General features: G+C 33.6%; 106 protein-coding genes and 1 tRNA gene (2 of these 107 running past the window's edge). 64 read left to right on the plus strand and 43 right to left on the minus strand.

Translation table 11 applies throughout. The features are described 5' to 3' along the window. The 8 genes from BLR17_RS03565 to BLR17_RS03600 form a co-directional block, all read left to right on the plus strand. Window positions 1-20 carry the 3' portion of an AAA family ATPase gene (locus BLR17_RS03565; protein ID WP_066325672.1) on the plus strand. 985 nt of this gene lie to the left of the window's left edge, so only the last 20 of its 1,005 coding nucleotides appear in the window; its start codon lies beyond the left edge, outside the window; it ends in the stop codon at window positions 18-20. A gap of 82 nt (window positions 21-102) precedes the next feature. Beyond that, entirely contained in the window at window positions 103-966 is an 864-nt protein-coding gene (locus tag BLR17_RS03570) for a DUF58 domain-containing protein (protein ID WP_066325670.1), read from the plus strand. A 38-nt stretch (window positions 967-1,004) separates the two neighbouring features. Next, window positions 1,005-2,636: a hypothetical protein gene (locus BLR17_RS03575; protein ID WP_066325669.1), complete on the plus strand. Its 1,632-nt coding sequence runs from the start codon at window positions 1,005-1,007 to the stop codon at window positions 2,634-2,636. Next, window positions 2,636-3,637 carry a vWA domain-containing protein gene (locus BLR17_RS03580; protein WP_066325662.1) on the plus strand — a complete coding sequence of 334 codons (1,002 nt, stop codon included), beginning with the start codon at window positions 2,636-2,638 and terminating at the stop codon, window positions 3,635-3,637. Before BLR17_RS03575 ends, BLR17_RS03580 begins: the two co-directional genes overlap by 1 nt. A gap of 115 nt (window positions 3,638-3,752) precedes the next feature. Then, complete coding sequence (locus BLR17_RS03585) at window positions 3,753-4,787, plus strand: VWA domain-containing protein (protein WP_066325660.1); 1,035 nt, start codon at window positions 3,753-3,755, stop codon at window positions 4,785-4,787. Window positions 4,788-4,831: 44 nt separating this feature from the next. Beyond that, window positions 4,832-5,605, plus strand: coding sequence for a tetratricopeptide repeat protein (locus BLR17_RS03590; protein WP_066325713.1), 774 nt, complete (start codon window positions 4,832-4,834; stop codon window positions 5,603-5,605). Window positions 5,606-5,687: 82 nt separating this feature from the next. Beyond that, complete coding sequence (locus BLR17_RS03595; RefSeq protein WP_066325657.1) at window positions 5,688-7,439, plus strand: BatD family protein; 1,752 nt, start codon at window positions 5,688-5,690, stop codon at window positions 7,437-7,439. A gap of 22 nt (window positions 7,440-7,461) precedes the next feature. Next, window positions 7,462-8,205 carry a tetratricopeptide repeat protein gene (locus tag BLR17_RS03600; RefSeq protein WP_066325656.1) on the plus strand — a complete coding sequence of 248 codons (744 nt, stop codon included), beginning with the start codon at window positions 7,462-7,464 and terminating at the stop codon, window positions 8,203-8,205. Window positions 8,206-8,259: 54 nt separating this feature from the next. Here BLR17_RS03600 and BLR17_RS03605 read toward each other — a convergent pair whose 3' ends face one another. Continuing rightward, window positions 8,260-8,763, minus strand: coding sequence for a CvpA family protein (locus tag BLR17_RS03605; protein ID WP_066325653.1), 504 nt, complete (start codon window positions 8,761-8,763; stop codon window positions 8,260-8,262). A 118-nt stretch (window positions 8,764-8,881) separates the two neighbouring features. Between BLR17_RS03605 and BLR17_RS03610 the strand changes: the two genes are divergently transcribed. The 3 genes from BLR17_RS03610 to BLR17_RS03620 all read left to right on the plus strand — a co-directional run bounded on the left by BLR17_RS03610 (window position 8,882) and on the right by BLR17_RS03620 (window position 10,879). Then, window positions 8,882-9,238: a hypothetical protein gene (locus tag BLR17_RS03610; RefSeq protein WP_066325649.1), complete on the plus strand. Its 357-nt coding sequence runs from the start codon at window positions 8,882-8,884 to the stop codon at window positions 9,236-9,238. A gap of 137 nt (window positions 9,239-9,375) precedes the next feature. Next, entirely contained in the window at window positions 9,376-10,395 is a 1,020-nt protein-coding gene (gene pheS / locus BLR17_RS03615; RefSeq protein ID WP_066325711.1) for a phenylalanine--tRNA ligase subunit alpha, read from the plus strand. 76 nt (window positions 10,396-10,471) lie between these two features. Continuing rightward, window positions 10,472-10,879 (plus strand): hypothetical protein, encoded by a 408-nt coding sequence (locus BLR17_RS03620; RefSeq protein WP_066325646.1) that lies wholly within the window; start codon window positions 10,472-10,474, stop codon window positions 10,877-10,879. Window positions 10,880-10,917: 38 nt separating this feature from the next. Here the strand turns inward: BLR17_RS03620 and BLR17_RS03625 are convergent, their stop codons facing one another. From BLR17_RS03625 to BLR17_RS03645, 5 genes are all read right to left on the minus strand, one after another. Next, on the minus strand, window positions 10,918-11,415 hold the full coding sequence (locus BLR17_RS03625; protein WP_066325644.1) for a DUF4411 family protein: 498 nt from the start codon (window positions 11,413-11,415) through the stop codon (window positions 10,918-10,920). A 4-nt stretch (window positions 11,416-11,419) separates the two neighbouring features. Continuing rightward, complete coding sequence (locus BLR17_RS03630) at window positions 11,420-12,550, minus strand: ImmA/IrrE family metallo-endopeptidase (RefSeq protein ID WP_066325642.1); 1,131 nt, start codon at window positions 12,548-12,550, stop codon at window positions 11,420-11,422. Between the two features lie 269 nt (window positions 12,551-12,819). Continuing rightward, on the minus strand, window positions 12,820-13,815 hold the full coding sequence (locus BLR17_RS03635) for an NAD(P)H-dependent glycerol-3-phosphate dehydrogenase (RefSeq protein WP_066325639.1): 996 nt from the start codon (window positions 13,813-13,815) through the stop codon (window positions 12,820-12,822). Window positions 13,816-14,086: 271 nt separating this feature from the next. After that, entirely contained in the window at window positions 14,087-15,244 is a 1,158-nt protein-coding gene (locus BLR17_RS03640) for an iron-containing alcohol dehydrogenase (protein WP_066325637.1), read from the minus strand. A gap of 77 nt (window positions 15,245-15,321) precedes the next feature. After that, entirely contained in the window at window positions 15,322-16,080 is a 759-nt protein-coding gene (locus BLR17_RS03645; protein ID WP_066325630.1) for a type 1 glutamine amidotransferase domain-containing protein, read from the minus strand. Window positions 16,081-16,169: 89 nt separating this feature from the next. Here BLR17_RS03645 and BLR17_RS03650 point away from each other — a divergent pair, with 89 nt between their 5' ends. Further along, complete coding sequence (locus BLR17_RS03650; RefSeq protein ID WP_066325628.1) at window positions 16,170-17,066, plus strand: LysR family transcriptional regulator; 897 nt, start codon at window positions 16,170-16,172, stop codon at window positions 17,064-17,066. A 1-nt stretch (window position 17,067) separates the two neighbouring features. Here the strand turns inward: BLR17_RS03650 and nadD are convergent, their stop codons facing one another. From nadD to BLR17_RS03675, 5 genes are all read right to left on the minus strand, one after another. Continuing rightward, window positions 17,068-17,649: a nicotinate (nicotinamide) nucleotide adenylyltransferase gene (nadD, locus tag BLR17_RS03655; protein ID WP_066325626.1), complete on the minus strand. Its 582-nt coding sequence runs from the start codon at window positions 17,647-17,649 to the stop codon at window positions 17,068-17,070. 84 nt (window positions 17,650-17,733) lie between these two features. Continuing rightward, the gene (gmk, locus tag BLR17_RS03660) at window positions 17,734-18,306 is read right to left on the minus strand and encodes a guanylate kinase (protein ID WP_066325624.1); all 573 of its coding nucleotides are present in this window, start codon (window positions 18,304-18,306) and stop codon (window positions 17,734-17,736) included. 23 nt (window positions 18,307-18,329) lie between these two features. Beyond that, entirely contained in the window at window positions 18,330-19,058 is a 729-nt protein-coding gene (locus tag BLR17_RS03665; RefSeq protein ID WP_066325620.1) for a hypothetical protein, read from the minus strand. A gap of 9 nt (window positions 19,059-19,067) precedes the next feature. Beyond that, complete coding sequence (locus BLR17_RS03670) at window positions 19,068-19,928, minus strand: YicC/YloC family endoribonuclease (protein ID WP_066325610.1); 861 nt, start codon at window positions 19,926-19,928, stop codon at window positions 19,068-19,070. A 91-nt stretch (window positions 19,929-20,019) separates the two neighbouring features. Beyond that, entirely contained in the window at window positions 20,020-20,376 is a 357-nt protein-coding gene (locus BLR17_RS03675) for an arsenate reductase family protein (RefSeq protein ID WP_066325609.1), read from the minus strand. A gap of 81 nt (window positions 20,377-20,457) precedes the next feature. Between BLR17_RS03675 and BLR17_RS03680 the strand changes: the two genes are divergently transcribed. Beyond that, window positions 20,458-20,913 (plus strand): DinB family protein, encoded by a 456-nt coding sequence (locus BLR17_RS03680; protein ID WP_066325607.1) that lies wholly within the window; start codon window positions 20,458-20,460, stop codon window positions 20,911-20,913. A gap of 83 nt (window positions 20,914-20,996) precedes the next feature. On the opposite strand, the gene BLR17_RS03685 is transcribed toward BLR17_RS03680, so the two are convergent. Next, window positions 20,997-21,803: a THC0290_0291 family protein gene (locus BLR17_RS03685; RefSeq protein WP_066325604.1), complete on the minus strand. Its 807-nt coding sequence runs from the start codon at window positions 21,801-21,803 to the stop codon at window positions 20,997-20,999. A 251-nt stretch (window positions 21,804-22,054) separates the two neighbouring features. On the opposite strand from BLR17_RS03685, the gene gdhA reads away from it, so the two are divergent. Both gdhA and recO read left to right on the plus strand, forming a co-directional pair. Continuing rightward, window positions 22,055-23,398 (plus strand): NADP-specific glutamate dehydrogenase, encoded by a 1,344-nt coding sequence (gene gdhA, locus BLR17_RS03690; protein WP_066325601.1) that lies wholly within the window; start codon window positions 22,055-22,057, stop codon window positions 23,396-23,398. Window positions 23,399-23,630: 232 nt separating this feature from the next. After that, window positions 23,631-24,344, plus strand: a complete 714-nt coding sequence (gene recO / locus BLR17_RS03695) for a DNA repair protein RecO (protein WP_066325574.1) — start codon at window positions 23,631-23,633, stop codon at window positions 24,342-24,344. Between the two features lies 1 nt (window position 24,345). On the opposite strand, the gene BLR17_RS03700 is transcribed toward recO, so the two are convergent. The 9 genes from BLR17_RS03700 to BLR17_RS03740 all read right to left on the minus strand — a co-directional run bounded on the left by BLR17_RS03700 (window position 24,346) and on the right by BLR17_RS03740 (window position 31,758). Next, window positions 24,346-25,098 (minus strand): hypothetical protein, encoded by a 753-nt coding sequence (locus BLR17_RS03700; RefSeq protein ID WP_066325572.1) that lies wholly within the window; start codon window positions 25,096-25,098, stop codon window positions 24,346-24,348. Window positions 25,099-25,178: 80 nt separating this feature from the next. Further along, window positions 25,179-25,961, minus strand: coding sequence for a sterol desaturase family protein (locus BLR17_RS03705; protein WP_066325570.1), 783 nt, complete (start codon window positions 25,959-25,961; stop codon window positions 25,179-25,181). 126 nt (window positions 25,962-26,087) lie between these two features. Next, window positions 26,088-26,927 (minus strand): SDR family NAD(P)-dependent oxidoreductase, encoded by an 840-nt coding sequence (locus tag BLR17_RS03710; protein WP_066325568.1) that lies wholly within the window; start codon window positions 26,925-26,927, stop codon window positions 26,088-26,090. Continuing rightward, window positions 26,924-27,913, minus strand: a complete 990-nt coding sequence (locus tag BLR17_RS03715) for an NAD-dependent epimerase/dehydratase family protein (protein ID WP_066325566.1) — start codon at window positions 27,911-27,913, stop codon at window positions 26,924-26,926. The genes BLR17_RS03710 and BLR17_RS03715 overlap by 4 nt, the downstream gene beginning before the upstream one ends. Then, on the minus strand, window positions 27,910-28,596 hold the full coding sequence (locus BLR17_RS03720; protein ID WP_066325564.1) for a CPBP family intramembrane glutamic endopeptidase: 687 nt from the start codon (window positions 28,594-28,596) through the stop codon (window positions 27,910-27,912). Before BLR17_RS03720 ends, BLR17_RS03715 begins: the two co-directional genes overlap by 4 nt. Before the next feature lie 10 nt (window positions 28,597-28,606). Further along, window positions 28,607-29,263, minus strand: a complete 657-nt coding sequence (locus BLR17_RS03725) for a DUF6134 family protein (protein WP_146867594.1) — start codon at window positions 29,261-29,263, stop codon at window positions 28,607-28,609. 51 nt (window positions 29,264-29,314) lie between these two features. Further along, the gene (locus tag BLR17_RS03730; RefSeq protein ID WP_066325559.1) at window positions 29,315-29,665 is read right to left on the minus strand and encodes a hypothetical protein; all 351 of its coding nucleotides are present in this window, start codon (window positions 29,663-29,665) and stop codon (window positions 29,315-29,317) included. Window positions 29,666-29,780: 115 nt separating this feature from the next. Beyond that, complete coding sequence (locus BLR17_RS03735; protein WP_066325557.1) at window positions 29,781-30,890, minus strand: helix-turn-helix domain-containing protein; 1,110 nt, start codon at window positions 30,888-30,890, stop codon at window positions 29,781-29,783. Window positions 30,891-30,930: 40 nt separating this feature from the next. After that, window positions 30,931-31,758 (minus strand): hypothetical protein, encoded by an 828-nt coding sequence (locus BLR17_RS03740; protein ID WP_066325555.1) that lies wholly within the window; start codon window positions 31,756-31,758, stop codon window positions 30,931-30,933. A gap of 409 nt (window positions 31,759-32,167) precedes the next feature. Between BLR17_RS03740 and BLR17_RS03745 the strand changes: the two genes are divergently transcribed. The 4 genes from BLR17_RS03745 (at window position 32,168) to BLR17_RS03760 (ending at window position 37,396) form a co-directional block, all read left to right on the plus strand. Next, window positions 32,168-32,725 (plus strand): hypothetical protein, encoded by a 558-nt coding sequence (locus BLR17_RS03745; RefSeq protein WP_066325552.1) that lies wholly within the window; start codon window positions 32,168-32,170, stop codon window positions 32,723-32,725. A gap of 164 nt (window positions 32,726-32,889) precedes the next feature. Beyond that, on the plus strand, window positions 32,890-36,294 hold the full coding sequence (gene ileS / locus BLR17_RS03750) for an isoleucine--tRNA ligase (RefSeq protein ID WP_066325550.1): 3,405 nt from the start codon (window positions 32,890-32,892) through the stop codon (window positions 36,292-36,294). Window positions 36,295-36,302: 8 nt separating this feature from the next. After that, window positions 36,303-36,683 carry a TraR/DksA family transcriptional regulator gene (locus tag BLR17_RS03755; RefSeq protein WP_066325548.1) on the plus strand — a complete coding sequence of 127 codons (381 nt, stop codon included), beginning with the start codon at window positions 36,303-36,305 and terminating at the stop codon, window positions 36,681-36,683. Between the two features lie 113 nt (window positions 36,684-36,796). Then, a complete protein-coding gene (locus BLR17_RS03760) occupies window positions 36,797-37,396 on the plus strand; it encodes a lipoprotein signal peptidase (RefSeq protein WP_066325547.1) in 600 nt (199 codons plus the stop codon). A gap of 69 nt (window positions 37,397-37,465) precedes the next feature. Here BLR17_RS03760 and BLR17_RS03765 read toward each other — a convergent pair whose 3' ends face one another. Beyond that, window positions 37,466-38,035 (minus strand): 5-formyltetrahydrofolate cyclo-ligase, encoded by a 570-nt coding sequence (locus BLR17_RS03765; protein ID WP_066325545.1) that lies wholly within the window; start codon window positions 38,033-38,035, stop codon window positions 37,466-37,468. Between the two features lie 136 nt (window positions 38,036-38,171). Here BLR17_RS03765 and uvrC point away from each other — a divergent pair, with 136 nt between their 5' ends. The 8 genes from uvrC to BLR17_RS03805 all read left to right on the plus strand — a co-directional run bounded on the left by uvrC (window position 38,172) and on the right by BLR17_RS03805 (window position 48,650). Continuing rightward, window positions 38,172-39,971, plus strand: a complete 1,800-nt coding sequence (gene uvrC, locus BLR17_RS03770; protein ID WP_066325539.1) for an excinuclease ABC subunit UvrC — start codon at window positions 38,172-38,174, stop codon at window positions 39,969-39,971. A 40-nt stretch (window positions 39,972-40,011) separates the two neighbouring features. Next, window positions 40,012-42,213 carry a patatin-like phospholipase family protein gene (locus tag BLR17_RS03775; RefSeq protein ID WP_066325537.1) on the plus strand — a complete coding sequence of 734 codons (2,202 nt, stop codon included), beginning with the start codon at window positions 40,012-40,014 and terminating at the stop codon, window positions 42,211-42,213. Window positions 42,214-42,666: 453 nt separating this feature from the next. Continuing rightward, the gene (locus tag BLR17_RS03780; RefSeq protein ID WP_066325535.1) at window positions 42,667-43,437 is read left to right on the plus strand and encodes a DUF3108 domain-containing protein; all 771 of its coding nucleotides are present in this window, start codon (window positions 42,667-42,669) and stop codon (window positions 43,435-43,437) included. Then, entirely contained in the window at window positions 43,437-44,372 is a 936-nt protein-coding gene (locus tag BLR17_RS03785; protein ID WP_066325531.1) for a tryptophan 2,3-dioxygenase family protein, read from the plus strand. Before BLR17_RS03780 ends, BLR17_RS03785 begins: the two co-directional genes overlap by 1 nt. A 34-nt stretch (window positions 44,373-44,406) precedes the next feature. Further along, window positions 44,407-45,639: a peptidoglycan DD-metalloendopeptidase family protein gene (locus tag BLR17_RS03790; protein WP_066325529.1), complete on the plus strand. Its 1,233-nt coding sequence runs from the start codon at window positions 44,407-44,409 to the stop codon at window positions 45,637-45,639. A 185-nt stretch (window positions 45,640-45,824) separates the two neighbouring features. Next, window positions 45,825-47,468: a glucose-6-phosphate isomerase gene (gene pgi, locus BLR17_RS03795; protein WP_066325527.1), complete on the plus strand. Its 1,644-nt coding sequence runs from the start codon at window positions 45,825-45,827 to the stop codon at window positions 47,466-47,468. A gap of 151 nt (window positions 47,469-47,619) precedes the next feature. Continuing rightward, window positions 47,620-48,063, plus strand: a complete 444-nt coding sequence (locus tag BLR17_RS03800) for a hypothetical protein (protein ID WP_066325598.1) — start codon at window positions 47,620-47,622, stop codon at window positions 48,061-48,063. Window positions 48,064-48,146: 83 nt separating this feature from the next. Then, entirely contained in the window at window positions 48,147-48,650 is a 504-nt protein-coding gene (locus tag BLR17_RS03805; protein ID WP_066325525.1) for a septal ring lytic transglycosylase RlpA family protein, read from the plus strand. Between the two features lies 1 nt (window position 48,651). On the opposite strand, the gene BLR17_RS03810 is transcribed toward BLR17_RS03805, so the two are convergent. After that, a complete protein-coding gene (locus BLR17_RS03810; protein ID WP_066325523.1) occupies window positions 48,652-49,119 on the minus strand; it encodes a CYTH domain-containing protein in 468 nt (155 codons plus the stop codon). A 33-nt stretch (window positions 49,120-49,152) separates the two neighbouring features. After that, window positions 49,153-50,556 carry a T9SS type A sorting domain-containing protein gene (locus BLR17_RS03815; protein ID WP_066325521.1) on the minus strand — a complete coding sequence of 468 codons (1,404 nt, stop codon included), beginning with the start codon at window positions 50,554-50,556 and terminating at the stop codon, window positions 49,153-49,155. A gap of 161 nt (window positions 50,557-50,717) precedes the next feature. Between BLR17_RS03815 and BLR17_RS03820 the strand changes: the two genes are divergently transcribed. Together BLR17_RS03820 and dinB are read left to right on the plus strand one after the other, a co-directional pair. Then, a complete protein-coding gene (locus tag BLR17_RS03820) occupies window positions 50,718-52,796 on the plus strand; it encodes a recombinase (protein ID WP_066325509.1) in 2,079 nt (692 codons plus the stop codon). A gap of 23 nt (window positions 52,797-52,819) precedes the next feature. Beyond that, the gene (dinB, locus tag BLR17_RS03825; RefSeq protein WP_066325507.1) at window positions 52,820-53,902 is read left to right on the plus strand and encodes a DNA polymerase IV; all 1,083 of its coding nucleotides are present in this window, start codon (window positions 52,820-52,822) and stop codon (window positions 53,900-53,902) included. Between the two features lie 55 nt (window positions 53,903-53,957). On the opposite strand, the gene BLR17_RS03830 is transcribed toward dinB, so the two are convergent. From BLR17_RS03830 to BLR17_RS03855, 6 genes are all read right to left on the minus strand, one after another. Next, on the minus strand, window positions 53,958-54,725 hold the full coding sequence (locus BLR17_RS03830; protein ID WP_066325506.1) for a Bax inhibitor-1/YccA family protein: 768 nt from the start codon (window positions 54,723-54,725) through the stop codon (window positions 53,958-53,960). A gap of 198 nt (window positions 54,726-54,923) precedes the next feature. Continuing rightward, complete coding sequence (gene pyk / locus BLR17_RS03835) at window positions 54,924-56,357, minus strand: pyruvate kinase (RefSeq protein WP_066325596.1); 1,434 nt, start codon at window positions 56,355-56,357, stop codon at window positions 54,924-54,926. An 8-nt stretch (window positions 56,358-56,365) separates the two neighbouring features. Further along, on the minus strand, window positions 56,366-56,854 hold the full coding sequence (locus BLR17_RS03840; protein ID WP_066325505.1) for an IPExxxVDY family protein: 489 nt from the start codon (window positions 56,852-56,854) through the stop codon (window positions 56,366-56,368). Between the two features lie 114 nt (window positions 56,855-56,968). Continuing rightward, window positions 56,969-57,709 (minus strand): ribonuclease III, encoded by a 741-nt coding sequence (gene rnc, locus BLR17_RS03845; RefSeq protein WP_066325494.1) that lies wholly within the window; start codon window positions 57,707-57,709, stop codon window positions 56,969-56,971. A gap of 9 nt (window positions 57,710-57,718) precedes the next feature. Then, complete coding sequence (gene fabF, locus BLR17_RS03850; protein ID WP_066325492.1) at window positions 57,719-58,972, minus strand: beta-ketoacyl-ACP synthase II; 1,254 nt, start codon at window positions 58,970-58,972, stop codon at window positions 57,719-57,721. A 236-nt stretch (window positions 58,973-59,208) separates the two neighbouring features. Next, window positions 59,209-59,445, minus strand: coding sequence for an acyl carrier protein (locus tag BLR17_RS03855; protein WP_007137004.1), 237 nt, complete (start codon window positions 59,443-59,445; stop codon window positions 59,209-59,211). A 176-nt stretch (window positions 59,446-59,621) separates the two neighbouring features. On the opposite strand from BLR17_RS03855, the gene purN reads away from it, so the two are divergent. The 5 genes from purN to BLR17_RS03880 all read left to right on the plus strand — a co-directional run bounded on the left by purN (window position 59,622) and on the right by BLR17_RS03880 (window position 64,378). Next, window positions 59,622-60,185 carry a phosphoribosylglycinamide formyltransferase gene (purN, locus tag BLR17_RS03860; RefSeq protein WP_066325491.1) on the plus strand — a complete coding sequence of 188 codons (564 nt, stop codon included), beginning with the start codon at window positions 59,622-59,624 and terminating at the stop codon, window positions 60,183-60,185. Window positions 60,186-60,194: 9 nt separating this feature from the next. Then, entirely contained in the window at window positions 60,195-60,665 is a 471-nt protein-coding gene (gene rnhA, locus BLR17_RS03865) for a ribonuclease HI (protein ID WP_066325489.1), read from the plus strand. A 28-nt stretch (window positions 60,666-60,693) separates the two neighbouring features. Then, window positions 60,694-61,296 (plus strand): START domain-containing protein, encoded by a 603-nt coding sequence (locus BLR17_RS03870; RefSeq protein WP_066325486.1) that lies wholly within the window; start codon window positions 60,694-60,696, stop codon window positions 61,294-61,296. Between the two features lie 73 nt (window positions 61,297-61,369). Continuing rightward, complete coding sequence (locus BLR17_RS03875) at window positions 61,370-62,293, plus strand: PfkB family carbohydrate kinase (protein WP_066325483.1); 924 nt, start codon at window positions 61,370-61,372, stop codon at window positions 62,291-62,293. Window positions 62,294-62,479: 186 nt separating this feature from the next. Next, entirely contained in the window at window positions 62,480-64,378 is a 1,899-nt protein-coding gene (locus BLR17_RS03880; protein ID WP_066325481.1) for an amidophosphoribosyltransferase, read from the plus strand. A gap of 356 nt (window positions 64,379-64,734) precedes the next feature. On the opposite strand, the gene BLR17_RS03885 is transcribed toward BLR17_RS03880, so the two are convergent. Together BLR17_RS03885 and BLR17_RS03890 are read right to left on the minus strand one after the other, a co-directional pair. Then, complete coding sequence (locus BLR17_RS03885) at window positions 64,735-65,343, minus strand: superoxide dismutase (protein ID WP_066325479.1); 609 nt, start codon at window positions 65,341-65,343, stop codon at window positions 64,735-64,737. Window positions 65,344-65,464: 121 nt separating this feature from the next. Next, window positions 65,465-66,148: a ComF family protein gene (locus BLR17_RS03890; RefSeq protein ID WP_066325477.1), complete on the minus strand. Its 684-nt coding sequence runs from the start codon at window positions 66,146-66,148 to the stop codon at window positions 65,465-65,467. Between the two features lie 96 nt (window positions 66,149-66,244). Here BLR17_RS03890 and BLR17_RS03895 point away from each other — a divergent pair, with 96 nt between their 5' ends. The 5 genes from BLR17_RS03895 to BLR17_RS03915 all read left to right on the plus strand — a co-directional run bounded on the left by BLR17_RS03895 (window position 66,245) and on the right by BLR17_RS03915 (window position 72,458). After that, the gene (locus BLR17_RS03895; RefSeq protein ID WP_066325475.1) at window positions 66,245-67,786 is read left to right on the plus strand and encodes a glycine--tRNA ligase; all 1,542 of its coding nucleotides are present in this window, start codon (window positions 66,245-66,247) and stop codon (window positions 67,784-67,786) included. Between the two features lie 368 nt (window positions 67,787-68,154). Continuing rightward, window positions 68,155-68,973, plus strand: coding sequence for a LytR/AlgR family response regulator transcription factor (locus BLR17_RS03900; protein ID WP_066325472.1), 819 nt, complete (start codon window positions 68,155-68,157; stop codon window positions 68,971-68,973). A 352-nt stretch (window positions 68,974-69,325) separates the two neighbouring features. After that, window positions 69,326-69,613: a hypothetical protein gene (locus BLR17_RS03905; RefSeq protein WP_139068325.1), complete on the plus strand. Its 288-nt coding sequence runs from the start codon at window positions 69,326-69,328 to the stop codon at window positions 69,611-69,613. A 134-nt stretch (window positions 69,614-69,747) separates the two neighbouring features. Further along, the gene (locus BLR17_RS03910) at window positions 69,748-71,763 is read left to right on the plus strand and encodes a tetratricopeptide repeat-containing sensor histidine kinase (RefSeq protein ID WP_245683113.1); all 2,016 of its coding nucleotides are present in this window, start codon (window positions 69,748-69,750) and stop codon (window positions 71,761-71,763) included. Window positions 71,764-71,768: 5 nt separating this feature from the next. Further along, complete coding sequence (locus BLR17_RS03915; protein WP_066325469.1) at window positions 71,769-72,458, plus strand: response regulator; 690 nt, start codon at window positions 71,769-71,771, stop codon at window positions 72,456-72,458. A 73-nt stretch (window positions 72,459-72,531) separates the two neighbouring features. Here the strand turns inward: BLR17_RS03915 and thiL are convergent, their stop codons facing one another. After that, entirely contained in the window at window positions 72,532-73,578 is a 1,047-nt protein-coding gene (gene thiL / locus BLR17_RS03920) for a thiamine-phosphate kinase (RefSeq protein ID WP_066325467.1), read from the minus strand. A gap of 143 nt (window positions 73,579-73,721) precedes the next feature. After that, the gene (gene lepA, locus BLR17_RS03925) at window positions 73,722-75,518 is read right to left on the minus strand and encodes a translation elongation factor 4 (RefSeq protein ID WP_066325466.1); all 1,797 of its coding nucleotides are present in this window, start codon (window positions 75,516-75,518) and stop codon (window positions 73,722-73,724) included. 280 nt (window positions 75,519-75,798) lie between these two features. On the opposite strand from lepA, the gene dusB reads away from it, so the two are divergent. Then, window positions 75,799-76,791 carry a tRNA dihydrouridine synthase DusB gene (gene dusB, locus BLR17_RS03930; protein WP_066325464.1) on the plus strand — a complete coding sequence of 331 codons (993 nt, stop codon included), beginning with the start codon at window positions 75,799-75,801 and terminating at the stop codon, window positions 76,789-76,791. A gap of 22 nt (window positions 76,792-76,813) precedes the next feature. Here the strand turns inward: dusB and BLR17_RS03935 are convergent, their stop codons facing one another. Next, window positions 76,814-77,929 (minus strand): TlpA family protein disulfide reductase, encoded by a 1,116-nt coding sequence (locus BLR17_RS03935; RefSeq protein ID WP_066325462.1) that lies wholly within the window; start codon window positions 77,927-77,929, stop codon window positions 76,814-76,816. Window positions 77,930-78,042: 113 nt separating this feature from the next. On the opposite strand from BLR17_RS03935, the gene BLR17_RS03940 reads away from it, so the two are divergent. The 4 genes from BLR17_RS03940 to BLR17_RS03955 all read left to right on the plus strand — a co-directional run bounded on the left by BLR17_RS03940 (window position 78,043) and on the right by BLR17_RS03955 (window position 82,530). After that, the gene (locus BLR17_RS03940; protein WP_066325460.1) at window positions 78,043-78,354 is read left to right on the plus strand and encodes a hypothetical protein; all 312 of its coding nucleotides are present in this window, start codon (window positions 78,043-78,045) and stop codon (window positions 78,352-78,354) included. 338 nt (window positions 78,355-78,692) lie between these two features. Then, a complete protein-coding gene (locus tag BLR17_RS03945) occupies window positions 78,693-81,005 on the plus strand; it encodes a sensor histidine kinase (RefSeq protein ID WP_066325456.1) in 2,313 nt (770 codons plus the stop codon). Between the two features lie 20 nt (window positions 81,006-81,025). Next, a complete protein-coding gene (locus tag BLR17_RS03950) occupies window positions 81,026-81,472 on the plus strand; it encodes a response regulator (RefSeq protein WP_066325452.1) in 447 nt (148 codons plus the stop codon). 23 nt (window positions 81,473-81,495) lie between these two features. Then, on the plus strand, window positions 81,496-82,530 hold the full coding sequence (locus BLR17_RS03955) for a PAS domain-containing protein (RefSeq protein ID WP_066325449.1): 1,035 nt from the start codon (window positions 81,496-81,498) through the stop codon (window positions 82,528-82,530). Between the two features lie 2 nt (window positions 82,531-82,532). Here the strand turns inward: BLR17_RS03955 and BLR17_RS03960 are convergent, their stop codons facing one another. Both BLR17_RS03960 and rbfA read right to left on the minus strand, forming a co-directional pair. Next, a complete protein-coding gene (locus tag BLR17_RS03960) occupies window positions 82,533-83,732 on the minus strand; it encodes an ABC transporter permease (protein WP_066325444.1) in 1,200 nt (399 codons plus the stop codon). 4 nt (window positions 83,733-83,736) lie between these two features. Next, the gene (gene rbfA, locus BLR17_RS03965; RefSeq protein WP_066325435.1) at window positions 83,737-84,129 is read right to left on the minus strand and encodes a 30S ribosome-binding factor RbfA; all 393 of its coding nucleotides are present in this window, start codon (window positions 84,127-84,129) and stop codon (window positions 83,737-83,739) included. 68 nt (window positions 84,130-84,197) lie between these two features. Between rbfA and BLR17_RS03970 the strand changes: the two genes are divergently transcribed. The 3 genes from BLR17_RS03970 to BLR17_RS03980 all read left to right on the plus strand — a co-directional run bounded on the left by BLR17_RS03970 (window position 84,198) and on the right by BLR17_RS03980 (window position 91,927). Beyond that, window positions 84,198-87,419: a UvrD-helicase domain-containing protein gene (locus BLR17_RS03970; RefSeq protein WP_368482850.1), complete on the plus strand. Its 3,222-nt coding sequence runs from the start codon at window positions 84,198-84,200 to the stop codon at window positions 87,417-87,419. Between the two features lie 275 nt (window positions 87,420-87,694). After that, on the plus strand, window positions 87,695-89,101 hold the full coding sequence (locus tag BLR17_RS03975) for an OmpA family protein (RefSeq protein WP_066325432.1): 1,407 nt from the start codon (window positions 87,695-87,697) through the stop codon (window positions 89,099-89,101). Window positions 89,102-89,164: 63 nt separating this feature from the next. Then, window positions 89,165-91,927 (plus strand): PD-(D/E)XK nuclease family protein, encoded by a 2,763-nt coding sequence (locus BLR17_RS03980; protein ID WP_066325430.1) that lies wholly within the window; start codon window positions 89,165-89,167, stop codon window positions 91,925-91,927. Window positions 91,928-92,010: 83 nt separating this feature from the next. On the opposite strand, the gene BLR17_RS03985 is transcribed toward BLR17_RS03980, so the two are convergent. Beyond that, on the minus strand, window positions 92,011-92,793 hold the full coding sequence (locus BLR17_RS03985; protein ID WP_066325427.1) for an alpha/beta fold hydrolase: 783 nt from the start codon (window positions 92,791-92,793) through the stop codon (window positions 92,011-92,013). 110 nt (window positions 92,794-92,903) lie between these two features. Here BLR17_RS03985 and BLR17_RS03990 point away from each other — a divergent pair, with 110 nt between their 5' ends. Continuing rightward, on the plus strand, window positions 92,904-94,196 hold the full coding sequence (locus BLR17_RS03990) for an AbiH family protein (RefSeq protein ID WP_139068324.1): 1,293 nt from the start codon (window positions 92,904-92,906) through the stop codon (window positions 94,194-94,196). 160 nt (window positions 94,197-94,356) lie between these two features. On the opposite strand, the gene BLR17_RS03995 is transcribed toward BLR17_RS03990, so the two are convergent. Continuing rightward, window positions 94,357-95,649 (minus strand): aminopeptidase P family protein, encoded by a 1,293-nt coding sequence (locus BLR17_RS03995; RefSeq protein WP_066325423.1) that lies wholly within the window; start codon window positions 95,647-95,649, stop codon window positions 94,357-94,359. 209 nt (window positions 95,650-95,858) lie between these two features. Then, entirely contained in the window at window positions 95,859-97,220 is a 1,362-nt protein-coding gene (locus BLR17_RS04000) for a hydroxymethylglutaryl-CoA synthase family protein (protein ID WP_066325421.1), read from the minus strand. Window positions 97,221-97,589: 369 nt separating this feature from the next. Between BLR17_RS04000 and BLR17_RS04005 the strand changes: the two genes are divergently transcribed. The 5 genes from BLR17_RS04005 to BLR17_RS04025 all read left to right on the plus strand — a co-directional run bounded on the left by BLR17_RS04005 (window position 97,590) and on the right by BLR17_RS04025 (window position 102,337). Further along, entirely contained in the window at window positions 97,590-98,255 is a 666-nt protein-coding gene (locus BLR17_RS04005) for a succinate dehydrogenase cytochrome b subunit (protein WP_066325420.1), read from the plus strand. Between the two features lie 12 nt (window positions 98,256-98,267). Beyond that, window positions 98,268-100,268 carry a fumarate reductase/succinate dehydrogenase flavoprotein subunit gene (locus tag BLR17_RS04010; protein ID WP_066325419.1) on the plus strand — a complete coding sequence of 667 codons (2,001 nt, stop codon included), beginning with the start codon at window positions 98,268-98,270 and terminating at the stop codon, window positions 100,266-100,268. A gap of 20 nt (window positions 100,269-100,288) precedes the next feature. After that, complete coding sequence (locus BLR17_RS04015) at window positions 100,289-100,663, plus strand: four helix bundle protein (RefSeq protein WP_066325413.1); 375 nt, start codon at window positions 100,289-100,291, stop codon at window positions 100,661-100,663. A 45-nt stretch (window positions 100,664-100,708) separates the two neighbouring features. Further along, window positions 100,709-101,455 carry a succinate dehydrogenase/fumarate reductase iron-sulfur subunit gene (locus tag BLR17_RS04020; protein ID WP_066325411.1) on the plus strand — a complete coding sequence of 249 codons (747 nt, stop codon included), beginning with the start codon at window positions 100,709-100,711 and terminating at the stop codon, window positions 101,453-101,455. A gap of 117 nt (window positions 101,456-101,572) precedes the next feature. Then, complete coding sequence (locus BLR17_RS04025) at window positions 101,573-102,337, plus strand: amidohydrolase (RefSeq protein ID WP_066325403.1); 765 nt, start codon at window positions 101,573-101,575, stop codon at window positions 102,335-102,337. Between the two features lies 1 nt (window position 102,338). Here BLR17_RS04025 and BLR17_RS16675 read toward each other — a convergent pair whose 3' ends face one another. After that, window positions 102,339-103,997, minus strand: coding sequence for an Ig-like domain-containing protein (locus tag BLR17_RS16675; protein ID WP_066325400.1), 1,659 nt, complete (start codon window positions 103,995-103,997; stop codon window positions 102,339-102,341). 136 nt (window positions 103,998-104,133) lie between these two features. Here BLR17_RS16675 and mce point away from each other — a divergent pair, with 136 nt between their 5' ends. Together mce and BLR17_RS04040 are read left to right on the plus strand one after the other, a co-directional pair. Further along, on the plus strand, window positions 104,134-104,535 hold the full coding sequence (gene mce, locus BLR17_RS04035; RefSeq protein ID WP_066325398.1) for a methylmalonyl-CoA epimerase: 402 nt from the start codon (window positions 104,134-104,136) through the stop codon (window positions 104,533-104,535). 126 nt (window positions 104,536-104,661) lie between these two features. Beyond that, a tRNA-Ile gene (locus BLR17_RS04040) sits at window positions 104,662-104,735 on the plus strand. 652 nt (window positions 104,736-105,387) lie between these two features. Here the strand turns inward: BLR17_RS04040 and BLR17_RS04050 are convergent. After that, the gene (locus BLR17_RS04050) at window positions 105,388-105,978 is read right to left on the minus strand and encodes a riboflavin synthase (protein WP_066325388.1); all 591 of its coding nucleotides are present in this window, start codon (window positions 105,976-105,978) and stop codon (window positions 105,388-105,390) included. Between the two features lie 56 nt (window positions 105,979-106,034). Here BLR17_RS04050 and pdxA point away from each other — a divergent pair, with 56 nt between their 5' ends. The 6 genes from pdxA (at window position 106,035) to accC (ending at window position 111,047) form a co-directional block, all read left to right on the plus strand. Next, complete coding sequence (gene pdxA / locus BLR17_RS04055) at window positions 106,035-107,078, plus strand: 4-hydroxythreonine-4-phosphate dehydrogenase PdxA (RefSeq protein WP_066325387.1); 1,044 nt, start codon at window positions 106,035-106,037, stop codon at window positions 107,076-107,078. A 101-nt stretch (window positions 107,079-107,179) separates the two neighbouring features. Then, window positions 107,180-107,722 (plus strand): YceD family protein, encoded by a 543-nt coding sequence (locus BLR17_RS04060; protein ID WP_066325386.1) that lies wholly within the window; start codon window positions 107,180-107,182, stop codon window positions 107,720-107,722. Window positions 107,723-107,731: 9 nt separating this feature from the next. Continuing rightward, window positions 107,732-107,929: a 50S ribosomal protein L32 gene (gene rpmF / locus BLR17_RS04065; protein WP_035659528.1), complete on the plus strand. Its 198-nt coding sequence runs from the start codon at window positions 107,732-107,734 to the stop codon at window positions 107,927-107,929. A 177-nt stretch (window positions 107,930-108,106) separates the two neighbouring features. Further along, a complete protein-coding gene (locus BLR17_RS04070) occupies window positions 108,107-109,105 on the plus strand; it encodes a beta-ketoacyl-ACP synthase III (protein ID WP_066325384.1) in 999 nt (332 codons plus the stop codon). 24 nt (window positions 109,106-109,129) lie between these two features. After that, complete coding sequence (gene accB / locus BLR17_RS04075) at window positions 109,130-109,615, plus strand: acetyl-CoA carboxylase biotin carboxyl carrier protein (RefSeq protein ID WP_066325382.1); 486 nt, start codon at window positions 109,130-109,132, stop codon at window positions 109,613-109,615. Between the two features lie 85 nt (window positions 109,616-109,700). Next, window positions 109,701-111,047 carry an acetyl-CoA carboxylase biotin carboxylase subunit gene (gene accC / locus BLR17_RS04080; RefSeq protein ID WP_066325380.1) on the plus strand — a complete coding sequence of 449 codons (1,347 nt, stop codon included), beginning with the start codon at window positions 109,701-109,703 and terminating at the stop codon, window positions 111,045-111,047. 61 nt (window positions 111,048-111,108) lie between these two features. Here the strand turns inward: accC and BLR17_RS04085 are convergent, their stop codons facing one another. Beyond that, on the minus strand, window positions 111,109-112,962 hold the full coding sequence (locus BLR17_RS04085; RefSeq protein WP_066325377.1) for a S9 family peptidase: 1,854 nt from the start codon (window positions 112,960-112,962) through the stop codon (window positions 111,109-111,111). Window positions 112,963-113,193: 231 nt separating this feature from the next. Between BLR17_RS04085 and mtgA the strand changes: the two genes are divergently transcribed. The 3 genes from mtgA to BLR17_RS04100 all read left to right on the plus strand — a co-directional run. Beyond that, window positions 113,194-113,937, plus strand: a complete 744-nt coding sequence (gene mtgA / locus BLR17_RS04090; RefSeq protein ID WP_066325374.1) for a monofunctional biosynthetic peptidoglycan transglycosylase — start codon at window positions 113,194-113,196, stop codon at window positions 113,935-113,937. Further along, window positions 113,938-114,888, plus strand: a complete 951-nt coding sequence (locus tag BLR17_RS04095) for a lipid A deacylase LpxR family protein (protein ID WP_066325370.1) — start codon at window positions 113,938-113,940, stop codon at window positions 114,886-114,888. It abuts the gene before it with no gap. Window positions 114,889-115,015: 127 nt separating this feature from the next. Continuing rightward, window positions 115,016-115,343 carry the beginning of a DUF6377 domain-containing protein gene (locus BLR17_RS04100; RefSeq protein WP_066325576.1) on the plus strand. It continues 1,316 nt past the right edge of the window, so only the first 328 of its 1,644 coding nucleotides appear in the window; it begins with the start codon at window positions 115,016-115,018; the stop codon falls past the right edge of the window.

Consider the following 115,343-nt stretch of genomic DNA (forward strand, 5'->3'; position numbering starts at 1 on the left):
ACGAAGTAGAAGTACCTTAATTTAGTTTGCAGTTATCAGTTATCAGTTAACAGTAATCTGTTTAACTGACAACCAAAAACCGACAACCGACAACTGAAAAAAATGGATACAAAAGAGCTTTTAAAAAAAGTACGAAAAATAGAAATCAAAACCCGAAGATTGAGTGATCATATCTTCTCAGGGGAATATCATACTTCTTTCAAAGGCCGTGGTATGACTTTTAGCGAAGTACGTCAATACCAGTATGGAGATGATATTCGAAATATTGATTGGAATGTTACGGCCCGCTATAATGAAGCCCACGTAAAAGTTTTTGAAGAAGAACGTGAATTGACCATGATGCTGATGGTGGATATTTCGGGTTCGGAAAGTTTTGGTTCTAAAAACCAATTTAAAAAAGACATTGTAACAGAAATTGCTGCAACGATGGCTTTTTCGGCTACACAAAACAATGATAAAATTGGCTTGATTTTGTTTTCAGACCAAATCGAATTGTATATTCCGCCAAAAAAAGGAAGGTCACATGTATTACGCATCATTCGTGAATTGATAGAATTTGAACCTAAAAGTCATAAGACTGATATTGCTCAGGCATTGAAATTCTTATCGAGTACACAAAAAAAGAAAGCCATTGTTTTTGTGATTTCCGATTTTATGTCGGCAGATTACGAGCATACTTTGAAAATTGCTTCTAAAAAACACGATGTTACAGGAATTCGTGTCTATGATATTCGTGAAGAAAAAATGCCAAATTTAGGAATGGTTCCTATGCTGGATGCCGAAACAGGCGAAATGCAATTGGTAGATACAGGTTCAAAAGCGGTTCGAATGAGTTATGAGAAATATTATAACGAACAGTTGAACTATTTCAAAGAGACTTTTAGTAAATCAGGTTCGGGCGTAGTAAATACAAGAGTTGACGAAAGTTACGTAACCAAATTGTTAGGTTATTTCAAATCGAGATAAAGAATCTGGATTGAAGATTTTAATCGGATTAATACAATATGAAAAAACAGATATTCTTCTTATTACTACTGCTTTCTAACACTATTTTTGCTCAACAAAAAAGAGTAGAAACCAGTATTGATACTACAAAAAATAAAATTGGTGCCGAGTTCAAATTGACTTTAAAAACATCGGTGGATACCTTGTCAAAAGTTCTTTTTCCAAATTTGAAATCATTTGGGCAATTAGAAGTTATCCAATCTTATCCTATAGATACTGTAAAAAACAACGACCGATACGAATTGATCAAAAGATACGGTTTGACACAATTTGATTCAGGTCGTTATGTGATTCCCAGTGTTAAAGTCCTTATCAATAATAAAGCATATCAAACAGAATCCATTCCTGTTGAGGTAGCCAATGTTCAGGTGGATACTTTAAAACAAAAAATGTTTGATATTAAAGACATTCAGTCTGCTAATGATACCATTGGAAACTGGTGGAAATATCTTTTAGGATTAATTGTTCTTCTTGGAATTGGCGTTGGAGTATACTGGTATCTTAAAAACAGACAAAAGAAGAAAATTGAAGAAGAAGTTTATAAAACTCCAATTGAAAAAGCGACAAGTTTATTGAATAACTTAGAAAAGAAAGAGCTTTGGCAAAAAGGAGAAATAAAAGAATACTACAGTGAGTTGACCGATATTGCCCGAAATTATATCGAAGAAGCGATAGAAATTCCGGCAATGGAAAGTACTACATCTGAATTGATTGCGGGATTAAAAGCAGCTTCGGTTAAAAAGAAAATGACACTCACTCCGGAAACTATTGAAAATCTGGAACGAGTTTTGAAACAAGCCGATTTAGTAAAATTTGCCAAATCAAAACCTCTGGAATATGAAATAACGGATGATAGAAATAAAATCCAAAAAGCGATTTTAACCTTAGATAGTTCGATTCCGGTTGAAATTGCTGAAGAAGAAGATATTTTATTGAATGAAGCCCAACGACAAAAACAAATTGCGCTTCAATTAAAGAAAAAAAGAAACAAACGTATTGTTACTTCCGTTTTGACGGTGGTGATTTTACTATTGGCAGTTACTTTTTATTTAATGGCTACTAAAGGATTTGATTATGTAAAAGACAATCTTTTAGGTCATCCGTCTAAAGAATTATTGGAAGGTGAATGGGTAAAAAGTGAATATGGAAATCCAGGAGTAATTGTTGAAACTCCAAATGTGCTTTTGCGTACAGATATGTCAAAATCATTACCTAAAGATGGAGCCGCATTAGTCAAAGATATGCAGTCTTTTACCTATGGTAATTGGGTTGATTCTTTTTATCTGATGGTATCAACCTTACATTATAAGCAGGAAACTCAGGTTGATTTAAAGAAATCAATGGAAGCTTATTTGCAATATATGGAAACTCAGGGCGCACAAAATATGATTGTGAAGCAGGAAGATTATGAGACCAAAGAAGGAATCACAGGAATAAAGTCTTACGGTACATTTACAAGAGATAATGGATTGACTAGCGGTAAAGAAAGAATGTATTATGAAATTTTGTTGTTTAGTCAGGAAGGCGGATTGCAACAGGTTTTGATTTTGCATCAGGAAGGGGATAAGTATGCTAATGAAATTTCAGAAAGAGTATTAAGCTCAGTCGAATTAAAACACGAAGACAGATAATGGCAAAAATAACTTTTTTAAATCCGGAGTTTTTTTGGTTGTTTCTTTTAATTCCATTAGCCATTATTTGGTTGGTTTTAAAAAAGAATCAGCAGTCGGCTACTTTAAAAGTGAGTTCGATTAAAGGTTTTAAAGCTTCGCAATCCACATTAGCAAAATTAAAGCCTTATTTAAATGTGCTCCGACTTTTGGCATTAAGCTTTTTAATTATTGCTTTGGCCAGACCAAGAACAGTGGATATTAGTAATAAAACTAAAACGACTAAAGGAATCGACATTGTGATGGCAGTGGACGTTTCAGGAAGTATGCTTGCTAAAGATTTAAAGCCTAACCGTATGGAAGCTTTAAAAAGAGTAGCAGCCGATTTTGTGGAACAAAGACCGAATGACCGGATAGGATTAGTTGTTTATGCCTCTGAAGCCTATACTAAAACGCCTGTAACAAGTGATAAAGTAATCGTAGAGGAAGCAATAGGAAGTATAAAATACGATAATGTTTTACAGGACGGAACCGGAATCGGGATGGGACTGGCAACAGCAGTTAATCGTTTAAAAGACAGCAAAGCCAAAAGTAAAGTAATCATTCTGTTAACTGATGGGGTAAATAATGCCGGTTTTATTGAGCCTGAAACTGCGGCTGATATTGCTAAACAGTACGGAATCAAAGTATATACTATTGGGATAGGAACTAATGGAATGGCTGAGTTCCCTTATGCGGTTGCTCCTAACGGAGAATTTTTGTTCCAAATGATGAAAGTAGAAATAGATGAAAGACTGATGAAAAGTATTGCTGCAAAAACCGATGGGAAATATTTTAGAGCAACGAGTAACAGTAAGTTAGCCGAAATTTATAACGAAATTAATAAGTTGGAAACGACTGAAATACAGGAATTAAAGTTTTATGATTATGACGAGAAATTCAGACCATTTGTTTTGCTGGCCTGTCTTTTAGTGTTAATCGAAATTGGATTGAGAAATACGGTTTACAAAAGTTTTATTTAAAGCTTAAACACAAAGTTTTTAAAATAAGATTTTGGAGAATGGAACTTTATAGATGAAGAATTAATATGATAGTGCACTTTGTGATAAATCTTAGTGCTCTTTGCGGTTAAAACATATGGAATTAGACGAAAAAAAATATTTATATCTGCTCATTGTATTGCCTCTTGTGGTGTTACTTTTTCTAATGAATATGTATTGGAAAAGGAGAAAACAAAAGGAGTTTGGTGATTTAGAAATCATCAATAAATTAAGTCCGGAGCGTTCTGTTTTTAAACCAGTTTTAAAGCTAATTGTTTTCTTGTTGGCTTTATTGTGTTTGATTATTGGTTTAGTTAATCCCAGAATTGGAACCAAATTAGAAACAGTAAAAAGAGAAGGAATTGATATTGTTTTTGCAATGGACGTTTCAAAAAGTATGCTTTGTGAGGACGTTGCTCCAAATCGTTTAGAAAAAAGCAAGCAAATTGTTTCTCAAATTATCAATCAACTGGGGAATGACCGCATTGGGATTGTGGCTTATGCCGGAAGTGCTTTTCCTGTTTTGCCTATCACGACCGATTATAGCGTAGCTAAAATGTTTTTGCAAGGGATGGATACGGATATTGTTTCATCCAAAGGAACTTCATTGGACGAAGCCATAAAATTATCGGCAACTTATTTTGACGAAAAAAGTAAAACGTCTAAGTTGTTAATTATGCTTTCGGATGGAGAAGATCATTCTGATGGTGCTGAGGCTGCTGCCGAAGAAGCTAATAAATTAGGAATGCGTATCGTCACTGTTGGAATTGGGACCGAAAAAGGAGGAACCATTCCATTAAAAGTGAATGGTGTAGTGCAGGGTTATAAACGCGATCGAAATGATGAAGTGGTAATTACCAAATTGAATCAAGCCGGTTTAGAAGTCATTGCCAAAGAAACAAAAGGTGGTTATGTAAGTGGAAACAATACCAAAGAAGTATTGGATTATATCAAGAAAACTTTGGATAATATCCAGAAAACCGAATTTGAATCGACACAAATGTCCAATTTTCAATCTCAATTCCAATGGTTTGTGGGATTTGCGTTTTTGCTTTTATTTCTTGACATCTTCTTATTGGAGAAAAAGACCAATTGGGTTAAAAAGTTAGATTTATTTAACGACGAAAAATAAATGTCAGTTCTCACTTTTTAGAGAAAGAACATAATAAAATGAAAATGAAGAATTTTATAAAATACGGATTTACTTTTTTTGCATTCCTGTTACTAGGACTGGGAGGGATTTCTGCACAGCAAAAAGACAAAACTTTGCCAAAAGCGAATGAGGAGTATAGCAAGAGTAAGTATGCTGAAGCAGAAGCAGATTATAGAATTTCTAATTCAAAATTCCCAAACAGATCTGTTTCTCCATACAATTTAGGAAATGCTATTTACAGACAAAATCAGGCTTCGGAAGCAAAATATGCTTACGCAAAAGCTTTAAAAAATGCCAAATCGAGAGTTCAAAAACACAAAGCTTTTCACAATTTGGGGAATGTGTTTATGAAAGAGAAAAATTATAGCGAAGCGGTAGAAGCTTATAAAAATGCGTTGAGAAACGGACCTTCTGATGAAGAAACAAGATACAATTATGCATTGGCTAAAAAAATGCTAAAAGAAAATCCGCCTAAAGATAATAAGGACAAGAAAGATAAAAACAAGGATAAGAATAAAGATAAAGACAAGGATAAAGATAAAAAGGATCAGGACAAGAAAGATCAGGACAAGAAAGACCAGGATAAAAAGAATCAGGACAAGAAAAATCAGGATAAGAAAGACGGCAAAGACAAACAGGATCCAAATCAGCCGCCAAAACCACAACCAGGAGGGATTTCTCAAGACCGATTAAAAAATCTTTTGGATGCAGTTAATAACGAAGAAAAGAAAATTCAGGATAAAGTAAACGCTAAGAAAGTAAACGGAAAACCTGTAGAAACGGATAAAGATTGGTAAAATTTAGTTGATTCGTTTAATCGCTTTTTGTATTTATTGAAAACGATTAAACTATTAAACAGTTAAACTATTAAACAATTTAATGAAAAGATATTTAGTATTCATATTGTTAAGTTTTCAGGCACTTTGGGCTCAACAAGTACAGTTTGAGGCCAGAGTAAGCAAGAGCACGCTTGGTCTGAATGAAAAATTACAAGTTGATTTTTTTATGAATATTGACGGGGATAACTTTAACGAACCCTCTTTTGAAGGGTTTCGGGTTATTGGTGGGCCAATGCAACAAGTAAGTCAATCATGGGTAAACGGAAAAAGTTCTTTTGAGAAAATTTATACCTATTACCTTATGCCTAATCAAAAAGGAAGTTTAGTTATCAGGCAGGCAACCATAGAATATAATGGAAGAGTTTATAAAACTTCACCGGTAAGAGTGAATGTAACCAATGCCATTCAGCAACCCAGAGACCCAAATGATATAAGTGTTTCGGCAGATAATAATTTGTATTTAGTAGCCGATGTTTCTAAAACAAGTCCGTATATCAACGAGCCTATAACGCTTGTTTATAAATTGTATTTTAATAATATTGGAATCACAAATTCTACTGAAGTAAACAAACCAAAATACAATGATTTTTGGAGTCAGAATATTGATGTCAAGCAGTTTGTTGTAGAGGAAGGCATGTTCAAAGGACAGAATTTCCGTTATATTGTTTTAAAGAAAGTGGTTTTATATCCTCAAAAATCAGGAAAACTAACCATCGAGCCACTTTCGTTAGATATCGATGTGAAATTGCCTACCAATCGCAGAAATATATTTGGAGAAATGCTTTTAAAAGATGACAGAAAGAGAGTCTCTACAGGTACCAAGACAATTGCTGTAAGAGCTTTACCTGAAGCTGGGAAACCTGTTGGTTTTTCGGGTGCAGTAGGAAGTTTTGATTTTAGAGTGACGCCTTCTAAAACCGTTTTGAAGAGTGGCGAAAGTCTCGATTTAGTGGTAAGTGCGGCCGGAAAAGGGAATTTAAAATTGTTTACGTTGCCGAAGCCGGTGGTTCCAAATGCGCTTGAAATGTATGATCCGGTGCATAACGAACAGGTGAATACACCACTTTCGGGAATGGCAGGAAAAATTTCGGATAGTTACACTATTATTCCGCAATACAAGGGTGAGTACGCCATTAAACCAATAGAGTTCTCGTATTTTGATTTGAATTCAGGACGTTATAAAACCATAACTTCAAAAGAAATTATTGTCAAAGTACTTGATGGTCCTACTCCTGTAGCTACTGTTGCTTCCAATGCAGATACTACTAAAAACAAAGTGGTAGCTAATGAACAATTCCAATACATAAAGTTGGATACTGATTTAGAACCAATTCAGGCTAATGATTTTTTTGGTTCGAAATTATTTTATAGTTTATTACTGATTCCTTTTGGATTATTGCCAATAATTGTATTGGCTAAGAAGAAAAAAGAAACAATTGATGGAGATGTTGTTGGAAACAGAATTAAGAGAAACAACCGTTTGGCTAAAAAGTATTTATCAGAAGCCAAAAAGCACATCAACAACAAAGAACCTTTTTATGTGGCATTGGAAAAAGCAATGCATAATTTCCTGAAAGCGAAGTTGCATATTGAAACCTCAGAAATGAGTAAGGATAATATCAGAGAGATTTTGTTGTCTAAAAATGCTAATCCGGAGGCAGTAAATGAGTTTATAGTTCTGACTGAAAACTGTGAGATTGCACGATATGCGCCATCATCCAGTGCAAGTATTCAAAAAGATTATGAGAAAGCGGTAAGTATAATCTCTGATTTAGAAAAACAGCTTTCTTAAAGGTATTAGTGTTTAAAAAAATATGAAAAAGATTCTTTATATATTGTTATTAGTAAGTCAGGTTTTCTTTGCTCAGAATGATTTTGAAAAAGGGAATGAGTTCTATAAAAAGGGGAAATACGAGCAGGCAATTGAAGCCTATAATTCGGTTTTGAGTGCTAAGAAACAGTCAGCTGAATTGTATTTTAATCTGGGGAATTCCTATTATAAGTTAAGCAAAGTTGCTCCTGCTATTTATAATTACGAAAAAGCATTAGTATTAAGTCCTAATGATAAAGAGATACAGAACAATTTAAGATTTGCTCAAAAACGTACTGTTGACGAAATCAAAGTCGTACCTAAAGTAGGATTTGATAAAATCATCCGGGATTTTACAGCCATGTATCATTACAATACCTGGGCCTGGATTTCAGTTGTTTTTTCAATCTTGTTTTTAGGGTGTTTTTTAGGGTATTATTTTTCTGCTTTGGCATTTAACAAAAGAGCATACTTTTTTGGAATGTTTGTAATGCTGCTGCTGGTCGTGATAAGTGTTGCTTCGGCTGGTTTTGAAAAGAGTTATTTTAAAAATGAAAGACCGGCGATTGTTTTTTCCGAAATTACCGAAGTAAGAAGTGAACCCCAAAAAATGGGAAACACTGTGGTAATTTTACACGAAGGAACCAAAGTTTTTGTAAAAGAGACAGTAGACAATTGGAAAAAAGTCCAATTGACTGACGGTACCGAAGGCTGGATTGATAGCAATGCTATTCAGGAAGTGAAATAAGATTACAGATTTCAGACAGCAGAAGGCAGTTGCGTTCTGCTGTCTGAAATCTGCTTACTTTGCCTTCAAATTCCCATACCATTTTGTAATCGAAGGATACATAAATCCGGCTGTTTTTTGAATCGGATTGTAAAAGATAGAATTATCCAGCGTTTCTTTTTTGGCCAAAAAATGATTGTAGTTTATTTTTTCGAAAACAGAAAAGACAAGCCCAATAATCAATACCGTTTTTAGAACACGGAATAAACCTCCGCCAGCTTTATTAATCCATCCTAAAAAAGCAAAATCAGCCATACCGGTAAGGATTTTGGCTAAGAAATGAATTCCGATTACAATTCCAATGAAAGTAATAATAAAGGCAATTACCTGAATAGTGTTAGGATTCCAATGTAAAAATCCTGAAAGAACATCTTTAGTAACAACCGAGAATTTAACGGCAAAATAGGCACCGATTATTAGGGAAACAAATGAGGCCAATTCGATAAAAAGACCATTAGTAATTCCTTTGTATAATGCAAAACCCAATAAGGCACCTAAAATAATATCTAAAAAACCCATAATTAAAAGAGAAAAAAATAAAGGGCAAAGATAAAAGAATTATGTTGGTATCTTTGCGAAAATAATTTTATGTTTTTATGAACTCATAACTCATAATTCATAACTCATAACTGAAAAAATGTCAAGAGACACACAACTTAAAGAGCGCTGGGATAAGCTCGTTGATATACTTTCCAATCAATTTTCACAAGGCGAAGATTTAGATTTGGACGCCATCATTTTTCTAATTGGAGTTCAGGAACTGGGTCAGGTGCATCGTGAATACAAAAAAGACGAAAAACTAAACCTGATGCACATTGCTATTTGTCGCTTGTTAGAGCCTTATGGTTTCTACGAATTCGATTTTTTTGATGAAGAGGGTTGGCCACATTATAGAGTAAAAGAACAATTACCCGCTTTAAAGGCAGGGGAACAATCCGTTTTAATGAAAGAAGCCATTGTGAATTATTTCATAGAAAAAGAACTTATTGATTGATGATTACAGAGTAACGATTGTAGACCCGAGCGATAGCGAACTGGCGAAGCATTTTAGATTTGCTTTAAAAACTCATAACTCATAACTCATAACTCACAACTTTTTTCTAAATTTGCACTCTCAATTATTGGATGAAAATGATAGATAAGATTAAAGAATATATTGGTGAAGCACAGGCTTTTTCAACACAGGATACTGCCGAATTAGAAACCTTTAGAATTAAATTTTTAGGAAGTAAAGGAATTCTAAAAGAGTTTTTTGCTGAATTTAAAAATGTGCCTAATGAGCAAAAGAAAGAATTTGGTCAGGTAATCAATTTGTTAAAGACTTCTGCCGAAGAAAAAGTAAAATCTATCCAGGAAGCTTTAGAAAGTAAGGAAGAATCTAAAGGTCTTTATGGCGATTTGACCCGTACTGCCGAACCGGTAAGCATTGGTTCACGTCACCCGATTTCGATTGTGAAAAACCAAATTATCGATATCTTTTCAACCATCGGATTCAATGTTTCCGAAGGTCCGGAAATTGAAGACGACTGGCATAACTTTACTGCGTTGAATCTGCCAGAATACCATCCGGCGCGTGATATGCAGGATACTTTTTTCATTCAGACTAATCCTGATATTTTATTGCGTACCCATACTTCATCCGTTCAGGTGCGTTATATGGAAAATAATAAACCGCCTATCCGAACTATTTCTCCGGGACGTGTTTTCCGTAACGAAGCCGTTTCGTCACGTTCACACTGTATTTTCCATCAGGTGGAAGGTTTGTATGTTGATAAAGAGGTTTCTTTTGCCGATTTGAAGCAAACACTTTTGTATTTCACCAAAGAGATGTTCGGGAAATCTAAAATCCGTTTGCGTCCTTCTTATTTTCCATTTACGGAACCAAGTGCCGAAATTGATATTTATTGGGGACTGAAAACCGAAACCGATTACAGAATTACCAAAGGAACAGGTTGGTTAGAAATTGGAGGTTGCGGAATGGTAGATCCAAATGTTTTGAAAAACTGTGGCATCAACCCTGACGAATATAACGGATTTGCTTTTGGAATGGGAGTAGAGCGTATTGCGATGCTGTTGTACCAAATAGGCGATATCCGTATGTTTTATGAAAATGATGTTCGTTTCTTAGAGCAATTCAAATCAATAATATAATTTAAGTCGAAAGTCAAAAGTCAAAAGTCTCAAAGTTTGGGACTTTTGACTTTTGACTTTATAACTTTTGACTACGATGAAAAAAGACATAACAATCCCCGAAGTAGAAAACGTATTTATTGCCGCCGTTCAGGAATGGAGCGACGATTTTATGGAGAAAGTATGGTATGCTTATTTAGTCAACGACAGTGATTTTAACATCGAAAGTGTGATGGTGGTTTCTAAAGCTTTTGGAACTATCGATGGCGAAATGAAGAAAACTTCTATTTTACGTCATGCTTTTGTGGAAGTTCCAGCTGTTTCGGTAATAAAAATAGAAATGGTAGAGAAAAGTCTTCTGGCTTTGAATAACGAATTCATGCTGACTTATTTCATCGGAAATACTTTATACGACAAGAAATTTATTTTTAAAGCCAATTCCATTAACGAAAACAACACCGAAGAAGTGCCTATTCTTTTTGTAGATGGGGTAATTGTGAGGTAAGAATAATTTTAAAAGGTTGAGAGGTGTTAGTTAATTCTTTAGAATTGTTCGCCAAGTAATCTAAACATTTCAATAGTTTTAACGCAATTAATATTAAAGGGAGTTGCTGCATCAGGAAGCTTAACTCTTTTTGGGGTTTTCAAATCACTTGTTTCGTGAGTAACAATTTGATTTCCATTTAATATTGAAAATGCTATAAGCCAAGCGTCAGCTTCATCAGCATTTAAAAACTCATTTAATGCTGTCCTATTATAATGATTCGACTTAGAATTGGCCCAATTGGATACCTGTATATATTGGTTAATAACAATACTCGTGTCTTTAAAAAAATCTTTTGGTAGGTTTTCTTCACACCAAGTGGTTAATTCATCTTTATTTTGGGATATTTCTTTATGTACTTTATCAATTGAAATGATAATACCTTTTTCTGCTAATTCTTTTACTTTTAGCCAAAAGCTTGGTACAACATCAAAAGGGTAGCTAACCCTATGGGCTTCGATAAAAAAATTACTATCTAATACAAAAGGTGTATTCATCTGATTAATGAAGATGTTGTGTTACAAATGTTTGAAAAGTTTCTCCTCTTAATCCAGTAATTTTATAAGCGTCACGGTACAAAAGTTTATTTTGCTTAACTGCTTGATTGACATAAGATGCAAAGCTAACGCTAATTCGTTTTCTGGCTGTCGCATAAAAATCGCCTCCTCCACCTTGATTGTCTTTCTTGTTTTGAATTCCCTGCATATATGCGTTGTAAAATTGGAAGAATTCTGCTTTTGTGATTAATCCCAGATCCAAGGCTCTTCTTGCAATAACAATCGGACTCACTTTAAAATATCTTTTCGCATAATCAATGCTCGGTTTTTCATTCCAAATTCTCATAAAAGATTTCATGGGAACTAAGAATTCCGCTGCAACTTGATCACATAATTTTTCAATTGGATCATTTGCTGGTTGTAGATTTTGATTGTCAAACCCGGCACTTTCTCCTATCCATATATGAGCTAATTCATGAATGATCGTGAATAATTGAGCCGCTTTTGCATCAGCTGCATTGATAAACATAAAAGGAGCCATTTCATTTACGATTACAAAACCTCGACATTCTTTTACGGGAATAGGTCTATGTGTGTTGTTTTCAACAACTCCATTAAAATTTATTATAACCCCAATTTCTTCAATCTTATGTGTGATAAAACTCAAAGTATCTTCAAAAGTTTGAAATTCATTTGCCCATTCCTTATGCAAGCCTAAAGTTTTTCTAATATCCGTTACTATTGTTTCAAATGCAGTGTTGTTGTTGAATTTACCTACAAAAGAAAGAGGCTCTTCTTCATTTTCTATTAAATAGTCTGTAAGCCAATCTTGACGGCGTTGTAATATAAGGATAGTATCATATACATTTAAACTCACTTTAGTTGTTTGATTGCTTTCTGTCCTAAAAAATGGGAATGGAATATTCTCTTGAGGCGGTTCAGAGAGGAATAAATATCCAAAAGGAATATGAACTCGATTTGCAAACTCTTCTAATTGTTTAACTGTTGGATTTTTAATATTCTCAATCCATTTTTGAACATTAGGAAATTTCAATAAAAAATCATGCAATTCAAATCCAGCTCGAGCAATTGCCCAAGTAAGCATAGTAGGATTGATATTGACTTCTGTTCTCATTTGTGCAAACTTAATTAATTAAAGATATAAATTAAATTTTACTTTTAAAATTTAACTTTAGAAAGAACTTTCTTGTATTTTTCGAAAATCCTTTCGCGTTCGAAATATTATTTTCAAGCAGATTCTACAGATTTTTTTTAAAGGTTATCGGCTTAAATCTGCAAAATCTGCGTGCTTGTTTAAAAATATCCAAATACATTTATAAAAAAACCGCAAATTCCAGAAATTTAATCTGCGAATCTGCGGTAATTTTATAAAAGTGAATTTTTCTAATCCAGTTTTTCAGTCAGTTTTTTAAATACGGTTCTGGCATTTTTGCCTTGGTACAAAACTTCGTGAACGGCATCTATAATAGGCGTTTTTGCACCATAACCCTGATTGAGTTTGTAAGCGCTTTTTGCCGCATAATAACCTTCGGCAACCATGCTCATTTCCATCATGGCGCTTTTTACGGTGTAACCTTTTCCAATCATGTTTCCGAACATTCTGTTTCTTGAAAACACCGAATAACCCGTTACCAATAAATCGCCCAGATAAGCCGAATCGTTGATGTTGCGTTTCATCTTGTGTACTTTTCGGATGAATTTCTTCATTTCGCGAATAGCATTACTCATCAACACCGATTGGAAATTATCACCATAACCTAAGCCATGAGCAATTCCGGCTGCAATAGCGTAAATGTTTTTCAGCATCGCAGCATATTCGGTACCAATAATGTCATCCGTGATTTTAGTTTTGATGTAATTTCCAGCCAGGTTTTTGGCTACAACTTTTGCTTTTTCTGCATCACCACAGGCAATTGTTAGGTAAGACAGGCGTTCCATAGCCACTTCTTCAGCATGGCAGGGACCAGTTATTACTCCAATATTGTAATAGGGAATGTCGTATTGAAAATGAAAATGTTCGCCCACAATTAAACTCGTTTCCGGAACGATACCTTTTATGGCGGAGAAGATGATTTTATCTTTTAGCGAAACCGTCAGTTTTTGTAATTCGGCGTCTAAAAAGGCAGAAGGAATAGCAAAAATAACGTAGTCGGCATAGGCAACGGCTTCGTTAATATCATTGGTGAGTATTAGTTTTTTAGTGTCAAATTCTACAGAGCTAATGTAGTTTGGATTGTGTTTGTGGTTTTTAATATGCTCAATTGCCGATTCATTGCGCATATACCAGGAAACTTCAGAAAGATTGACACAGAGCATTTTTGTGATGGCTGTTGCCCAGCTTCCACCACCAATCACTGCAAACTTTATATTTTGACTCATTTTTTTTAAAATTTAATCAAAAGTACTTAAAAATCCAGTAATGAAACAAGGCTAATTGATTTAGTCGAAAATTGCGTAAAAATATTTTATTTTTTTTAATAGAGTTACACAATAAAAAGTATGTTTTTTGAGTTGTAACTTTTTGTTTATTAGAAATTTGTGTTTTTTTAATATTGTTAGAGTTAGTTAATTTAGTTTTGGTTTTATTAAAAAAGGCGTCTCAGAAAAAATTCAAGACGCCTTTTGTATGTCATATGGTATGAAAGGTATTTTAATAGCTCATTTCCACTATGGCTTTTAGTTTTTCTAAAGTAATATTTTGTCTTTCTCCCATAGCTTTCCAACCTCTTTCATCAAAGCGATTTACAATAAAATCGGCTGTTTTGCTGTAGTCTTCGGTGTATTGCGATAGTTTGGTGTCTATTCCCATCGTGTGAAAAAATTCGACTGTTTTGTTGATGGCTTCATTGGCAATTTCATCATCGGTTCCCGATAAATTAAAGATGCGTTTTCCGTATTGTGCCAGTTTTTCTTTTTTGGTTTCAAATAAAACACGGTACAAGTTAGGGCCAATAATAGCCAGTGTTCTGGCGTGATCGATGTTGTAAAGTGCTGTTAATTCGTGACCAATCATGTGGGTTGCCCAGTCGGTTGGAACTCCTTTTTGGATCAATCCGTTTAAAGCCATCGTACAGCTCCACATAAAGTTGGAAGCCAAAGCATAATTGGCAGGATTTTCTACTACTTTTGGACCAACTTCGATTAGCGTTTGCAAAATTCCTTCGGCAATTCGATCCTGTAAATAACCTTCGTGAGGATAAGTTAAATATTGTTCCATTACGTGAGTAAAAGCATCTACAACTCCGTTTTGTAATTGTCTTTTTGGTAAAGATTCAATAACTGTCGGGTCACAAATGGAGAATTGCGGAAATAAAGCGCTTCCGCCGGAAGCTAATTTTTCCTGAGTAGCTTTAATGGTTACCACATATCCGGAATTCATTTCGCTTCCCGTTGCCGGAAGTGTTAGAATTGTTCCAAAAGGCATCGCATTTTCTTTTATTAGAATATGTTTTTGCAAAATATCAATTGGATTTCCGTCAAAGTTAACTGCTGCCGAGATGAATTTTACTCCGTCAATAACCGAACCGCCACCTACAGCCAGGATGAAATTGATATTTTCAGCTTTTATAATTTCAACGGCTTTCATTAGGGTTTCAAAATGAGGATTAGGTTCAATTCCGCCAAATTCCACCACTTCAAATCCTTTTAAGTTATCGATAGTTTGCTGGTAAATTCCGTTTTTAAAGATGCTTCCACCTCCGTAAGCCAATAAGATTTTAGCACCGGCAGGGATTAGCGTTCCTAATTTTTCTATTTGTCCTTTTCCAAAAACTAATTTGGTTGGATTGTATAATTCGAAGTTTAACATATTCTTTAAGTTTATGAGATACTAAGCTACTAAGTTATTTAAATCTTAACTTCTTAGCCACTTAGGGCCTTAGCATTTTATTTATTTAATTGTTGTAATAATTTTTGTGCCACAAGTTTTGATGAAGCCGGATTTTGACCAGTAATTAATAGTCCGTCTTCAACAGCATAAGGATGCCAGTTTTCGGTTTTAGAGTAAATGGCACCATGCGCCTGAAGTACTTCTTCTAATAAAAACGGAACGACATTAGTCAATCCTACGGCAGCTTCTTCAGTGTTTGAAAATCCGGTTAGTTTCTTTCCTTTTACTAAATATTCCTCGTTTATTTTCACGTCTTTTAGAACTGCCGGTGCGTGACAAACAAAGGCAATTGGTTTGTTGTGGGTATAGAAAGATTCAATCAGTGAAATTGAATTTCTGTCTTTTGTTAAATCCCATAATGGTCCGTGTCCGCCGGGATAAAAAATAGCATCGTAATCAGATTCTTTAACATTAGCCAGTTTTAACGTGTTTTTTAGTTTGGCCAATAACTCAGTGTCGGCATCAAATCTTTTAGTGTCTTCGGTAGCCGATTCGGGATCAGCACTTTTAGGGTCAATTGGCGGTTGTCCGCCCAGCGGAGTCGCGATGTCTATTTGAATTCCTTTGTCGGCCAATTCATAATAAGGAGCTGCCAATTCTTCGGTCCAAAATCCGGTTTTTTCTCCTGTATTTCCTAGTTTATCGTGACTAGTAACTACAAATAACACTTTTTTCATAGATGTTTTATTTTGTGCTGTTGCCGAAATAACGGCTACAGCTGAAATTAGAATGCTTAATACTATTGTTTTCTTCATGGTTTATTTTTTTAGTATTACAAATTTAAGACGGATATGTTATTAGTAAAAATAATTTAAATTATGTTTGTGATAAATTTATTTATATCATGGTTAATTTAGAATGGTATCGCACTTTTAAATCGGTGTATAAAAACGGTAATTTTTCTTTGGCAGCCAAAGAGTTATTTATCAGTCAACCCGCAGTTAGTCAACAAATTTCTATGTTGGAAGCCCATGTTGGTTACAAATTATTCAATAGAAAATCCAAAGGAGTGGAACCAACAGAATACGCTAAGTTACTCAATAACTTGATTATAGAAGCGTTAGAACGTTTGGAAAATGTAGAGAATGGTTTTCGGTCTAAAGCATTTGATGCCAATCGTTTAATTACGGTGGGAATTTCGAAACATTTATTTAACAGTATGGCGGCTCATTTGATTTCTAAATTCGATTATATTGATTTTAGTTTCCATGAAAATGAAGCCCTTTTTGAATTGGTAAATGCTAAAAAGATTGATTTTGCCATTGTTACTAAAAAGTACGACACCTTTGATACCATACAAAAAAAACTGGGTGACATCAGGCAAATTATTGTAGGTTCCAAAAATATTGATGCTTCACAACTGCAATCTGATATTAAGAATAATGATTATGATGCCATTGAAAATTGGCTGAATGATCAAAAATGGTACAGCCATGATTCGGGAATACCGCACATAAAATTATTTTGGCTGCATGTTTTCAATAAAAAACGACCTTCGATGATTCCTAATTACATCATTCCGTCAGAGTTTGAAATGCTGGAGGTGCTTTCTAATAATTCGGGTGTGGCTGTATGCTGGGATATCAACGCAAGTTCTTTTATTCGAAAAGAAAAATTACAGCTATTATGGGAAACCCAACTCATGCCTGACACAGCTGTGTATCTTTTATCAGCGAAAAATGCAGGAATTAATTCCGCTGCTCAGGAAATTGAAGAAGAATTGAAAAAGGTATTAAGCTAATTTATTTTTTGTAAAACAAATTATGATCGATGTATTCCCAAACTTTAGAGGGAATCAAAGGGCAGACATTTTTACCTGATTTAATATTCTCCCGAATAAAAGTCGAAGAGATTTCTACAACCGGAGCATCAATAAGGTGGATTTTGGGATGATTTTTTAATTCTACATTCTCTCCTTCTGACGAAATGCGTGGATAGACATAAATTTCGTGATGCGCCAGAATGGCTTCATAGTTTTTCCATTTATGCAACGATTTCAGATTGTCTTCGCCCATAATCAAAGAGAATTCATGATTTGGGTATTTCTCTTCAAGATGCACTAAAGTAGTTACGGTATAATTAGGCTGCGGTAGTTTGAACTCAATATCGGATGGTTTGATTTTGGGATAACCTTCAGTGGCAAGATACACCATTTGCAGGCGATGGTAATCATCGAGTAAAGTACTTTTTTTCTTCAACGGATTGTGTGGTGTAACCACCATCCAAACCTGATCCAAACCGGCATGCTCCGCCATATGATTCGCAATAATCAAATGACCAACATGAATGGGGTTAAAGGTTCCGAAATACAGTCCGATTTTCATTTTTGTAATGTAAAGATTTAAAAATTAAATGATTTAAAGATTAGCATGTTTCAGAATTCTTCAATCTTTTAATCTTTCAATTTTTTAATTATTAACAAAATTTCTAACGAGCTCAGTTGCTTCTTCCAAAGCCACTTCCAAATCATAATTTTTGATAACAACATCAAATTGAGGAGCAGTGGCCAGTTCTACGTGAGCTTTAGCAATTCGCATATTGATTTTTTCTTCGCTTTCGGTAGAGCGTTCTTTCAAACGTCTTTTTAGTTCGTCGACACTTGGTGGTTTTACAAACACAGCTAAAGTTTCTTCAGGAAATTTATGTTTGATACGTAATCCGCCAGCAACGTCAATATCAAAAATTACGTTTTTGCCCAATGCCCAAATGCGTTCCACTTCGCTTTTTAAAGTACCGTAGAAATTATCACGGTAAACTTCTTCCCATTCTACGAAATCTTCGTTTTTGATGTGGTTTTTGAATTCCTCCAAAGAGATAAAATAATAATCCTTACCATTTACTTCTTCGCCTCTGGCTGCGCGAGTTGCTGCCGAGATAGAAAACTCTAAATTCAGGTCTTCCTGTTTTAATAAATGCCTAACTATAGTTGTTTTTCCCGAACCTGATGGCGCCGAGAATACGATTAATTTTCCTTTTTTCATTGGTATTATTGTAAATGCAAATGTTAATTCGCAGTTTCATTTTCTATTAATGGATTAAAGTTTTTAAATCTAGTATAAATTTCTAAATCTTTAATCTTTTCTTTTTTTAAAGTTTTGTGTTTTCCTTTTTCATTAACGAGATAAATTTCTCTGAAATTATCATAAAGTTCAACCCCAGCAAATTCTATCAAACTATCTTGGTCAATTTTTAAAAACACAGTTGAAGTTCCTCCATAAACCATCCAAGAATCAATACAATTTAAAACTTCATTATATTGTAAATTTGGATAATTATCTGAATTTGTAATTAATTTTAATTTTCCATTAGTTTTTTCAAAAATTAACAATGTGCGAATTTCATTTGCCCCACGTGCAGCAATAGATGATTTGAATGTAAAATCATTTAATTTATCATTATTGAAATCTATAGTGGTTTTTGAATCACAAGATATAATACCATCTTTTGGGAGTGTTATTTTTTGTTTTTGAAACCAATGATTATTTTGTTTTTCTGAAAATTTAATTTCAACATAAGTACTATCCACACTGTTATATGAGTTTAGTTCTATTTTATATTTTCCTTTTATTCCAATATTTGTACTATCAACAAAAGTTTCTCTTAAAACTACTTTATTAATCTTTTTAATAATTGTGTTTTCTTCTTTTTTAACTAGAATCAAACTCTTTTTTTCTTTTGGATTATTACACCCAAAAAGCAAAAAGAGAAAAAATAAAATCGCACAATTTTTCATTGGTTTGATTTATAATACATTCAAAACCTGCTCTTTAATTTTTTCTAATTCGTCTTTCATCATCACGACTAATTTTTGCATTTGTGCGTGATTGGATTTTGAACCCATGGTGTTGATTTCGCGTCCCATTTCCTGAGTAATGAATCCCAGTTTTCTACCATTGGCTTCCGTTCCTTTGATGGTTTCCAGGAAATAATCCAAATGGTTTGTCAAACGTACTTTTTCTTCGGTGATGTCTAACTTTTCTAAATAATAGATTAATTCCTGCTCAAAACGGTTTTCGTCAACGTTTACTTTTAACTCGTCAATAGCGGTTTGCAAACGGTCTTTTATAGCCTGAACGCGTTCCGGATCAAGAGCCAGGGTGTCGTTCATGTATTGGCGAATATTACTGATACGCAACTGAAATTCTTTTTCAAGAGAAACGCCTTCGTCTTTTCTAAAAGAAAGAATGTTGTTTATGCTTTCGTCAATAACCTCTTTTATTTTAGCCCATTCATCAGTATCGATTTCTTCTCTTTCTACTTTCAGGGTGTCCGGCATACGAACTGCCATTTTCATCAATTCGGTTTCATCGGCATCGGCATAAATTTCCCTTAACTGATTGATATATCCTTTTACGATAGGCACATTGACTTTTGTCGAAGTTTGCTCGGCGGTACTTTCGATAAAAATAGAAAAATCTACTTTTCCTCTTTCTAATTTCGAAGCGATTTGAGTGCGTAAACCCAATTCCATTTCGCGGTATAATGAAGGAATTCGAACATTTAAGTCCAGACCTTTGCTGTTTAAAGATTTTACTTCGACTGTTATTTTTTTGGTAGGTAATTGCAAAGTAGCTTTACCAAAACCGGTCATTGATTGTATCATATCATTTTTTAAAAGGTGGTCAAAGATACTAAAAAGTATTCAGTAGGCAGTATTTAGTGGACAGCCGCAAAAAGTGTATCACGTTGCGAAATTATTTTGTCAATGCCTGAATTACATTTTCAACATTTTGTTTGCTGTTGCCAATGTAAATTTTACCATCGATAATAAAAACGGGACGGCTCAGGAAGGTGTAATGTTCCAGAATGTATTTTTTAAAATCGTCTTCGGTTAAGGATTGGTCTTTTAATCCCATCGATTTGTACAATTGTGCTTTTTTGCTGAAAAGCGCTTCGTAACTTCCTGAAAGCTGGTGCATTTCTTCTAATTCTTCCGCAGTAATTGGGGTTTGTTTAATGTCGTGAAGAACTAAGTTATGGTCTTGCGGTAAGGATTTGATGATTTTTCTGCAAGTGTCGCAAGAGGAAAGATGGTATACTTTATTGGTCATAATTTTTAATTCTTTATGCAAAGAAAAATCATTTAAGACGTTAAATGATTATTTTTACGCAAAATTTACAAATTCAATACAATGCAAGAGATTTTAGAGATTACCAAGACCAGTAGAAATATGATTTCTAAATTGGTTCAGGGATATACACTGGGACAACTAAATAAAGTTCCTGAAGGATTTAAAAATAATTTGATTTGGAATGTGGCTCATGTTGTGGTTACCCAACAATTATTGGTTTATAAACTTTCGGGTTTGCCAATGATGGTTTCTGAAGATTTAGTTGAGAAATATAAAAAAGGAACGCAAACTGAGCATGTAGCTTCTCAGGAAGAGGTAGATGAGATTATGGCTTTGTTGACTAAAACTATAGATCAAACAGCTGTTGATATCAATAATAATCTTTTTCAGAATTTTGCTGAATATCCAACTTCTACAGGCTATGTTTTAAATAGTGCCAAAGATGCTATGTCTTTCAATAATTTCCACGAAGGACTTCATATAGGTGTGATTATGGCCATTCGAAAATTGGTATAATTTATCCGAAAACAAAAATTTAAGATAGTGAAAGAGCCTTCAATTGAAGGCTCTTTTTTTATTTTGTAATCAGATAGTTTTACTTATTGCAGGTAGTAAATATAGCCTACATTGAGCCAAACAAGCCAGTCATTGGCTTTGTTTTCTTTATATAAATCGGGATTCGGTTTTAAGCCATCAACCCAGTCCGAAAAGTAATATTGAAATCGTAAGTCAATCATTAAATCGCTTAATGGGGCTAATTTATAACGAGTACCCACACTGGAAACAATTGACCAAACTGTACCAGTTTCAGTAGAAAAGCCATATTGCCTGTCATCTGTAGGCGTGAGGTATTTAGGATATGTGGTAAGCGGAGTTCCTAAAGGCCCCATCGTAGAATAAGCCTTAGTATTGTAATTGCTAAATTGCGCACCAAGACTCACAAAAGGACCAAGACTGCCTATTGTTGCAGTGAAATCCCGAATGCTAAAAGGGAAGTATTCTAATTGCATACCAATGTTAGTTACTGCACTTTCTCCTTTCATTTCTCTTAATTGTCTGGCTTCTAAGGAGTTTTTGTTTACCCATTCACCAAAATGTTCAAAATTGGTTTTATTGTAAGAGAGTTCGCTTCTTAATTTAAAGTGGTCGTTAAAATAAGTTTCAGGAGTATAACAGTTACATTCTGCTTTGTAAGAGAAATTGAGGTAGTGAATGATTCCAACCCCTGTTCCCGTGTTTCCTGCATTCGTTTCTAAATCATGACGTACTCCGTAATCGGACTGAAAAGCAACAGGTCCGGCTATAACCCCAATTTCATGGGAAAACCCAAATTGTGCATTCGTTTTACTTGAAATTCCAAGTAAAATAAATACTATCAATACGTTTAGCCAATTATTTTTGAGCATTTTAGTCTAATTCGAATATAGACAAAGATATAAAAAAGCTTATTCAACTACTGAAATAATCAGGAAACTAGATGAAATCGATTTTTTTAAGATGAATTGCTTTATCGGGAAAAGTTTCTGCAGTTTTTTTTAAAAAATAATAGGGCAATTCTTTGTTTTTACATCTGGATTTTGGAGAGAATCTTTGTATAAAGATGTATATTTGTTAGGAGGAGTAAAATGTTTTTTTAACGCTAAAAACCTAAAATATCATGTCTCAAGCTATCAAAAATTTTGTAAATCAAGTTACTCTTAAAAATCCTAATGAACCTGAATTTTTACAGGCGGTTTTAGAAGTAGCAGAAACGGTTATTCCATTTATCGAAGAGAATGAAAAATACCGAAATAAAATGCTCCTGGAGCGGATGGTCGAAGCTGAACGCATAGTTATTTTTAGGGTGGCCTGGCTTGATGACAAAGGACAAATTCAAATTAACAGAGGGTTTCGTGTTCAGATGAATTCGGCTATAGGGCCTTATAAAGGCGGACTTCGTTTTCATCCGACAGTTAATCTGAGTGTTTTGAAATTTTTGGCCTTCGAACAGACTTTTAAAAACAGTCTGACCACTCTGCCAATGGGCGGAGGAAAAGGAGGTTCGGATTTTGATCCTAAAGGCAAATCGGATATTGAGGTAATGCGTTTTTGTCAAGCCTTCATGACCGAATTATGTAAACATATTGGTGCTGATACCGATGTTCCGGCGGGAGATCTTGGTGTGGGAGCCAGAGAAGTAGGTTATTTATTTGGGCAGTATAAAAAAATTAGAAATGAATTTACAGGAGTTTTAACGGGTAAAGGAATTTCTTTCGGAGGTTCGTTGATAAGACCCGAGGCAACAGGTTACGGAGTGGTTTATTTTGCTCAAAGCATGCTGGCTACTAAGGGAAATGATTTAAGGGGTAAAACGGTGGCGGTTTCCGGATCGGGAAATGTAGCGCAGTATGCAGTTGAAAAGGCGACCCAATTAGGAGCTAAAGTCATTACAATGTCGGATTCTGATGGTTATATCTATGATGCAGCAGGAATTGATGCTAAAAAATTAGCGCATATCATGTATTTGAAAAATGAGTTGCGAACCCGAATAAGTGAGTATGTTGTAAAATATCCAAAAGCAAAATACATTGCCGGAGCAAAACCCTGGGAGCAAAAATGTGATGTTGCTTTGCCTTGTGCAACTCAAAACGAATTGGATGCCGAAAGTGCCACCGCTTTAGTTGCTAATGGATGCATTTGTGTTGCCGAAGGTGCTAATATGCCTTCGACTTATGAGGCTGTATTAGTGTTTCATGATGCAAAAATCCTTTTCTCGCCGGGAAAAGCTTCAAATGCCGGTGGAGTTGCGACTTCAGGACTGGAAATGTCGCAAAACTCCTTACGAATGAGTTGGACTGCCGAAGAAGTTGATGAAAAATTAAAGGGGATTATGCTTAATATCCATGCAGCTTGTGTGAAATATGGTGCTGACGGAAATGGTTATGTGGATTACGTAAAAGGTGCTAATATTGCCGGTTTTGTAAAAGTAGCCGATGCGATGCTGGCGCAGGGAGTGGTTTAGTTTTTTAAATTGAAAAAAACAGACACAAATTGCACAAATTAACACAAATTTATTTCTGAATTTATTCCACAAATCTGCCAAAGGCAGATATAAATTGGTGTAATCAACTTTTAAGATTACTATCGTTTGTGTTAATTTGTGCAATTTGTGTCAAAAAAACTGCTGCGTTTACTTTGATTAAGTACGAAGGACTTTTTCCTTTATCTTCGCAATTCATTCAGTGTAGTAAATCATGCAAATTAAAACCAAAGCAATCGTTATTTCGGCTTTAAAATACCAGGAAAAAAGCCTGATTGTAAAATGCTTTACGTTGTCGCATGGATTGAAATCGTATTTTGTTCGTGATGCTTTTTCAGGAAGAAAAACTTCCCAAAAAATGGCTTATTTCCAACCGATGTCAATTTTGGAAATAGAAGCGACGCATAAAAATAAAGGAACTTTAGAACATTTTAAAGAGATTAAAATTGCTTCTCCGTTTCAGTCGATACATTCGGATATTTACAAGAGTACGATTGTAATGTTTATTTCTGAAATCCTGCATCATTCGATACATGAAGAAGAAAAAAACGAGACACTTTTTACTTTTTTGGAAACCGCTTTGCATTGGTTAGACAATCATGATGAGATTGCTAATTTTCATTTGATTTTAATGCTTGAAATGACCAAGTATTTGGGTTTTTATCCCGATATTTCCGATATGGACATGTCTTTTTTCAACATGAGCGAAGGTGTTTTTACTCCTTTTTCAGGAACAAATTTGTTGAGCGAACACGAAACTCATTTGTTTAAAAAATTGATTTCTTTAAAATTGGACAGCAATCAAAAAGTGTTTCATGTTATCGAAAGGCAATTGCTTTTAAAAATCCTGATTGATTATTATTCGTATCATTTGGACGGATTTAAAAAACCAAAATCGCTGGAGGTTTTAAAGGAGGTTTTTGCTTAAATTATTTGTTTAAGGATTTAATTTGTTTTTTTGGATCAATCTTTAATTTAATTCCAAAGGAAATAATATCTGGTTCCTGTTCAAAAGATGGATTGGTTAAGTTATAACTGTAAACATATTGGACTTGGAATTTTACATTTTCTGATCCTGCCTGAATAGTAAGAGCAGGTTCCAATAGCCAATAAGTATTATTTGTTTTCAAATAGTTTGGGTCGAAATCTGGTGTGTTTTCACCTCCATTAATGTCGTTGTATTTTAAATTAGCCAGTCTTGAAGAAAATGAGAAGCTGTAATTTTTTCTGTTATAACTTAAACTGGGTTGGATTCCTATACGATTAAATTTAGCCGAAAAATTATCAGATCCATTTTGATCCGTGTATTTTTTTAATTCAAAATTTCCGAAACAAAAAAGGCCATAAGTTTCAAACACAAAATGGGGAGCTATATTTTTGAAATAGCCGGCACCAAATTCCAACATGCTTCCTTTTGCATTTATTTCTTCGGAACCATCACTTAAATAATCCTTTCCCACCTTGTTGACCCAATCGCCATTGAATTGTAAAGCGATATGGTTGCTTATGGCATGGGCTGCCTGGAATTCAAATCCCTGAGTAAGATCACTTATGTTATAATTAAATCCCAAATTTGTCTGTCCCTTGGATTGCATAATTGGAATATTTTGAGAATTAGGAACATAGTATTCGGGGCTGCATCCTAAAGTTAGGATTGTCAAAAAGAGTAAAATAGTTTTCATGATGTTCGTTTTTAGAGTTTAAACTGTATCAATGATTCTGTGAAAACCAGGACTTGTCAATCTGATTCGGATAGTCTGGACTAATTGTTAACGGACTTGTTTTTTAGTTTAAATATTTCAATCCATTCATGGAATATGATTACTAATGGATTGTATGAATTAATATTTTTCGTTAATCCATATTTGATAGGAATTTCTTTTAACTCCTTTTGAAAAGTGCCAAACAACCGATCAAATAGTATTAAGACATTGCCATAATTTTTATTGATGTATTCCGGATTTGAGGAATGATGTACACGATGGTGTGAGGGAGAATTGAGGATTAAATCAAAGATACTGAAATTTTTAATGATTTGAGTATGTTGTATAAATGAGAAAAGAAATCCTATTGTTTCAACTGAAAATATCATCGTAGGACTAAATCCGAGAAATAAGAGAGGAATCCAAAATACATTGTGCAGGATTAAATTGAAAAAAGGTGTTCTGGCTGCCGTTGTAAAATTGAAAAACTCAGAGGAATGATGGTTAACATGGATGGCCCATAAAAATCTTTTTTCATGACTAAGTCTGTGAAACCAGTAATAAACAAACTCATTCATAAAAAACAGAATTAGGTATGTTGTTAAAGTTTCCGGTAATTTTATTGCAGAATATTGGTATAAGAATGTCCATATTGCAATCCATATTCCTTTTGTTAAAATTCGAAATAAAACCGTTAATAATCCCAAAAAGATATTTACAATGCAATCCTTGATGTTATATAATTTAAGTTTGTTACGGCGATCGTAAAGGATTTCTAAAGTAACGGCCGAAAAATAAATTCCAAGGAAAATATAAAACGAAAAATGTAAGCTATTAGTCATGACTCTGTTTTTAAATAATTCATAATGATTAATTTGGCTGAGTAATTAAAGATGTTAGATGTATTGGTTTTAATGTTTTTAAAACAAAATCATCTGTAAGTTTCAATCTTCTGGTATTTAAATTTCTCAATGGGATCTGTTTAAGAGAAGTTCGTGATTTCTATTTCCAGTGTTGTAGGATTTAAATTTATTGACATGGCTGTTAGCAATCATTTTAATTACGAAAGCAGGAAGCAGCTTATCTATTAACAAAAAAAGTTTGTTCATGAAGCCGGGAATTATCATTTCATTTTGATTTAATAAGCCTTTGATGGCTATTGTAGCAACTTCTTCCGGATTCATGATGGATTGGCGTGCCAACCAGTGATTTGATTGATTGGTGCTAATTGTTGTTGGATTCGTATTCATTCCTCCGGGACAAATCACACTTACATTAATGTTGTCAGCTTTTAATTCGGCACGCAGGCTTTTTGAAAAAGAGTAAACATAGGATTTAGTAGCGCCATATACCTGTTTTTTGGCCAGATAAAAGAAACAGCTCAGGCTGCTTACATTTAAAATATGAGAAGGTGTATTTGCTTTTAGCATATCCAGAAACAGGCTGCTAAGCAATGTGGTTACCATTACATTTAATTTCACCTGTTTTTGATAAAAATCGATAGTTCCTTCTTTGAAAAACATGGTGCTTCCTAATCCCACATTGTTGATGAGCATATTAACAGAGAGATTCATTTGTTCTACTTCTTTGAAAAGTGACACACAATTTTCTTCCATAGAAAGGTCTTTTTCAATAGGAACAACATCAACTTTATAGTTTTGGATTATAGATTCAGTCAGTTGGCTGAGTCCTGAATTGGGTAATGAAACAAGGATTAGGTTCATTTTTCTTTTGGCACATTCTATGGCCAATGCTTTGCCGAATCCTTCGCTGGATCCGGTTATCAGGGTGTATAATTTAGTTTTCATGATTTTGATTTTTTAAGAGAGTAAATAGTGTTTTGCAAACCTTCTTTGATAGGAGTAATTTTATAGCCTAAATGAGAGATGGCTTTTTCGCTGCTGAAAATTTTATTGCAAAAAATTTGTTTGATGCTTTTGCTGGTAACAAAAGGTTCTTTTCGGATGGTGTGAAATTGAATCCATTGTATCAGAGCAAGTATTTTGAAGAGAATTTTAGGAATTTCTATAATTCTGGTGTTAGTTCCTGAAATGTTTTTTACAGTGTCGAAGAAATCTTTATACGAAATATTTTCTCCTCCCAGAATGTAATTTTCACCCGATTTGCCTTTGTTTAAAGCAAGAATGTGACCTTCAATCACATCATTGATAAAACAATAATTGGCTATCATATGACTGGGTTTTGGAATAAAAGTGAGTTTGCCTTTTAAGAAATTTTGAATGACGGTATTCATACTGATGCTTTTGGTTTCGGTACAACTTTTTCCGTAAATTCTAGAAGGAGATGCAATTACAGTATGAAGTCCTTTGGAAGCATATTTTTTTACCAGATTTTCAGCTTCATATTTTGTGCTGTCATAATCACAGCTAAAAGGGGTTATTCGTGAATCATTTTCGTTTAATGGTTTTCCATTAGATGGTCCGATAACACTACAGCTGCTTGTGAAGAGAAACTTTTCTATCCCAAATTCCAATGATTTTTCAAGGATATTATAAGTGCCTTCTACATTTGTTTTATAAAATTGAGTTGCATCAGTATCGAATATTTTTACTAAAGCAGCGGTATGGTAAACCTGATTGCAGCCATCAATTGCTTTAGAAATGGATTGCGCATCGGTAATGTCACCTTGAAAAACTTTGATGTTTTTATGGACAGGAATATTGGGAGAGTTTGGGTTTCTAACCAATATATGTATTTCATTATTTCGTTCGGCTAAGGTAAGTGCCAGTTTATGGCCTATTTGTCCTGTAGCTCCGGTGATTAAAATTTTCATGACTTTAATGTTTTTAATCGTGTTAAATCCAATCGGTAAAAATTGATTTCACAGGCCAATGAAAAACCTATATGCAGGATTATGGCCGGCCAAACAGCATTGAATAAAAAACAGAATAGACAGACTGTAATTCCGAAAGGAATACAGGCTAAAAGTTCTTTTCGGTTGTTAAAAATGTGTAATAAAACATAGAGAAAAACATTGAGCGTTATGGCTAAAGGTTTTCCTATTGCTGAAGCAGTTTCAAAAAGCAAAGCTCCTCTTAACCATAATTCATAAGAAAATAGAAATAAGGCTCTGCTTATAAAATAAGTCGAAAAAAAGAGAGCCGATAGTTGAAAAACACTTTCCGAGTTGCCTTTTTTTTCGTGAGCCGATTTGCTTTCTCTTAAAGCAAGAAACAAAAGAACAATAAGGGTCAGAACATAAAGCAGTATGTTTTTTAAATCTATTGTCTGAAGGTCAATCAATGCATTTAAAAAGGAATTTTGTAGTGTTATCACAGGGACGAATCCGAGCCAAATGGCACCGATAAAATGCCCATATAACAACTGTTTGGGTTTTGAAGTGAAATCTCCGTTTTCATCAATCAGCCTTTGACTGCCGTTTTTTATATTTTTTCGATTAAAAACATAAAAGAAAGTATAGCTGATAAGGTACAATAAGGTAGTTGTGAGTTGCATGATTTTCTTTTTAATATTTGATAATTATTTCTGCGATATAGAATTTATGTTGCATTTTAACTTTCACGCAAATGCCTTCTTTGTAGTAGTAGCAATTGTAGTTGCCATTTGGGAATTTCATTTGGTATCCTCCGTCGTCAGCTTTTGAAACTTTGATGAAACTTTGCTGATTATCACAATAAACTTCTTTGCTGTTTTTGGGTTCCTGAAAGAAGAGACTTAGCAAATTGCTGTCAATTTTAGGACACGAAAGTTTGGTTTTTTTGTCATTTTCGACAATCTCATATTCATTTTCGACGAATCGGATTTCCTTGTTAAGATTGGTCTTGCCGTTGGTTTTTCTGAATTGAGAAGAATAAATTAGTTTGCCGTTTTCGTAAGTCGACGTTTCTTTGGAAAAAATCCTAATTGGGAATAAAAGTCTGGTTTTGATTTCAGAGACTAATAGTAAATCCGATTTGTTTCCTACGTCATTTTTTTCAAGTCTTAGCCAGCCTATATTATGGCCGCTGAACATTACGTTATAATCGAGACGTGAGTTTTGAGAAAGGGAAATAATTGGTAAAAAGAGTATTAGTTTTATTGAAAAACGAATTAGAACTTTACTGATAAAAGCTTTTAGGTGCGTAGCTGTTTTAAAAAAAAGTGATATTAAATTTGGGGACATACATTTTTTTAACAATGAAAAAACGATAAGTGTTAACATGATTGCCCGAATTTAATTTTCAGAAAAAGTATAATCATCAAAAACAAAATCACTATTTAGGGCTGCTATTGGAACAATAATCGGTAGGCAGGAAGAAGTTACAGATATAATTTCTTTCGATATTGTGGTGTTTTCTGTTTTGATTTCGGTAATTAGAATGTTTTTTTGAATACTGTGATTGAGTACAATAAGAGAGCGGTTATTTACAGACTGTAGTTTGGATTGTTCATACAGCGGTATCTGATTTGTAATAAGATTTTTATCTGTAAACAAAGAGATCTCTTTCGAATCGTTGGTTGTACGAGTACGACAACTCTTGAATGAGAAAGAGATTACGATTAAAGATGGAGTAGTGGTTTTCATAACTTTGATGTTTAAATTTCTATGTCAAAATTATGGCGGGTAAAAAAAAGCCTTATCCCAGATTGTCTATTTTGCAGAAATCCGGATAAATTGAAAAATACAGGACTACTAAATCCTACATTTCTTTATACTCTGAAGGAGTTTGGGAAGTAAATTTTTTAAAAGCGGTGTAAAAAGTTGACTTAGAATTAAAACCGCATTCCAGTCCAATAGCAACATTTGTATAACCTGAATAATTAGGGTTGGTTAAATACTTTTTCGCTTTTTCGACTCTTAAATAATTGATGTAATCCGAAAAGTTATAGCCGCTTTCCTGATTGATTAAGTGGGATAATTTGCTGGTACTGATATTCATTTCGGCAGCCAGTTTTTCCAGGCTGAAATTAGGATCAATATAGCGTTTGTTTTTTTCGATATAATTCTTAATTGGTTTGAATTTGTTGTCGTTTGAATGGTTATTGTTGTCGTTTGAATGAGATTCTTTATTTTTTTCTTCAATTAAGATTGCTTTTCTTAGTTCGATTCGTTCCGTCATTAAAGAATAATTGTAGAAGCCCTGATAGCTAATCCAGTATAACAATGTAGTAGTACTGAGGCGTAAAGGATAGTATATCAACACTTGTGGATTTAACGTTTTGTCCAGGTTTAATAAGATGGCACAAACCCACATCAGAATAATAATGGCTCCCAAAAACATTAAATTTCTTAACCACTTTAGATTATCAAAAACTAATATCTGTTTGTATAAGTCGGTATATTTAAATAATACCAATAGTGTTTTGATAAAAAGGAAAATAGAATAAGAAGCGTTGAAGATTTCTTCTATTTGTACATATTTTGCAATGAACATATTTTTTTCCAAATGATAATAATATGGAATCAATGCAATGCGAATCAACATTTCGATGATAAATATCGAAAAAGAGATGTACACAAAGGAGGAAATTTTTTTTTCAATTTTTAGATAATGGGTTAAAAAGACATAAAAGGAGGGTACGATTAAAACATACCACGGAATTTGTAATCTTTTTATAAAAAAGGGGGCATCCGCTAAAAAAGTTTCCAAAGAAAAAGCCTGAAGATTGTTAAGTATCAAAAAGGCAATAACAAGATTGAGATAAAGGATAGCCTTATCTGTTTTCTTTTTGAAGCACAGTGTTGTAATGATGAAAATAATTCCAAGCAGAACTCCTGATATCATTACAAAATCAAATACTTGTTTCATCTTTCCTGGAATTAATTATTATGTTGTAAAATACTAACAGTTATAATTTAAAGCGATAGGCAGCACTCAATTTAATGAACGCTCCGTCAACTCTGTTGGTTTCATTGATTTTATAGTTGTTTTCGGTTGTAGTGTTTCGGATTTTTTTAAAAACACTCCAGCCGGGTTCTATTGTTAAGCAAATAGGTTTACTGATATAATAATCTAAAAACAGTGATAACTGGTTGTCATATAGTGTTATGTATTGCTGACTGTTTATTCGATAACTGTTCAGGGGAGCGCGGAAATTCAAGCCGCTGTATAATTTAGAATTCCATTTATGTTCATATGTAAATCGTCCGGGTAACAATCCGAAAACGGAATTGGAATCGTTTAATTTCCAATTTAAGCCCAGAATAGGAATTATAAACCAGCCAAAAAATTCTTTGTTTGCATAGACTCCAAAGCGAATTTGTTTATTGGTTTTTTTCGAAAAAGTAGTAAATGAAATAGCACCGAATTGAAAATTATTATCGGTGAATAATTTTTCGCCATTCCAACTTATCAAAGTTAAAAAAGTAAGAGACCATTTGGAATCGTTTATTTGTCTGATAAAGCCAATAGGAAGGCGCAGGGATTGTACTGTAAGAGGTTGGTCGAAGGTGTTTTCTAAAGCAATTTGCGTGTTGTTGTAATAAGGGTTTAAAAGCAGGTAGTTGTTGGTGTTTATCTTTATAGGGAGTTCACTGCTTATCTCTAAAGTTTTGAAAATGGAGGTTTCATAGTGATTATCTTTAAATGCATTGGTATGTCGAAGCTGCAGCGGTTCAAAGTAGGACTGTGAATAAAGAGACGTGCTGAATAATATGAATACTAAACTTCGTAACATGATTTGAGTTTTATTAGTTATAGAATTCTCTTTTTCAATATTTTATTCCACTGTTTTTTATGGGTGAATTATGAAAATCACCTTTAATAATGCATTGTTTTATTGGTTTTTTTAATTATTTGGAGCTTATATCAAATTTAGTCATAATAAGTTGAAGTTTAACATTTTATATTTAAAACTCGGTTTGAAATGAATGAAGTGTTTTACTTCTTTCTTTACTGTTGGTTTTTTTATTGAACAAGCCTCATTTGTTTAAAAAAGCCAAAATTACTATAGGTTTTAAAAGAGGCATTTGGTTAAATTGTGTTTTAGCAATCAAAAAATACTACTTTTCTTAAAATTAACATTTTGAAATTAATACATTTACATGAATGCAAAAATGTGTTTGTTGAAATAAAGAACTGAAAAAATGGAAGGTAATTTTAAAAAAATAGTACTGATTTTTATTTGTTTAATGTTGATGTGTTGTAAAGACAAAGATTATGAAGAACATCTTCGGCTTCTTAATGAGGCGAGATTATTCCAGCGGCATTTAATTAAAGAAGGACATCAGTTGATTCGGCAAAACAGCAGTATATTGATTGATTCTGTATCGGTTTTTGATATTAAAAGTTTGAATCCAAATGAAAAAAAAGAAAAACTTACAGTTGGACTAATTGATTCTGTTTATTATAAAAATACAGGAATTGGATCAGGAAATAATTTTATAAGTTTTAAAATACATAAAGCTGATTTATCCAATTTTGAATCAGATTATGAACTTAAGTTAGTTGAAAGATTTGATGAAAATACAAATGAAAATCTCTTATTTATCACATTTTCAAATTTTAGAATAGAAAATAAAAAGGCTCGGATTATAGTAAAAAAAGTTAAAGGAATAGGGATGATGAAAGCAACCTTCTTTTTTGAAAAGATAAATAATGTTTGGGTTTTTAAGAAAAAACAAGTGCATGGTGAGATAGGGTGAGAATGCCACTTTGGCGCAAGAATTATTTTGTCTAACAGTTTAACTAAAAACAACTTTTTTTATTGGAATATCGATATAATTCCTATCGTGCAAAAACTCATAACTCATAACTCATAATTGATAACTATTTCTTATTTTCGCACCTCGATTAAGAAAAGGATACAATGAGTACAAAATTTACTGAATACAAAGGACTTGACTTGCCAACAGTAGCATCGGAAGTTCTGGATTTTTGGAAGAAAGAAAATATATTTGAAAAAAGTGTAAGCACTCGCGAAGGGAATGCTCCTTATGTGTTTTTTGAAGGGCCGCCTTCGGCAAATGGATTACCTGGTATTCACCACGTAATGGCGCGTGCTATTAAGGATATTTTTTGTAGATATAAAACCCAAAAAGGATTTCAGGTAAAGCGTAAAGCAGGTTGGGATACTCATGGTTTGCCAGTAGAATTAGGTACTGAGAAAGAATTAGGAATTACTAAAGAAGATATCGGGAAAAGCATTTCGGTAGCCGAATATAACGAAGCCTGTAAAAAAACGGTAATGCGTTATACGGATGTGTGGAATGATTTGACCGAAAAAATGGGTTATTGGGTAGATATGGAAGATCCGTATGTGACTTACAAACCCAAATATATGGAGAGCGTTTGGTGGTTGTTGAAACAAATCTACAACAAGGATTTGATGTACAAAGGATACACTATTCAGCCTTATTCTCCAAAAGCGGGAACAGGATTGTCTTCGCATGAGGTGAACCAACCGGGTTCTTACCGTGATGTGACGGATACTACGATTGTAGCGCAGTTTAAGACTTTGGCGGAAACTTTGCCAAGCTTTTTACAAGGTTTTGGAGCTATTCATGTTTTGGCCTGGACGACTACGCCTTGGACTTTGCCATCGAATACGGCCTTGACTGTAGGTCCAAAAATCGATTATGTTTTAGTAAAGACTTTTAATCAATATACTTTTGAGCCAATCAATGTGATTTTGGCTAAAAATTTAGTTGGGAAACAATTCGGGAAAACTTATTTTGCTACTGAAGAGGCTGCTGATTTTGAAAATTACAAAGCCGGTGATAAAAAGATTCCTTACCAAATTATAGCTGAAGCAAAAGGTGCTGATTTAGTTGGAATCCGTTACGAGCAATTATTGCCTTGGACATTACCATATCAAAATCCTGAAAATGCGTTTAGAGTGATTTCGGGAGATTTCGTTACTACCGAAGATGGAACAGGAATTGTACATACGGCACCAACTTTTGGTGCTGATGATGCTAAGGTGGCTAAAGAAGCTACGCCTGAGGTTCCGCCAATGTTGGTTTTGGACGAAAATGGTACGCCGGTTCCATTGGTAGATTTACAAGGAAGATTTACTTCGCATGTTGGAGGTGAGTTTGCCGGGAAATATGTGAAAAACGAATATTATGATGCCGATCAGGCACCGGAACGTTCGGTTGATGTGGAGATTGCTATTCGATTAAAAGAAGAAAATAAAGCGTTCAAAGTAGAGAAATATGTACACAGTTACCCACATTGCTGGAGAACTGACAAGCCTATTTTATACTATCCTTTGGATTCCTGGTTTATCAAAATCACTGAGGTGAGAGACCGAATGTTTGACCTAAACGAAACTATCAACTGGAAGCCAAAAGCAACCGGAGAAGGTCGTTTTGGAAACTGGTTAAAAAATGCCAATGACTGGAATTTATCGCGTTCAAGATATTGGGGAATTCCGTTGCCAATTTGGAGAACCGACGACAAACAGGAAGAAATCTTAATTGGTTCAGTTGAAGAATTGTACAACGAAATCGAAAAAGCAATTGCTGCCGGTGTTCAATCAGCAAATCCGTTTAAAGGATTTGAAATTGGAAACATGAGCGAAAGCAATTATGATTTAATCGACCTGCATAAAAATGTGGTGGACGGAATTACATTAGTTTCGGCTTCAGGAAAACCAATGAAACGCGAGGCCGATTTGATTGATGTTTGGTTCGATTCAGGAGCTATGCCTTATGCACAATGGCATTATCCTTTTGAAAACAAAGAATTGATTGATAATAATAAATCATTCCCGGCTGATTTTATTGCCGAAGGAGTAGATCAAACTCGTGGATGGTTTTATACGCTGCACGCTATCGGAACTTTGGTTTTTGATAATATTGCTTATAAAAACGTAGTTTCTAACGGATTGGTATTGGATAAAAACGGACAAAAAATGTCGAAACGTTTGGGTAACGCCGTTGATCCATTTGAAACCTTAAAAGAATATGGTCCTGATGCTACGCGCTGGTACATGATTGCGAATGCGAATCCTTGGGATAATCTGAAATTTGATATTGAAGGAGTTGCTGAGGTGAGAAGAAAGTTCTTTGGAACACTTTATAATACCTATTCTTTCTTTAGTTTATATGCTAATATTGATGGTTTCAAATTTGATGAAGCTGAGGTTCCGTTGAATGAAAGACCGGAAATTGATCGTTGGATTTTATCAGAATTGCATACGTTGATTAAATTGGTTGATGAAGCTTATGCCGATTATGAGCCAACAAGAGCTGCCCGTGCTATTTCTGATTTCGTACAGGAAAACTTAAGTAACTGGTACGTTCGTTTGTGTCGTCGTCGTTTCTGGAAAGGAGACTATGCTCAGGATAAAATTGCGGCTTATCAAACCTTATATACTTGTTTGTTAACGGTAAGTAAACTGAGTGCTCCTATTGCTCCATTCTTTATGGATAAGCTTTACAGAGACTTAACACAGGCAACACAATCGGAAAAATTTGATAGTGTACATTTGGCGGAATTTCCAAAATACGTTGAAAACTTTGTTGATAAATCGTTAGAGAGCAAAATGCAGAAAGCACAGACGATTTCATCACTGGTTTTATCACTACGTAAGAAGGAGATGATTAAAGTGCGTCAACCATTGCAAAAGGTAATGATTCCGGTACTTGACGAGAAACAGAGAGCAGAAATTGAGGCGGTTTCTGACCTGATAAAAGCAGAGGTAAACGTGAAAGAAATTGAACTTTTGGACGATGCTTCAGGTGTATTGGTAAAACAAATTAAGCCTAATTTTAAGGCGCTTGGGCCACGTTTTGGAAAGGATATGGGATTGATTTCTAAAGAGATACAAGGTTTTTCTTCTGAGCAAATTAACAAATTAGACAAGGAAGGAAGCATCGCTATTGTTATCGCAGGAAAAGATGTAACTTTATCATTAGAGGATGTAGAAATAACATCTCAGGATATTGAAGGCTGGTTGGTTGCTAATTCTAATGGAATTACCGTAGCTCTTGATATTACTATTTCGGATGAATTGAGAAATGAAGGAATTGCTAGAGAGTTAGTCAATAGAATTCAAAATATTAGAAAGGATTCCGGATTTGAAGTAACAGATAAGATTAAGGTGAGTTTGCAAAATAATCCAGCTTTAGAAGTTGCTGTAAAAAATAACAACGCTTACATTAAATCGGAAACATTGACTGAGGAGTTGGTTTTTGAGACTCAAATTGAGAATGGCACAGAAATTGAATTTGATGACATTAAAACTAAAATAACGATTACTAAATAATATTGATTATGGTAGATGAAGCAACACGATACTCAGACGCCGATTTGGCAGAGTTCAAAGAGATAATCCAAAAGAAAATTGAGAAAGCACAAGCCGATTTAGATTTGATAAAAAGTGCTTATATGAACGATTTGAATAATGGTACGGATGATACATCACCAACATTCAAAGCTTTCGAAGAGGGTAGTGAAACCATGTCTAAAGAAGCCAACTCTCAATTGGCTATCCGTCAGGAAAAATTCATCCGTGATTTAAAGAATGCTTTATTTCGTGTAGAGAATAAAACCTACGGAATTTGTAAAGTAACAGGAAAATTAATTAGTAAAGAAAGATTGAAAATTGTTCCTCATGCAACAATGAGTATTGAGGCTAAAAATCTTCAAAAGTAATAATTGAAATTTCAATATTAGAATTCCAAATTCCAAAACTAATTGTAAAATTATTGGAATTTGGAATTTAATTTTTACAAATTACCTATTTTTGCGCACTTAAAAATTAAAAAATGTCATTACGAAACGCGTATTTGCTCGTCTTCATAGTTTTACTAGTTGATCAGATTTCTAAAATATATGTAAAAACTAATTTTATATTAGGAGAAGAAGTTGAGGTTTTTAATTGGTTTAAAATTCATTTTATAGAAAATGAAGGAATGGCTTGGGGAACTCAAATTCCGGGCGCTTATGGTAAATTAGTTCTTACTTTATTTCGATTAGTTGCTGTGGGAGGAATTGGTTACTGGTTGTGGGATTCAGTAGAAAGAAAGCACAGTAGTAATTATTTAATTGTGGCTATTGCGTTAATTTTAGCAGGTGCTTTTGGAAATATTGTAGATTCTGTTTTTTATGGGGTAATTTTTGACGATAGTAGTTCACAATTAGCAACACTATTTTCAAGTGAACCTTATGGGCGCTATTTTCATGGGAAAGTAGTCGATATGTTTTATTTTCCGTTTTGGAGCGGAAATTTACCGCAATGGTTGCCTATTTGGGGTGGAAGAGATTTTACCTTTTTCAATGCTATTTTTAACGTTGCCGATGTGGCAATTTCTACCGGAGTAGGGATTTTAATTGTCTTTAATAAAAAGGCTTTTCATAAACATTAAGGACTTTGCCTTTAAGATAAATGCAAACCTGTTCCGATTTAGCTATTAGGACAGGTTTTTTTTATGGGTTTAAAATGCATAAATGTTTTTAGGAGTCACACAATAATCCAGTTGCATGTCGCCTTCATGGACATCTTCTATTAATTCTTCGGCTTCAAAGAAAGAAAGTCCAATTTTAATGGTTCCGGTTTGACATTCTCTAAGGAATTTATCATAAAAGCCTTTGCCGTAACCTACGCGATGCCCTTTTTTGTCAAAAGCTAAAAGAGGGATAAAAACAACTTCTATTTTGTTAGAAGGAACTTCGATTCCGTCAACAGGTTCCGGAATATTGTATTGATTTTTTTTTATTTTGGTATTGTCGGTCAAAAGGAAATGTGTCATTTCACAGCTATCAAAATCAGACTTTGATATAAGGATGTTTTTGTCTTTTCCTGAAAGCAGATGTAAAATCAATTCGGTATCAATTTCCTGTTGTTCTTTAATGGGTAGAAAAACATGAAAATAGTTTTTGTCCCAAATGTCTAGTTTCAGCAATTGATTAGTGATAGTTAAACTTATCTCTTCAATGTCGTTTTCAGAAAGTTGTTTTCGCAGTGATTTGTATTTTGTACGGAGTTCCTTTTTATTGTTTTCCATGTTTGATTTTATGCTGTGGAATTAAAAACCTAAAAGTAGAAATAATTATTTGTAATTCGTAAATTTGATTAGAAATCAAAGATTAGCCCTAAGTTCTCAGGTTTTGATTTCTCATCTTTTTTGAAATAAAATTCTAATGCAAAAAACAGCTCTCGAACTTCAAATTCAAACTTTACCGGACAGTCCGGGCGTGTATCAATATTATGATAAGGAAGGCAGGATTTTATATGTGGGAAAGGCTAAGAATTTAAAAAAACGGGTTTCTTCCTATTTTAATAAAATTCACGATACGGCTAAAACGAATGTTTTGGTCAAAAAAATTGTGACTATCAAACATATTGTGGTTCCTACGGAAACCGATGCGCTTTTGCTGGAAAACAATTTGATAAAAACGCTGCAGCCACGTTACAATATCAATTTAAAAGACGATAAAAGTTATCCTTGGATTTGTATCAAAAAAGAACCCTTTTCGAGAATATTTTCTACCAGAAGAATGGTCAAAGACGGTTCGGAATATTTTGGGCCTTATACCAGTTTTAAGACGGTAAATACTATTTTGGAGTTAATTAAAGAACTGTATCCGCTTCGCAGCTGTAATTTTGATTTGACTGATTCGAATATAGAAAGTGGCAAGTTTAAGGTTTGTCTTGAGTATCATATTGGTAATTGTAAAGGACCATGTGAAGGTTACGAATCTTTAGAAGAATATCAAAAACAGGTGAATGCCATTCGGGAAATTCTAAAAGGAAATTTCAAAGAGAGTTTGAAGGATTTTAGGAAACTGATGATGGATTTGGCTCAACAAATGCATTTTGAGGAGGCGCAAAAAATTAAAGAAAAGATAGAAGTTCTGGAGAATTACCAATCGCGTTCCACGATAGTGAATCCTAAGATTACTAATGTCGATGTGTTTTCTATTGTTTCTGACGAAAGTGCTGCTTATGTGAATTTTCTGCAAATTTCACATGGATCAATCATTCGCTCGCATACATTGGAAATCAAGAAAAAATTGGCCGAAACAGATGAGGAATTACTGGAATTAGCCATTGTGGAATTGCGGGAAAGATTTCAATTGTTGTCAAAAGAAGTAATTGTGCCTTTTGCGGTTGATTTAGGTGAGAATATAAAAGTTACCGTACCTCAGTTAGGTGATAAAAAGCAAATTTTGGATTTGTCTGTTCGTAATGCTAAATTTTACCGAATAGAGCAATTAAAACAATTGCAAATTGTAGATCCTGACAGACATACTAACAGAATTATGGCGCAGATGAAAAAAGATTTGCGTTTGCCGGTAGAGCCCAGACATATTGAATGTTTTGATAATTCGAATATTCAAGGTACTAATCCGGTGTCGGCCTGCGTTGTTTTTAAAGATGGTAAGCCCAGCAAAAAGGATTACCGACATTTTAATATAAAAACCGTTGAAGGGCCGAATGATTTTGCTTCGATGGAAGAAGTGGTCTATCGCAGATACAAACGATTACTGGATGAGAATGAGCCTTTGCCACAACTGATAATTATTGACGGTGGAAAAGGACAGTTGTCTTCGGCATTGAAAAGTATCGATGATTTAGGTTTACGCGGCAAAATAAGCATTATTGGTATAGCTAAAAGGTTGGAAGAGTTGTTTTTTCCCGGCGATTCCGTTCCGCTTTATTTAGATAAAAAATCCGAAACTTTAAAAGTCATTCAGCAATTGCGTAATGAAGCACATCGTTTCGGGATAACACATCACCGGGATAAAAGGAGTAAGTCGGCATTGAATTCTTCGGTAGAATCCATCCCGGGAATAGGTGAAAAAACAATGTTAAAACTTATTCAGCATTTTAAAAGTGTTAAAAGATTGAAATTGGCTACAGAAAATGAAATTTCGGAGCTTGTAGGGGTATCAAAAGCCAAAAAAATTACCGATTTTTACAAAACCACAATGTCTTAATTTTTAAAAAGGCATGTAATTCTAAAATAGAAATTGTTTTATGAAAAAGTGTATCCTTTTACTGCTTGTTTTTTTTAGTGGCTTGAGTTTGTATTCTCAGAAAAAAGATCGGCCCAAAATAGGATTGGTGCTTAGTGGTGGTGGGGCTAAGGGCTTTGCTCATATAGGGGTTCTTAAGGTGATAGAAGATGCTGGTGTTAAGATTGATTACATAGGAGGAACCAGTATGGGTGCGGTGGTAGGCGGATTGTATGCTGCGGGTTATAATGCAAGACAGCTGGATTCTATTTTTAAATCCACCGATTTTGATGAACTGTTAAGTGATTATATTCCCAGACAAACTAAAAACTTTTATGAAAAAAGGAATGATGAGGTGTATTCACTTGTTTTGCCTTTTAATAAATATAAAATAGGAATTCCCGATGCGCTTTCTAAAGGCTTATATAATTTTAATTTATTGAGTCGAATAACCCGGGATGTTAGACATGTAAGGGATTTTAATAAGCTTTCCATTCCGTTTTTATGCATAGGTTCGGATATTGAAACCGGTGAGCAGGTAGTGTTAAATAAAGGAAATTTGGCTCGTGCTATGATTGCCAGTTCTGCTTTTCCTTCGTTGTTTTCTCCTGTGGAATATCAGGATCGGTTTTTAGTTGATGGAGGAGTTGTAAACAATTACCCAATTGATGAAGTTAGAAAATTAGGAGCCGACATTATTATAGGTGTTGATGTTCAAAACGATTTATTAGACAGAAAAGAGCTTAATGATGCTACAAAGATTTTGGTGCAAATTACCAACCTTCATTCTATCGATAAAATGAAGGAAAATGTTTTAAAAACCGATATTTATATTCGTCCCGACATAAAAGATTATGGGGTAATGTCGTTTGACAGCGGACAGGAAATATTAGGCAGAGGGGAAGAAGCTGCTTTTTCGGTTTTTGAACGATTAAAACAATTAGGTAAACTGGCAAATAACTATAAAAAGCCTAAATTAATTAATGGGGTTGATAGTTTGGAAATTGCTAATATCAATTGCAATAAATTAAAAAATTATACTAAAGAATACGTTTATGGGAAGTTGCGGTTTAAACCCGGAACTAAAATTAGTTATGATCAGTTGCAAAATGGGATTAACAATTTGAACGCAACAGAAAACTTTAGTGCTATAGATTATTCTTTTGAAGAAAATAACGGAAAGGATGATTTGAATTTAGTTTTAAAAGAAAATCCAACAGATTCTTTTCTGAAATTTGGGTTACATTATGATGGTTTATATAAAAGTGCTGTTTTAGTAAATCTGACACACAAGAAGACTTTTTTTAAAAATGATGTGACTTCTTTAGATGTGATTTTAGGTGATAACTTCAGGTATAATTTTGATTATTACATAGAGAATGGATACAATATTAGTCTTGGGTTTAAATCGTTTCTGAATCAGTTTAATCGAAATATTGAAGGGCAAATTAGTAATTTGAATTTTGAAGATTTAGGAATTAATTCGTTGAATGTAGATTTGTTTGATTTTACCAATCAGTTGTATTTTCAAACTATGTTTTTGCAACGTTTCTTAATTGGAGGCGGATTAGAATATAAATATCTTAATATTGATTCGAAAACGTTGACTAATACAGGTTCGAAAATTGACAGAAGTGATTATTTAAGCGTATTTGCCCGATTAAATTATGATACTTTGGACGATAAATTTTTTCCTAAAAGAGGTTGGTTTTTCTCAGGAGATATTCATTCTTATTTGTATTCCTCGGATTATACTAAAGAGTTTAATCCTTTTTCTATAGCAAAAGCTGATTTTGGAGTAGCTTTTAAATTATTCAGGTCGGGATCAATCAAAATTCAAACAGAAGCCGGTTTTGCTATCGGCAGTAAAAGTGTGCCTTTTTTCAATTTTATTCTGGGAGGTTATGGTTACAATGTTTCCAATAATTTTAGCCATTTTTACGGCTATGACTTTTTAAGTATGGGTGGTAACAGTTATATAAAATCTACGGTGACTTTCGATTATGAGATTTTTAAAAATAACCATCTTAATCTTACTGCTAATTATGCTAATGTTGGAAATGATATTTTTGAAACTGTTGATTGGGTTTCTATACCTAAAATATCCGGGTATGCTTTAGGTTATGGTTTAGAAACGGCAATTGGTCCAATAGAAATAAAACGAAGTTGGTCTCCTGAAACTAAAAAAGGTTATACTTGGTTTAGTGTTGGCTTTCCTTTTTAGATTCCAAAAAAATAAAATGAAATTTGAGAGTGTGTTTTTGAGCTAAAATGGGTTTTTTGGCTTAAAGCCTGACGTTTTTTTGTTTGAAAAATACAAATAAGTGTAAAATTAACTGTTTTCGGGGTTCTCGATAAAAATGAAAAATTATCACTTTAATTTTTTATAATTACTTTTTTTGTGATAATTAAAAAAAAAGACTAAATCTTCCGAATCTTGTTTTAAAATTTTGTTAAACTCTGTTTTTGTTGTAGAAATCGCATTTTATTGCCTTATCTTTGTAATATCAAAACAAGAGGGGTGGTTTCCTTTTGGTTTAATATAAATTTAATAATTTATAATTTTTTGGTTGGTTAATAGCATAAAAACTCAGTCATTATTTGACTGAGTTTTTTTGTTTTGATATATTTGGAACAAAATTTGTCAATTAAGTCAATAAAGAAATTTTAGTAAATTATGAAAAAAATATTGCTACTCCTATTATTGATTTTAACCGCAAGTTTTGATACTCGTTCCGATGATGCTTTTGATGTAGGTGAATGGTTTAAATTTCGTGTTCACTACGGATTTGTAAATGCGGGATATGCTACACTCGAAGTAAAAGATGCTTTCGTAAACAATAAAAAAGTTTTTCACGTAATAGGCAAAGGATACACTACTGGTTTGTCACGCTTTTTTTTTAAAGTTGTTGATACTTACGAAAGCTACATAGATAAAGAAACGGGAAATCCTTATCAATTTGTTAGGAATATTAATGAAGGAGGTTATACTAAAAATCAGGAAGGTTTTTTTAATCAGTCTTCACACAGAGTCACTGTAAAAGACTATAAAAAGAAGACTGAAAAAACTTTTGTTATTCCTAAAAATACCCAGGACATTTTATCTGCTTTTTACTATTTGCGAAATTATCCTACAATTGATAAGATTAAACCGGGAGAGTTTGTGGAAATTGATATGTTTTTTGACGATGAAACCACAAAATTTAAGTTAAAATTCATGGGTCGTGAAGATATTACAACTAAATTTGGAGTTGTGTCTTCAATGATTTTTAGACCATTAGTTCAGTCAGGTCGTGTTTTTAAAGAGCAAGAGAGTTTAACGGTTTGGGTTTCAGATGATGAAAATAGGTTGCCTATTCGTATTAAGGCAGATTTGGCTGTAGGTTCATTAAAAGCCGATTTGGATGCTTTCAAAGGTTTGAAAGCTCCGTTTAAAATAAAGAGATAATGAATGTTAATGAGAATACAGCAAGTATTTTAAAGGAAATAGAGCAAAAATACGATTCCATCAATCAAAAAACGGATACTCAGCTCGAAGGCTTGCTTTGGTCTAAACCGTCTACTTATTGGGATTATATTCAAACAGACGCTTTATTGAATTTACAAATTCAAAGAACTGTACTTCCTGATGAAATGGTTTTTATTCTCTATCATCAGGTAAACGAATTAATATTCAAGATGATTCTTTGGGAGATGAACCAAATTTCCCATACTCAAAATATTCAGGCCGATTTTTTTACTGACAGATTGATTAGAATTAGCCGTTATTTTGATATGTTGACTACTTCTTTCACCATTATGGAAAATGGTATGGATGTAGACCAGTATATGAAATTTAGAAATACACTTACACCGGCTTCCGGATTTCAAAGTGCGCAATACCGTTTAATTGAATTTTGCACAACTGATTTGGTTAATTTAATTGATAGTCGCTTCAGAGCAACATTCGATAATACTATTTCTAATGAAGAAGCGTTTGAAATCTTATACTGGCAGGCGGCAGGAAAAGATTATCAGACTGGTGAAAAATCATATACCTTAGAAATTTTTGAAAAGAAATACAAGGCCACTTTTCTGAATTATATGGAAGAGTATAAGTCAGTAAATATTTGGCAAAAATACAGACAGCTACCTGTAGAGAATCAGGAATTGTCTGCTTTAAAAGAAGCGATGCGTCATTTTGATTATACTGTAAATATAAAATGGGTAATGCAGCATTTAAATGTAGCTATTAAGTATATCGATCAAAGTAGCATGGGTGACGGGGAAGCTACAGGCGGAAGTGATTGGCGAGAATACATGCATCCAAAATATCAAAAAAGAATTTTCTTTCCTGAATTATGGAATGAAGCTGAATTAGCTAATTGGGGGCAAGAGCAATAAGAAATTTAAGTAGAATTGAATAAATAGATACAGTTTGAAATACGTTTTAACATTTATAATAGCACTAACTTTAGTAGTTTCCTGTAAAAATTCAGATAAAGAAACGGATGGAGTTAAGGTTGCTAAAAAGGAAACTTCGAAAAAAGACAATTCTGATTTTGGATTTAATTTTGCCGACTATAATGTAATTCAGGATACGGTTAGAAAAGGAGATACTTTCGGGACAATTATAGAGGGACAAAATATTGGAGACCGAAAAATCTACGAAATTGTAAACAGCATTAAAGATACTTTTGATGTACGTGGTATCAGGCCTGATAAGACTTACACCATGTTGCGTTCTAAGGATAAAACCAATAAGCTACAGGTTTTTATCTATGAGCCTAATGATTTGAGTTATTATATTTTTGATTTGCGTGATTCGGCAGTGGTTGCTCATAAAAAAGTAAGACCTGTAACTTATAAGCGCAGAGTGATTACCGGGGTTTTAAAAGGTTCTTTGTCTGAAACTTTAGCAAACTCGGGAGTTGAAGCTAATTTGGCAAATCAAATCACAAAAATTTATTCCTGGTCAATAGACTTTTTTAAATTAAAAAAAGGCGACCGTTTTGGGATAGCTTTCAACGAACGCTATATCAACGATTCTATTTATAACGGAGTAAGTAATATAGAGGCAGCATTTTTTGAATATAAAGGTAAAATTATGTACGCTTTTCCGTTTGTTCAAAATCAATCCTCAGGTAAGGTTGATTACTATGATGAAGATGGAAAAACGATGAAAAACTTTTTCTTGAAATCGCCGATTAAGTTTAGTCGGATTACTTCCCGATTTACTATGAATAGATTTCACCCGGTACAACATCGATGGAAGGCGCATAAAGGAACCGATTATGCTGCACCTACCGGAACGCCTATTATGACCACGGCAGCAGGTGTGGTCGAAACAACGGGTTATACTGCCGGAAATGGAAACTTTGTGAAAGTAAAACATAACGGAACTTATGCTACCCAATATTTACATATGTCTAAAATTTTGGTTAGACGCGGTCAGCGTGTCAATCAGGGAGATGTTATAGGCAGAGTTGGAAGTACCGGTTTAGCCTCTGGTCCTCACGTGTGTTATCGTTTTTGGAAAAATGGCGTGCAGGTTGATGCTTTGAAACTAAAATTACCTACCGGAACTCCGATGGAAGGGGGGAATAAAGCCCGGTTTATGAAAACTATTGAACCTTTAAAACGAGAATTAGACAGTGTAGGGAATTTGTAGTTAAGTCTTAGGGGTTTGAGAATTTGAAATCATACAGGAGATACGATTTGTAGTGAATTCTGTCTCCTTTTTTTATTTACAAACTGGTTGGTTTTTGTAATTATATAGTTGGAAATCTTCCTGCTATTCGAACTAAATTCAGTATTTTTACGGCCAAATCTAAAACACTAAAAACTAAAATACTGATGGCTTTAAGTACTCTAAATCCAACTAAAACAGCTTCCTGGAAGAAGCTGGAAAAACATTTTGAAGAATTACAAAACGTTTCTATGCAGGAAATGTTTAAAGAAGATGCCTCCAGAGCAGAAAAATTTAGCATCCTTTGGAATGATTTCTTAATTGATTATTCTAAAAACATTATCAATCAGGAAACGATGAGCTTATTGCTTGAATTGGCTAATGAAATGGGACTTAAAGATGGGATTGAGGATTATTTTGGAGGAGGAATAATCAATCAGACTGAAAACAGAGCCGTGCTTCATACTGCTTTAAGGGCTAAAGAAACGGCAGTAATTAATGTGAACGGAGTGAACGTTGTGCCGGAGGTTTTTGAAGTAAAAAATAAAATTAAAGCATTCACTAATGAAATTACTTCCGGAAAAAGAACAGGTTATACCGGAAAAGCTTTTACTGATGTAGTGAATATTGGTATCGGAGGTTCTGATTTAGGGCCGGCTATGGTTGTGGAAGCTTTACAATATTATAAAAACGATTTAAATGTACATTTTGTTTCTAATGTAGATGGGGATCATGTTAATGAAATTATTAAAAAGTTAAATCCTGAAACGACTCTTTTTGTAATTGTTTCTAAAACTTTTACAACTCAGGAAACTTTAACTAATTCTGAGACTATCAGAAAATGGTTTTTACAAACGGCAACTCAGGAAGATGTGGCCAAACATTTTGTGGCTGTTTCTACTAATTTACAGAAAGTAACTGAATTTGGGATTAACCCGGACAATGTCTTCCCAATGTGGGACTGGGTTGGAGGACGTTTTTCTCTTTGGAGTGCGGTAGGATTATCGATTAGTTTGGCAGTTGGTTTTGATAATTTTGAAGCATTATTAAACGGAGCTAACGAAATGGATGAGCATTTTAAAACAGCTGATTTTGACAAAAACATTCCTGTTGTTTTGGCATTATTAAGTGTTTGGTATAATAATTTCTTTGGAGCAGAGAGTGAAGCTTTGATTCCGTATACGCAATATTTACAAAAATTAGCGCCTTACTTACAACAAGGAACAATGGAAAGTAACGGTAAAAGTGTTGGTCGTGATGGTAAAGAAGTTGATTACCAAACGGGAACTATTATTTGGGGTGAGCCGGGAACGAATGCACAACACGCCTTTTTTCAATTAATTCATCAGGGAACAAAGGTAATTCCAACCGATTTTATAGGTTACGTTCAGCCTTTGTATGGTGATAACAATCATCATGACAAATTGATGTCTAACTTTTTTGCACAAACAGAAGCATTGTTAAACGGAAAAGAGGAAGCAAAAGTTCAGGCTGAGTTTGATAAACAAGGGCTTTCGGCTGAGGCAGCTCAATTCCTTTTGCCATTTAAAGTTTTTGCAGGAAATAAACCAACAAATACATTTTTGATTCAAAAATTGACTCCGAAATCATTGGGTTCGTTGATTTCATTATACGAACATAAAATTTTTGTTCAGGGGTTCATCTGGAATATTTTTAGTTATGATCAATGGGGAGTAGAACTTGGGAAACAATTGGCTAATTCTATCCTGGATGAGATTAATGCTAATGAAGTGAAGAACCATGATAGTTCAACAGCTTCATTATTAGGACATTTTTTAAGAAATAAATAACAGTTAATAGTTTTTATTGTAATCTTTTGATTTTCAGTAATTTTTGCTAATCCTGTTGGTTTTTAATTATATAAACCTCATGTTCAAATGGTATCATGAGGTTTTTTTTATGCCTTTTTTGTTTATATTTGTTAAAAAAGATATTAAAAACATGTACGAATTCATTCAAAAGTTTCATTCTGGTTGGGCTTATTTAGCTCTTTTGTTATTAGTGATTGCAGTGGTTAATGCTTTGATAGGTTTAGTTTCCAAACAGGAATTTACCGCTAAAGACAGAAAGATTGCAATTTTTGGATTGATAGGAACTCATACTCAATTATTAATTGGTCTAATTCTGTATTTTGTTTCTGATAAGGCTTTTTCTAGTTTTGGTCTTATTGGAATGGGAGAAGTGATGAAGAATTCAGCACTAAGATTGACAGCTGTTGAACATCCTTTAATCAATATTATTGCTATTACTTTGATCACAATTGGATGGTCAAAACATAAAAAATTAACCACAAGTGAATCAAAATTTAAAACATTTGCCATTTTCTACGGATTAGGATTGATACTTGTACTAAGTAGAATTCCTTGGTCGTTATGGTTTAAATAAAATCTGAGAAGAAGTCCTGAAAAGGACTTTTTTTATCGAGGAATCGTTTTTGTTTTAAATAGGTTTGAACTAAAAAGGTTAATATGAAAAAATCAATAACACTACTTTTTTTATTTTTTACCGTTGTTTTTGTAAACGCTCAAAGTGTTAAGGCTTCAGTAAAAAAAGCACAAAAACCAACTGCTCCTGAATTAAGAGATTCGGTTTTAAAGAAGTATCCTATTGTTGTCGATAAAAAAGGGGTAGTAAAAGATACTCTTTTAGGTGAGGTAATAGGAAAGTTAAAACTTTATAAAAAAAGTGTTCATGCTTCTTATTATGCTGATAAGTTTAACGGAAAAAGAACTACAAGCGGAGTGAGATTTAGTAATAATGATTACACAGCAGCACATAAAAAATTTCCTTTCGGTACTAAATTGAAAATTACTAACGAAGCCAATGGAAAATCAGTAATTGTTGAGGTTATTGATAGAGGTCCCTTTGTAAGATCAAGGGAAATTGATTTGACAAAAAGGGCTTATATGGAAATTGCCAAAAATAAAGGAGCGGGTTCTATGATTGTTACCATAGAAGAAGTTGTGAAATAAATTACCAGTTTTTAAAAGGATTTTTACTCAAATAAGAATTATAATAACGTTTGTCGTTTGTTACTTCTTCGCCTAGCCAGCTTGGCTTTTCAAATAATTCAGTTTCTGATTGCAGTTCTATTTCGGCCATTTCTAAACCTTCGTTTTCGCCGTAAAATTCATCTATTTCGTAGATGTGATTGCCAATTTTTACTTCAAAACGCGTTTTGTCGATTACTCCTTTTTCGCAAAGCAACAACAAATTTTTAGCTTCATCCACTGGGATTTCTTTTTCCCATTCAAAACGGGACATGCCACTTGTGTTTGAACTGCCTTTTATGGTTAAATAAGCCTTGTTTTCTTTTATTCTAACACGAACTGTGCGCTCAGGATTTGAATTCAAATAACCTTGAATTATGCGTTTTTGGGAAAAAGCTTCTTTTTTATACGCATCTGAAGTCACTAAAAATTTTCGTTCGATTTCTAACATTTTAATTATAAAATTTCAATGGCTAAAGGTAGATTATTCTTTGATAATTTTAAATGTTTGTGGCGAATCAGTATTAGAAATTTTAAGAATATAAAAACCGGCGTTAAGTTTTGAAACATCTATAGAACCATCGCTGCTTTTTCCATGTAAAACAGCATTTGCTTCAAAATCAAAAAAGTCATAATCAAAACTCTTATAATCGTAATTTTTTATTGTAATTACAGTTGAAGCAGGATTAGGGAATACGAATGGTTTTGGTACAGTAATAGTTTCAACATAAGGAATGTTGTTGCATGCGCTTTCTATCAAGGTTTCTAAATCTTTTTCATCAAAAACTAAGGTGTAATCCAATTTTTTTGCTTTTTCAAATAATTCACAAGCCTCGCTGTATTTTTTTTGATCGAGGTAAATGATGCCTAAATTTTTCATTGCATACGAATTGTTCTTATCCATTTTTAAGGCTTCTTTTAAATCCTCAATTCCTTTTTCAGATTCGCCAAGTTTGTGATAGATAAGACCTCTGGTGGTTCTTAAATCTCTCCCGCCATAATTGGATGAATGTTGTATGATTGCTTTTTCCTTTTGGAAAGCGATGGTGATATTTTCCATGGCTTTTTCATATTCGCCAATATCACTATATAATTTCGCCAATGACCATCTCGCGTGCCCGTGTCCCGTATGTGCTGTAACTATTTTTTCTAAATAATAGCGCGCTAAGTCGGTAGATTTTTTTTGTTGTAAATAATTCGCAAAATTATATAAAATCCGATAGTCATCTGGTGCTGCTATCATTGCTTTTACATAGTATTGATTTGCGGTGTTTTCCATTTCAAGATCTCCATAAAGGTTAGCAAACAAGTCGTAGAGCAGACTTTTTAATTTGTTTCTATTTGCTTTCACAGTTTCGGAAACTATTTTTGTAGTATCACTTTCATTTTTCTTGATTATCCAGTCTACTTTTTTTAAATCATCAATTGCTAAGAGTCTATTGCCCAGCCGAGCTCTCAAATCACCTCTGTTGAACAAGTCGTTTAGAAAAGTTGGATTGAAATTGGTTTTGGTGTTTAATTCGTTAAGTAGTTTAAGGTATTTTTTTGAATTTTCTTCGTTTTCTTTATTATTAAAAGGTAATTTGTGGTCAGTTCTGCTTAATAATTTTCCGTGCGAAAAGTTCCAAGTGACTAATTTTTCGCCATGATCGTTGTATTGATAGGAATAGGAATCTCTTTTTCCTTTGCTGTCAAAATAGAAAACCTCGTTAATCTTTCCATTATTATAATAGGTTTTTATACTGTCCATCAGTTTGTCAACTCCTCTCCACTCTTCAATGGATACTATTTTATTTTTATAGTAGTATTTGTGAACATTTTTGTTGGAATTGGTTTGGCTCCATAATAATACAGGGAAAAGTAGCAATATGTAAAGTTTTTTTTCCATGGTTTTGAGTTAATTAGCTTTTCAAATGTATTATTTTTTTATGAATTAGCTTACATTTTTTTAAAAAAAGAAAAATTTTCTGAAGTTTTTTTAATTCTTTTTTATGAATATGTTGACGGGTTTTAATTTGCCGATTTGTATTTTTACAAAAACAGAGATTTATGCGATTAATAAAAGCAAAGATAAAACCGACTTTTGTGCAACGATTAACTTGTTTTTTTGAAGAAAGTTCCACATGGCGTGAAGAAAAAAATAATCTGGAGCCTTTAATTGAGCTGATTCAGCTAATTCGGCCTATAAAAACTAAAGGTTTAAAAGAGGTAAACTTATTTGAGTTGATCGCTTTTTTAAAAGATAATCCTTCCAACAGAAAAGAGTTGTCTGTTTATTTGAAAGAAATTCTTAGCAACAGGAAATTTAATAAGATTTTTTCGGATGCTGCTATTTTGCAGGATGTGGATTTTATATTTGAAGTTAAAAAAAGAATTTTAGCTAAAATTTTACCGTATCAACCACAAAAAGATACTTTGGAATACGTTCTTAATCAGGTTTTTTATTTGGCTACTGATAGTGTCTGGATTGCTAAAATTCCGATGGATCAATTAGAAGAATTGTACGATCTTTTGGAATTTGAATCAATGTATGAAAGTGTTGAAACTAATTCGGCTTTGTCCGAATTATTAATCGCCATGCATTTAATTACGCAGCGTATTAGTGGTCGGGCCATGGAGACTGATGTGATTAAGATGGTCCCGGAATTTGATAATCTGGAAAGTCCTTTTTCAGCTTTTGAGAAGGAGTTGTTTTTAATTGAAGATGAGATTATAAAATCGGAAAATCATTTTATTGCTTCAGGAGATTTGTCTTTTGCGCATCTTTTAGTATTGCTTAAGCATTGTGAAGAATTTGTAGAGAAAGCATTTCGAAATAGTTCTAAATACGGAATTTCACTTCGGGTAAATCAGAATTTATTAAAAATAAAGCAGCAATTAGACAGACTTAAATTCCTTATTTCATTACTAAAAGTAGCAAATGAAGGAGATAAGAAGAACAACGGAATTATGATGGCCTTGCAGTTAATACAATTTAATTGCTATAAAAATAATGTCAGAAAGTTTATTGGTGAAAGCATTCAGTTGATTTCTTATGAAATTACGCAGCATACAGCAAAAACCGGTGAAAAATACATTACTGAAAGCAGGAAGGAGTATTTTAAAATGTTTTGGAATGCACTTGGAGGAGGATTTATAGTTGGGATTTTATGTGTTATTAAAGTTTTACTAGCAAAAGTAGATACCAGCATTTTCGGTTCGGCTTTTCTTTATAGTATGAATTATGCTTTTGGATTTATCGCTATCTATATTTTAGGATTTACTTTGGCAACAAAACAACCGGCAATGACGGCTTCTGCATTGATAAAAGCTTTAGAGGAAGGGGAGTCAAAGCAAGGTAAGAAAACGGAGAAATATAATGCTTTTGCAATACTTTTTGCTCGTGTTTTCCGGTCTCAATTTATAGCATTTGTAGGCAATGTGATTATGGCTTTCCCTCTATCATTACTGGGTATCTGGCTTATAGATTATACCCTTGATTATAATATTGCTGCCGCAAAATGGGAAAAATTAATTACCGATTTAAGTCCGGTTCATTCCTTGGCTATTTTTCATGCAGCTATAGCAGGAGTGTTTTTGTTTTTGTCCGGAATTATTTCAGGAAGTGTAACAAACAGAGATAAGCATAATCAGGTTTATTTTCGTATTGCCGAACATCCTTTATTGAAAAAGAGTATTGGTAAACTCAGAACACAAAAATTAGCTGCTTTGTATGAGAAAAAATGGGCAGGAATTATTTCTAATTTTTGGTTTGGTGTTTTTATGGGGAGTACTGCATCTATTGGTATTTTTTTAGGGTTAAATCTGGATATAAGGCATATTACATTTGCTAGCGGGAACTTGGCTTTGGGTTTGTATGGGGCTAATTATGACATAAGTGATGTGATGTTATTTTGGGGTATTTTTGGAATTGGAGTCATAGGCTTGGTTAATTTTATGGTTAGTTTTAGTCTTTCTTTAGGGTTGGCTTTCCGATCGCGGGCTATACCATTAGGTGAATTGCGTTTTGTTACAGCTTCAATTTGGAATCATTTTAAGTCAAAACCCTTTAGTTTCTTTTTTCCAACAGAAAGAAAATTAAAATCGGCCGTTGTGGAAAATTATTTACAGGCAGAAAAAGATAAGTAAGGTATTTTATACTTTTGTTTAAGATGCTCGAACTAAATCTAAATAGAAAGATTATACACATTGACATGGATGCTTTTTATGCATCGGTGGAGCAAATGGATAATCCTGAACTTCGTGGAAAACCCATTGCTGTAGGCGGATCTGAAAACAGAGGTGTTGTAGCAGCAGCTAGTTATGAGGCGAGAAAATTTGGAGTACGGAGTGCTATTAGCGGAGTTTTGGCTAAAAAATATTGTCCCGAAATTATTTTTGTGCGTCCTCGATTTGAGCGTTATAAGGAAATTTCGAATCAAATTCATAAAATTTTCCGTGAGTATACTGATATGATTGAGCCATTGTCACTTGATGAAGCTTATCTTGATGTTACCCAAAATAAAAAAGGAAATCCCAGTGCGAGTTTATTAGCACAGGAAATTAGAAATCGCATTTTTAATGAAGTGGGTTTGACGGCTTCGGCTGGAATTTCGATTAATAAATTTGTAGCCAAGATTGCCAGTGATTACAATAAGCCTAATGGACAAAAAACGGTAACTCCTGATGAAGTAATTCCTTTTTTAGAAGCTTTGCCAATCAGAAAATTTTATGGTGTGGGGAAAGTAACAACCGAGAAAATGTACCAACTGGGGATTTTTACCGGATTGGAATTGAAAAGCAAATCATTGGAATTTCTGGAAAAACATTTTGGGAAATCAGGCAGCTATTATTACTATGTAGTTCGTGGGATTCATAATAGTGAAGTAAAATCCAGCAGGATTGCAAAATCAGTTGCTGCTGAACATACTTTTGACGTAAATCTTTCTTCAGAAGTTTTTATGTTAGAACAATTGGAAATCATCGCAAATAGTTTAGAGCGAAGGCTTAAAAGGCATAATGTTTCCGGTAAAACGGTAACACTAAAGATAAAATACAGCGATTTTAGCCAGCAAACACGCAGTAAAACCTTGCCTTATTTTATTGCAGATAAAGGACTGATTTTAGAAAATGTAAAGGAATTGTTGTACCAGGAACGCATGAAAGATTCAGTTCGCTTACTGGGGATTTCGATGAGTAATTTAAATACTGAAGTAAAAAAATCGGTTGTTGTTCAATTGAAATTTGATTTTTAAAAATAGAAAACCCTTCTTTTTGGGAAGGGTTTGTATTTAATATTATAATTTGAAATTAGTCTTTACTTGATAGTTTAGAAAGTAATCTTAAAAACTCAACATATAACCAAACTAAGGTAATCATCAATCCCATGGCGCCAAACCATTCCATGTATTTAGGCATTCTTTCTTTTACGCCCTCTTCGATACGGTCAAAGTCTAAGAATAAGTTTAATGCTGCAATTACAATTACAAAAACACTAATTCCGATGCTCCATAAAGAGTTTCCGTAGTGAACAGGTTGGTAACTTGTGAACATTGAAAACAACCAGGAAATAAGGTAATATGTAGCGATAGCTAAGGTAGCAGCAACAACAACTGATTTGAATTGTTCAGTTACTTTTACAATTTGGTATTTATACAATCCTAAACATACTGCAAAAGTAGCAAAAGTAGCTCCTACAGCCTGAATTACGATACCGGGATATTGTACTTCAAAAATGGCTGAAACGCCTCCTATAAATAGACCTTCAAAAACCGCATAACCCGGAGCCAGATAACCCGAATATTGTGGTTTGAAAACGGAGATGACTACTAAAATAAATCCAATGATAGCTCCGCCTATGGTTGGGACAATTGGATTCATTCCATTAAAAGTCATCCACCAGGTAATCATAGCGGCAGCTGTAAGCAATAAGAATAGTAAAATTGTTTTATTGATTGTTCCTGAAATTGTCATTTCTTGGTCATAACCAATTACAGTTGCTTCATGCACTTGTTCTGCTTTTGAAGTAGGAGAAAAGCTTTTATTGTTTAAAAACGGGTTTTTTGATTTAAAATCCATGTTAAATTCATTTTAATGTTAGTCAAATATAATTGATATTTTTCAAGATAGTTGTTTAATTCTTCTTAATTTTTTTTAAATAGGTATCACTTTCAAGTTTGTTTACTATTGTGTTGAAGAACAAAAAATGGAACGTTATGAATAAAAAAAATCCGTCTTGTTTGGTAACGAGACGGATTGTATTGGGTTAAATATCTTTTAGATAATTTCAGAAACTCTCAAAGTGTTTACCATTCCTTTATCTTTAATTGGCATAGAAGCTAAGTTGATGATGTAGTCACCAGCTGCTACGTGTCCTTTTTCTTTAGCTATATTGTTGATATCAGTTACAGTTGTGTCTGTACTTTCTTCTTTGTCATAGAAGTAAGTTCTAACTCCCCATAATAAGCTTAATTGTGTAAGGATTCTTGTGTTTGAAGTAAATACTAAAATTTCAGCAGTGCTAGGTCTCCAAGCTGATAATTGGAATGCTGTATAGCCACTGTTAGTCATTGTAGAAATAGCTTTTGCTTCAATAGAATTAGCCATAACTGCAGCGTGACGACAAATAGTTTTAGTGATAAAACGGTTTGTTTTGATTTGTGGAGTGTTTTGTGGAACCTGAATTAATGAAGAGTTCTCAACTGCCTCACAAATCTGAGTCATTTTTTGAATAACTTGTACCGGATAATTTCCTGTAGCTGTTTCTCCTGAAAGCATTACAGCGTCAGCACCGTCCATTACAGAGTTAGCAACGTCATTTACTTCAGCTCTGGTAGGAGTTAAGCTGGTAATCATAGTTTCCATCATTTGTGTGGCAACGATAACAGGTATTCTCGCGGTTTTAGCTCTGCGAATTAAGTCTTTTTGTACCAATGGAACTTCGTGAGCAGGTAATTCTACTCCAAGGTCTCCACGGGCAACCATCAAAGCATCACAATAGGCTACAATTTTATCCATGTTTTCTAATGCTTCCGGCATTTCGATTTTAGCAACAATTGGAATTTTGTATTCTGAGTGCTCAGCAATTAAGTCTTGTAAGTCTTGTAAATCACGCGGTGTTTTCACGAAAGAAAGAGCGATCCAGTCTACTTTTTGTCCAATAGCAAAAATAGCGTCTGCGATATCTTTTTCAGTCAAAGCCGGAAGAGAGATTTTGGTATTTGGAAGGTTAACTCCTTTTTTAGATTTTAATTCACCACCTTGAATTACTCTGGCAACAACTTCTGTTTTTTTATCAGTAGAAACGATTTCGAAAATTAATTTTCCGTCATCTAATAAGATTCTTTCACCAGGATTTACATCGTTAGGAAAGTTTTGGTATTTCATGAAAACTCTCTCAGCAGTTCCAATTATGTCTTCGGCTGTAGTAAATGTGATTAAATCACCGTCATTAACAACAACACCGTCGTTCATTACCCCAACACGAAGTTTTGGTCCTTGTAAGTCTGCTAGTATGGCTGTAGTATAACCGAATTCTTCATTAAGGTCGCGGATGATTTTTATTCTGTTTTCTACATCAGTATAATCAGCGTGGGAAAAGTTAATTCTAAATACGTTTACACCTGCTTCAACCATATCTTTTATGGTTTCTCTTGTGCCGCAAGCAGGCCCAAGGGTAGCCACAATTTTAGTTTTCTTGTTTGTTGTAATCATTTGCATTAAAAAATTAGATTGTTTTTAGATTTTATTTGTTTTGTTTCAACAGTATAAACTGTTGTTATGTTTTCTATAGTATTTAATATTGTTTTTATTTTATTGACATCGATGCTGTTATCGGTGTTGTCTATTTTTAAAAAATAATCAGCTTTTTTAAACTCAGGCAAAAGGTAGACTTTGGTCGAAATCCCTTCATTTGTGTTTGAAAATAAGTCTTGTACCTGGTTGTTGTTTTGTTGAACTACTTCGTTTATATTCTGAACTAAGTTCCAGGCAACAGTGTTTTCTTCGTCATAGAAATAAAATCTTGAAAATTTTGTTTCACCTTCTTTGATATTGATATGAACTTCATCTGCGCTTTTAGCCAAATTTATTGGAAGTTTCTGATTGATAAAATATGCCAATCTATAATCTTCTAAAGAAGTGTGAATTGCGATAAGATTGTAATCAATTTCATCAAATTCGTCAAGACTTAATTTATGAACAGCCATCTTCATTAAAAATAAAGATGTAAATATACTATTTCTGCCGAAGTTTAAGTGTTGAAAATATAATGATTTCGTTAAATTTAAAACGAAAACGTTGTAGCTTTAAGGAATTTGGTATTATTTTTTGTTCATTTTTTCCTGAAATGCAAAATAGGCGCGTTGAGAAGCTTTTTCTTCGGCTTTCTTTTTAGAAGTTGCTCTTGCTTTTGCAACTACTTTTTCGTCAATGCTTAATTTTACACCAAAAAGACGTTGGCCATCTAAGGCATTGTCTTCAAAAATATCATAATGGAATTGTCTCTTTTCTTTTTGACACCATTCGATAATTAAGCTTTTGTAGCTAATTACTTTTCCTTCAAGTCTTGAGATGTCCACATAAGGAGTGATTACTTTTTTCTGAATAAATTTTTCGCAAAAAGAATACCCTTTGTCCAGGTAAATGGCGCCTATAAGTGATTCAAAAATATTTCCATGTATGTTTTCACCAAAATGCTGTACAGGAACTTTGCTGTCTACAAAACGAATAAGGTCTAAATCTTTTCCCAGTTCGTTAAGGTGTTCTCTGCTTACAATTTTAGAGCGCATTTTTGTTAAGTAGCCTTCATCTCCATGTGGTACTTCGTTGAATAGGTGTGCTGCAATTACTGAGCTCAACATGGCATCACCTAAAAATTCTAAACGTTCATAGCTAACAGGATTTCCCTTTGAGTCTGTTTTTCCGGAAGAGCGATGAGTAAAGGCTTTATGGTAATGATTTAATTCACTTGGCGGAAAGCCAAGTATTTTTTGAATAGCTTCAAAAAAAATCCCGTCTTCTTGAGAACGGGATTTTGTGAATATTTTTTTGAATATACTCATAGTATAAAATTAGAATCCTAATTTTTTTACTAATACACAAGCATTGTGACCTCCAAAACCAAAAGTATTACTCATTACAACGTTCATATCTCTTTTTTGAGCAGTGTTGAAAGTGAAGTTTAACTTAGAGTCAATTTTTTGATCATCTGTGAAATGATTAATTGTAGGAGGAACTATTCCGTGTTTTATTGAGAGGATTGCAGAGATCGTTTCGATAGCTCCTGCAGCTCCTAACAAGTGACCCGTCATAGATTTAGTTGAATTTAAATTCATGGTATAAGCATGTTCTCCAAAAACTTGTTCGATTGCTTTACTTTCGGCCATGTCTCCAAGAGGAGTTGAAGTTCCGTGCATGTTTACTCCGTCAACGTCAGTTGGTTTTAAACCAGCATCTCTTAAACAGTTCAACATTACGTTTCTGGCACCTAATCCTTCCGGATGTGGAGCTGTAATGTGATGTGCATCTGCCGACATACCGCCACCGCCTATTTCGCAATAGATTTTAGCGCCACGTGCCACAGCATGCTCGTATTCTTCAAGAATGATTGCTCCCGCACCTTCACCAAGTACAAATCCGTCACGGTCTTTGTCCATTGGTCTTGAAGCTGTTTTAGGGTCGTCGTTTCTTGTAGATAAGGCGTGCATAGCATTAAATCCTCCCATACCTGCAATGGTTACAGCAGCTTCTGAACCTCCGGTTACCATAACGTCGGCATGACCTAATCTAATGTAATTGAATGCATCAATAATAGCGTTTGTTGAAGAAGCACAAGCGGAAACAGTTCCAAAGTTAGGGCCTCTGAAGCCATATTTAATTGAAATATGTCCGCAAGCAATATCGCCAATCATTTTTGGGATAAAAAACGGATTGAATCGAGGTGTTCCGTCACCGGCAGCATAATTAAGAACTTCAATTTGGAAAGTTTCTAAACCTCCAATTCCTGATCCCCAAATTACCCCTGCACGATCTTTGTCTACTTTCTCTAAATCAAAATTAGCATCTTTCATTGCTTCGTCAGAAGAAACCATGGCATATTGAGCATAACGATCCATTTTTCGGGCTTCTTTTCGATCAATAAATTCTTCAACATTGAAGTTTTTAAGTTCGCAAGCAAATTGAGTTCTAAATTTTGAAGCATCAAAATAAGTTATAGGTGCAGCTCCACTAACTCCGTTAATTAAGCCATTCCAATACTCTTCAATATTGTTTCCAATAGGAGTAAGGGCGCCTAAACCTGTTACAACAACTCGTCTTAATACCATATATTTTGTATTTTGTTATCTTTAAACAAGCAAAACCCACGCTTTCTTTTGTTTTTTATACCTAAAGAGCCATGGGTGTTACATTATGTGTAATTGATTGAAATTCAATCGCAATTTAATTTTGAAAAAATAATAACACCCGAATTTCTAAAAATACCAACTTTCAAAAAACAAATTCCAATTTTTGGATTTGGATATTCAAATTTTGGAATTTTTAGAAACCGGGTGTAAATGTATTATTTTTTAGCTTCTTCGATGTAAGAAATAGCTTGACCAACAGTAGCAATGTTTTCAGCTTGATCGTCTGGAATTTGAATGTCAAATTCTTTTTCGAACTCCATAATAAGCTCAACAGTGTCTAATGAGTCAGCTCCTAAATCATTAGTGAAGCTTGCTTCTGTTACAACTTCGTTTTCGTCAACGCCTAATTTGTCTACGATAATCGCTTTTACTCTTGATGCAATGTCTGACATAATCTTTAATTTTAGAATTTAATTTTGTGGCAAAAATAAAAAACTTTATTTTAAAACAATCATTAAGTTGATAAATGTGATGTCTAAAATAAAAAATAATTTTGAACAAAGACTTCCTGATGCTATTTAATTTCGTTTTTTATTCTTTTTTTTGTGTGACTTAAATGTGATGAATTATGAAAAAAATAGTTGTTTTTGCTTCTGGATCCGGTACTAATGCTGAGAATATCATTAAATATTTTAAAGGTGGTGCTATTGGAGAAGTGGTAACTGTGTTTACCAATAATGCAAATGCAAAAGTTATTGACAGAGCTAAAAATAATGCTGTTGCTGTAGAAATTTTTACAAAATCAGAGTTAAATGAAATCGGATTAGTGGAAAAAGTTAATGCTATTCAGCCTGATTTGATTGTTTTGGCAGGTTTCTTATTGAAATTTCCTGATGAACTAATTGCTTCTTATCCTGATAAAATAGTTAATATACATCCTGCTCTATTGCCTAAATATGGTGGGAAAGGAATGTACGGGATGCATGTGCATAATGCTGTAGTGGAAAATAAAGAAAAAGAATCCGGTATTACAATTCATTATGTGAATGAGAATTATGATGAAGGGGCGATAATTTTTCAAAAAAGTGTGGTGGTGTTGTCTACTGATACGCCTGAAGTGGTGGCTGAAAAAATCCATGAATTGGAGCAAAGATATTTTCCGGCTGTTCTTGCTGATTTGTTAAAAAGCTAAATTGTTAATTTGAGTTATCAAGTACATATATATACTGATGGAGCTGCCAAGGGGAATCCCGGTCCCGGAGGTTATGGGGTGGTTATGGAGTTGGTAGGGACTGCCCATCGAAAGGAGTTTTATGAAGGTTTCCGTTATACAACTAATAATCGTATGGAATTGCTGGCGGTTATTGTGGGGCTTGAAAAATTAAAAAATCCCAATATGAGTGTTTTGGTAGTTTCGGATTCTAAGTATGTGGTGGATTCGGTTGTAAAGAAATGGGTTTTTGGTTGGGAGAAAAAAGCTTTTGCAGGGAGAAAAAATGCCGATTTATGGAAGCGATTTTTGATAGTTTACCGAAAGCATCAGGTTGATTTTAAATGGATAAAAGGGCATAATAATCATCCTCAAAATGAGCGTTGTGATGCATTGGCTGTCTTTGCATCTAGTCAAAAGATATTGTCTGTTGATGCTTTTTATGAGGAAGCAGGAGAGTGAGTTGATTTAGTTTTCGTAAATTCACTTTATGGCTAAAATTATTCTCATATTGTTTCTTTTGTTTTTAGGTTTTGTTTTTCCGCAAAAATCCTGGGATTTAACGTTGAACAAAGATGGGATTAAGGTTTATACCCGAAAAATGGATTCTGTTGCCATAAAAGAATATAAAGTAACAATGCAGGTTAATGTTCCAATTGATACAGTGCTAAAAAAAGTTTTGGATATAAAAAAGTTGAAGTATTGGAGTTACAGAATAGCTGAATCGGATTTGGTAAAAAAAATTAATGATTCGACTTGGATTTTTTATATTCATAATGATGTGGAGTGGCCTGTAAAAGACCGTGATCATGTTTCAAAAGTTCAGCTTCAAAAAAGGAATGAGGTTTATAAAGTCTTGCTTACGCCTTATAATAATTTTGTGAGGGAGAAAAAAGATATTGTCAGAATAACAAAGTTTAGAGGTCTCTGGACTTTAAAAAAAATAGATTCGGGTCGAACTCAGGTTACTCAACAGTTATACGGTGATCCTGAATTAAATATTCCTCCTTTTTTTATTAATATGATGATAGCTAAAGCTCCCTTCTATACTTTTAAAAATATGAAGAGTCAGTTAGAGTCAAAAGCCAAATGATAAACTGGTCTTAAAACTTTGCAACTTTGCAACATATAAATTATCTTTGCACCTTTAATTTGAAATTCATAAAATGAATAAATTATTGATTGTTGGAACAGTCGCTTTCGACGCAATTGAAACCCCATTCGGGAAAACCGACAAAATTTTAGGTGGAGCTGGAACTTATATTGGTCTTTCTGCGGCTTTCTTCAAATTACAATCAGCTATAGTCTCAGTAGTAGGAGACGATTTTCCTCAAGAATATATTGATTTATTGACTGACAGAAATATTGATGTTTCCGGACTTGAAGTTGTAAAAGGAGGGAAAACCTTTTTTTGGAGCGGTCGTTATCACAATGACTTGAATTCAAGAGATACTTTAGATACACAGTTAAATGTTTTGGCTGATTTTGAGCCAAAAGTCCCTGAAAATTTTAAAAATGCCGATGTGGTGATGCTTGGAAATCTGCATCCGTTAGTGCAAAGCGGTGTTTTAGATCAGTTAGAAAGTAAGCCAAAATTAGTAGTTTTAGATACAATGAATTTTTGGATGGATTGTGCTTTGCCTGAATTATTAGATGTAATTAAACGAGTAGATGTAATTACGGTTAATGATGAGGAGGCAAGACAGCTTTCGGGAGAATATTCATTGGTTAAGGCAGCTGCAAAAATTCAGGCAATGGGACCTGAATATGTGGTGATTAAAAAAGGAGAGCATGGCGCTTTATTGTTCCATGGAAACAATGTGTTTTTTGCACCGGCATTACCATTAGAAGAAGTTTTTGATCCAACAGGAGCAGGAGATACTTTTGCAGGAGGTTTTGCAGGATTTATTACTCAAAGTGAGAATGTTTCATTCGAAAACATGAAAAATGCAATTATTTATGGTTCAAATTTAGCTTCTTTTTGCGTAGAAAAGTTTGGAACGGAACGAATGGTTGATTTAAAGAAAGAAGAGGTTGTGTCTCGATTAAAGCAATTTAAATCATTAACACAATTTGATATAGAATTATAATGCTTTAAAGCCTCGGAAACGGGGCTTTTTTCGTTCAATATCTAAAAAACTTATAGGATTTATTAATTTAGATTAACGGATAAAGAGGCGAAAAATATAGAATTTTGTAATTCTAAAAATAATAAAGTAATCTTTAGAAATAAAGTTTCATAAAATAGAATAACACAACACACAAATACAACTACGATGAGCGATGCTTTAAAACATGAATGTGGAATAGCTTTAGTTAGATTATTGAAACCGCTTGAATTTTACAAAGAGAAGTACGGTTCTGCCTTTTATGGGATACAAAAAATGTATCTGATGATGGAGAAACAGCACAATCGCGGACAAGATGGAGCTGGTTTTGCTAGTATCAAATTGGATGTGGAACCGGGGGAAAGATATATCAGCAGAGTTCGTTCTAATCAGTCCCAGCCAATTCAGGATGTATTTTCTCAGATTAATGAAAGAATTAACGAGGAAATGATTAATAATCCCGAATATGCTGATGATGTTGCGGCGCAAAAAAAGAATATTCCTTATGTCGGGGAATTGTTCTTAGGACACGTGCGTTATGGGACTTTTGGTAAAAATAGTATTGAAAGTGTGCATCCGTTTTTGAGACAAAGTAACTGGATGCATCGTAATCTTATTTTGGCTGGAAACTTTAATATGACTAATGTTAAGGAGCTTTTTCAAAATTTAGTTGAGTTGGGTCAGCATCCAAAAGAAATGGCTGATACAGTTACTGTAATGGAAAAAATTGGTCACTTTTTGGATAAAGAAGTAATGCAGTTGTATCAGGATTGTAAAGCTGAAGGTTATTCGAAACAAGAAGCTTCGCCAGTAATTGCAGAACGATTGGATGTGGCTAAAATTTTAGCTCGTTCAGCTAAAAATTTAGATGGAGGATATGCTATGGCTGGTTTATTAGGTCATGGAGATGCATTTGTGTTTAGAGATCCTGCAGGTATTCGTCCTGCTTATTTTTATCAGGATGATGAAATTGTAGTAGTTGCGTCAGAAAGACCGGTTATTCAAACTGTTTTCAATGTGCCATTTGATAAAGTAAAAGAAATTGATCCGGGAAGTGCTTTGATTATTAAGAAAAACGGAGCGGTTTCAATGAAAGAAATTTTGACTCCAACGGTTAAAAAAGCATGTTCTTTTGAACGTATTTATTTCTCCAGAGGTAGTGATGCTGAGATTTATCAGGAAAGAAAAGATTTAGGAAAATTGATTTTGCCTGCTGTTTTAAATGCTATTGATCAGGATACTGATAATACGGTCTTTTCATATATTCCTAACACCGCAGAAACTTCTTTCTTTGGATTGGTTGAAGCAGCTCAGGATTTTCTGAATCAAAGAAAAAATAATTACATCTTAGAAAACAGAAATATTTTAACAGCAGAAACTTTAAAAGAGTTATTAGAGGTTAAAATTCGAACTGAAAAAGTAGCTATCAAAGATGCGAAGCTGAGAACATTTATTACTGCCGATGATAGTCGTGATGATTTAGTAGCTCACGTATATGATGTTACTTATGGTGTGATTAAACCAGAGGATAATCTTGTGATTATTGATGATAGTATTGTTAGAGGAACGACTCTGAAAAAGAGTATTATCAAAATGATGGATCGTTTAAATCCAAAACGTATTGTGATTGTTTCTTCGGCGCCTCAAATTCGTTATCCGGATTGTTATGGAATCGATATGGCTAAGTTAGAAGGTTTAGTTGCTTTTAGAGCTGCTCTGGAGCTTTTAAAAGAAAGAAATTTATATCATATCGTTGATGAGGTTTATGCGAAATGTAAAGCGCAAGAAGACTTCAAAGATGTAGATGTGGTAAATTATGTAACTGCTATTTATGAACCATTCACAGATCAGGAGATTTCAGATAAAATCGCTGAGATGTTGAGTTCTTCTGAAATAAAAGCAGAAGTAAAAATTATTTTCCAAACAGTAGAGGATTTGCATGTAGCCTGTCCTAAAAATTTAGGGGATTGGTATTTTACAGGAGATTATCCTACGCCTGGCGGAAACAGGGTAGTGAATCGTGCTTTCATGAATTTTTATGAAGGTAAAGATGCAAGAGCTTATTAAAAGGTAAATTGAGTTATTTATCGGTTTTTTAGGTTGTTTGTCTTGAATATTTGTTAATCAATTATATCTGAGATACATTTGACATACCATAATATTAGTAGGTTAAGTTTATGGTAGATTTGGGGCAAAAAAGGTGGAAGCAATTCCACCTTTTTTATTGGAATAAATTCAGCAAAAAGAAAATAAAATAAAGAGGAAAGACGAGCAAATTATCTTATTTGGCTCGTCTTTTTTTATTAGAATAAAGCTTTAAAATATAAAATTAACTTTGGAGTAAGAACAAAAAAATAGACAAACCAACTTTTCAGTCAATTTGTCTATTTTCTATAGTCTTTACTCTATTTTCTTATAGAAGATTATTTTTCTAAAGCATATCTTTTAGCTACTTCAGTCCAGTTGATTACATTGAAGAAAGCTTCGATATAATCTGGTCTTCTGTTTTGGTAGTTTAAGTAGTAAGCGTGTTCCCAAACGTCCATTCCTAAGATTGGAGTTCCGCCGCATCCAATACCTGGCATTAATGGGTTGTCTTGGTTTGGAGTACCACAAATGTCTAGTTTACCTCCTTTTTGAACGCATAACCAAGCCCATCCTGAACCAAATTGTGTTGCACCGGCTTTGCTGAATTTAGCTTTGAATTCTTCAAATGAACCAAAAGCATCTTCAATAGCTGCTAATAAATCACCTGTAGGTTGTCCTCCTCCATTTGGAGTCATAACAGTCCAGAAAAGATTGTGATTGTAAAATCCTCCACCATTGTTACGAACGGCAGCATTAGACATATCAAGGTTGATTAATATGTTTTCGATTGTTTTACCTTCCATATCAGTGCCGGCAATAGCAGCGTTAAGGTTGGTAGTGTAAGCATTGTGATGTTTTGTGTGGTGAATTTCCATCGTACGGGCATCAATATGTGGTTCTAGTGCGTCATACGCATAAGGTAATTGAGGTAATTCAAAAGCCATGATATTTTTATTTAAAGATTTATAAAATAATTTATCCAAAATTAAACATTTAAGTTTGGAATTGGAAATACTTACTCGTTAAATAAATTAAATAATATGGTTTTTTGTTATTTTTATTCTTTTAAGATTGAGCCATTGCTATACATATAATACTAATTTTTGCTCCCGGGATTTTTAATAAGGCACGTCCGCAGGCTTCAAGTGTAGCGCCTGTTGTAATTACATCGTCAATAATTACAAAGTGTTTATTGTGGTCTTTTTCGGTGAAATGAACATCAAAAATAGTTTCAATTCCTTCTGTTCTGCCTAATAGGTTTTTTTTAGATTGGGTTTTTGAATATACTTTTCGGAACAGAATTGTTTCATTATAATTGAGTTCCAGTTTTTCAGCAAGTGATTTTCCAAAAGTAGTCACCTGGTTATAACCTCTTTCTCTGTATTTTTTAGGATGTAACGGAACGGGAATGATTTCATCGGTTTTTAGAGAGGAAATGATTTCTTTTAAATCTTCGGTGTACCATTCGCCTAAAAGTGTTCCTACTTCTTCATGACCTTTGTATTTTAAATTGTGAATCAGTTTTTGAACAATCCCCTTTTTGTGAAAATAGAGAAAGGCTGAAGCATGTTCGACAGGAATTCGGCCGTAAAATTTCCTGAAAGCTTCGTTTTCTATTGATAAATGATGATTGGTAAGTGGGATATTGTGCCGGCAAATGCTGCAAATTACTTTTTCATTTGTAAGCAAAAGAGCATCACAACCAGAACAGCTTTTGGGAAAGAATAGATTAATGATGCTTTGAAACATATAAAGCGATTTTTATTCTAAAAATATAAAAATCAATGCTTCAAACTTTAATTTTTTTCTTTTTTTTAAATTCACTTTTTATATTTTTGCACCACTATGGCAAAACAAGAAGATATTTTTAAGAATGTAGTTTCGCATGCAAAAGAGTACGGATTTATTTTTCCGTCAAGCGAAGTTTACGATGGTTTAAGTGCAGTTTATGATTATGCACAAAACGGAGTTGAGTTAAAAAAGAACATCCGCGAATATTGGTGGAAAGCAATGGTTCAGATGAACGACAATATTGTAGGTCTTGATGCCGCAATATTAATGCACCCAACTACCTGGAAAGCTTCAGGACACGTAGATGCTTTTAACGATCCATTAATTGATAATAAAGATTCGAAAAAACGATATAGAGCCGATGTTTTAATTGAAGATTATGCTGAAAAGCTAAATCAAAAAGCAATTAAAGAAATCGAGAAAGCAAGAGTTCGTTTTGGAGATGCTTTCAACGAGGCTGAATTTGTTGCTACAAATGCCAGAGTAGTTGAATATAAAGCTAAAGAAAGAGAAATTCTGGAAAGAATGGCTCGTTCTTTAGGAAATGATGATTTGGCTGACGTAAAAGCGTTAATCGAAGAATTGGAAATTGCCTGTCCTGAATCAGGTTCCAGAAACTGGACTGAAGTAAAACAATTCAATTTGATGTTTGGTACTAAATTAGGTGCTTCTGCTGATTCGGCTATGGATTTGTATTTGCGTCCGGAGACAGCTCAGGGGATTTTTGTAAACTTTTTGAATGTTCAAAAATCGGGAAGAATGAAAGTTCCTTTTGGAATTGCTCAAACGGGTAAAGCGTTTAGAAATGAGATTGTTGCAAGACAATTTATTTTCCGTATGCGTGAATTTGAACAAATGGAAATGCAGTTTTTTGTACGTCCGGGAGAAGAAATGAAGCATTATGAATTTTGGAAAGAAGCGCGTTTAAAATGGCATTTGTCTTTAGGTTTAGGAAGAGAAAATTACCGTTTTCACGACCATGAAAAATTAGCGCACTACGCCAATGCTGCAGCGGATATTGAATTTAATTTTCCTTTTGGTTTTAAAGAATTAGAAGGAATCCACTCGCGTACCGATTTTGATTTAAAAGCGCACGAACAATATTCGGGAAGAAAATTACAGTATTTTGATCCTGAACTGAATGAAAACTACGTTCCTTATGTGGTGGAGACTTCTGTTGGATTAGATAGGATGTTCCTGGCGGTTTTTGCTACTTCTTTAAAAGAAGAAACTTTAGAAGATGGTTCTACAAGAACAGTATTAAAATTACCTGCGGTTTTGGCTCCAACAAAAGCAGCTGTGTTGCCATTGGTTAAAAAAGACGGATTGCCGGAAATTGCACATCAAATTATTGCTGATTTAAAATGGGATTTTAATGTAGCTTATGATGAGAAAGATGCTGTGGGACGTCGTTACAGAAGACAAGATGCGTTAGGAACTCCTTTCTGTATTACAGTTGATCATCAGACAATTGAAGATCAAACAGTAACTATTCGTCATAGAGATACAATGAAACAAGATCGTGTTAAAATTTCTGAATTGAAAGAAATTATCGAAAACGAAGTTTCAATGAAAAATTGGCTAATGAAAATGTAAAGCATAATTTTCTACATAGTTTTGTAGTAGAAGCTCTCCTTTTGGAGGGCTTTTTTTTTGTTTTAGACCGGTTTTTCTTGAAATAAATGTAGAATTTTGAAGATTAAAATTGGTTAACTGTGTTCTTGGTCGGATTTATTTGCTCTTTATCAACAAGGATGCACACTTTATCGATTTCTACGAGGAATTAATCTAAAAAATAAGTTAAATGTTTATTTTTAGCTAGTTGAAAAGTTGTTTTTTTAAGCTTAAAATGACTTTTTGATTTAGTTCCCAAAACTACTATAATATATTATTTAACTAGAGTTGAAGTTGCAATCTGCTCCTGCTGATGTTGTGCAAACTAATTATATTAGGGTGTACCGCAAATGAATTATTCGTACGTTATTATTGACGACAATCAAGAAAGTGTCATCGAAACCAAAGCTATGGCTGATGGTTTTTCGGAACTTAGCTTTGTCGGCTCTGCTAATAACTACGATGAAGGTTTAAATTTGATTTTAGAACACAATCCTCAATTAGTTTTTCTTGAAATCGATCCTAAAAACAAAAAAAGTAATTTGTCCTTAGCATTAATTAATGAGTTATACCGTTATTTAAATGTAATTCCTAAAATTATTGTTACTACTTCAAAGAAAGATCTGGCTTTTGAGGCTATTCAATATCAAGTTACGGATTATTTACTCAAGCCTTTAGCGCGCATTGATTTTGTTAAGTTGGTATTGAAACTTAAAAAAACTGCAGGGCTTCCGGAAAAAGAGGTTGATTTAGAAAGTTTTAAAGAAGAAGATCCGAAAAACAGTTTTATTGCTGAGCATGATACGCCAACAATTGCTGAGCCACTTATTCTTTGTATTAAGTCTTATGGGGATTACAGATATATTGATACCAGAGATATTTGTTATTTACAAGCTGATAACAATTCAACAGATATACACTTAAATACCGGGGAAATAGTTACTGCTTTTAAAACATTAAAGCATTTTGAAAATGTTTTGTCTTTCCCTTTTGTTAGAATTCATAACAGCTATATTGTAAATAGTAGCTTGATATCAAGGATTCATACTGGAAATGCAGTATGTTATATCAAGAATTCTAATGCTAAAATTCCATTCTCTAAATCGTATAAGGCAAATATAGATCTTATTATTTCTGAAATTTCAAACGGAAATTATTTAGAAATCTAAAAAAGTACATTCTGTCGCTTTATTTTAATAGTGTTTGATTTCTGGAATTTATACTGGAAATGCAGTATGCTATTAAGAATTTTGGTGCTAAAATTTCTTTCTCAAAATTGTATAAGGCAAATAATAGGTCTTAATTGTTTCTAAAATTTGAAACGGGAATTGTTTAGAAATTGAAAAAAAGTACATCCACCCGAATTTGAGGTTCATTCACTCACAAACGGGGTCATTCTACCATAAACGACTGAAAACACGCATGAAATAAGGGTTCTCTGTGTAATTTTACCTCAACGAAATCGCAAAAAGGTTTCAATAAATGAGTAAAAAAGTATTAAAACATAAAAACCCCAAAATCATGAAAAAATCAATCGTTACAATCGGACTTTTTTCTTTAATGTTAGTTCTAACTTCTTTCACCGCTTCAACAAATAATATTGGAGGCTCAAGAGATTATAAATCAGATTACATCGGAGGTTCAAGAGATTATAAATCAGATTATTCTATTGGAGGCTCAAGAGATTATAAATCAGATTATTCTATTGGAGGCTCAAGAGATTATAAATCAGATTATTCTATTGGAGGATCAAGAGACTATAAATCAGATTATTCTATCGGAGGATCAAGAGATTATAAAACAGATTAATTTCTTTTATAAAAAATAAAAAAGGCTGTCAATTTTGGCAGCCTTTTTTTATGCTAGAATCTTAAAATTAGTATTTTTGATTAAATTTAAATTTACTATTGAAAACAATTAGGGTAAAAAGTTTTTTTTTGATATTGTTTGTTTTTTTTGGTTGTACACCTAAAAAATCAGATAATAAAACAATTGGTGTTGTAAACGATAGTCTTCCGTTTTATTTTTCTTTGGCGAACGATTTTAATCAACCAAGAGCCAAAAGGCAAGAATATGTTGAAAAAGCTGAAAGAATAATATTAGAGCAAGAAAATGATTCTCTAAATCGAGTTAATCTTTTTAAAGTAGCGAATCGATATTTTAATTTAAATAACTGGAAGGCATATAAACAAGCTGTTGATTTGGTCCTAGAGAACTCTGAAAAATCAGCAGATACTGTTAGTGTTGCTAAGGCTTATGGGTATTTAGGTGATTATTATCGTGTCAGACTAGTTTCAGATTCTTCATTCTTATTTTATTATAAGGCTGAAAAAATGTATGATAATCTCGATAATAAGTATCAATTGGCAAGGACTCTTATTAGTAAAGCTGATTTATTATATAAAGTTGGAGATTTTATTGGTGGTGAAAAAGAAGTTTTTAAGGTTTTGAGGCTTATAAATGGAGAGGCTATTCAAGAAAATAAGGAAATATTTTATGATTCATATAATATTTTAGGCTTAGTATATAATGGTATGGGGGATTATGTGAATGCTATTAATTATCATGAAAAAGCTTTAAAAGTACTTGAAGATAATGATGTAGGTGCTACAAGTCAAACTATGGCTATTTCTTATTTGAATTTAGGTTTGGTTTATATGAATCTAAAGAATTATGAAAAGGCTAAAACATATTTTCAAAAAGGAATCAAACAGCAGTTGATTGATATTCAGGATCCTAGTATATATGCTATGTTGTTGGATAATTATGGATATTGCAAATTTAAGCTTGAAGAAAATGAAGGCTTGCCTGATTTGTTTTATCAGTCGATGAAAATTGGAAACGGTTTAAAAAAATCCTCAGGTATTTTTGTGAATTTAATTCATTTGTCTGAATATTATGAATCAAAAAATGATAGGGTTAAGGCTTTAGATTTTGCCAATCAGGCATTAGCATTTGTTCGCAAAACGAATGAGAGACATGATATTTTAGTGGCCTTAAAGCATATTGCGACTATTGAGCCCCAAAAAGCATCTGTGTATACTAAAGAATATATTCATATTAATGAAGAATTACAAAAAGAGGAACGTAAAATGGGAGAGAAGTTCTCCCGAATTCAATATGAAACCGATCAGATAAAAGGTGAGAATTCTGATTTAGAAGCTAAAAATAGAAAATTAGTATATTTTTTCACAGCTATAGCAATTTTAGGGATGTTTATCTATATCATCAAATCGCAGAAGGCTAAGAATCGAGAACTTTTGTACAAACAACAACAACAAAAGGCAAATGAAGATATCTATAATTTGATGATTTCTCAGCAAAATACAATTGAAGCTAACAGAGTTCAGGAAAAAAAACGTGTGGCTCAGGAATTGCATGATGGGGTATTGGGTAGAATGTTTGGTGTACGAATGAATCTTGAAGGCTTGAATCAATTTAATGATGATTTAGCAATTACTCAGCGACTTGATTATTTGGTTGAATTGAAAAAAATTGAACAGGATATTCGTGAAATTTCACATGATTTGAATAGAGAAAAATCGGAATTAATTAATAACTTCGTTGCAATTGTAGATAATCTTTTTGAAGAACAAAGAAAAACTTTCTCTGTGAAATTATTTTCGAGTATTGATTCAAATATTAAGTGGGATCTTGCAGTCAATTCGGTTAAAATTAATTTGTACCGAATTATTCAGGAATCATTACAAAACATTAATAAGTATGCTAATGCTACTTCAATTAAGGTTGATTTGAAAAAACAAGAGAATAATATTCTTTTGACAATAACTGATGACGGGGCTGGTTTTAATGTGAATCTTAAAAAGAAAGGAATTGGCTTGCAGAATATGATTTCACGAGCTAAAGAATGTCAAGGGGAATTTCATGTGAAATCAAAAGTTGGAGAAGGAACTACAATTACGGTTAGCATACCATTAGAAAATCAAATAGCTTCATAAATCAAATGACAATTGAATCAGTTGCAACTAGACTAAAAAAGAACATCTTAATTGTAGATGATCATCCATTTATTATTCAAGGATATAAAAATGCTATAACAAGGTATAATCCCAATGAATATGAGTTTCTAATCTTAGATGCAAAAGATTGCCGTTCGGCTTTTGACTTAATTACTAATCCTGATACCCCGGTATTTGATGTTGCTTTTTTGGATATAAGTATGCCGTCCTATGAAGAAAAAGAACTTTATTCAGGAGAAGATGTGGCCAAATTGGTTTTGAAATACATGCCTAATTGTAAGATTATTATGTTGACTATGTTTACAGAGTTTTTAAAATTAAAGACTTTGATAAATAATGTAAGTCCAAGAGGGATAGTAATAAAAAATGATTTGACTTTTGATGAGTTGTTAAGTGCTTTTGATAAGGTAATTAATGGGGAACTGTATTATAGTAAGTCAATTTTAGAAATGCTTGGTTCACACGATAATTCAATTGAGATTGATTTATTTGATAAACAAATTTTATTTCATTTGTCTAAAGGAACTAAGCTGCAGGATATTCCTCAATTTGTGCCGATTTCTTTAAATGCAATTGAATCCAGAAAGACAAATCTTAAGGAATTACTTGAAGTAGAAAGTGGTGAAGACAGCGATTTGGTAAGAGCAGCAAAAAATAAAGGATTGATTTTTTAAAAACTTCAAACTGTGTAAAAAACGCAAATTCAAGATTACATTTATTGAATTTGCGTTTTTTTTTGTTGTGAATTTATTCGCTAAGTGCGTTCCATCCTCTTGCTTTTAGTGGGATTTTAGTATTAGCACGGGTTACTAAATGGATTCCCTCAGTTTCCTCAGTCATATGACCAATAATGGTGAAATTTGGATTTCCTTTTATTTTTTCAAAATTATCAATTGGAATGGTAAAAAGTAATTCGTAATCTTCTCCACCGTTGATGGCTACAGTAGTGCTATCGATATCAAATTCTTCACACACATTGATAAACTGTGGGTCTAATGGTAGTTTGTCTTCATATAGATTACAACCCACCTTTGACTGTTTGCACAAATGAATGATTTCAGATGATAATCCGTCTGAAATGTCAATCATCGAAGTTGGTTTTATTTCTAAAGCATGTAATAAAGTGCGAACGTCTTTACGTGCCTCAGGTTTTAATTGACGTTCTATTAAATAGGTGTAAGCATCCAAATCAGGTTGTGAGTTAGGATTTACCTGGAAAACTTGTTTTTCTCTTTCTAAAACCTGTAATCCCATATAGGCTGCACCAATATCACCGGTAACAACAAGTAAATCGGTTGCTTTTGCGCCATTTCTGTATACAATTTCATTTTCATCGGCTTCACCAATAACGGTAATGCTGATAATCATTCCTTTTTGAGAAGAAGTGGTATCACCACCTATTAGGTCTACTTTATATTCATTAGCGGCAAGAGCAATTCCTTCATACAATTCTTCTAAAGCTTCCAGCGGAAAACGATTAGAAACAGCAATAGAAACCGTGATTTGGGTAGCCTTAGCATTCATGGCGCAAATGTCTGAAACATTTACCACAACAGCTTTATAGCCTAAATGTTTCAACGGCATGTAAGCCAAATCAAAATGAACCCCTTCAATTAACAAATCGGTTGAGACAATCGTTTTTTTGTCTTTAAAATTCAAAACGGCAGCATCATCGCCAATGCCTTTGAGTGTTGAAGTCTGATTGATTTGGAAATTTTTGGTTAAATGTTCAATTAAGCCAAATTCGCCTAATTGAGCTATGCTGGTGCGTTGCGGGTTTTTATCTTCAATCATAGTTTGTAAGTTTCAAAGCCGCAAAGATACAAAGTTTTTAAGCCACAGATTATATGGATTTTTATAAAGAAAAAAACCTGACAATTTTCATCGTCAGGTTTTCTCTTTATTCTTTGTTCTTGCTTTTTTTCTCTGAAAAATAATTAGTCATTCAACTTCAAAACAGCCATAAACGCTTCTTGTGGAATCTCAACGTTTCCAACTTGTCTCATACGTTTTTTACCTTTTTTCTGTTTTTCCAATAACTTACGTTTACGCGAAATATCTCCACCGTAACATTTGGCGGTAACGTCTTTACGTAAGGCTTTAATGGTTTCACGAGCGATAATTTTAGCTCCGATAGCCGCCTGAATTGGAATGTCAAATTGCTGTCTTGGGATTAGCTCACGCAGTTTCTCTGTCATTTTTTTACCAATGTTATAAGCGTTGCTTTCGTGAATCAGAGCAGAAAGCGCATCCACCTGATTAGCATTCAATAATACATCCAATTTAACTAATTTAGAAGCGCGCATTCCAATAGGAGAGTAGTCAAACGAAGCATAACCTTTGGAAACCGTTTTCAATCGGTCATAAAAATCAAATACAATTTCCGCCAATGGCATGTCAAAATTCAATTCCACACGTTCCGTAGTCAAATACGTTTGATTCGTGATAATACCACGTTTTTCAATACAAAGACTCATTACGTTACCCACAAAATCAGCTTTGGTAATGATAGTCGCTTTGATGAAAGGCTCTTCTACACGGTCCAGTTTTGATGGTTCCGGCAAATCGGAAGGGTTGTTTACTACAATTGCGGTATCTGGTTCTTTTTTGGTATAAGCCAAATACGAAACGTTAGGAACTGTAGTAATTACAGTCATATCGAATTCGCGTTCCAAACGTTCCTGGATAATTTCCATGTGCAACATTCCTAAGAATCCGCAACGGAAACCAAAACCTAAAGCCGCCGAACTTTCAGGGGAAAAAACAAGAGAAGCATCGTTCAGCTGCAGTTTTTCCATCGAAGCTCTCAGCTCCTCATAATCTTCCGTATCTACAGGATAAATTCCGGCAAAAACCATTGGTTTTACATCCTCAAAACCGGTAATCATATTGGTTGTAGGTGTTTTTGCATCGGTTATAGTGTCACCTACTTTTACCTCTTTGGCTTCTTTAATTCCGGAAATTAAATAACCTACGTCTCCGGTCGAAATCACATTTTTAGGAACCTGATTTAATTTCAATGTTCCTACTTCGTCGGCAAAATATTCATTGCCGGTAGCCATGAATTTTATTTTTTGTCCTTTTTTGATTTCTCCATTTACAACTCTAAAGATAACCTCAATTCCTCTGAAAGGATTGTAATGTGAATCGAAAATCAAGGCTTGTAAAGGTTCTTCTTTGTCTCCTTTTGGAGCAGGAATTTTTTCGATAATGGCAGCTAAAATATTCTCTACACCAAAACCGGTTTTACCTGAAGCATGAATAATATCTTCCAGTTTACAGCCAAGTAAATCAATAATATCATCGCTCACTTCTTCAGGGTTAGCACTAGGCAAATCGACTTTATTCAAAACAGGAATAATTTCCAAGTCGTTTTCTAAAGCCAAATATAAATTCGAAATAGTTTGCGCCTGAATGCTTTGTGCGGCGTCCACAATCAAAAGCGCACCTTCGCATGCAGCAATCGAACGAGAAACTTCATACGAAAAATCTACGTGTCCCGGAGTGTCAATCAGGTTAAGGATGTAATCTTCTCCCTTGTATTTGTACTCCATTTGTATGGCGTGACTTTTAATGGTAATCCCGCGTTCGCGCTCTAAGTCCATGTTGTCCAGTAACTGCGCTTTTTCTTCACGAGCCGTAACCGTTTGGGTTGCTCCCAAAAGACGGTCAGCCAATGTACTTTTCCCGTGGTCAATATGTGCAATAATGCAAAAATTTCTAATGTGCTTCATTTCTTCTTTGTATCAATTTTTTGTCTTGCCTGTTTTGGGCGTTCCCCTTCGGGTCGGGCTTTTCGCTCTATCTTTTATTCCATTTCATTCCATAAAAGGATGCCGCTTCACTCCCTAACGCAATACCGAAAAAACAAGACAATTAATCTGCAAATATACGCTAAATTCTATACGTTCAAAGCGTATAGTAAGTAAACTAATTGCTTATGTTTTAAGTCTTTCCTATTTCTTCTTTTATCATTTCGTTTAAAAAACGTAATTTTGCAGCAAATTTGAGAAGATGATTAAGATTGGCAACATAGAATTACCTGATTTTCCACTATTATTAGCACCTATGGAGGATGTGAGTGATCCGCCGTTTCGTAGGTTGTGTAAGATGCATGGGGCTGATATGATGTATTCTGAATTTATTTCTTCCGAAGGTTTGATTCGTGATGCTATCAAAAGCCGAATGAAACTGGATATTTTTGATTACGAACGTCCGGTTGGAATTCAGATTTTTGGTGGCGATGAGGAGGCGATGGCACTTTCTTCAAAAATTGTTTCTACGGTAAATCCTGATTTAATTGATATTAATTTTGGCTGTCCGGTAAAGAAAGTGGTTTGCAAAGGGGCAGGCGCAGGCGTTTTGAAAGATGTAGATTTGATGGTGCGATTAACTAAAGCAGTTATCGACAGTACTCATTTGCCAGTTACAGTAAAAACACGTTTGGGTTGGGATGATAATTCCATTAACATTGATGAGGTGGCCGAGCGTTTACAAGATATTGGTGTTGCTGCTTTGAGCATCCATGCCAGAACCCGTGCCCAAATGTATAAAGGTCATTCGGACTGGTCGCATATTGCCAGAGTAAAAAACAACCCCAGAATTACGATGCCTATTTTTGGTAACGGAGATATTGATTCACCTGAAAAAGCGTTGCATTATAAAAACGAATACGGTATTGACGGAATCATGATTGGTCGTGCTGCGATAGGGTATCCGTGGATTTTTAACGAAATCAAACATTATTTTAAAACAGGCGAGCATTTAGCAAAGCCTACTGTTGCTGATAGAGTAGAAGCTGTGAGAAATCATCTGACCTGGGCAATGGATTGGAAAGGCGAAAGACTTGGAATTGTAGAAACCCGTCCGCATTATACTAATTATTTCAAAGGAATTCACTCGTTTAAAACTTATAAACAAAAGCTAGTTACTCTGGATCATCCGGAGGAATTATTTGCCGTTTTAGACGAGATTATTCAGGCTTATGCCGATTATGAATGTGTGTAATTTGGATAGTATTAGCTTTAGATTAATTTAAGTATTTATCAATAGTGATGCTCATTCTTTCAAGAATATCAGTTTTATATCCTATTTCATAGAATTGTATAGTACCTTCTTTGTCAACTATGATGTTGGTTGGATAAGAGTTTATATCAAATTTTTCTGCGATCCATCTTCCATCAGCAATAATTTCATAGTTGAGCGGATACTGTTTTAAAAAAGAAGTAATCATGTATTCAGGATCTAAAGCAATGGCGATAAAATGAATATTTTTGTCTTTGTATTTTTCCTTTAATTCGTTGAGTTTTGGCATTTCCATTTTGCACGGGCCACAGGTGGTAAACCAAAAGTTATACACAATGATTTCTCCATTGATTTTTTTGGTATCAATCTTTTTTTGATAGATACTTATGTCTTTAAAAGTTTCCGCTTTTTCTCCAATGAATTTCATTCTGGTATCATGGATTTTTTGTTTCCTTTCTTCAAGTTTTTTGATGTACTCTTCTTCTGATTGAATGTTGAAGTTTGCTAATGAAAAATAATTAGCGGCTAATTTAGTATGAGTAACTTTTTTGGCTACAATAGTGTAGTGGCCTAAGTTTTTACTATATCCAGGGTATTCTAAAATGAATCCATCTACATCAAATTGTTTGCAATATCTTAGGCCTATTTTTTTAGTATAAAAAATTTCTTTAGGAGAGTTATTGATCATTGTTATTCCTTTTTCGCAAGGAAATTCAAGAATTTGTTTTGGACTATTGGTTGGTGAAGTTTCTACTTTTGTATTTGGATTTTTAAAGTTATATTCTAATGCGCTTTTAGAGTTTGTAGATATGGAGCAGTTATAGCCTTTTTTGTTTTCGTAATCCAAAAATCCAAAATTGTTAAAGGGTTTTAGTTTGTCTCCAAATCGACGCTCAATTACAATGTCTTTGTTGAAAGCAATAACAATTTCGCTTAGAAATTCAGAGGAATTTTTTTCCTGTGCTGATAATTCTCTGTCGTAAATTACCTCGTATGTAATTACAATATCGTCTTTAATATTGTTGGCTTCAGCAGTTTTCCATTGCGAAAAACCATTGCAGCTTATCAAAGTAACCAATAAAGTTAGAATATATTTTGCGAAGGTATTTTTTGTTTTCATCGTGGCTAATTTGTAAGAGTTATCTTTTTGATAAAAATAATATTTTTTTGATAATTAGTACGATTTTATTTATTTTTAATACATATATGTAAAAGTGTTTTTAAGAATTTGTTATGGAAAATCTACAAGTAAAAAAATATATCAAAATATTAGGATGGATAACTGCTTTTTTATGGTTTGTTTCCGCTTTTGGCAGGTTGTTTTTTAGGAAAGAATATACAAGAGAAATGGATGATGATGTTTCAAAAATAATGCTTGTTTTGTTTGGATTGTATCTTTTCTTAAATGTGGGTTATGAATTAAAATACAATAGGGAAAATTTTATTTCAATTGTAAAAGAAAGATTCAAAGAAATGTGGCTACAGCTATTTTTTATAATAAGTTTGTTCTTGTTGTGGTTTTTGTATAAAAGAAATTTATTATAAAAAGAACTGTTTATTCTAATAACTTCTCACTTACTCTACTGCTGGCAATCAACGAAGCAATAAACCCAAGAGTGGTAATCTTTTTTGTAGAGAATCATCATGACGAGTATCTCTGTATGGTTAAGTGAAACACTGTAATTGTCAACTTAATTATTCAATTAGGATAAGTTTTGGGTGCTTGTATTTTGTCTGAAATGATTTATATGGCCGTTTTTTATGTTTATTAATTTAGTAGGTTTTTTTTTATTTTATAATTTAAAATATGTATATTTACTATAACTGAAAAGTTGTATTTTTTTGGATTGGCTAATAGAGTTTCTATATAATTTATTTGGTTAATGGATCTATTAAAGGGATATATTACAAAATACGTAGCTGTTTTTTCGGCTATGATAGGTTTTGTGGGTATGTTGGGGTGGTTTTTTGATGTTCATATATTTAAAACCATTTTTCCTAGTATGATTGCTATGAAATTCAATACAGTGCTCAGTTTTTTTTTATTGGGGATTTCTTTGTTTTTTCATACAAATGACAAGTTTAGGATAATTGTTAAGGTTGTTTTGATATTTGTGTCTTTGATAGGGTTTTTAACCCTTGTTGAATATATTTATGCTGTAAATTTAAGGATTGATGAGTTTTTCTGGAAAGATGTAAATAACCCTGTGGCAACTTCTAATCCCGGAAGGATGAGTCCGGCGACAGCATTTAGTTTTTTAATGATTGGAACAGCATTGATGTTTGTCAGAAATAAAAAAATGCATTTATATGTTCAAATTGCATTGTTTTTAGCTTTCCTGATGGCATTTCATGGATTGTCTAATTTTATATTTGGATATGGTTTTTATAAATCAACGGTATTATTCTCTAAAATTGCTTTAATTACTGCTATTACACTCATTGCTCTGTCAATAGGTATTTTGTATTCTCCTTATCTTGATACGGTTAGGTATACTTTTGAGCAGAAATTAATTTTTGGTTTTAGTATTATTATGTCTTCTGTTTTTATCTTATTTTTTATTTATAATAAAAGTAAGAGTGATTTTGTCAGTTCAAGAGATTGGATTATTCATACACAGAAAGTTATTGATCAATCACATGAAATTTTATCAAAAATAGAGGATGTTGAATTAGGGAAAAGGGGATATGTAATTACAGGAGATACTTTGTTTTTAGAACCATTTGTGGAATCAAAAAAACAAATTTCAAATTATTTAATTAATCTTAAATTACTTACTAGAGACAATCATTCGCAACAGTTAAGATTTAATACTCTTGAAAGATTAATAAGTCAGGAAATGGCTTTTTTTAAAAATGTTATAGAATTACGTTCAAATAAAGGTTTTGAAGAAGCAAAAAAGCTAGTTGCAACAGCCAAAGGAAAAGTTCTTATGGATTCCATAAGAAATACAATTGCCGATATTCAAAAAGAAGAGCAGTTTTTGTTAAATGAAAGAGCTAAAACGAATCAAAATAGTATTGATAGTGCCGATAGTTTTATTTCTTTTTTCCAGATAATGATTGTAAGTTTTTTAATTGCACTTTTTTTAATTGCATTAGAAACTTTTAGAACCAGACAAAAGGCGCAAAATCTTTTGCAAAAATCTAATGAAAGGTTTTCAAAAATTTTCAATTACAGTCCAGTTGCTATGGTTATCACAAGCATTGACGAAGGAGAGTTTATGTATGCTAACGATTTATATTGCGAAACAACTGGATATAAACGCGAAGATTTAATAGGTAAAAAGGTTGTTGACTTTAACATGATCAGTGTGGAACAACGTCGGGAGGTTCATGAAAAATTGAAAGAGAAAGGATTTGAAGATAAAGATGTTGAATTAAAAATAAGAAGGTCTGATGGAAAGATTATACAAGTGATTTTTTCTTTGCAAATTTTAGAAATTGACGGAAAAATGTCCCATGTGTATGGTTTAGTAGATATTACGGAACGTAAAAAAACAGAACAGAAACTTAAAGAGGTAAATAAGGAATTAGATTCGTTTACTTATTCTGTTTCACATGATTTAAGAGCTCCACTTAGGGCAATTACAGGTTATACAAGAATTTTAAAAGAGGATTATGGAAATGTGATTGATGCTGAAGGGAAGCGTATTATGAACGTAATTTCCAATAATGCACAAAATATGGGGCAATTAATAGATGATTTGCTTGCATTTTCCAGATTGGGAAGACAAAATATAGTGAGTGTTCCTATTGATATGAATAGTTTAGTAAGATCAATAAAAGATGATTTAATAGCTTTTTCAGATTTAAAAAATATTCAAATTGATATTCGAAATTTAATAATTGCAATTGGAGATAGTAGTATGATTAAGGTAGTGATGACTAATTTGTTGTCAAATGCTATAAAATATTCTTCTAAAAAGAATGAAATTCTAATAGAAGTTGGGTCTTATTATGAAGGAAAAAATATTGTTTATTATGTAAAAGACAAAGGAGCTGGTTTTGATATGCAATATTATGATAAATTATTTGGGGTTTTCCAGCGATTGCACAGTACTTCAGAATTTGAAGGAACTGGGGTGGGATTGGCAATTGTTCAAAGAATAATTAATAAGCACGGAGGTAAAGTGTGGGCTGAATCAAAAATAGATGTAGGCTCAACTTTTTATTTTTCATTACCTAAATTATAATGTTTTAAAATAATATTGATATGGAATTAGAAGTAAATAATGTAGAAATTCTTTTGGTTGAAGATAATCCTGATGATGCAGGTTTAGTGATACGTGCATTGAAAAAACACAATTTGGCCAACCATTTAGTTCATCTTTCTGATGGAGCACAAGCCCTGGATTTTATTTTCTGTAAAGGGGAGTATGGTAAACGTCAAATCGATGACAGACCTAAGGTGATACTTTTAGATTTAAAGATGCCAAAAGTAGATGGTCTACAGGTTTTAAAGGCAATAAGAGAAGATGAAAGAACTGAATCTATTCCGGTAGTAATAATGACTTCCTCAAACGAAGAGAGAGATATTGTAGAAGGTTATAGGTTAGGGGTGAATAGTTATATCGTTAAACCGGTAGATTTTGATAATTTCTCTAAAGCAGTAGCTGAATTGGGGTTTTATTGGTTGTTACTTAATAAGGTGCCCAACTAAACAAAGTATTTGAATTTGTAATCATGGATAAACTTAAAATATTAATATTAGAAGATTCATCTTACGATGTTGAGTTAATTCAATATGAATTGAAAAAAGGTAATATTGATTTTATTAGTAGAGTAGTTGAGACAAAAATAAGTTTTATAAATGAATTAAATGAGTTCCAACCCGATGTGATTATTTCAGATCATTCTTTGCCACAATTTAGTTCTGTTGAAGCATTAGAAATTTATGGAATGTCAGGGGTTAAGGCACCTTTTATTTTAGTAACCGGAACTGTTTCAGAAGAATTTGCAGCAAGAAGTATTCTTAATGGTGCAAGTGATTATATTTTGAAATCAAATTTAACCCGTCTTCCTAATGCTGTTAAAAATTTAGTGAATTCTTCGCGATTAGAAGTTGAAAAAGAGAAAGCTCAAAAGGAAGTTGAACGGATGAATGTTTTTTTGAATCAGTTAATAGATTCCCAACCTATAATATTATACGTTGCAAAAGTTGAGACTAATTTTTCAACTGTTTTTGTAAGTGAAAATGTTAAGAGTATTACAGGTTATGATTCCAATGAATTTATTGAAAACCCATTTTTATGGTTTGAAAACATTGAACCAGACGATAAAGATAGTTTCTACAGATTATTAGAGGAATTGTCAGCTTTAGGAAAAGGGAGTGGAGATTGTGAATATAAATGGAAATGTGCTGATGGAAATATTAAATGGTTTGTTGATTATTTTACAGTAATCAAGGATGAAAATGACAAAGCTTTTATCCATGGGTCTAGAATTGATGTAACCAAATTGAAGAATGCTGATTTCAGAAAAATAGTATTTTCAAATGGAATGGATGAAATGTTATTTATGATTTCTCATAAAGTACGTCATTCTGTGTCTCAGATTCTTAGTTTGTCATATTTATTTGAAGATGAATCAATGACAGAAGATGAGATTAGAAAAATAATTGGATATATGAAAGAACCGACACAATCTTTAAATTTGTTTACAAAAGAACTGACTGATTTTGTGGATGATTTAAAAAAACGAAATAATCGCCTTCAATAATTTTAATCTAACAATTTTTCACTCACACGACTACTTGCAATCAACGAAGCAATAAAGCCAAGAGAGCTAATCGTTGCCATAACGATTATAACGTTTTCTAATGAAAAAACTACCGGATAGGCTAGCGTAGGAGTAATCATAATCCACTCAAAATGTTGTTGTAAAAGCACGATTATAATTCCTATTGCAAGGCCAATGAGACCTCCAAAAAAGCTCAATAAAGTTCCCTGAAGCAAAAATATTTTTCGCAAACTTTTAATTTCTGTTCCTAAGTTAAAAAGGGTTTTCAGGTTTCCTTTTTTGTCCAAAATCATCATAATTAAGGCGCCAATAAGATTGAAAAGTGCCACAATTATTACCAGGGTAAAAATGAGGTACACGGCTACATTTTCGGTATTGAGCATTTTGTATAATGATTCGTTGAGTTGTGCCCGGTTTCTTATGGTAACTTTCCCTTTAAAAATGCTGTTTAGTTTTTCTAAGATGGCATTTTCATCAGCGTTAGGTTTTTCTTTGAGTTCAATTCCTGAAACCTGATTGGTTTTGTATTCCAGTAATTCCTGAGCTAAACCTAAATCGGCAAAAACATATTTGGAATCTAAATCTTCATTAATGGCATAAATACCTACTGGGAAAATTTCAGCTTTATTGAAAGCTTCTTCAGCACTTTCAATATTTCCTTTTCCGGCTTTGGGAACCAATACCTCCAGGTGTTTGTTGAAATCCATTAATCCCAACGAAAGTTTTTGAACCAGACCAAAACCAACCACTACCTGATAGGTGTTTTTTTCAACCCACTGACCGTTATAAATAATCTTTTTGGTGTTGTTTACTTTGCTGTAGTTTGGATCAACGCCTTTAAGGTAGGTTACCTCTTGTTTGTTGTCAAAAGTAAATAAGACACGCTCTTCAATGATTTTAGAAAAAGCTGCAACGCCTTCAGTTTTTCTGATTTCGTTTTCTTGTTCCGGAGTGATAAAAAAAGATTTACCAATGGTACTTGTAATTTTTAAATCAGGGTCAATATCGTTGCTAAACGAAAGACTGAATACTTTTAATCCGCTAAAAACTGATAAAACCACAAACAAAGCCATTGCACCCACAATGATTCCCATGCTTGCAATGCGGTTAATAATGTTGATGGCATTGTTTTTACTATTGCTACGAATGTAGCGTTTGGCTATGTATAGCGGAAAATTCAAGTTCTTAAAATTGTTTTCTTCGGTCTAATAAATCTCTGTTTTCAATTGGATTTTCTTTGTTTTTCAAAGCATTGTCAATTTTTTCAATATAATCCAATGAGTCATCGATAAAGAAAACTAAATTAGGAACCCTGCGTAGTTGTTTGCGAACTCTTTGAGCCAAATCATGTTTGATTAAAGGGGTATTCGATTTAATTCCTTCTAATGTTTCCTTTGCTTTTTCCTGAGGAAAAATACTTAAATATACGGTAGCCACAGATAAATCGGTAGTTACCGATACTTTTGATACCGAAATAACCAAATTACTAACGCCATTTTTTCTCACTTCACCTTGTAGGATGTCTACCAAATCCTGTTGGAGTACTCCGCCTATTTTTTTCTGTCTGTTTGTTTCCATAGTGCAAAAATACTACTTTTAAGCATTAAACGAACAATTTTTATAGTTTCGATTTTGGAGCTATCCCGATGGCTATCGGAACTATCGGGGCTAGGGTTTCGGATTATCAACAACAAAAAGTTATGCAAAGACACTCTTTTTCTATTTATGACGCATCAGCCGGTTCAGGAAAGACTTATACTTTGGTCAAAGAATATTTGAAAATAATTCTGACTTCCCCAAAAAATGATGCTTATCGCAATATTTTGGCTATCACTTTTACCAATAAAGCTGTACATGAAATGAAAAGCCGAATTGTAGGGAGTTTGTCCGAATTTGCTAAGGATGAACCTTCTCAAAAAGCCTTGGATTTAATGCAGGATTTGGTTAAAGATACTGCCGATTGGGAAGTGAAATTATCCGTTCGGACTATCAAAGCTAAATCGCAGCAAATCATCAAACACATTATTCATAATTATGCTGCTTTTGATATTTCTACCATCGATAAGTTTACACATAAAGTGATTCGTGCTTTTGCACACGATTTGAATTTACCCATGACTTTTGAGGTGACTTTGGATACCGAAAATCTTTTGATAGAAGCGGTGGATGCTATTATTGCTCAGGCTGGAGAAAATGAAATCCTGACTAGGTTACTCATCGATTTTACCATGGAAAAAACCGATGATGATAAATCCTGGGATATTTCCAGAGAAATTCTGGAAACTGGAAAATTAGTTCAAAATGAAAATAACCGAAATGAAATCATACAATTTCAGGATAAATCCATAGCGGAATTTGTTGAAATTAAAAAGAAATTAAATGGAGTTTGTAAGGAGATTGAAAAAGAGAATGCTCAAATCGCGAGTAATGCTCTCGATTTGATTGAAAAAAACGGAATTGATTTGAAATCTTTTTCTCGTGGGACTTTTCCAAATCATCTTGTGAGTATTCGGGATGGCAAATTCAATCCTAAAAATAAAACCTTTCACGAATTTGATGATGTTGTAATTAATAAAACAGCTAAAGATCGTGCGTTAATTGAAAATATCATACCTGAATTATTGCAAATTCTTGTGCGGGTTTATAAGAATTTTGAGAAGAGAGATTTTTACGAAGCCTTTCTAAAAAATATTACACCGCTTTCGTTGTTGAATACGGTAAATAACGAGTTAGCTAAAATACAGGAAGAACAAAATGTGCTTTCTATTTCAGAGTTTAACGCTATCATTCATCGTGAAATTCAAAATCAGCCGGCTCCTTTTATTTATGAACGTTTGGGCGAGCGCTACCGTCATTTTTTTATTGATGAGTTTCAGGATACTTCTGAGATGCAATGGCAAAATTTAATTCCGCTGATTGATAATGCACTTTCAGGTCAGGATGATTATGGTAATAAAGGAACGTTGATGATTGTAGGTGATCCTAAACAATCTATTTATCGTTGGCGCGGCGGTAAGGCGGAACAGTTCATTGAGTTGAGTAAGGATAAAAATCCGTTTAATAATCCGGATAAAAAGATTGAGCATTTGGATCGAAATTATCGGTCGTATTCTCAGATAATAGAATTTAATAATGATTTTTTTAAATCGATTTCGGCTGAATTTGAACACGCTGATTATAAGGATTTGTATGAGAATCATAGTTTTCAGCATACTAATTCTAAAAAGGGTGGTTATGTTAATATTTCTTTTATACCAAAAATAGAAAGTTCAGAAAGCGAAGAAGAGGTTCTGGATAAAACGGATTTGTACGTTTTGGCTACACTAAATACTATTCAAAAAGTTTTACAGCAAGGTTTTGAATATAAGGATATCGTAATTTTAACCCGTAAACGTGATCAGGGAATTGCTATTGCAAATTATTTGACTGAACAAGGTGTTCCTTTGTTGTCTTCGGAAACTTTAATGATTCAAAACGCAACCGAAGTGCGTTTGATTATTCATCTTTTGAAATATTTGAAAAATAATGCCGATTTAGAATCGAAAGCCTATTTTTTACATTATGTCGCCGAAAATATTCAGAATCAAATGCCTGTTCATGATTTTATTGCTCAGGGAATGACGCAAAAATCAGAAGCTGATTTTGAAAAATGGCTGATGGGTTTTGAAATTTCGCTTTCGTTTCAAAACATTCGCAAAAAGTCTTTGTATGAAGCAGTGGAAATTATTGTTTTAAATTTTTTTTTAGATGATACTAAGTCTGGAAATGCTTATGTGCAATATTTTTTGGATATCGTTTTGGAGCGAGATGTTCGCAATCAGGCAGGAATAGCTGATTTTATTGAATTTTGGGATAAAAGTGGTCATAAATACAGTATTCCGTCTCCGGAAGGAAACAATGCGATACGAATCATGACCATTCATAAATCTAAAGGTTTGGAATTTCCTGTTGTAATTATGCCATTTGCAGAGGAAGATTATGTGAAAAAACCAAAAGATAAATTGTGGCTTGATGTTGAAGATTTGGATTTGCCAAAGGTATTAATAGATAACAGTAAAGCGGTAGAAGGTTTTGGTGATGATGCAAAAGTGATTTATGGGCAGAAAAAGCAGGAGGAATTATTGGATAATATTAATGTGCTGTATGTGGCTTTGACACGTGCCGAAGAGCAGTTGTATGTGATTTCTAATATGAATTTGACTTCTAAAGGGGAAGTTAAGAAAGATGATATGTCGGCTTTTTTTATTAATTATTTGATAATGAAAGGTTTTTTTGACGAAAATGTTTTTGAATATGAATTTGGTTCTAAAGCTAAAGTTTCTTTGAAAACAAAGCATATTGATGTTTCTAAGCCAATTAGCGTTGTCAAAGAAATTTTAAACCCTAAAAATGTTAAAATTGCCCAAGGAGAAGCTTTGATGTGGGGAACGCATCAGCAGGAATCGATTGAATATGGAAATGTAATACATGAGATTCTGTCTTTTGTTAAAACAAAGAATGATGTGGATTTAGCTGTTGATAAGGCTGTTGAAAGTGGATTGATTAATGCAGAGCAAAGAAATATAGTAAATGATACTATTGGCAAGATTGTTAATCATCCTGTTTTGGAAATGTTTTTTGCTGAAGGGAATCAGGTTTTGAACGAGCAAACTATTATTCGAAAAGTAGGAGCTGTTGTGAAGCCTGACAGAATGGTTGTTTCGAAAGAGGGAGTAGTGTTTTTATTGGATTACAAAACAGGTGTTCATAATGCAAAATACAAAAAACAACTGGAGGAATACGAAGTAGCAATTGAATTAATGGGTTTTAAGGTTCAAAAGAAAACATTAGTGTATATAAGAGAAGAAATTGAGGTTGTGCAAGTGTAAAAAAAAGACATTTTAGGCTAAAAAGGATAAAGGTTTGTTTTTTTGTTTTTATCTATTTGGTTTTCAGGCTGTTTGTTTGTTTTTTTTTAACTTTTAGAAAAATAAATAAAAGAAAATTGTCTTTTGTTTGTTTGTTTTTAGGTCGTTTGTGTCTGATTAGCAATGTTAAAATGAGTAATTTATAACGTTTTTTTTTTAACATTCTATTTTGTAGTTAAAAAATTACGCGTTACTTTTGTGTATAATTAACTAAATTGTAATTAAAAAAATTAAGTATGAAACATCTTAACAAACTTTTTGTTGCTGTGTTGATGGCTATGGGTGTAAGCTCTCAGGCTCAAGATAGTAATAACCCATGGGCAATTGCTTTTGGAGTAAATGCTGTAGATTTTAGAACTAGCGCAGGTGGACCTGGGGGATGGTTAAATGACCATTTTTCCCAACCATTTAATGTGAAAGAGAATTGGAATATCCTTCCTTCAGTATCTTATTTAAGCGTATCTCGTTATGTAGGAAGTAATTTTTCTGTTGGACTTCAAGGTTCTGTTAACAAAATTGATAAATTGGTAATGTGGGATGGTAATCCATCACAAGATCAATATGTTATTAATCCAGGAGATTTAATGTACTACGGGATTGATGGAAAAGTGAAATATAGTTTCGCTAAATTAATTAAATCTAAAGTTATTGATCCAAGTTTACATTTAGGTGGAGGTTACACTTTCTTTGGAGATAGTAGTTTTGGAACTGTAAATGCAGGTGCTGGATTAACTTTATGGTTTACAGAAAACGTAGGTTTAGAGCTTGGAACTACTTATAAAAAAGCATTTGGGACTTCTGATATTTTAGTTCGTTCTCATGCACAACACACAGCTGGTATCGTTTTCAAATTTGGTGGAAAAGATACTGATGGTGACGGAATTTACGATAAAGAAGATGCTTGTCCTGAAGTTGCTGGTTTAAAGCAATTCAATGGTTGTCCTGATACTGACGGTGACGGAATCATTGATTCAGAAGATGCTTGTCCTGAAGTTGCTGGTGTTGCTGCTTTAAAAGGTTGTCCAGATGCTGATGGTGACGGTATCACTGATGCAGAAGATGCTTGTCCTAATGTTGCAGGTTTAGCTTCATTAAAAGGTTGTCCAGATGCTGATAAAGATGGTGTAGCTGATAAAGACGATAAATGTCCTAATGTTGCTGGTCCTAAAGAAAATGCAGGATGTCCTTGGCCGGATACTGATAAAGATGGTGTAGCTGATAAAGATGATGCTTGTCCAGAAGTTGCTGGTCCAGCTAGTAACAAAGGTTGTCCAGAAGTAACTCAAGAGGCTATGGATCAATTAAAATCACAAGCTAGATTTATCTATTTCAATTCTGGAAAATCTACTTTTAAATCAGCTGACGTTCCTAAAAGATTAGATGCTATGGCTGAATTGCTTAAAAACTACCCTAACTCTGAGTTCTTAATCGAAGGACACACTGATAGCGATGGTTCTGATGCATTCAACCAAAAACTTTCTGAAGACAGAGCTGCTGCAGTTAAAAATGCATTATTAGACAGAGGTCTTTCTTCTAGCAAAATTAAATCAGTAGGATATGGTGAGTCTATGCCAGTTGCTACTAATAAAACTGCTGCTGGTAAAGCATTAAACAGAAGAACAGAAGTGAAATTAGTAAAATAATTTCTTTCTAAATAATTACAGGAAACGCCCCGATTTATTGGGGCGTTTTTTTATTTTTATGACATGACAAATAATACTTTTCTAGATAAAATTGCTCAGGTTTTAACCGAAAATAATTCTGCTAAATTGTTTAATACAGTAGTAGTTTTGCCTAATAAAAGGGCTAAGATTTTTTTGATTGAAGCACTTAAAAAGCAAGTTCAAAAAAATATCCTTGCCCCTGAAATTATTAGTATCGAAGATTTTATTCAGGATATTGCAGGGATTCGAAGTATTGATCCCATAGAATTACTGTTCGAATTTTACGAAGTTTATTTATCTGTCACCGAAAAAAACAATCAGCAGTCTTTTGAGTCTTTTGCTAATTGGGCAAAAACATTGTTGCAGGATTTTAATGAAATAGATCGTTATTTGTTAGACCCGACTCATGTTTTGTCTTATTTGAAAGATATAGAAGATATTAAGAGATGGGGAGTTGAAGTGGAAAACAAAACGGCCTTACTTGAAAAATATATCGATTTCTGGAAGTTGTTACCGCTTTATTATCAATCATTGTACGCTCATTTACTAAAAAAAGGTATTGGATATCAAGGCTTGATTTACCGTGAAGCAGTTGAAAATCTCAATCACTTTTCGAATACTGTTGGTAATAAACAGTTTGTTTTTGCCGGGTTTAATGCTTTGAATGCTTCTGAGGAGAAAATTGTTCAGCATTTAATTGCGAACGATTTGGCAAAAATATATTGGGATGCCGATAAAACGTTTTTAAATGATCCTTTTCATGATGCGGCGCTGTTTTTACGTCGATTTAAAGAAAATTGGAAACATTACAAATCGAATCCTTTTGAATGGATTGTGGACGATTTTTCACAGCCTAAAAATATTCAGGTTATAGGTACGTCTAAAAGTATCGGACAGGCTAAAATTACAGGAAAAATAATCGAGAAAATTATAACTGAAAATCCTGATTCGAAACTTGATAAAGTAGCTGTGGTTCTGGGAGAAGAAAATCTTTTAGTTCCGCTTTTGTATTCCTTGCCGTCTGCAGTGGGGGCTTTGAATATTACTATGGGATATTCGAGTAAAAACAATCCTGCGCAGATTTTGATTGCCAAGTTGTTTAAAACGCATACAAATGCTTTGTCGAGAAAATCCTCGGCTTATGTGTTTTATTATAAAGATGTTTTGGATATTTTGACGCATCCTTTGGTGGAACCTTATGCGCAAACAACGGTATTGGTAAACCGAATAAATACTAATAATTATACTTTTATCAGCCATCAAAAACTGATGGAATTAAACGAAAAACCAACGGATTTATTTTTGTTGTTGTTTCAAAAATGGGACTCGGGTTCGATTTCTGTATTACAATCGGTTTCAAAATTATTGTTGACTATAAAAGGAAATTTAAGCAATGATAGTGAAGAAGATAAAATTACAAAAGCCTTTGTTTTTACCATTTTCAAAATAATTAATAAGCTGATTAATTATTATTCGCAACACGAACACATTGATAAAATTGAAACCCTGCATGCCATTTATAAGCAAGTTATTGATTTGGCTGAGGTTTCTTTTGAAGGTGAGCCTTTGAATGGATTGCAGATTATGGGAGTGCTGGAAAGCCGTGTTTTAGATTTTGATACGGTAATTGTCACTTCGATGAATGAAGGGAAATTTCCAGCGGGAAAATCGCAAAATTCATTTATTCCTTATGATGTAAAAAGAGAGTTGGGTTTGCCTACTTTTAAAGAAAAAGATGCTATTTATACCTATCATTTTTATCATTTGTTGCAACGAGCCAAGAATGTCTATTTACTTTATAATACCGAAAGTGAAGGTTTGGACGCGGGAGAGAAGAGTAGGTTTATAACTCAGTTAGAAGTAGAAAAACAGGCGAATCATAATTTGTCTCACGAAATTTATAATGCAGTTCTGCCTAAAACAGCTTACAAACCCATGGTGATTGAAAAATCACCGGCAGTAATGGAGCGTTTGAAAGTAATTGCTGAAGAAGGCTTTTCGCCTTCGGCTTTGACAAGTTATATCCGAAATCCGATTCAGTTTTATTTTCAGAAAATATTACGAATCAGGGAAGTGGAAGAAGTCGAGGAAAATATTGCTCTGAATACTTTAGGAACTATAATTCACGAGACATTGCTGGCTTTATATACACCTTTTATTAGTAAATTTATATCTGAGGCAGCTATTGAAAACGCTTTTAAATTAATCGATGCTGAAGTTTTAAAACAGTTTAAAATTGTTTATAAAGAAGGCGAAATCAAAAAAGGGCGTAATTTGCTTGCTTTTGAAGTGGCAAAACGCAACGTTTCTAATTTCCTGAAAGTAGAACAGGAAAGTATAAAAGAAGGTGATGTGATTAAGATTATAGCTTTGGAACAAACATTTGGCCGTCAATTAAAGCATCCGGATTTGCCTTTTCCGGTATTGATTAAAGGAAATGTCGACCGAATTGAAGAACGCAACGGAAATATTCGGATTATTGATTATAAAACCGGAAAAGTTGATAAGGCAAATGTGACTTTGAAGGCATGGAATGGATTGACTCAGGAGATAAAAAATGATAAAATCATTCAGGTTTTGGCTTATGCTTTTATGTATGAAACAGAAGCGAAGGGGAAACCAATCGAAGCTGGAATTATTTCGTTTAAAAATTTAAAATCGGGATTTTTACCTTTTAATTTGAAAGAAGATAAAGAGGCTCACATGATTGTTAACGAGGAATTGATGGCTAATTATCTGGAGCAAATAGTATTGTTACTGAAAGAGATATTGGACGAAACGATTCCGTTTGAAGAGAAAATATAATTTTTAACCACAAAGTTCACAAAGGTTTTACGCAAAGCGCACTAAGATTAATTTGTGCTAATTTGTGTAATCTGTGGTTGAATTTAAACTTTCTTAAAGAAATCAAGTAAGACTTTCGTTAATTCTTCTTCATTCTCAATATGGCTCATGTGTCCGTCAGGGAAAGTAACTAATTGTACATTGGTTTCTTCAATTTGTTCTAGATTTTCTTCGTAATTTAAAACAGGGTCTTTTTTGCCCAGAATCAGCATTTTTGGATAAGGAGTTAAATGCAATAACACTTCGCGATCCATACGGGTTTTCATTCCTTCCAGTGAGGCTACAATACCTTGCAGCGGGGTTTTTAAGGCTTCGTTTTTTACTGTTTCTATTTTGTCTTTGAGTCTTTCACGGTTTTCTTCGCTGAATAAATTGGCAATAGAAAGGGATATGAAATTAGAGAAAGATTGTTTGACTGCTTTAATGGCGCGGTTTCTATTTAGTTTTCTTTCGTCACTGTCGGCTCTTGAAGTGGAATTCAGTAAAACCAATCCTTTGATGTAATCAGGATAGGATTCCGCGAAAGCTAAAGCCACATAACCGCCCATAGAATGACCTACAAAAATGGCTTTTCGGATGTGTAATTTGGTCAAAACAGCATGAACTATATCGGCATTGTTTTCCATTGAATGTATGTAACCCAAACATTCCGTTGCACCGTGACCCAATAAATCAATTGTTATCACGCGGTTTTTTTTGGCGAAAACCGAAACGTAATTGTTCCACATTTGTTGGTTTTCCAAGAAACCGTGAAGTAAAATTACAGCGGTACCTTTTCCGGAATCAGTATAAGAAATACGAGTATTTTTAAAGAGAATGGAATTCAATTTCGATGGAATTTATTAGGCAAAAATAGTTTTTTTATTTTTTTAAACCATATAAGTCATGTAAGTTCATCAAAGTTTTTAGAGTCTTTCTTGTATTAAAAATAGTATATTTGAGAAAAGGATTTTTACAAATGAACAGACTTGTTGTTATTGGAAACGGATTTGATTTAGCTCACGGTTTACCTACTTCATACAGAGATTTTATTGATGATTTTTGGAAGAATTTTAAAAGGAAAGTTAATTCAGAAGAATATAAGCAGTTTGTTTACGTTAATGAATCGCATAGTGCTTATTATTCTAATTATGGTATTATAAATAATTTTAAAGATTTTAAAACAAAAATAAAGGAGTATATAAAAGAATATCCAAAATATTATTTTGATGAGAAAAGATTAATTTTTTATACAAGTCAATTTAATGGACAAGAGGTAATATTTAGATTTGAAAACGATTTTTTTTCTCACATAAATATAAAAAATTGTAAAAACTGGGTAGATATTGAAAATGAGTATTTTAGATTGTTAAAAACCATAGTGAAGTCGCAGTGTTTGGATATTTCAAAATCAAAAGAATATTGGGTAAGTGAACAGAAAAAGCAAGTTGAAAAATTGAATAAAGAATTTGAGCAAATTAAAAATCTTTTAGAAAAATATTTAGTAGAAGAAGTATTGAATAAATATAATTTAGATTTATCAACAAATCAAAATTCAGATTGGAATAAGATTTATAAACTTTTAAAACCAATTTCATTATTAAGTAATGAAGAAAATGTTTTGAAAGAATTTACAGATATTGAAGATGTTAGTGAGATAAAAGAACATTTTGTAAAAGAACGAAATCAAGAATTGGTAAATCAATTGTATTTTTTAAATTTTAATTATACGCCAATATCAAGTATTTATTCAGAATTATTAAATAAAGAAGATTCGATAGAAAGTAGAGTTAATTTTATTCATGGAACTTTAGGGAATATTTTGGAGAATAAAATAAATTTTGGCTTTGGAGATGAAATGGATGAAGATTATAAAATGATTGAAAATATAGATGATAATGAATATTTAAGGAATTTTAAATCATTTCAATATTTGCAGAATTCTAATTACAATCATCTGTTACAATTTATTAACGGTGAAAAATACCAAGTTTTAATTGTTGGACATTCTTGTGGTTTATCAGATAGAACAATGCTGAATTCTATTTTTGAACATAATAATTGTCGCTCCATTAAGGTTTTTCATCATGAGATAAAAGATGAAGAAGGTAAAGTTATAAAGGATAATTATACTGAGATTATTCAAAATATTTCTCGACATTTTAATGATAAGAAGTTGATGAGAGGAAAAATAGTAAATAAGACGCTTTGCAAACCTTTACCGCAAATTCAATTGCTTAAAAAAGATTAGTTTTTGTGATTTCGAGGAACGAGAAATCTCATAAAGTATTCAGCTAATGAGATTCCTCGTGCCTCGGAATGACAATTTCGAGAGTATTTGGGTAAAATAAAAAAACGGCTCACTTTCGTAAACCGTCTTTTCTCTTGTTTCTTTATTCTATTCTCTAAAATTAAGAATTCATCAAACTCTCAATTTCCTCTACTTCAATCGGAATATTTTTCATCAAATTAAAAGGTTCACCTTTTTCCTGAATCACCACATTGTCTTCAATTCGGATTCCGAAACCTTCTTCGGGAATGTAGATTCCGGGTTCTACGGTAAAAACCATATTAGCCTGCATCGGTTCGGTCAGGATGCCATAATCGTGCGTGTCCAGTCCCATGTGATGCGAAGTGCCGTGCATGAAATATTTTTTATAGGCCGGCCATTCCGGGTTTTCGTTTTGGACATCAGCTTTGTCAAGTAATCCCAAACCTAGTAATTCCGAACTCATGATTTTACCAACTTCGGCTTGGTATTGTTTCCAGAGTGTTCCCGGAGTCAGCATTTTAGTAGCTTCGTTTTTTACTCTTAAAACAGCGTTGTAAACCGCTTTTTGCCTTTCGGAATAACGACCGGAAACTGGAATGGTACGGGTTAAATCACTGGAATAATTGGCGTATTCGGCAGCAACGTCCAGCAGGATCAAATCACCGGCTTTGCATGGTTTGTTGTTTTCGATATAATGCAATACGTTGGCATTGTTTCCCGAGGCAATAATTGGGGTGTAAGCAAAACCTTTTGAACGATTACGAATGAACTCGTGAATGAATTCGGCTTCGATTTCGTATTCCATCACATCGGGTTTTACAAAAGAAAGAATTCTTCGAAAACCTTTTTCGGTAATATTGCAGGCGTGCTGAATTAAATCCAGCTCTTCTTTTTCTTTAACCGAACGTAGGCGTTGCAAAATAGGATTGCTTTTAGCCACCTGATGTGCCGGATATTTTTCTTTCCACCATTTTACAAAACGCGCTTCACGGGTTTCGGTTTCTACATGTGAGCGGTAATGTTCGTTAGTATTGATATAAATGGTGTCGCAATAAGTCATTAATTCGAACAGCACTTTTTCAAAATCCTGTAGCCAGTAAACCGTTTTTATACCTGAAACAGCAAAAGCTTCGTCTTTGGTTAATTTAGCACCTTCCCAAATAGCGATGAGTTCGCTGGTTTCTTTTAGGAATAAGATTTCTTTTTGGTGTTCGTAAGGAGCATCCGGGAAAAGCAACAAAATACTTTCTTCCTGATCGATTCCGCTTAAATAAAAAATATCGCGATGCTGTGCAAAAGGCAAGGTGCTGTCGGCGCTAACGGGATAAATATCATTGGAATTAAAAACAGCCAGACTATTAGGCTTCATTTGAGCCGTGAATTTGCTGCGGTTTTTTATGAATAAATGGCGATCAATTTGATGGTATTTCATTTGAAAAAGTTTTGAAATACAAATCTAATCAATCCTGTTTAAAAAGACTATAGTGTAGTTTGTGATGAGATAAATAATACCGCAAATTCGCAAATTTTAATAGCTGCCAATGTGGCTAAAGCATTTTAACCGCAAAGGCTGCAAAGATTTTTTGCAAAGCACAGAAGATAATTTTTAAAAAATAATTTGAGAATTCGCGGTCTTAATATTTAATCAATCCATTTGTAATAGCGAGCACCAATTAATGTCGGGATTTCTTTTTCAATTCTGTCTAAAACCCATTCCTGTTTTGGGGTTTGAACGCTTTGTTTTTGTTCTTTTTTGTGTAGTTTCTCGTAAGTGTCAAAATTAATTTCGAAGCTTTTTTCTAAGGTTTCGAAAAGCTTTGTATTTGCAATTGCTGATTTCCACTCCGGCTGAATTGTTCCTTCAAAAACTTTCGATTTAGAACCGCTTCCGTAAGCCAGAAATCCAAAAGTGTTTCCTGAGATTTCTTTTTTCGAATCATAAAAATGGGCTAAAGTAGAAAGGAATCCCATGAAAATGGATCCGGTGTATAGGTTTCCAATCAAAGAAGAAGCTAATTCAGCAGGCATTAATTTTTCTTCAACAAAATTTTTGTATTCCGCAGTTTTGCTGGTTTCTTTAAGTTTGTTTTGATATTCAGCAGGAGTTTCTTCGCCTGAAATAATTGAATTTTCAGCGTCCAAAGCATAAATTTCAGACAACATTCTACGTCCCTGAAACGAATAAGGCAGGTGCATGATGATACTGCTCCATGAATTGTAAAGTGTAGCCGAAGTTTCTTTTAGTTTTTTAAACGAGAAATAAGCATTTCGGGTTCTGTCCATATAGCATTGGTTCGAATATTGTCCGTCAAAAACAGGTTGGTCTTTGTGGATCTCGATTTCGGCTTCTAAATTGTCAAACCAAGGTTCGTTGTTAGTATTTCCGGTAATTGTTTCTTTTGAAACAGTTCTGTATGGTTTGAAAAAGTCAAAAACACCTTTGGTATTAGTAGCCCAGTGATTTTCGAAAGCAATAATTCTTGGGTTTGCTGTAATTAGGATTGCTACAGCTCCGGCACCCTGAGTGTATTCTCCGGTTGAGTTCAAATCGTATTTGGCAAAATCTGTAGTTACTACAATGGCTTTTTTTGTTGGATTTAATTTGATAAAGTCAAGGCAGTTTTGCATAGCATCCACACCGCCGATACAGGCAAAAGTAAAATCAACCACATCGCATTCGCCAAGAGTATTTTCTCCAAATTTTTGCTCCATCAAATCCACTAAATAAGATCCGATAGGTTTAGCGCTGTCAATGGCGCTTTCGGTTCCTACATAGATACGGGCAATTTCGTTTAGGTCAATTTGGTTGTCCTGAATCAGTTTGGTCAACGCATTTGCAGCAAAAACTACGCTGTCCTGATGCGTGTCAGGCAAAGTCATTTTGATTAATCCTAATCCTTTTTCCAGTTTTTCGGGTTCTATATTTCTGGCTTGAGCCAATGTTTTTATGGGTAAATGTAGTTTGGCTACGTCAAATGAGAGTGCGTCAATTCCTGTTTTCATTATCATTTTTTTGAATTTACAAAGATAAAATGACGCTTTGGAAATGCTGTTTTTTTTAGTACACAAAATAGCTTGATTTTGTGTTTTTTGTTGATTTAAAGATATTTGAAAGGAAAAATTATTAAATGTATATTTTTTATGCTTTTGAATGCTAATAATTAATTTGTTTTCTGGGCTGATTTGCTGTTTTTTAGTAAACTAAAATTACTTAAATAATTGTAAATCAATTGTTTATGTTGTATTTTATTGTTGAAAAACCTTATTTTTACTCAAAAACTTTATAACGTTTCTAAATAAGAACGAAAAGGTTGTAGTTCGTTCCTAATTACTCTATTTTTGTGTACTTTTTAAATTATATTCTAAAATATTATGGCAAAATCTGGATTATTGAAATCGTCAATAGCAAAAAAAGTAGCTATGGCACTTTCAGGACTTTTTTTGATGTTGTTTCTAGCGCAGCATTTTTTTATTAATATGATGTCAGTATTAAGTGCTGATGTTTTTAATTCTATTTCTCATTTCATGGGAACTAATCCTCTGGTTCAGTTTGTTATTCAGCCAATCCTTATTATAGGTGTTGTTTTTCACTTCATCATGGGATTTGTATTGGATATTCAAAACAGAAAAGCAAGACCAATAGGATATGCGAGCTACAATGGAGCTGCAAATGCAAGTTGGGCTTCACGTAACATGATCATTTCAGGTTCTGTTATTTTAGCGTTCTTAGCATTACACTTTTATGATTTCTGGTTTCCGGAAATGGTTTATAAGTATGTAGAATTCAACCCGGCAGATGAAACAAGATATTTCCCGGAATTAGTGGAAAAATTTGAAAATCCAGTTCGTACAGGATTGTATTCTTTATCTTTTATATTGTTATCATTACACTTGCGTCACGGATTCAGTTCTTCTTTCCAATCAGTAGGAGCAAATAATAAATACACTAAAGGAATGAAAAATTTCGGATTATGGTTCTCTGTAATCGTTCCTCTAGGATTCGTGTTTATTGCATTATTTCATCATTTCAATCATTAATATTCAATTATAATGGCATTAGATTCAAAAATTCCAAATGGTCCAATTGCGGACAAATGGACAAATTATAAAGATCATATTAATTTAGTAAACCCTGCTAACAAACGTAATTTAGATATTATTGTTGTTGGAACAGGATTAGCTGGAGGTTCTGCAGCTGCTACTTTAGCAGAATTAGGATATAACGTAAAAGCATTTTGTTTTCAGGATTCACCACGTCGTGCGCACTCTATTGCAGCACAAGGGGGAATCAACGCAGCAAAAAATTATAAAGGAGACGGTGATTCAGTTTACAGATTGTTTTATGATACTGTAAAAGGAGGAGATTACCGTGCTCGTGAGGCAAACGTACACCGTTTAGCTGAAGTTTCTGCTAATATTATTGACCAGTGTGTGGCTCAAGGGGTGCCATTGGCTCGTGAATATGGCGGATTATTGGATAACCGTTCTTTTGGAGGAACTTTGGTTTCCCGTACATTTTATGCACAAGGTCAAACAGGACAACAATTATTGTTAGGAGCTTATTCTGCAATGAACCGTCAAATTGGTCGTGGAAAAATCAAAATGTACAATCGTCATGAAATGCTTGAATTAGTAATTATTGATGGTAAAGCAAGAGGTATTATCGCTCGTAACTTAATTACCGGAGAAATCGAAAGACATTCAGCTCACGCAGTTGTTATTGGTTCAGGAGGTTACGGAAACGTTTTCTTCTTGTCTACTAATGCAATGGGTTCTAATGCTACTGCAGCATGGAAAATCCACAAAAAAGGAGCTTTCTTCGCAAACCCTTGTTATACTCAAATTCACCCAACTTGTATCCCGGTTTCAGGAGATCACCAGTCAAAATTAACGTTGATGTCTGAGTCTCTTCGTAATGACGGACGTATCTGGGTTCCTGCAAAATTAGAAGATGCGCAGGCTATCCGTGAAGGAAAGAAAAAAGCAACTGATTTAGCTGAAGCTGACAGAGATTATTTCTTAGAAAGAAGATACCCTGCGTTTGGTAACTTAGTACCTCGTGACGTAGCTTCTCGTGCTGCTAAAGAAAGATGTGATGCTGGTTTTGGTGTTAACAAAACCGGAGAAGCGGTTTATTTGGATTTTGCTGCGGCAATCCAACGTTATGGTACTGAAGCTGCTTATGTAAAAGGTTTAGATGCTAATGACAAAGCTTTAGTAACTAAATTAGGTACTGAAATTGTAAAAAGTAAATACGGGAACTTGTTCCAAATGTATTATAAAATTGTAGACGAGGATCCATATACAACTCCTATGATGATTTACCCTGCGGTTCACTATACAATGGGTGGAACATGGGTTGATTACAACTTGATGACTACAATTCCTGGATGTTTTTCAATTGGAGAATCTAATTTCTCTGATCACGGAGCTAACCGTTTGGGAGCTTCTGCTTTGATGCAAGGTTTGGCTGATGGATACTTCGTATTGCCTTACACAATTGGAGATTATTTAGCTCCGGATATCAAAATGGGACCTATCTCTACAGACAGACCTGAGTTTGAAGAGGCTGAAAAATCAGTAAAAGATTTGATTGCTAACTTTATGAATAATAAAGGAACGCATTCAGTTGACTATTTCCACAAAAAATTAGGTAAAATTATGTGGAATAAAGTAGGTATGGCTCGTAATGAAAAAGGCTTAACGGAAGCAATGGAAGAAATTGCTGCTTTACGTGAAGAGTTTTATAAAGATGTAAAAGTACCTGGAACAGATAAAGAATTCAATCAGGAATTAGAAAAAGCAATTCGTGTTGCTGATTTCTTAGAATTAGGAGAATTGTTTGCTAAAGATGCTTTACACCGTAAGGAATCTTGTGGAGGTCACTTCCGTGAGGAATACCAAACTGAAGAAGGGGAAGCACTTCGTGATGATGATAACTTTGCTTATGTTGCTGCTTGGGAATACAAAGGAAAACCAAGTGATGCAGTATTACACAAAGAGCCATTGAATTACGAAAACATAAAATTAGTTCAACGTAGTTATAAATAAAAGTATAAGAGTTAAGGGTTATGAGTTTAAAGTCGTTCGAAGATTTAGAATGCTGGAAAGCAGCACGAGAATTAAGAATCTTTGTTTCTCAAAATATTCTTCCGAAATTTCCAATTGACGAAAAATATGCCTTAACTAGTCAGCTCAAACGATCTTCTAGATCTGTTAGTGATAATATTGCCGAAGGATTTGGAAGATATCATTATCAAGAAAATATTCAATTTTGCAGAATTGCCAGAGGTTCGTTAACCGAAGCTTTAAATCAAGCGATTACTGCATTAGATGAGAATTATATTGAAGAAGATTTGTTGCAAAATTTTAGAGAAAGGTTCGAGAGAACCAAAGCAATATTAAATGGATATATAAATTATTTAGCTAAGACAAAAATGGAGTAGTAACCCTATAACGTTTAACTCTTAACTTATAACCCATAACAAATTATGAAACTTACATTAAAAATATGGCGTCAAAAAAACGCCCAGGATAAAGGGAAAATGGTCGATTATAAAATCGACGGAATTGAACCTGATATGTCATTCCTTGAAATGCTTGACGTATTCAACGAACAACAAATCAATGCTGGTGAAGAGCCGGTAGCTTTTGACCACGACTGTCGTGAAGGAATCTGTGGAATGTGTTCTTTATTCATCAATGGAGAAGCGCACGGACCAGACAGAGGAGTAACTACTTGTCAATTGCACATGCGTATGTTTAAAGATGGTGATACTATTACTATCGAGCCATTCCGTGCAGCTGCTTTCCCGGTTGTGAAAGATTTAGTTGTTGACAGAAGTTCTTTTGACAGAATCCAACACGCAGGAGGATTTATCTCGGTAAATACTTCAGGAAACACTATCGATGCGAATACAATCCCGGTAAACAAAAAAGATGCTGATGCTGCTTTTGATGCTGCAACTTGTATTGGTTGTGGAGCTTGTGTTGCAACTTGTAAAAACTCATCTGCAATGTTATTCGTTGCTGCCAAAGTTTCTCAATTTGCTTTATTGCCACAAGGTCAGGTTGAAGCTGTTGATCGTGTATTGAACATGGTAAGTCAAATGGATGATGAAGGTTTTGGTAACTGTACAAATACAGGAGCTTGTGAAATCGAATGTCCAAAAGGAATTTCTTTAGAAAACATTGCTCGTATGAACAGAGAGTATATGTCAGCAAGTTTGAAAGGATAATATTTTTTCAATATATTTTAAAAGCGCATTCATTGATTTGGATGCGTTTTTTTGTTGGAATTAACTTTGTGAATCTCTGAGGGAACTTTGCGTATCTTTGTGTAATAACTTTTTCCTATGAAAATAGCGCTTATTCAATCCGATTTAGTTTGGGAAAACCCAAAAGCAAACCGAATTCATTTCGAAGAAAAAATTAATGGGATAAAAGAGTCTGTTGATTTGATTGTACTTCCTGAAATGTTTTCTACGGGTTTTACAATGAATCCTGATAAGGTAGCTGAAACGATGGAAGGCGAAACGTTGTTGTGGATGCAATCTTTGGCAAAAGCCAGAAATATGGCTATAACAGGAAGTTTGGTCGTTGAAGAATCGGGTAATTTTTATAACAGAATGCTGTTTGTATTTCCTTCGGGAGAAATTCAATTTTATGACAAAAGGCATTTGTTTACACTGGCAGGAGAAGACAAGGTGTATACTGCGGGAAGTCAAAAGTTAATTGTAAACTATTTGGGCTGGAAAATTTGCCTGATGGTTTGTTATGATTTGCGTTTTCCGGTGTTTTCCAGAAATGTAGAAAACTATGATTTGCTTTTGTATGTAGCCAGTTGGCCGGAAAAAAGAGTAAATGCCTGGGACGCGCTGCTTAAAGCCCGTGCGATAGAAAATATGAGTTATACTATCGGTGTTAATAGAATAGGTATTGATAATAACGCACATCATTATTCCGGACATTCTCAGTTACTGGATTGTCTGGGAGATTATATTGTGGTTCCAACAGAGGAAGAAAATGTTTTCATAGCTGAATTAGATAAACAAAAAATGATTGTTGCCAGACAAAAATTAGGCTTTTTGAATGATAGAGATCAATTCCAGCTACTTTGATTTAATTTTTCTTCTTTTTGTTTTTATCGTCTTTTTTAGGAGGAGGTGTATAAGGAATACTTAAATCAAAAGTTTGCTCTACATCCCAATTGCTTCTCACATCAATTTCTCCGGAAAAATAAACTACTTCTTCTGCGTATTTTTTCTCTAAGAAATTTCCGGGATCGTATTTCTTGTTTTTGTTGGTGTCATAGATGGCGCGAAGTGAAAACAGAGCAGGATCCAGAAGATTGAATTCTACAGCGGTGTTTTTTTCTACATATTCGCTGGCAACTATTTCTCCTGTTGATTTTAGCAATTCTACGATAAGAGGAAATGATTTTGCATTTTCTAATTTTATCTTTAAATTTCCGTAATCAGTAAGTTCTTTAGTGCTGATTTGGTAGCTTAAAGTGTCGTTTGTCTGTTCGTAAAAATCAGTTAATGCACCTGGGAGAATGGTGAAACTGTATTTTTTAGCAGGTTCTTTTTTAAAGTCTAAATATAATTTTTGGTTAAATTCATCATAGCTTTTAGTGAATTTTACAGCGGTAGAATCTCCGTCTATTAATTTGATTTTTGTTTCATCGAATTTTATCAGAGGTCTTGAAGATTCTAATGCAAAACGATCTTTAAAGCTTACAGGATTGGTAGCGCCAATAGTTAAACTGTCTTTTTTTTGATTTTTAATTTTGAGAGCAAATGTTTTGTTGTAGTTATTTTGTGTAACCTCAATTTTTAAAGAATCCGTTTTTATTGGTTTGTACCAAATTTGAAGTGAATCTTTTTTAGGTATTTTGGTTACAATACTCTCTAAGATTTCATTTTTGTTTTTTACAATGATTTTAGGTTTTGAATTGGTTTCAGATACATTTCCTTCAAAGCCAAGGAATAATTTATTTCCGGATTCTTGAGTTGGTTTAAAAGCTTTAAAAGGGACGTTTTCTTTGAATAATTCAATTTCGTATAAGGTGTCGTTAGGTATAGAAATAAGGTCTTTAATGAAGCCTATTTTTTCGGTTTTCGGATCAAATTTATTGTTGTTGTTCTGGTCTTTAAGGGCTATCAAACGGTATTTTCCAGCTTTAAGATTCTCTAAACGAAAAGTTTTTAAGCTGTCTAGAGTGTTGGTAATGTATCTTGGATTTTGTTTGTAAATAACAGAGTCATTGTATGATTCGTTTGCTTCGTACAACATCACTGAAATAAAGGACTCGGCTTCTTTTTCATAAGCATATTTTATTTTTCCGCTAAGAGCTAATGAATCAATATAGTCACCAGTAGAAAATACATATTTAAATTGATTTAAAGGATTTCCTTCGTTGTTGTCGGTTAGACTTTGTCCAAAATTAAAACTATAGGTTGTGTTGGGTTGTAAAGTGTCATTAATTTTAATAGTGATTTTTTGACTTGCAGTAGTAGGTAAAATGAGAGGCTCGTTTTTCATCGGAGGAGAAATCACTAATTGTTTTTTAAGTCCTTTTAGAATTACTATTTCGTCAAATTCCAATTTGATTTGTTTGGCATTGAAATGAGTGTTGAAATTTTTTGGAAAACTAGTTCTTAGGCTTGGCGGAATGGTGTCTTTTAATCCGCCGGTAATAGAACCTCTTTTGGCACAACTTACTATAGTGATTAGTAATATAATTATCGAAATATATTTAAGTTTGTTTTTCAACATGAAATTTAAAATTTTAGAATCTACAAAATAACAATTATAATTACTGGAATTAAAACTTTTTATAGAATTATTAAGGGAGTATAAGTATCTTTAAAAATAGTTTAGTAGTTTGTACGATTTAAAATCCGGGGATTTTATGAAAAAAATTGATCATATAGGGATTGCAGTAAAAGATATTGAGGCTTCGAATGCTTTGTTTGAAAAATTGTTGGGAGTTTCTCCTTATAAATTGGAAGAGGTAGAAAGTGAAAGTGTTTTAACTTCTTTTTTTAAAGCGGATACGAATAAAATTGAACTTTTGGCAGCGACAAATCCGGAAAGTCCTGTTGCTAAATTTTTAGAGAAAAAAGGAGAAGGGATTCATCATATTGCTTTTGAGGTTGAAAATATTCAGGATGAGATCCAAAGGTTGAAAACAGAAGGTTTTGTTGTTTTGAATGAAATTCCAAAAAAAGGAGCAGATAATAAGTTAGTTGTTTTTTTGCATCCTAAAAGTACCAATGGTGTTTTGGTGGAATTATGTCAGAGTATTAGTTAAAGTTTAGTGTTTTGAAAATCAATGTTTTTTAATTTGTTTTTTTATTAGTTGGAATTTGTATAAAAAACTAAGTGAAAAATATTTGGAACAACCAAAAAATAATGGTAATATTGCAGCCTCTTAACTGGTCCTATAGCTCAGCTGGTTAGAGCACCTGACTCATAATCAGGTGGTCCCTGGTTCGAGCCCAGGTGGGACCACTTTTTAAGCTTAAAAAGCCTTGTAAAATAATAATTTACAAGGCTTTTTTCTTTTTTGGGTTGATGAAGGAGGTGTTTTTTGTTAATTAGATAAGGTTTTTGATAATTTAAGTGCTGAATTCAGTATTAAATTTTTGCAAAATAATGATTAAGTTTAATACGGTTATTGTTTTAATTATTTGGTTGTAATATTAAATGAATGAGGTGTTGTATTTGTTTTTGAAATTTGTAGGAATTTGTTGAAATGCAAAAATAACCGATAAAAACCCTTCAAAATTAACATTTTGTGTGTTTTTCTCCTGTGAGATATTTGTTGGATTGGTATATCTTTGTTTGGGATGTTTAGGTTTTGTGTGGATGTCGGTTTAGGGTGGGTGCTATTTGATTAATGCTAAACATTTTTTTGCTTTTTTATGAAAAGAATGTTAAATAAATATATCTTTTTTCTTGCTTGCTCATTTGTGAGTGTTGAGACTGTTGCGCAATTTGGTGGGACAGATCCAGATTGTCCTACCTGTGTGCCGCCTCCTGTTGGTTTGCCAATTGACAGGTGGCTTATAGGCTTGTTTGTGGCGGCTTTGTTTTTTGGGTTTTGTAAAATATATAGTTTGATTATAAAAAAGAAACGCTCGGTATAGCCGAGCGTTTCTTTTTATATTTTGTTTGCGTATAATTTAGAAACATATTTTCCAATAACATCAAATTCAAGGTTGATTTTTGAGCCTACTTTGAAATTTTTAAAATTAGTATGTTCGTGAGTGTAGGGAATGATGGCTACACTAAATTGATTCTTTTGAGAATTTACTACGGTTAAACTTACTCCGTTTACAGTGATAGAACCTTTTTCGATGGTTAGATTGTTAAGTTTGTCATCATATTCGAAGGTGTAGAGCCAACTTCCGTTGGTTTCTGAAATGGCAATGCAGTCTCCGGTTTGGTCAACATGTCCTTGGACAATATGGCCATCAAGTCGGTCGCCAAGTTTCATGGCTCTTTCAAGGTTTACTAAGTCGCCTTCTTTCCAGCTGCCAAGATTGGTTTTTTTTATAGTTTCGTCAATAGCAGTTACGGTGTATCTGGTGTCTTGTATTTTTACAACTGTCAGGCAAATTCCATTATGGGCTACACTTTGGTCTATTTTAAGTTCATTAGTGATTGAAGAATCTATTGTGATGTGTATGTTGTCTTTTTCTTTTTTTATTTCCTGGATGGTTCCAAGTGTTTCTATGATTCCTGTAAACATTCTTGTTTTATTTTACTAAATTTGCATTTCAAAATTAGCAATAAAAACTTGTGGATATGATTAAAAAAGCAGAAAATATTATCGTAGGAATTTCGATTGGAGATTTAAATGGTATTGGAAGCGAGGTTATTATTAAAACATTTGAAGATGTTCGAATGTTGGAGCTGTGTACGCCTGTTATTTTTGCTAATGTTAAAATTTTGTCTTTTATAAAAAGAAACTTAGAGTCTACGGTTGGGTTACATGGAATTGACAGGTTAGATCAGCTTGTTCCCGGAAAAATCAACGTATTGAATGTTTGGAAAGAAGGGGTGGATTTGAATTTAGGTACGAATGATGATAAGGTGGGGGAGTATGCTATTAAGTCTTTTGTTGCTGCAACTAAAGCTTTAAAGGAAGGTTTGGTGGATGTATTGGTTACTGCTCCTATAAATAAGTATAATATTCAGTCGGAGGAATTTAAGTTTCCGGGGCATACGGATTATTTGGATCAGGAATTAGAAGGTGATGCTTTGATGTTTATGGTGCAGGATAATTTGAGAGTTGGTTTATTGACGGATCATGTGCCGATTAATCAGGTGGCTTCCAAGTTGACTGAGGATTTGATTGTGAAGAAAATCAATACGGTTAAGCAGTCTTTAATTCGTGATTTTAGTATAAATAATCCAAAAATTGCGGTTTTGGGATTAAATCCGCATTGTGGAGATGGTGGAGTGATTGGTAAAGAAGATGAAGAATTGATTCGGCCTGTGTTGAAGAAAATGTTTGACGAAGGAACGATGGTTTTTGGGCCTTTTCCGGCTGATGGTTTTTTTGGGAGTGGTCATTATGAAAAATTTGACGCGGTTATTGCGACTTATCACGATCAGGGCTTGGTTCCTTTTAAGACTCTGTCCTTTGGAAAAGGAGTGAATTTTACAGCAGGTTTGAGTAAAGTGAGAACTTCCCCGGATCATGGGACGGCATATGATATAGCAGGAAAAGGAATTGCTGATTTTAATTCTTTTAAAGAAGCGGTGTATTTGGCTATAGATGTCTATCGCTCAAGGATTCAGTATGAGGAGATGACTGAAAATCCGCTAAAAGTTAAGGAAAAATAAATGTAAATAAAAAAAGATTAATAAGCTTATTGGATTTACAATAATTTTATATCTTTGCACTCCCATTCCGAAACTTCGGAATTGGGCAAAATTTTGTTGAAATGAACAAGACAAAAGAATTTTTAATTCCTTTCGTGGGTTTAAAGCTGGGGAAGCATCATTTTGAGTATCAAATAAATAATGCGTTCTTTGAGATATTTGAGTATGACGAATTTCAAAATTCGGATATTAAAGTATCGTTAGTTTTGGAGAAAAAAAGCAATATGCTTGAGCTGAATTTTAAGCATAAAGGAACGGTTAATGTTCCTTGTGATTTAACGGGTGAGGATTTTGATTTGCCAATCAAAGGTAAAATGAAATTAATTGTTCGTTTTGGCGAAGTGTTTAATAATGATAATGAAGAATTGCTGATTTTGCCTTTTGGAGAATTTGAGATAAATATAGCGCAGTATATTTATGAAATGGTTGTCCTTTCGGTGCCTCAAAAACGAGTTCATCCAGGTGTTAAAGATGGTAGTCTGAAAACGGAAGCTTTGGAAAAGCTGAATGAATTACAGGTAAAAGAAGTAAAGAAAAAAGAGAATAAAGAAGAGAATATAGACCCGCGTTGGGACAAATTAAAGCAACTATTAACGGATAAATAATATAGTAAAATGGCACATCCTAAGAGAAAAACTTCGAAAACAAGAAGAGATAAGAGAAGAACACATTATAAAGCTACTGTAGCTCAAATCGCTACTTGTCCTATTACAGGAGAAGCTCACTTATACCACAGAGCTTACTGGCATGAAGGTAAAATGTATTACAGAGGACAGGTGGTTATTGACAAGTCAGAAGCTACTTTTGCTTAATATGTTTTTATAGAAAATACGAGAACTCTCACATTTTGTGAGAGTTTTTTATTGTTTGTGATTTTCGTTAAATTAGAAGTTTTTAAAGAGGAAGGGTTTAGAATTTTTTTGTATTTTTAACCCCTTTTTTAAATGTTTTCTTCTGTGTAAAAACAGAAGAGGAAATATCCGAATAAAATGAATAAAATTACGGCCGCAATTACTGCAGTTGGAGCTTATGTTCCAGATTTTGTGCTTACAAACCAAGTTCTGGAAACTATGGTTGACACAAACGACGAGTGGATTACTTCGCGTACAGGAATAAAAGAAAGAAGAATTTTAAAAGATGCTGATAAAGGAACTTCTTATTTAGCTATAAAAGCAGCTGAAGATTTAATTGCTAAAGCAGGTGTAAACCCTTTAGAAATCGATTTGGTTTTAATGGCGACTGCAACTCCTGATATGCAGGTTTCTGCTACAGGTGCTTATGTTGCTACTCAAATAGGGGCTACAAATGCTTTTGCTTATGATTTACAAGCAGCTTGTTCCAGTTTTTTATATGGAATGTCTACAGCAGCGGCTTACATTGAATCGGGAAGGTATAAAAAAGTGCTATTAATAGGTGCTGATAAGATGTCTTCTATCGTTGATTATACAGATAGAACAACTTGCATTATTTTTGGAGATGGAGCCGGAGCTGTATTGTTTGAACCTAATTATGAAGGTCTTGGATTGCAGGATGAATATTTAAGAAGTGATGGTATTGGTCGTGATTTCCTGAAAATTGATGCAGGGGGTTCACTACATCCGCCAACAATTCAAACTGTAGAAGAGAAAAGACATAGTATTAGACAAGATGGGAAAACAGTATTTAAATATGCTGTAACCAATATGGCCGATGCAAGTGAGCAAATTTTAAAAAGAAACAACCTTACTAATGAAGATGTTGCTTTCTTAGTGCCACATCAGGCTAATAAACGTATCATTGATGCTACTGCAAGCAGAATGAATTTAGAGGAGTCTAAGGTTTTAATGAATATCGAAAGATATGGAAATACTACATCAGCAACCTTACCTCTGGTTTTAAATGATTTCGAACATTTGTTTAAAAAAGGAGATACCATTATTTTTGCTGCATTTGGAGGAGGATTCACTTGGGGATCTATTTATCTAAAATGGGCATACGACAAAAAATAAATTTAAACTAAAATCACAAATATTATGGATTTAAAAGAAATTCAGAACCTAATTAAATTTGTATCCAACTCTGGTGTTGCTGAAGTAAAGTTAGAAATGGATGATGTTAAAATTACCATTAGAACTACTTTAGAAAGTACAGTTTCTGAGCCAACTTATGTACAACAGTTGCCAGCTCAGGCGCCAGTACAACAAATTATAGCTACTCCTGCAGCTCCTGTAGCAGCAGCTCCTGTAGCAGCGGCTCCTGCGGCTGATGATACATCAAAATATATTACAATTAAGTCTCCAATGATTGGAACTTTTTATAGAAAACCTTCTCCGGACAAACCAATGTTTGTTGAAGTAGGTAGTACTATTGCAAAAGGAAGTGTTCTTTGTGTTGTTGAAGCAATGAAATTATTTAACGAAATTGAATCTGAAGTTTCCGGAAAAATCGTTAAAATATTAGTTGATGATATGTCTCCGGTTGAATTTGATCAACCATTATTCTTAGTAGATCCATCATAGTTTTTAAAAATTCCAATAGACAAATCACAAAATCCAATTATTTGGAATTTGGAGATTGGAATTTGTAATTTTTAATATAAATAAGATGTTTAAAAAAATATTAGTTGCAAATAGAGGGGAAATTGCACTTCGTGTAATTAGAACGTGTAAAGAAATGGGCATTAAAACAGTAGCGGTTTATTCTACTGCCGATGCAGAAAGTTTGCATGTTAAGTTTGCTGATGAAGCGGTTTGTATAGGACCTGCTCCAAGTAACCTTTCTTATTTGAAAATGTCAAATATTATTGCTGCAGCCGAAATTACTAATGCTGACGCAATTCATCCGGGATATGGATTCCTTTCTGAAAATTCTAAATTTTCAAAAATTTGTCAGGAGCACGGAATTAAGTTCATTGGAGCTGCTCCGGAAATGATTGACAGAATGGGGGATAAGGCTTCTGCAAAATCAACTATGATTGAAGCCGGAGTTCCTTGTGTTCCAGGTTCTGAAGGAATTTTAGAGTCTTATGAACAAGCACAAAAAGTAGCTAAAGAAATAGGTTACCCTGTTATGATGAAAGCTACAGCAGGTGGTGGTGGAAAAGGAATGCGTGCTATCTGGAAAGAAGAAGATCTTCATAAAGCATGGGAAAGTGCCCGTCAGGAAGCTGCTGCTGCTTTTGGAAATGACGGTATGTACATGGAGAAATTAATTGAAGAGCCACGTCATATTGAAATTCAGGTAGTAGGAGATGCTTATGGTAAAGCCTGTCACCTTTCTGAAAGAGATTGTTCGGTTCAAAGACGTCACCAAAAATTAACTGAAGAAACTCCTTCGCCATTTATGACTGACGAATTGCGTCAGAGAATGGGTGAAGCAGCAGTAAAAGCTGCTGAATATATTAAGTATGAAGGTGCCGGTACGGTAGAATTCTTAGTTGATAAACACCGCAATTTCTACTTTATGGAAATGAATACCCGTATCCAGGTAGAGCATCCAATTACAGAGCAGGTTATTGATTACGATTTGATTCGTGAGCAAATTATGGTTGCAGCTGGAATTCCAATTTCTGGTAAAAACTATATGCCACAATTACACGCTATTGAGTGTCGTATCAATGCCGAAGATCCATACAATGATTTTAGACCTTCACCAGGAAAAATTACTACCTTACATATGCCGGGTGGTCATGGAGTACGTTTAGATACTCACGTATATTCTGGTTATACAATTCCACCAAATTATGATTCGATGATTGCTAAATTGATTACTACTGCCCAATCTCGTGAGGAGGCAATAAGTAAAATGAGAAGAGCATTAGATGAATTTGTGATTGAAGGAATCAAAACTACAATTCCATTCCATAGACAGTTAATGGATGATCCTCGTTATATTGCGGGTGATTATACTACAGCATTTATGGAATCCTTCAAAATGAATGATCCTGAATAAACTAAGTTTTTATTTATAGAAAAACCTCACTAAAAAGTGAGGTTTTTTTGTTTTAAATGAATTACAGTGTTTCTTTCAGCCATTTGAAGAATTCTCTCTGCCAAATTTGGGCGTTTTGAGGATTGAGAACCCAGTGGTTTTCTTCAGGAAAATAGAGAAAACGACTTTTTATTCCTAGTAATTGCGAAGCTTGGAAAGCTTCTTGTGCCTGACCAATAGGTACACGAAAATCTTTTCCTCCCTGGATAATCAATATAGGTGTATTCCAGTTGTTTATTAAATTTATTGGATTGAATTCGTTGTACGCTTTTTGGGCAACAGAATTGTCTTTCTCCCAATAAGCTCCGCCAAAATCCCAGTTACTAAAAAATATTTCTTCGGTAGTTCCATACATGCTTTGGGTATTGAAAACACCATCGTGAGCTATGAAAGTTTTAAAACGATTTTGATGTATTCCGGCTAAATAAAATACCGAATAGCCACCATAGCTGGCACCAACACAACCCAAACGGTTTGTATCTACATAAGTTTCCTGAGAAACGGCATCGATAGCCGAAAGGTAATCGTCCATAACTTGTCCGCCCCAGTCTTTACTAATTTGTTCGTTCCATTCCACTCCGTGACCCGGCATTCCACGGCGGTTAGGTGCTATAATAATATAACCATTGGCAGCCATTAATTGGAAATTCCATCTGAAAGAATAAAACTGACTTAAGGCGCTTTGTGGTCCGCCCTGACAATAAAGTAAGGTAGGATACTTTTTAGAAGCATCAAAATCAGGCGGAAAAATTACCCAAACCAACATTTTCTTGCCGTCGGTAGTAGTTGCGTATCTTTTTTCGGTTTTGCTTAAAGCAATAGTATTGTAAATGTCGGTGTTGACATTAGTGATTTGTTGCCAGTTTTTTTCAATTAAATCATAGGAAAAAATTTCTGCAGCGTGATTAGTGTCTTCTCTGGAGACTATGATTTTATTGTTGTTAAAACCAATGAGTTTGGTAATGTCAAAATAGCCATCGGTTATTTGTTGTACTTGTGGCTGTACTTCGGCTTTTTCAGGAAGATTAACTTCAAAAAGTTGTTTAGTGCCGTCAATTGGGGCAATAAAATAGATTTTTTGGTTGTCCTCACTCCATAGAAAATTATCTACAGTTCCATCCCAATGTGCGGTAAGATTGATTTTTATTCCGTTTTTGAGAATGATAATGTCATTTTTATCGGCTTCGTAGCCATCACGCTGCATTTGCAACCAAGCCAGAATTCCCGATGCCGAAAATTGCGGAGCAACATCATAGCCTAAATTATCAGCGGTAAGATTGGTGGTTTTGGCTGTTTCCAGTTCGAATTGAAAAATATTACTATTGGTAGAAATAGCATATTCGGTTCCGGTTTTTTTCTTGGATACATACAAAATATTTTTGCTGTCGGGAGACCAGATGTAATCTTCGTCTTCGCCAAAAGGTTTTTGAGGACAATCAAAAAGTTCTTTTTCCATGATGTCAATTTGCGGAGCATCATATTTATTTTCTCTGTAAAAAACATGATTGAATTTGCCTTCGTTCCAAGTATCCCAATGGCGGTAGTTCAGGGAATCATATATTTGAACTTCAGATTTATCGAGTTCAGGGTAAAAATCTTTTCCTAAAATCTTTTGCAATTTTACTTCCTGATGAGAAAGCAGGAGTTTGCCATCAGGGGATATTTTTTTATTGTCTAAAATGCTATTTGTGTCTTCAATTTCGGTTGGATTTCCGCCTTCTATTGGAATAAAATAATGTTTAGTATCCAGTTTGTTTTCTTCTATTGAAGGGGTATTGACTTTGTAAACAATATTTTGTTTGTCTTTAGATAATCCTAATGCTGTTATTCGTCCTAATTGCCACAACAATTCGGCAGTCATTCTATTTTGTGTCATTTGTTTTAAGGCTGCTATTTTTTAGAAGTATAAAAATAGTTAATTTAAAGTTGTCTGTTTCTGTTCTTCGACCCGGAAAATAATCAGAATTCGTAGTTCGATTTCAAACAACATGGAAATAAGAATAAAATTATTGGATGATTAGTTAAAAAAAGTAATTTTACTTCATCTAAAATTCTGATTGATTTTAAGCGTTAGAGTTTTATACGGTTTAAAAATAGCATACAATAAATGGCAACAAAAATCACTTCAAATTCGGCAAACAAAAGGCCAGCAAAAAAACAATCTCATGGTTTTATGGCTCAATTGAGAATGCTGTTTCTTAAACTGATTCTGTGGTTTTTTGGACTTTCGTTGCTTTCAGTGGTATTTTTTAAATTTGTCCCTGTTCCTTTTACTCCTTTAATGATTATTAGAGCGATTGAAAATAAAACAGCAGGAAAGCCTGTTTATTTCAGTCACGATTGGGAGCCTTTGGAGAATATTTCGGTTAATTTACAAAAGGCTGTTATTGCGAGCGAAGACGGTTTGTTTTTAAAGCATAATGGTTTTGATTTTAGAGCAATGCAAAAAGCTTACAAGAATAACGAAAGAGGTCGAAGAATTAAGGGAGGAAGTACCATTTCGCAACAAACCGCCAAAAATGTTTTTCTGTGGCAGGGCAGAAGTTATTTGCGAAAAGCACTGGAAGCTTATTTTACCGTGTTAATTGAATTGATTTGGGGTAAAGAACGCATTATGGAAGTGTATCTGAATAGTATCGAAATGGGAGATGGTATTTATGGCGCTCAGGCTGCAGCCGAACATTGGTATCGAAAAGATGCTGCTAATTTAACTAAAAAACAGGCGGCCGGAATTGCGGCTATTTTGCCTAATCCAAGAAAATATACTGCTACAAGTTCGTCTTCTTATATCAACAGAAGAAAAGATAAGATTATGCGAGTGATGAGAACGGTGGGTAAAATTGAATATTAGATGAGGATAAAAACAGTATTTTTTATCTATTTGCTCCTGTTATTTTCAGTTCGTTTGTCGAGTCAGAATACCGGTGCGGAAATAGGTATTATTACTGATAATGATTTATATACTTCATCTAAAAATGACCAATATTACACTAATGGTTTGGAACTATTCTATCGTTATTTGTCCAAAAAAACGAAACCAAACGTTTTAAAAAAAATCAATGAAATCCATATCGGACAATACATGTATAGTCCTCGTACCATTTATGTAAATCAGGAAGATATGTTTGACAGACCTTTTGCAGGTTATCTTTTTGGAGAATTTGGAAATACTAATTTTTACAAAAACCAAGCGGTATTTAAAAAGTATTTGCAATTAGGTTACGTCGGCCCTAATTCTTTTGCAGAGAAGGTGCAGTCTAAAACTCATTTGTTGTTTCATTACCCATCTTTTGAACAATGGGATTATCAAATTAATAATGCTTTAGCTATTCAGACGTATTTTATGTTTTCCAGTCCTTTTTTGGGTTCTTTAAATAAGGAAAGAATAGATTTTCAGTGGCAAACCGAGGCGAAGCTAGGAACTATATTTACTTCTTTATCTACAGGCTTTGTCACAAGAATTGGAATAAAAAAATTAATGCCTCTTTGGGATTCCAATTTTCACGGTGCTTCATTAAGTGCAGTTAAAAGCCCAATGACAAATGAATTGTATTTTTATATGGCTCCATCAGTCAATTATCAAATTTATGATGTTACTATTCAGGGTAGTTTGTTTAATGATAATAGTCCGGTCACTTTTAATCTTATCCCTGTTCGTTTTAATGCAGAAGCTGGTTTAAGATATCGAAAAAATAATTGGAATCTCTCGTATGCATTTGTTTACAGAGGAAAAGAATTGAAATTCTACAGGACTATTGGTTACTTTTACGGCTCCATAAGGTTATCTTATCTTTTCAAATGAATTGGTTTGAAAGAGAAAAAAGGTAATTTGATTGAAAATCAGGCCTTTTTAAATATTTTAAAAAAGTATTTATTTATGAAATATTTAATAAATTAGTTTTTACAAACTCACATCTAAATTCATGACAATGTATAAGTTTTGGACTATATTTCTTGTTGTTTTTTCTCCCGTATTTTTGTATTCTCAAATTAAAATAGACTCATTGTTAGATGAGCTGGATACTACTATAGACAAATGTGAGTTTTATCATAACAAGAAAGAAACTGAAATAAATAAACTTAGAAGTTTGCTTAAATTGACTTCTTCGAATGTTCAGAAATATGAGATTTATGAGGAGTTATTTGGAGAATATCGATTTTATCAATCGGATTCGGCTTTAAGTTATGCGAGAAAAAGCTTGAAAATAGCAAGCGAATTAAAGGATTTAACTAAGATAAATACTTCCAAATTAAATC

Source organism: Flavobacterium glycines (assembly GCF_900100165.1).
GTDB classification, from domain to species: Bacteria; Bacteroidota; Bacteroidia; order Flavobacteriales; family Flavobacteriaceae; genus Flavobacterium; species Flavobacterium glycines.

Coding starts and splice junctions, on each gene's coding strand:
- BLR17_RS03570 (WP_066325670.1), top strand. CDS start 103: ATGGATACAAAAGAGCTTTTAAAAAAAGTACGAAAAATAGAAATCAAA.
- BLR17_RS03575 (WP_066325669.1), top strand. CDS start 1,005: ATGAAAAAACAGATATTCTTCTTATTACTACTGCTTTCTAACACTATT.
- BLR17_RS03580 (WP_066325662.1), top strand. CDS start 2,636: ATGGCAAAAATAACTTTTTTAAATCCGGAGTTTTTTTGGTTGTTTCTT.
- BLR17_RS03585 (WP_066325660.1), top strand. CDS start 3,753: ATGGAATTAGACGAAAAAAAATATTTATATCTGCTCATTGTATTGCCT.
- BLR17_RS03590 (WP_066325713.1), top strand. CDS start 4,832: ATGAAGAATTTTATAAAATACGGATTTACTTTTTTTGCATTCCTGTTA.
- BLR17_RS03595 (WP_066325657.1), top strand. CDS start 5,688: ATGAAAAGATATTTAGTATTCATATTGTTAAGTTTTCAGGCACTTTGG.
- BLR17_RS03600 (WP_066325656.1), top strand. CDS start 7,462: ATGAAAAAGATTCTTTATATATTGTTATTAGTAAGTCAGGTTTTCTTT.
- BLR17_RS03605 (WP_066325653.1), bottom strand. CDS start 8,763: ATGGGTTTTTTAGATATTATTTTAGGTGCCTTATTGGGTTTTGCATTA.
- BLR17_RS03610 (WP_066325649.1), top strand. CDS start 8,882: ATGTCAAGAGACACACAACTTAAAGAGCGCTGGGATAAGCTCGTTGAT.
- pheS (WP_066325711.1), top strand. CDS start 9,376: ATGATAGATAAGATTAAAGAATATATTGGTGAAGCACAGGCTTTTTCA.
- BLR17_RS03620 (WP_066325646.1), top strand. CDS start 10,472: ATGAAAAAAGACATAACAATCCCCGAAGTAGAAAACGTATTTATTGCC.
- BLR17_RS03625 (WP_066325644.1), bottom strand. CDS start 11,415: ATGAATACACCTTTTGTATTAGATAGTAATTTTTTTATCGAAGCCCAT.
- BLR17_RS03630 (WP_066325642.1), bottom strand. CDS start 12,550: ATGAGAACAGAAGTCAATATCAATCCTACTATGCTTACTTGGGCAATT.
- BLR17_RS03635 (WP_066325639.1), bottom strand. CDS start 13,815: ATGAGTCAAAATATAAAGTTTGCAGTGATTGGTGGTGGAAGCTGGGCA.
- BLR17_RS03640 (WP_066325637.1), bottom strand. CDS start 15,244: ATGTTAAACTTCGAATTATACAATCCAACCAAATTAGTTTTTGGAAAA.
- BLR17_RS03645 (WP_066325630.1), bottom strand. CDS start 16,080: ATGAAGAAAACAATAGTATTAAGCATTCTAATTTCAGCTGTAGCCGTT.
- BLR17_RS03650 (WP_066325628.1), top strand. CDS start 16,170: ATGGTTAATTTAGAATGGTATCGCACTTTTAAATCGGTGTATAAAAAC.
- nadD (WP_066325626.1), bottom strand. CDS start 17,649: ATGAAAATCGGACTGTATTTCGGAACCTTTAACCCCATTCATGTTGGT.
- gmk (WP_066325624.1), bottom strand. CDS start 18,306: ATGAAAAAAGGAAAATTAATCGTATTCTCGGCGCCATCAGGTTCGGGA.
- BLR17_RS03665 (WP_066325620.1), bottom strand. CDS start 19,058: ATGAAAAATTGTGCGATTTTATTTTTTCTCTTTTTGCTTTTTGGGTGT.
- BLR17_RS03670 (WP_066325610.1), bottom strand. CDS start 19,928: ATGATACAATCAATGACCGGTTTTGGTAAAGCTACTTTGCAATTACCT.
- BLR17_RS03675 (WP_066325609.1), bottom strand. CDS start 20,376: ATGACCAATAAAGTATACCATCTTTCCTCTTGCGACACTTGCAGAAAA.
- BLR17_RS03680 (WP_066325607.1), top strand. CDS start 20,458: ATGCAAGAGATTTTAGAGATTACCAAGACCAGTAGAAATATGATTTCT.
- BLR17_RS03685 (WP_066325604.1), bottom strand. CDS start 21,803: ATGCTCAAAAATAATTGGCTAAACGTATTGATAGTATTTATTTTACTT.
- gdhA (WP_066325601.1), top strand. CDS start 22,055: ATGTCTCAAGCTATCAAAAATTTTGTAAATCAAGTTACTCTTAAAAAT.
- recO (WP_066325574.1), top strand. CDS start 23,631: ATGCAAATTAAAACCAAAGCAATCGTTATTTCGGCTTTAAAATACCAG.
- BLR17_RS03700 (WP_066325572.1), bottom strand. CDS start 25,098: ATGAAAACTATTTTACTCTTTTTGACAATCCTAACTTTAGGATGCAGC.
- BLR17_RS03705 (WP_066325570.1), bottom strand. CDS start 25,961: ATGACTAATAGCTTACATTTTTCGTTTTATATTTTCCTTGGAATTTAT.
- BLR17_RS03710 (WP_066325568.1), bottom strand. CDS start 26,927: ATGAAAACTAAATTATACACCCTGATAACCGGATCCAGCGAAGGATTC.
- BLR17_RS03715 (WP_066325566.1), bottom strand. CDS start 27,913: ATGAAAATTTTAATCACCGGAGCTACAGGACAAATAGGCCATAAACTG.
- BLR17_RS03720 (WP_066325564.1), bottom strand. CDS start 28,596: ATGCAACTCACAACTACCTTATTGTACCTTATCAGCTATACTTTCTTT.
- BLR17_RS03725 (WP_146867594.1), bottom strand. CDS start 29,263: ATGTCCCCAAATTTAATATCACTTTTTTTTAAAACAGCTACGCACCTA.
- BLR17_RS03730 (WP_066325559.1), bottom strand. CDS start 29,665: ATGAAAACCACTACTCCATCTTTAATCGTAATCTCTTTCTCATTCAAG.
- BLR17_RS03735 (WP_066325557.1), bottom strand. CDS start 30,890: ATGAAACAAGTATTTGATTTTGTAATGATATCAGGAGTTCTGCTTGGA.
- BLR17_RS03740 (WP_066325555.1), bottom strand. CDS start 31,758: ATGTTACGAAGTTTAGTATTCATATTATTCAGCACGTCTCTTTATTCA.
- BLR17_RS03745 (WP_066325552.1), top strand. CDS start 32,168: ATGGAAGGTAATTTTAAAAAAATAGTACTGATTTTTATTTGTTTAATG.
- ileS (WP_066325550.1), top strand. CDS start 32,890: ATGAGTACAAAATTTACTGAATACAAAGGACTTGACTTGCCAACAGTA.
- BLR17_RS03755 (WP_066325548.1), top strand. CDS start 36,303: ATGGTAGATGAAGCAACACGATACTCAGACGCCGATTTGGCAGAGTTC.
- BLR17_RS03760 (WP_066325547.1), top strand. CDS start 36,797: ATGTCATTACGAAACGCGTATTTGCTCGTCTTCATAGTTTTACTAGTT.
- BLR17_RS03765 (WP_066325545.1), bottom strand. CDS start 38,035: ATGGAAAACAATAAAAAGGAACTCCGTACAAAATACAAATCACTGCGA.
- uvrC (WP_066325539.1), top strand. CDS start 38,172: ATGCAAAAAACAGCTCTCGAACTTCAAATTCAAACTTTACCGGACAGT.
- BLR17_RS03775 (WP_066325537.1), top strand. CDS start 40,012: ATGAAAAAGTGTATCCTTTTACTGCTTGTTTTTTTTAGTGGCTTGAGT.
- BLR17_RS03780 (WP_066325535.1), top strand. CDS start 42,667: ATGAAAAAAATATTGCTACTCCTATTATTGATTTTAACCGCAAGTTTT.
- BLR17_RS03785 (WP_066325531.1), top strand. CDS start 43,437: ATGAATGTTAATGAGAATACAGCAAGTATTTTAAAGGAAATAGAGCAA.
- pgi (WP_066325527.1), top strand. CDS start 45,825: ATGGCTTTAAGTACTCTAAATCCAACTAAAACAGCTTCCTGGAAGAAG.
- BLR17_RS03800 (WP_066325598.1), top strand. CDS start 47,620: ATGTACGAATTCATTCAAAAGTTTCATTCTGGTTGGGCTTATTTAGCT.
- BLR17_RS03805 (WP_066325525.1), top strand. CDS start 48,147: ATGAAAAAATCAATAACACTACTTTTTTTATTTTTTACCGTTGTTTTT.
- BLR17_RS03810 (WP_066325523.1), bottom strand. CDS start 49,119: ATGTTAGAAATCGAACGAAAATTTTTAGTGACTTCAGATGCGTATAAA.
- BLR17_RS03815 (WP_066325521.1), bottom strand. CDS start 50,556: ATGGAAAAAAAACTTTACATATTGCTACTTTTCCCTGTATTATTATGG.
- BLR17_RS03820 (WP_066325509.1), top strand. CDS start 50,718: ATGCGATTAATAAAAGCAAAGATAAAACCGACTTTTGTGCAACGATTA.
- dinB (WP_066325507.1), top strand. CDS start 52,820: ATGCTCGAACTAAATCTAAATAGAAAGATTATACACATTGACATGGAT.
- BLR17_RS03830 (WP_066325506.1), bottom strand. CDS start 54,725: ATGGATTTTAAATCAAAAAACCCGTTTTTAAACAATAAAAGCTTTTCT.
- BLR17_RS03840 (WP_066325505.1), bottom strand. CDS start 56,854: ATGGCTGTTCATAAATTAAGTCTTGACGAATTTGATGAAATTGATTAC.
- rnc (WP_066325494.1), bottom strand. CDS start 57,709: ATGAGTATATTCAAAAAAATATTCACAAAATCCCGTTCTCAAGAAGAC.
- fabF (WP_066325492.1), bottom strand. CDS start 58,972: ATGGTATTAAGACGAGTTGTTGTAACAGGTTTAGGCGCCCTTACTCCT.
- BLR17_RS03855 (WP_007137004.1), bottom strand. CDS start 59,445: ATGTCAGACATTGCATCAAGAGTAAAAGCGATTATCGTAGACAAATTA.
- purN (WP_066325491.1), top strand. CDS start 59,622: ATGAAAAAAATAGTTGTTTTTGCTTCTGGATCCGGTACTAATGCTGAG.
- BLR17_RS03870 (WP_066325486.1), top strand. CDS start 60,694: ATGGCTAAAATTATTCTCATATTGTTTCTTTTGTTTTTAGGTTTTGTT.
- BLR17_RS03875 (WP_066325483.1), top strand. CDS start 61,370: ATGAATAAATTATTGATTGTTGGAACAGTCGCTTTCGACGCAATTGAA.
- BLR17_RS03880 (WP_066325481.1), top strand. CDS start 62,480: ATGAGCGATGCTTTAAAACATGAATGTGGAATAGCTTTAGTTAGATTA.
- BLR17_RS03885 (WP_066325479.1), bottom strand. CDS start 65,343: ATGGCTTTTGAATTACCTCAATTACCTTATGCGTATGACGCACTAGAA.
- BLR17_RS03890 (WP_066325477.1), bottom strand. CDS start 66,148: ATGTTTCAAAGCATCATTAATCTATTCTTTCCCAAAAGCTGTTCTGGT.
- BLR17_RS03895 (WP_066325475.1), top strand. CDS start 66,245: ATGGCAAAACAAGAAGATATTTTTAAGAATGTAGTTTCGCATGCAAAA.
- BLR17_RS03900 (WP_066325472.1), top strand. CDS start 68,155: ATGAATTATTCGTACGTTATTATTGACGACAATCAAGAAAGTGTCATC.
- BLR17_RS03905 (WP_139068325.1), top strand. CDS start 69,326: ATGAAAAAATCAATCGTTACAATCGGACTTTTTTCTTTAATGTTAGTT.
- BLR17_RS03915 (WP_066325469.1), top strand. CDS start 71,769: ATGACAATTGAATCAGTTGCAACTAGACTAAAAAAGAACATCTTAATT.
- thiL (WP_066325467.1), bottom strand. CDS start 73,578: ATGATTGAAGATAAAAACCCGCAACGCACCAGCATAGCTCAATTAGGC.
- lepA (WP_066325466.1), bottom strand. CDS start 75,518: ATGAAGCACATTAGAAATTTTTGCATTATTGCACATATTGACCACGGG.
- dusB (WP_066325464.1), top strand. CDS start 75,799: ATGATTAAGATTGGCAACATAGAATTACCTGATTTTCCACTATTATTA.
- BLR17_RS03935 (WP_066325462.1), bottom strand. CDS start 77,929: ATGAAAACAAAAAATACCTTCGCAAAATATATTCTAACTTTATTGGTT.
- BLR17_RS03940 (WP_066325460.1), top strand. CDS start 78,043: ATGGAAAATCTACAAGTAAAAAAATATATCAAAATATTAGGATGGATA.
- BLR17_RS03945 (WP_066325456.1), top strand. CDS start 78,693: ATGGATCTATTAAAGGGATATATTACAAAATACGTAGCTGTTTTTTCG.
- BLR17_RS03950 (WP_066325452.1), top strand. CDS start 81,026: ATGGAATTAGAAGTAAATAATGTAGAAATTCTTTTGGTTGAAGATAAT.
- BLR17_RS03955 (WP_066325449.1), top strand. CDS start 81,496: ATGGATAAACTTAAAATATTAATATTAGAAGATTCATCTTACGATGTT.
- rbfA (WP_066325435.1), bottom strand. CDS start 84,129: ATGGAAACAAACAGACAGAAAAAAATAGGCGGAGTACTCCAACAGGAT.
- BLR17_RS03970 (WP_368482850.1), top strand. CDS start 84,198: ATGGCTATCGGAACTATCGGGGCTAGGGTTTCGGATTATCAACAACAA.
- BLR17_RS03975 (WP_066325432.1), top strand. CDS start 87,695: ATGAAACATCTTAACAAACTTTTTGTTGCTGTGTTGATGGCTATGGGT.
- BLR17_RS03980 (WP_066325430.1), top strand. CDS start 89,165: ATGACAAATAATACTTTTCTAGATAAAATTGCTCAGGTTTTAACCGAA.
- BLR17_RS03995 (WP_066325423.1), bottom strand. CDS start 95,649: ATGAAATACCATCAAATTGATCGCCATTTATTCATAAAAAACCGCAGC.
- BLR17_RS04000 (WP_066325421.1), bottom strand. CDS start 97,220: ATGAAAACAGGAATTGACGCACTCTCATTTGACGTAGCCAAACTACAT.
- BLR17_RS04005 (WP_066325420.1), top strand. CDS start 97,590: ATGGCAAAATCTGGATTATTGAAATCGTCAATAGCAAAAAAAGTAGCT.
- BLR17_RS04010 (WP_066325419.1), top strand. CDS start 98,268: ATGGCATTAGATTCAAAAATTCCAAATGGTCCAATTGCGGACAAATGG.
- BLR17_RS04015 (WP_066325413.1), top strand. CDS start 100,289: ATGAGTTTAAAGTCGTTCGAAGATTTAGAATGCTGGAAAGCAGCACGA.
- BLR17_RS04020 (WP_066325411.1), top strand. CDS start 100,709: ATGAAACTTACATTAAAAATATGGCGTCAAAAAAACGCCCAGGATAAA.
- BLR17_RS04025 (WP_066325403.1), top strand. CDS start 101,573: ATGAAAATAGCGCTTATTCAATCCGATTTAGTTTGGGAAAACCCAAAA.
- BLR17_RS16675 (WP_066325400.1), bottom strand. CDS start 103,997: ATGTTGAAAAACAAACTTAAATATATTTCGATAATTATATTACTAATC.
- mce (WP_066325398.1), top strand. CDS start 104,134: ATGAAAAAAATTGATCATATAGGGATTGCAGTAAAAGATATTGAGGCT.
- BLR17_RS04050 (WP_066325388.1), bottom strand. CDS start 105,978: ATGTTTACAGGAATCATAGAAACACTTGGAACCATCCAGGAAATAAAA.
- pdxA (WP_066325387.1), top strand. CDS start 106,035: ATGATTAAAAAAGCAGAAAATATTATCGTAGGAATTTCGATTGGAGAT.
- BLR17_RS04060 (WP_066325386.1), top strand. CDS start 107,180: ATGAACAAGACAAAAGAATTTTTAATTCCTTTCGTGGGTTTAAAGCTG.
- rpmF (WP_035659528.1), top strand. CDS start 107,732: ATGGCACATCCTAAGAGAAAAACTTCGAAAACAAGAAGAGATAAGAGA.
- BLR17_RS04070 (WP_066325384.1), top strand. CDS start 108,107: ATGAATAAAATTACGGCCGCAATTACTGCAGTTGGAGCTTATGTTCCA.
- accB (WP_066325382.1), top strand. CDS start 109,130: ATGGATTTAAAAGAAATTCAGAACCTAATTAAATTTGTATCCAACTCT.
- accC (WP_066325380.1), top strand. CDS start 109,701: ATGTTTAAAAAAATATTAGTTGCAAATAGAGGGGAAATTGCACTTCGT.
- BLR17_RS04085 (WP_066325377.1), bottom strand. CDS start 112,962: ATGACACAAAATAGAATGACTGCCGAATTGTTGTGGCAATTAGGACGA.
- mtgA (WP_066325374.1), top strand. CDS start 113,194: ATGGCAACAAAAATCACTTCAAATTCGGCAAACAAAAGGCCAGCAAAA.
- BLR17_RS04095 (WP_066325370.1), top strand. CDS start 113,938: ATGAGGATAAAAACAGTATTTTTTATCTATTTGCTCCTGTTATTTTCA.